The 100,364-nt window shown below is 58.0% G+C and carries 85 protein-coding genes and 1 pseudogene; 58 read left to right on the top strand and 28 right to left on the bottom strand.

Annotated features, from left to right (window positions below):
- Positions 1-96: NAD(P)(+) transhydrogenase (Re/Si-specific) subunit beta (locus tag AC1Q67_RS25400; RefSeq protein ID WP_492238181.1), on the top strand; the 96-nt coding region annotated here is incomplete at its 5' end.
- A gap of 556 nt (positions 97-652) precedes the next feature.
- On the opposite strand, the gene AC1Q67_RS25395 is transcribed toward AC1Q67_RS25400, so the two are convergent.
- Positions 653-1,297 carry a TetR/AcrR family transcriptional regulator gene (locus AC1Q67_RS25395; RefSeq protein WP_492237885.1) on the bottom strand — a complete coding sequence of 215 codons (645 nt, stop codon included), beginning with the start codon at positions 1,295-1,297 and terminating at the stop codon, positions 653-655.
- Between the two features lie 101 nt (positions 1,298-1,398).
- On the opposite strand from AC1Q67_RS25395, the gene AC1Q67_RS25390 reads away from it, so the two are divergent.
- The 7 genes from AC1Q67_RS25390 (at position 1,399) to AC1Q67_RS25360 (ending at position 8,646) form a co-directional block, all read left to right on the top strand.
- Positions 1,399-1,959, top strand: coding sequence for a MaoC family dehydratase (locus AC1Q67_RS25390; protein ID WP_492237886.1), 561 nt, complete (start codon positions 1,399-1,401; stop codon positions 1,957-1,959).
- A 15-nt stretch (positions 1,960-1,974) separates the two neighbouring features.
- On the top strand, positions 1,975-2,421 hold the full coding sequence (locus AC1Q67_RS25385) for a MaoC family dehydratase (RefSeq protein ID WP_492237888.1): 447 nt from the start codon (positions 1,975-1,977) through the stop codon (positions 2,419-2,421).
- A gap of 115 nt (positions 2,422-2,536) precedes the next feature.
- Positions 2,537-4,078, top strand: coding sequence for a class I adenylate-forming enzyme family protein (locus AC1Q67_RS25380; protein ID WP_492237890.1), 1,542 nt, complete (start codon positions 2,537-2,539; stop codon positions 4,076-4,078).
- A gap of 92 nt (positions 4,079-4,170) precedes the next feature.
- Positions 4,171-5,343: an ABC transporter substrate-binding protein gene (locus AC1Q67_RS25375; RefSeq protein ID WP_492237892.1), complete on the top strand. Its 1,173-nt coding sequence runs from the start codon at positions 4,171-4,173 to the stop codon at positions 5,341-5,343.
- 6 nt (positions 5,344-5,349) lie between these two features.
- Positions 5,350-6,228 (top strand): branched-chain amino acid ABC transporter permease, encoded by an 879-nt coding sequence (locus AC1Q67_RS25370; protein ID WP_492237894.1) that lies wholly within the window; start codon positions 5,350-5,352, stop codon positions 6,226-6,228.
- Positions 6,229-6,272: 44 nt separating this feature from the next.
- On the top strand, positions 6,273-7,940 hold the full coding sequence (locus tag AC1Q67_RS25365) for a branched-chain amino acid ABC transporter ATP-binding protein/permease (RefSeq protein ID WP_492237896.1): 1,668 nt from the start codon (positions 6,273-6,275) through the stop codon (positions 7,938-7,940).
- The gene (locus AC1Q67_RS25360) at positions 7,888-8,646 is read left to right on the top strand and encodes an ABC transporter ATP-binding protein (protein WP_492237898.1); all 759 of its coding nucleotides are present in this window, start codon (positions 7,888-7,890) and stop codon (positions 8,644-8,646) included. Before AC1Q67_RS25365 ends, AC1Q67_RS25360 begins: the two co-directional genes overlap by 53 nt.
- A gap of 688 nt (positions 8,647-9,334) precedes the next feature.
- Here AC1Q67_RS25360 and AC1Q67_RS25355 read toward each other — a convergent pair.
- Positions 9,335-10,225: a LysR family transcriptional regulator gene (locus AC1Q67_RS25355; RefSeq protein WP_492237900.1), complete on the bottom strand. Its 891-nt coding sequence runs from the start codon at positions 10,223-10,225 to the stop codon at positions 9,335-9,337.
- Positions 10,226-10,313: 88 nt separating this feature from the next.
- Here AC1Q67_RS25355 and AC1Q67_RS25350 point away from each other — a divergent pair, with 88 nt between their 5' ends.
- Positions 10,314-11,378, top strand: a complete 1,065-nt coding sequence (locus AC1Q67_RS25350; RefSeq protein ID WP_492237902.1) for a YeiH family protein — start codon at positions 10,314-10,316, stop codon at positions 11,376-11,378.
- A 61-nt stretch (positions 11,379-11,439) separates the two neighbouring features.
- Here the strand turns inward: AC1Q67_RS25350 and AC1Q67_RS25345 are convergent, their stop codons facing one another.
- Complete coding sequence (locus AC1Q67_RS25345; RefSeq protein WP_492237904.1) at positions 11,440-12,480, bottom strand: LacI family DNA-binding transcriptional regulator; 1,041 nt, start codon at positions 12,478-12,480, stop codon at positions 11,440-11,442.
- A 103-nt stretch (positions 12,481-12,583) separates the two neighbouring features.
- On the opposite strand from AC1Q67_RS25345, the gene hisD reads away from it, so the two are divergent.
- The 8 genes from hisD (at position 12,584) to AC1Q67_RS25305 (ending at position 24,642) form a co-directional block, all read left to right on the top strand.
- A complete protein-coding gene (hisD, locus tag AC1Q67_RS25340; RefSeq protein ID WP_492237906.1) occupies positions 12,584-13,873 on the top strand; it encodes a histidinol dehydrogenase in 1,290 nt (429 codons plus the stop codon).
- Positions 13,873-15,192, top strand: a complete 1,320-nt coding sequence (locus AC1Q67_RS25335) for an NAD(P)-dependent malic enzyme (RefSeq protein ID WP_492237907.1) — start codon at positions 13,873-13,875, stop codon at positions 15,190-15,192. Before hisD ends, AC1Q67_RS25335 begins: the two co-directional genes overlap by 1 nt.
- Positions 15,193-15,219: 27 nt before the next feature.
- Positions 15,220-16,611 carry an ABC transporter substrate-binding protein gene (locus tag AC1Q67_RS25330; protein ID WP_492237909.1) on the top strand — a complete coding sequence of 464 codons (1,392 nt, stop codon included), beginning with the start codon at positions 15,220-15,222 and terminating at the stop codon, positions 16,609-16,611.
- 54 nt (positions 16,612-16,665) lie between these two features.
- Positions 16,666-17,562, top strand: coding sequence for a carbohydrate ABC transporter permease (locus AC1Q67_RS25325; protein WP_492237911.1), 897 nt, complete (start codon positions 16,666-16,668; stop codon positions 17,560-17,562).
- Positions 17,559-18,464: a carbohydrate ABC transporter permease gene (locus AC1Q67_RS25320; protein WP_492237913.1), complete on the top strand. Its 906-nt coding sequence runs from the start codon at positions 17,559-17,561 to the stop codon at positions 18,462-18,464. The genes AC1Q67_RS25325 and AC1Q67_RS25320 overlap by 4 nt, the downstream gene beginning before the upstream one ends.
- Before the next feature lie 20 nt (positions 18,465-18,484).
- Positions 18,485-19,555 carry an ABC transporter ATP-binding protein gene (locus tag AC1Q67_RS25315; RefSeq protein ID WP_492237915.1) on the top strand — a complete coding sequence of 357 codons (1,071 nt, stop codon included), beginning with the start codon at positions 18,485-18,487 and terminating at the stop codon, positions 19,553-19,555.
- A 1,634-nt stretch (positions 19,556-21,189) separates the two neighbouring features.
- Positions 21,190-23,232 carry a protein-L-isoaspartate(D-aspartate) O-methyltransferase gene (locus tag AC1Q67_RS25310; RefSeq protein WP_492238037.1) on the top strand — a complete coding sequence of 681 codons (2,043 nt, stop codon included), beginning with the start codon at positions 21,190-21,192 and terminating at the stop codon, positions 23,230-23,232.
- Positions 23,233-23,391: 159 nt separating this feature from the next.
- A complete protein-coding gene (locus AC1Q67_RS25305; RefSeq protein WP_492237917.1) occupies positions 23,392-24,642 on the top strand; it encodes an APC family permease in 1,251 nt (416 codons plus the stop codon).
- A 182-nt stretch (positions 24,643-24,824) separates the two neighbouring features.
- On the opposite strand, the gene AC1Q67_RS25300 is transcribed toward AC1Q67_RS25305, so the two are convergent.
- Positions 24,825-25,154 carry a hypothetical protein gene (locus tag AC1Q67_RS25300; protein WP_492237919.1) on the bottom strand — a complete coding sequence of 110 codons (330 nt, stop codon included), beginning with the start codon at positions 25,152-25,154 and terminating at the stop codon, positions 24,825-24,827.
- A gap of 291 nt (positions 25,155-25,445) precedes the next feature.
- On the opposite strand from AC1Q67_RS25300, the gene AC1Q67_RS25295 reads away from it, so the two are divergent.
- The gene (locus tag AC1Q67_RS25295) at positions 25,446-27,740 is read left to right on the top strand and encodes a heavy metal translocating P-type ATPase (RefSeq protein WP_492237921.1); all 2,295 of its coding nucleotides are present in this window, start codon (positions 25,446-25,448) and stop codon (positions 27,738-27,740) included.
- A gap of 813 nt (positions 27,741-28,553) precedes the next feature.
- Here AC1Q67_RS25295 and AC1Q67_RS25290 read toward each other — a convergent pair.
- From AC1Q67_RS25290 to AC1Q67_RS25275, 4 genes are all read right to left on the bottom strand, one after another.
- Positions 28,554-28,739 (bottom strand): hypothetical protein, encoded by a 186-nt coding sequence (locus AC1Q67_RS25290; RefSeq protein WP_492237923.1) that lies wholly within the window; start codon positions 28,737-28,739, stop codon positions 28,554-28,556.
- 193 nt (positions 28,740-28,932) lie between these two features.
- The gene (locus AC1Q67_RS25285) at positions 28,933-30,531 is read right to left on the bottom strand and encodes an MBL fold metallo-hydrolase (RefSeq protein WP_492237925.1); all 1,599 of its coding nucleotides are present in this window, start codon (positions 30,529-30,531) and stop codon (positions 28,933-28,935) included.
- Complete coding sequence (locus tag AC1Q67_RS25280; RefSeq protein ID WP_492237927.1) at positions 30,528-31,445, bottom strand: ribose-phosphate diphosphokinase; 918 nt, start codon at positions 31,443-31,445, stop codon at positions 30,528-30,530. Before AC1Q67_RS25280 ends, AC1Q67_RS25285 begins: the two co-directional genes overlap by 4 nt.
- A gap of 8 nt (positions 31,446-31,453) precedes the next feature.
- Complete coding sequence (locus AC1Q67_RS25275; RefSeq protein ID WP_492237928.1) at positions 31,454-32,995, bottom strand: thymidine phosphorylase family protein; 1,542 nt, start codon at positions 32,993-32,995, stop codon at positions 31,454-31,456.
- Positions 32,996-33,134: 139 nt separating this feature from the next.
- Here AC1Q67_RS25275 and AC1Q67_RS25270 point away from each other — a divergent pair, with 139 nt between their 5' ends.
- Positions 33,135-33,281, top strand: a complete 147-nt coding sequence (locus AC1Q67_RS25270; protein WP_492237930.1) for a hypothetical protein — start codon at positions 33,135-33,137, stop codon at positions 33,279-33,281.
- A gap of 517 nt (positions 33,282-33,798) precedes the next feature.
- Here AC1Q67_RS25270 and AC1Q67_RS25265 read toward each other — a convergent pair.
- A complete protein-coding gene (locus tag AC1Q67_RS25265; protein WP_492237932.1) occupies positions 33,799-34,503 on the bottom strand; it encodes a helix-turn-helix domain-containing protein in 705 nt (234 codons plus the stop codon).
- A 200-nt stretch (positions 34,504-34,703) separates the two neighbouring features.
- Here AC1Q67_RS25265 and AC1Q67_RS25260 point away from each other — a divergent pair, with 200 nt between their 5' ends.
- The 10 genes from AC1Q67_RS25260 to AC1Q67_RS25215 all read left to right on the top strand — a co-directional run bounded on the left by AC1Q67_RS25260 (position 34,704) and on the right by AC1Q67_RS25215 (position 47,867).
- Positions 34,704-37,448: a nitrate/nitrite transporter gene (locus AC1Q67_RS25260; RefSeq protein ID WP_492237934.1), complete on the top strand. Its 2,745-nt coding sequence runs from the start codon at positions 34,704-34,706 to the stop codon at positions 37,446-37,448.
- Between the two features lie 11 nt (positions 37,449-37,459).
- Positions 37,460-41,206, top strand: a complete 3,747-nt coding sequence (locus tag AC1Q67_RS25255) for a nitrate reductase subunit alpha (RefSeq protein ID WP_492237936.1) — start codon at positions 37,460-37,462, stop codon at positions 41,204-41,206.
- Positions 41,203-42,723, top strand: a complete 1,521-nt coding sequence (gene narH, locus AC1Q67_RS25250) for a nitrate reductase subunit beta (RefSeq protein ID WP_492237938.1) — start codon at positions 41,203-41,205, stop codon at positions 42,721-42,723. The genes AC1Q67_RS25255 and narH overlap by 4 nt, the downstream gene beginning before the upstream one ends.
- Complete coding sequence (gene narJ, locus AC1Q67_RS25245; protein ID WP_492237940.1) at positions 42,723-43,430, top strand: nitrate reductase molybdenum cofactor assembly chaperone; 708 nt, start codon at positions 42,723-42,725, stop codon at positions 43,428-43,430. Before narH ends, narJ begins: the two co-directional genes overlap by 1 nt.
- 11 nt (positions 43,431-43,441) lie before the next feature.
- Positions 43,442-44,167 carry a respiratory nitrate reductase subunit gamma gene (gene narI / locus AC1Q67_RS25240; RefSeq protein ID WP_492237942.1) on the top strand — a complete coding sequence of 242 codons (726 nt, stop codon included), beginning with the start codon at positions 43,442-43,444 and terminating at the stop codon, positions 44,165-44,167.
- A gap of 4 nt (positions 44,168-44,171) precedes the next feature.
- Entirely contained in the window at positions 44,172-44,996 is an 825-nt protein-coding gene (locus AC1Q67_RS25235; RefSeq protein WP_492237944.1) for a peptidylprolyl isomerase, read from the top strand.
- Between the two features lie 13 nt (positions 44,997-45,009).
- Entirely contained in the window at positions 45,010-45,366 is a 357-nt protein-coding gene (locus tag AC1Q67_RS25230; RefSeq protein ID WP_492237946.1) for a hypothetical protein, read from the top strand.
- The gene (mog, locus tag AC1Q67_RS25225; RefSeq protein WP_492237948.1) at positions 45,363-45,935 is read left to right on the top strand and encodes a molybdopterin adenylyltransferase; all 573 of its coding nucleotides are present in this window, start codon (positions 45,363-45,365) and stop codon (positions 45,933-45,935) included. The genes AC1Q67_RS25230 and mog overlap by 4 nt, the downstream gene beginning before the upstream one ends.
- On the top strand, positions 45,904-46,455 hold the full coding sequence (locus AC1Q67_RS25220; protein ID WP_492237950.1) for a DUF2478 domain-containing protein: 552 nt from the start codon (positions 45,904-45,906) through the stop codon (positions 46,453-46,455). Before mog ends, AC1Q67_RS25220 begins: the two co-directional genes overlap by 32 nt.
- Positions 46,456-46,673: 218 nt before the next feature.
- Positions 46,674-47,867, top strand: a complete 1,194-nt coding sequence (locus tag AC1Q67_RS25215; RefSeq protein WP_492237952.1) for an NnrS family protein — start codon at positions 46,674-46,676, stop codon at positions 47,865-47,867.
- An 87-nt stretch (positions 47,868-47,954) separates the two neighbouring features.
- Here AC1Q67_RS25215 and AC1Q67_RS25210 read toward each other — a convergent pair whose 3' ends face one another.
- The 4 genes from AC1Q67_RS25210 to AC1Q67_RS25195 form a co-directional block, all read right to left on the bottom strand.
- A complete protein-coding gene (locus tag AC1Q67_RS25210) occupies positions 47,955-48,233 on the bottom strand; it encodes a hypothetical protein (protein WP_492237954.1) in 279 nt (92 codons plus the stop codon).
- Between the two features lie 114 nt (positions 48,234-48,347).
- The gene (locus AC1Q67_RS25205; protein ID WP_492237956.1) at positions 48,348-51,476 is read right to left on the bottom strand and encodes a multidrug efflux RND transporter permease subunit; all 3,129 of its coding nucleotides are present in this window, start codon (positions 51,474-51,476) and stop codon (positions 48,348-48,350) included.
- Positions 51,473-52,693: an efflux RND transporter periplasmic adaptor subunit gene (locus AC1Q67_RS25200; protein ID WP_492237958.1), complete on the bottom strand. Its 1,221-nt coding sequence runs from the start codon at positions 52,691-52,693 to the stop codon at positions 51,473-51,475. The genes AC1Q67_RS25205 and AC1Q67_RS25200 overlap by 4 nt, the downstream gene beginning before the upstream one ends.
- Positions 52,686-53,387, bottom strand: a complete 702-nt coding sequence (locus AC1Q67_RS25195; protein WP_492237960.1) for a hypothetical protein — start codon at positions 53,385-53,387, stop codon at positions 52,686-52,688. The genes AC1Q67_RS25200 and AC1Q67_RS25195 overlap by 8 nt, the downstream gene beginning before the upstream one ends.
- Before the next feature lie 25 nt (positions 53,388-53,412).
- Between AC1Q67_RS25195 and AC1Q67_RS25190 the strand changes: the two genes are divergently transcribed.
- Together AC1Q67_RS25190 and AC1Q67_RS25185 are read left to right on the top strand one after the other, a co-directional pair.
- Positions 53,413-54,312, top strand: a complete 900-nt coding sequence (locus AC1Q67_RS25190; protein WP_492237962.1) for a LysR family transcriptional regulator — start codon at positions 53,413-53,415, stop codon at positions 54,310-54,312.
- A 340-nt stretch (positions 54,313-54,652) separates the two neighbouring features.
- Complete coding sequence (locus tag AC1Q67_RS25185; protein WP_492237964.1) at positions 54,653-55,561, top strand: ring-cleaving dioxygenase; 909 nt, start codon at positions 54,653-54,655, stop codon at positions 55,559-55,561.
- Here AC1Q67_RS25185 and AC1Q67_RS25180 read toward each other — a convergent pair.
- Positions 55,495-56,484 carry a LysR substrate-binding domain-containing protein gene (locus AC1Q67_RS25180; RefSeq protein WP_492237966.1) on the bottom strand — a complete coding sequence of 330 codons (990 nt, stop codon included), beginning with the start codon at positions 56,482-56,484 and terminating at the stop codon, positions 55,495-55,497. The genes AC1Q67_RS25185 and AC1Q67_RS25180 overlap by 67 nt on opposite strands.
- Positions 56,485-56,726: 242 nt before the next feature.
- Here AC1Q67_RS25180 and AC1Q67_RS25175 point away from each other — a divergent pair, with 242 nt between their 5' ends.
- The gene (locus AC1Q67_RS25175) at positions 56,727-57,653 is read left to right on the top strand and encodes a helix-turn-helix domain-containing protein (protein ID WP_492237968.1); all 927 of its coding nucleotides are present in this window, start codon (positions 56,727-56,729) and stop codon (positions 57,651-57,653) included.
- An 8-nt stretch (positions 57,654-57,661) separates the two neighbouring features.
- Here AC1Q67_RS25175 and AC1Q67_RS25170 read toward each other — a convergent pair whose 3' ends face one another.
- Both AC1Q67_RS25170 and AC1Q67_RS25165 read right to left on the bottom strand, forming a co-directional pair.
- Complete coding sequence (locus AC1Q67_RS25170; protein WP_492237969.1) at positions 57,662-58,297, bottom strand: hydrolase; 636 nt, start codon at positions 58,295-58,297, stop codon at positions 57,662-57,664.
- A gap of 27 nt (positions 58,298-58,324) precedes the next feature.
- Positions 58,325-59,140: an alpha/beta fold hydrolase gene (locus tag AC1Q67_RS25165; protein ID WP_492237971.1), complete on the bottom strand. Its 816-nt coding sequence runs from the start codon at positions 59,138-59,140 to the stop codon at positions 58,325-58,327.
- A gap of 296 nt (positions 59,141-59,436) precedes the next feature.
- Here AC1Q67_RS25165 and AC1Q67_RS25160 point away from each other — a divergent pair, with 296 nt between their 5' ends.
- Genes AC1Q67_RS25160 through AC1Q67_RS25135 form a run of 6 tightly spaced genes read left to right on the top strand, consistent with a single transcriptional unit; the run spans position 59,437 to position 65,924 of the window.
- Positions 59,437-60,090, top strand: coding sequence for a hydrolase (locus AC1Q67_RS25160; RefSeq protein WP_492237973.1), 654 nt, complete (start codon positions 59,437-59,439; stop codon positions 60,088-60,090).
- 31 nt (positions 60,091-60,121) lie between these two features.
- The gene (locus AC1Q67_RS25155) at positions 60,122-60,403 is read left to right on the top strand and encodes a DUF1427 family protein (RefSeq protein ID WP_492237975.1); all 282 of its coding nucleotides are present in this window, start codon (positions 60,122-60,124) and stop codon (positions 60,401-60,403) included.
- Positions 60,403-62,385 carry an amidohydrolase gene (locus AC1Q67_RS25150; RefSeq protein ID WP_492237977.1) on the top strand — a complete coding sequence of 661 codons (1,983 nt, stop codon included), beginning with the start codon at positions 60,403-60,405 and terminating at the stop codon, positions 62,383-62,385. The genes AC1Q67_RS25155 and AC1Q67_RS25150 overlap by 1 nt, the downstream gene beginning before the upstream one ends.
- Positions 62,386-62,425: 40 nt before the next feature.
- Positions 62,426-62,869, top strand: a complete 444-nt coding sequence (locus AC1Q67_RS25145; RefSeq protein WP_492237978.1) for a DoxX family protein — start codon at positions 62,426-62,428, stop codon at positions 62,867-62,869.
- The gene (locus AC1Q67_RS25140; RefSeq protein WP_492237980.1) at positions 62,866-64,503 is read left to right on the top strand and encodes an MFS transporter; all 1,638 of its coding nucleotides are present in this window, start codon (positions 62,866-62,868) and stop codon (positions 64,501-64,503) included. Before AC1Q67_RS25145 ends, AC1Q67_RS25140 begins: the two co-directional genes overlap by 4 nt.
- Positions 64,500-65,924 carry an alginate export family protein gene (locus tag AC1Q67_RS25135; RefSeq protein ID WP_492237982.1) on the top strand — a complete coding sequence of 475 codons (1,425 nt, stop codon included), beginning with the start codon at positions 64,500-64,502 and terminating at the stop codon, positions 65,922-65,924. Before AC1Q67_RS25140 ends, AC1Q67_RS25135 begins: the two co-directional genes overlap by 4 nt.
- A gap of 50 nt (positions 65,925-65,974) precedes the next feature.
- Here AC1Q67_RS25135 and AC1Q67_RS25130 read toward each other — a convergent pair whose 3' ends face one another.
- Positions 65,975-66,616 (bottom strand): alpha/beta hydrolase, encoded by a 642-nt coding sequence (locus AC1Q67_RS25130; protein ID WP_492237984.1) that lies wholly within the window; start codon positions 66,614-66,616, stop codon positions 65,975-65,977.
- Positions 66,616-67,551, bottom strand: a complete 936-nt coding sequence (locus AC1Q67_RS25125) for a ring-cleaving dioxygenase (RefSeq protein ID WP_492237986.1) — start codon at positions 67,549-67,551, stop codon at positions 66,616-66,618. Before AC1Q67_RS25125 ends, AC1Q67_RS25130 begins: the two co-directional genes overlap by 1 nt.
- A gap of 155 nt (positions 67,552-67,706) precedes the next feature.
- Between AC1Q67_RS25125 and AC1Q67_RS25120 the strand changes: the two genes are divergently transcribed.
- Complete coding sequence (locus AC1Q67_RS25120; protein WP_492237987.1) at positions 67,707-68,618, top strand: LysR family transcriptional regulator; 912 nt, start codon at positions 67,707-67,709, stop codon at positions 68,616-68,618.
- Between the two features lie 13 nt (positions 68,619-68,631).
- Here the strand turns inward: AC1Q67_RS25120 and AC1Q67_RS25115 are convergent, their stop codons facing one another.
- Together AC1Q67_RS25115 and AC1Q67_RS25110 are read right to left on the bottom strand one after the other, a co-directional pair.
- On the bottom strand, positions 68,632-69,528 hold the full coding sequence (locus AC1Q67_RS25115; protein ID WP_492237989.1) for a LacI family DNA-binding transcriptional regulator: 897 nt from the start codon (positions 69,526-69,528) through the stop codon (positions 68,632-68,634).
- Between the two features lie 112 nt (positions 69,529-69,640).
- Positions 69,641-70,237, bottom strand: coding sequence for a PepSY domain-containing protein (locus AC1Q67_RS25110; protein WP_492237991.1), 597 nt, complete (start codon positions 70,235-70,237; stop codon positions 69,641-69,643).
- Positions 70,238-70,857: 620 nt separating this feature from the next.
- On the opposite strand from AC1Q67_RS25110, the gene AC1Q67_RS25105 reads away from it, so the two are divergent.
- Together AC1Q67_RS25105 and AC1Q67_RS25100 are read left to right on the top strand one after the other, a co-directional pair.
- Complete coding sequence (locus AC1Q67_RS25105) at positions 70,858-71,295, top strand: hypothetical protein (protein WP_492237993.1); 438 nt, start codon at positions 70,858-70,860, stop codon at positions 71,293-71,295.
- 11 nt (positions 71,296-71,306) lie between these two features.
- The gene (locus tag AC1Q67_RS25100; RefSeq protein ID WP_492237995.1) at positions 71,307-71,972 is read left to right on the top strand and encodes a TetR/AcrR family transcriptional regulator; all 666 of its coding nucleotides are present in this window, start codon (positions 71,307-71,309) and stop codon (positions 71,970-71,972) included.
- A gap of 1 nt (position 71,973) precedes the next feature.
- Here AC1Q67_RS25100 and AC1Q67_RS25095 read toward each other — a convergent pair whose 3' ends face one another.
- Positions 71,974-72,636 carry a TetR/AcrR family transcriptional regulator gene (locus AC1Q67_RS25095; protein WP_492237997.1) on the bottom strand — a complete coding sequence of 221 codons (663 nt, stop codon included), beginning with the start codon at positions 72,634-72,636 and terminating at the stop codon, positions 71,974-71,976.
- 121 nt (positions 72,637-72,757) lie between these two features.
- Here AC1Q67_RS25095 and AC1Q67_RS25090 point away from each other — a divergent pair, with 121 nt between their 5' ends.
- The 4 genes and pseudogenes from AC1Q67_RS25090 to AC1Q67_RS25075 form a co-directional block, all read left to right on the top strand.
- The gene (locus AC1Q67_RS25090) at positions 72,758-73,864 is read left to right on the top strand and encodes an efflux RND transporter periplasmic adaptor subunit (RefSeq protein WP_492237999.1); all 1,107 of its coding nucleotides are present in this window, start codon (positions 72,758-72,760) and stop codon (positions 73,862-73,864) included.
- Positions 73,861-74,937, top strand: a complete 1,077-nt coding sequence (locus AC1Q67_RS25085) for an efflux RND transporter periplasmic adaptor subunit (RefSeq protein ID WP_492238001.1) — start codon at positions 73,861-73,863, stop codon at positions 74,935-74,937. The genes AC1Q67_RS25090 and AC1Q67_RS25085 overlap by 4 nt, the downstream gene beginning before the upstream one ends.
- A complete protein-coding gene (locus AC1Q67_RS25080; protein WP_492238003.1) occupies positions 74,934-78,086 on the top strand; it encodes an efflux RND transporter permease subunit in 3,153 nt (1,050 codons plus the stop codon). The genes AC1Q67_RS25085 and AC1Q67_RS25080 overlap by 4 nt, the downstream gene beginning before the upstream one ends.
- A 244-nt stretch (positions 78,087-78,330) precedes the next feature.
- A pseudogene (locus AC1Q67_RS25075) lies at positions 78,331-78,573 on the top strand (patatin-like phospholipase family protein); the annotation flags it as partial.
- Between the two features lie 35 nt (positions 78,574-78,608).
- Here the strand turns inward: AC1Q67_RS25075 and AC1Q67_RS25070 are convergent.
- The 5 genes from AC1Q67_RS25070 to AC1Q67_RS25050 form a co-directional block, all read right to left on the bottom strand.
- Positions 78,609-79,583, bottom strand: a complete 975-nt coding sequence (locus tag AC1Q67_RS25070) for an LLM class flavin-dependent oxidoreductase (protein WP_492238005.1) — start codon at positions 79,581-79,583, stop codon at positions 78,609-78,611.
- Between the two features lie 114 nt (positions 79,584-79,697).
- Positions 79,698-80,954 carry a pyridoxal-phosphate dependent enzyme gene (locus AC1Q67_RS25065; RefSeq protein WP_492238007.1) on the bottom strand — a complete coding sequence of 419 codons (1,257 nt, stop codon included), beginning with the start codon at positions 80,952-80,954 and terminating at the stop codon, positions 79,698-79,700.
- 27 nt (positions 80,955-80,981) lie between these two features.
- On the bottom strand, positions 80,982-81,461 hold the full coding sequence (locus AC1Q67_RS25060) for a RidA family protein (RefSeq protein ID WP_492238009.1): 480 nt from the start codon (positions 81,459-81,461) through the stop codon (positions 80,982-80,984).
- A gap of 12 nt (positions 81,462-81,473) precedes the next feature.
- Positions 81,474-82,136: an NADPH-dependent F420 reductase gene (gene npdG, locus AC1Q67_RS25055; protein ID WP_492238011.1), complete on the bottom strand. Its 663-nt coding sequence runs from the start codon at positions 82,134-82,136 to the stop codon at positions 81,474-81,476.
- Between the two features lie 5 nt (positions 82,137-82,141).
- A complete protein-coding gene (locus AC1Q67_RS25050; protein WP_492238013.1) occupies positions 82,142-83,155 on the bottom strand; it encodes an LLM class flavin-dependent oxidoreductase in 1,014 nt (337 codons plus the stop codon).
- 195 nt (positions 83,156-83,350) lie between these two features.
- Between AC1Q67_RS25050 and AC1Q67_RS25045 the strand changes: the two genes are divergently transcribed.
- Positions 83,351-84,547 (top strand): M24 family metallopeptidase, encoded by a 1,197-nt coding sequence (locus AC1Q67_RS25045; RefSeq protein ID WP_492238015.1) that lies wholly within the window; start codon positions 83,351-83,353, stop codon positions 84,545-84,547.
- Positions 84,548-84,561: 14 nt separating this feature from the next.
- Here AC1Q67_RS25045 and AC1Q67_RS25040 read toward each other — a convergent pair whose 3' ends face one another.
- Positions 84,562-85,347: an IclR family transcriptional regulator gene (locus AC1Q67_RS25040; protein ID WP_492238016.1), complete on the bottom strand. Its 786-nt coding sequence runs from the start codon at positions 85,345-85,347 to the stop codon at positions 84,562-84,564.
- A gap of 670 nt (positions 85,348-86,017) precedes the next feature.
- Between AC1Q67_RS25040 and AC1Q67_RS25035 the strand changes: the two genes are divergently transcribed.
- From AC1Q67_RS25035 to cofH, 11 genes are all read left to right on the top strand, one after another.
- Positions 86,018-87,157 (top strand): ABC transporter substrate-binding protein, encoded by a 1,140-nt coding sequence (locus AC1Q67_RS25035; protein ID WP_492238180.1) that lies wholly within the window; start codon positions 86,018-86,020, stop codon positions 87,155-87,157.
- 39 nt (positions 87,158-87,196) lie between these two features.
- Positions 87,197-88,057, top strand: a complete 861-nt coding sequence (locus AC1Q67_RS25030; RefSeq protein ID WP_492238019.1) for a branched-chain amino acid ABC transporter permease — start codon at positions 87,197-87,199, stop codon at positions 88,055-88,057.
- A 3-nt stretch (positions 88,058-88,060) separates the two neighbouring features.
- Positions 88,061-89,878 carry a branched-chain amino acid ABC transporter ATP-binding protein/permease gene (locus AC1Q67_RS25025; RefSeq protein WP_492238021.1) on the top strand — a complete coding sequence of 606 codons (1,818 nt, stop codon included), beginning with the start codon at positions 88,061-88,063 and terminating at the stop codon, positions 89,876-89,878.
- The gene (locus AC1Q67_RS25020; protein ID WP_492238039.1) at positions 89,871-90,578 is read left to right on the top strand and encodes an ABC transporter ATP-binding protein; all 708 of its coding nucleotides are present in this window, start codon (positions 89,871-89,873) and stop codon (positions 90,576-90,578) included. The genes AC1Q67_RS25025 and AC1Q67_RS25020 overlap by 8 nt, the downstream gene beginning before the upstream one ends.
- On the top strand, positions 90,541-92,973 hold the full coding sequence (locus tag AC1Q67_RS25015) for a xanthine dehydrogenase family protein molybdopterin-binding subunit (RefSeq protein WP_492238179.1): 2,433 nt from the start codon (positions 90,541-90,543) through the stop codon (positions 92,971-92,973). Before AC1Q67_RS25020 ends, AC1Q67_RS25015 begins: the two co-directional genes overlap by 38 nt.
- The gene (locus AC1Q67_RS25010; protein WP_492238023.1) at positions 92,973-93,788 is read left to right on the top strand and encodes an FAD binding domain-containing protein; all 816 of its coding nucleotides are present in this window, start codon (positions 92,973-92,975) and stop codon (positions 93,786-93,788) included. Before AC1Q67_RS25015 ends, AC1Q67_RS25010 begins: the two co-directional genes overlap by 1 nt.
- Positions 93,785-94,255 (top strand): (2Fe-2S)-binding protein, encoded by a 471-nt coding sequence (locus AC1Q67_RS25005; protein ID WP_492238025.1) that lies wholly within the window; start codon positions 93,785-93,787, stop codon positions 94,253-94,255. Before AC1Q67_RS25010 ends, AC1Q67_RS25005 begins: the two co-directional genes overlap by 4 nt.
- A 6-nt stretch (positions 94,256-94,261) precedes the next feature.
- Positions 94,262-94,870 carry an SRPBCC family protein gene (locus tag AC1Q67_RS25000; protein WP_492238026.1) on the top strand — a complete coding sequence of 203 codons (609 nt, stop codon included), beginning with the start codon at positions 94,262-94,264 and terminating at the stop codon, positions 94,868-94,870.
- 54 nt (positions 94,871-94,924) lie between these two features.
- A complete protein-coding gene (gene cofE / locus AC1Q67_RS24995) occupies positions 94,925-95,689 on the top strand; it encodes a coenzyme F420-0:L-glutamate ligase (RefSeq protein WP_492238028.1) in 765 nt (254 codons plus the stop codon).
- 96 nt (positions 95,690-95,785) lie between these two features.
- Entirely contained in the window at positions 95,786-96,544 is a 759-nt protein-coding gene (gene cofC / locus AC1Q67_RS24990; protein ID WP_492238030.1) for a 2-phospho-L-lactate guanylyltransferase, read from the top strand.
- A gap of 17 nt (positions 96,545-96,561) precedes the next feature.
- Positions 96,562-98,994 (top strand): 5-amino-6-(D-ribitylamino)uracil--L-tyrosine 4-hydroxyphenyl transferase CofH, encoded by a 2,433-nt coding sequence (cofH, locus tag AC1Q67_RS24985; RefSeq protein ID WP_492238032.1) that lies wholly within the window; start codon positions 96,562-96,564, stop codon positions 98,992-98,994.
- 10 nt (positions 98,995-99,004) lie between these two features.
- On the opposite strand, the gene AC1Q67_RS24980 is transcribed toward cofH, so the two are convergent.
- Positions 99,005-99,481: an Lrp/AsnC family transcriptional regulator gene (locus tag AC1Q67_RS24980; RefSeq protein ID WP_492238034.1), complete on the bottom strand. Its 477-nt coding sequence runs from the start codon at positions 99,479-99,481 to the stop codon at positions 99,005-99,007.
- A gap of 143 nt (positions 99,482-99,624) precedes the next feature.
- Here AC1Q67_RS24980 and AC1Q67_RS24975 point away from each other — a divergent pair.
- On the top strand, positions 99,625-100,364 hold a 740-nt coding region (locus tag AC1Q67_RS24975; RefSeq protein WP_492238036.1), incomplete at its 3' end, for an alanine racemase.

The raw sequence follows: 100,364 nt of genomic DNA, 5'->3' as shown, positions 1-100,364 counted from the left end.
GCCGGCGTCGACAACCCGCTGTTCTATCGTGACAACACCATGATGCTGCTGGGCGACGCCAAGAAGATGACCGAAAACATCGTCAAGGCGATGTAGGAGCGTCCATAATCTGGGCAGGCGGGTGCAGTTTTTTCAAGCTGTGCGAATTGGCGATATGTGCAGTTGAAATTCCCTGTAACCGCAGAAATTACCCTTATTCGTGAAATGTCTTCCCTGTTAATTCGCGCCGCTAGTTTCATAAGTAGTTGTCGCACAGCGATTTCTCGATAGAACTCTCCACTAGGTCCTCCAAAATCACACATTTCCCTGTAAAATTCCCTGTTAGCAGCGAATTTGCCGCGAGACCGGCGCGATCAGCACTGTGTCGCCAGCCAGCCAGTCCGGATTTTGTAGAATTTCTTACCTGAGCGTGAGAAAGGCCCGCCAATAGCGGGCTTTTTGTGCATACCCAGTCTCCACAGAGACCCGATTGGAACCATCATCTTCCGAAATTGGGGCCAAGTCTCCATTCAACCATTGAAGAATTCCCGTTTTCTAGGGTCTCGTTTCAGAGACAGAAGAATAAACCACTGCGTGACGTCCATGCAGTGGTTCGGGCGTCGCCACTTAGCAACTGATCTGATCGATTGGTGTCGTTCCATCTCGTAGTGACTTACGTAGGTTTATCAACACCGGTTCGGAGCATGACCAAAATCTGCTTTGCGATCGATGCCGGTGTGTCGCGATCCTTCTTGTACCAGAACAATGACCAGGAGAGGGCCCCGATCAAGGTGAGGCGGAGATAACGCTTATCGACCTTGGGGCGCAGCGGGAGCTCCTCGATCAGGCCCGTGAAGATCTTTTCATATTCATCGCGCAGGAAAATGACCCTAGCCTTGATGCTTTCCGGGTAGTGCCAGGGAGGCATTACGAACAAGACCTGGTTTGCGCGCCGCCAGTCGAGCAACCCGGTAATATGCGCAATGCACGCTGTTTCCATCCGCTGCCATGGATCGGTTTTGAGCGCGATCGCATCGGTCACGCGGTTGAGCAGTTCGACCCCGCCTTTCTCCCAGACGGCCCAGAGCAACTCCTCCTTGGAGTCGAAGTGATAATACATCGATGCGGGCTGCATTTCGGCGGCGGCCGCAATGTCACGCATCGATGCTCCGTCGAATCCCTGCTTGTTAAAGAGCGCTTCGGCGACAGAAATTATTCGTTCCCGCGCCTGCTCACCCTTTGTCAGCTTCTGCTTTTCACCTGGCATCTTGTTGCCCGATTTGGCTTTTTTTGCCTTAGCCAGTGTCGTCGATGCCATGGAGGACCTCCTTTCGCAGTGCTTGATTTTCTAACGATCGTTCGATAAGAAATATTCTAACAGTTGTTCGATAATAACAATTAACTCCAGATGAGGAAGCCATGGCCGTCCCCGCACGTCTAGATAAATTCGTCACAACCGAGAAGCAGCGGCACTTTCCCAAAGATTTCATGACCGGTTGGGAAGACTATGAGACCTGGGCAGACGCCACCGTTGGCCAATCCGGTCCTGCCCAGCGCACTTTCGTTATCACCGAGGAAGATATCCTCGACTACAACAAGGCATGCGGCGAAACCGATCCGCTGATGGTCGATCCCGACTATGCCCGCACGAACTCGCCGACCGGCGAGCTGTTGCAGCACCCGATCTTTGTCACCACGATTGCCTTTTACAGTCTCGGTGAAAAGGGCATCGGCACCTGGATTCGGACCCCCGGCGCCCGCAACCCCCAGCAGCGAATTGAGATCATCGAGCCGTTCAAGTACGGCGAGGTCATTACAACGACAGTGACCACTTCCCAGAAATTCGTTCAGCGCGGCAAGCCTTACCTGCAGATGCTGCTCGACTTCCATAATGATAAAGGCGTGCTCAAGGCGCGCTGGTGGTGCTCGCTGATTCTTCCCGAAACGCAGGCGGATGTCGCCCGCTTCGCAAACGCCTAATCGAGGAGTGTTTCAATGTCCAATCCAACCTTCGGCGAGATCAACACCGGCTACGCGTTTCCGGGCGTCGCTCAGTCCTATGCTCAGTCCGCCATCGATCACTACGCGCTCGCATCGCTGGATATGAACCCTGTCCATACCAACGAGGAATGGGCGGCGCGCGCCCAGGTTTTCGGAATGCCTATCACCGTCGGGCACGGCATGATGACCATGTCCACTCTCGCATCGGTGGTGACGCGGGCATGGGGCGTGATCGGAAAGAACGGTGGCTCCATCCGCTACGTCGATGCCAAGTTCACCAAGCCGGTGAAGGTGGGTGAAACGGTCACCGCGACGGCCAAGGTCAAGCAGAAGCACTTCAATGGTCCCGGCAAGAACTGGGTTCAGGTGCTGGTCGAAGGTAAGGATTCCACCGGCGATCTGATTGGATTTGCCGAGGTCGGCTACAATCTTCCGGATTGATTCAGAAAACACGGGGCCGGAATTTCCGGGCCCGCCCTGCGACGTGCTGCTTCATTGAACAAAATAATCAAACGTACGATCGTTCGAAGAATAAACGAGCGACAGGGAGGGCGCCATGCCGAGCCGTATCGGGGATGCGTTGCATTGGTTTGCGACGTACACGCCACGGAAGACAGCCATTATATCTAGTCTGGGGTCTCAGACATACGAACAACTGTGGTCGCGGGTGCGCCGTCTAGCGAACTCTCTCTCCGGGATTGGAATCAAGCCGGGTGATCGTGTTGCGTTGCTAATGCAAAACAGCAGCCGCTATCTTGAACTTTATCAGGCGGCGGCCCTGATGGGCGTGGCTGTTGTGCCGCTCAATTTCCGCTTTGTCGCAAGCGAGATCGAATATGTCGTCAACCATTCCGGTGCGAGTGCGCTTGTGTACGACGCTGCGTTTGGTGACACGGTCAGCTCGTTACGCAGCAAGCTCCCCTCGATTGGTGATCGCCACATCGTTTCCGACGGACCCGGCGGTGAGGGTGTCTATTCTTACGAAGGATTGATAGAAGCAGGCGCCGAGGTGGTCCCTGACGTTCCGGCCGATCTCGATGCTTGCTATTTCCAGGGCTATACGTCAGGGACGACCGGCTTCCCGAAGGGATGCGTCAATCCGCACCGCGCATTTGCGGATTGCCTGCGCCGGATGGCCACGATCTACGGCATCACGGCGAATGATCGAGAATTCGTGGCCGCGCCGCTTTTCCATGAAGCGCCTGCACTGTTTTCACTGCTTCAGTTATTTTGCGGGGGAACGGTTATCGTCACCAGCGATACCACGCCGGCGAATGTGTTCAGCATGATCGATCGCTACAAGGCGACCTGGGCCTTCATGGTGCCGACCATGTGGGCTGCGATGATGACGAGTGACGAGATCAACGAGTTTGATCTCGGATCGCTACGGATTGTCGTCAGTGGCGGATCTCCACTGCAGACTCATACCAAGGAGGCTATCCTCAAGCGCTTCCCTCATGCGGGCCTCAACGAGTTTTATGGCGGCACGGAAGTCGGTCTTGTCACCAACCTTCCACCTCAAGACCAGGCCCGAAAGGTGAGATCGGTCGGACGTCCGGTGATCGGCATGTTTGTCGAATTGAGGGACGAGAACGGAAAGGTCGTGCCGCAGGGCGAAGTCGGCGAAATTCATATCGGCGGCGCCACGCTGATCCGGGAATATTTCAACAATCCGGAAGCGACCGCAAGCGCCCGCAGCGGCAGTTTCTTCACGCTCGGTGACATGGGACGCTTCGATGAAGAGGGGTATCTCTACATCGTGGATCGCAAGAAGGACATGATCATAAGCGGTGGCGAGAACATCTTCCCGAATGACATCGAGGATGTTCTGTACAAGCACCCGGCGGTGAACATGGTCGCCGTCGTTGGCGCGCCGGACCCGAAATGGGGAGAGATTGTCGTCGCGGCTGTCGTGCTCAAGCAGGGGCACTCCGCAACCGAGGCGGAGCTGATCACGCACTGCAAGGAAGCTCTTTCGAATTTCAAGGTCCCCAGGAAGATTGATTTCCGCGATCAGCTTCCGATGTCGTCCTTCGGAAAGATCCTGAGGCGCGACGTGCGCCAGCCTTACTGGGACAAGCAGGAGGTTCAGGTCTGACCGCCTGACCAAACGATTTCGCACAAGGCCGGCATCGTGTCGAAAGAATCAGAAGAAACCAAAAACATCACAATGCGAGAGAGGAACGTCATATGAGGTCAGCCAACTATCTTCGCACTTCCATGCTAGCCGTCGCAGCGGCCGCAATTGCGGTCGTCGCGCAGCCCGCTGCCGCTCAGCAAACCTACAAAATCGGAGCAATGCTCGATGTCACCGGCGGCGCATCCTTCCTCGGCAAGCCGGAACACAACGCCGTCATGCTTGCGGTGGAAGAAGCCAATCAAGCCGGCGGTATCCGCGGCAACAAGGTCGAACTCGTTTTTGAAGACAGCAAGAGCACGGAGACCGATACGGTACTTGCCGCGCGCAAGCTGATCAATCAGGCAAAGGTCCTCGCAATCGTTGGGCCAAGCCGGACCGGTGGCGCGATGGCAGCCGTTCCGATTGTCACCGAAGCGGAAGTTGCACTGCTGTGCCCGGTGTCCGGCATCGGCGTGATCGAGCCGGTCGCCGAGCGCAAGTGGGTTTTCCGTCCGGGACAGGGTGGCGATCTCTCGGTAGCAAAGGTGCTTGATTACGCGCGCCGCGCAGGATGGAAGAAGTTGGGAATTCTCTATTCCGCCGATGCCTATGGCGAGGACGGGCGCGACAACATGCGCAAACTTGCCAAGAGCGCTGGCGTTTCTCTCGATCGCGAGGAATCGTTCCCAGCCAATTCGACCGATCTGAAGCCGCAGCTTGCCAAGCTGAAATCGGCGGGCGTCGATGCGATCTTCATGCATGGCCTCGGCGCGCCTTCGGCCATCGTCTATAAGAATGCGCGCGAACTTGAACTGGCCACTCCGATCATCTCCGGGCATGGCCAAGCCAACAGCGCATTCCGGAATGCCGTTGGTGACGCGGTGATCGGGCAGCCGATTGTCGGTGCGCCTGTTCTGGTGTGGAGCGAGTTGCCCGGCTCGCACCCGCAGAAGAAGGTTTCTGAATTCTTCGTCACCAAATACAAGGCAAAGTTCGGTATCGCGCCGGACATGTTTGCGGGTGTCGCGTATGACTCCGCCAATATGGTCCTGCAGGCGATCCGGGAAACCAGCGGCGAGCGCGCCCAGATTCGCGATTGGCTCGAGAACAAGGTGAAGAATTATGTCGGCGTGACCGGAGTCTTCAACTTCACCGCTCAGGACCACGGTGGACTGAAGAGCGATGCGCTGGTGATGATGATCGCTGACAAGGACGGCTGGCGTCTCGCCGATTACGAGAAGTAAGCCATCATGGATTGGGGCGCGATTCCGCAGTTCCTCGCCGGAGGACTTGCCATCGGTGCGGTGTATGGACTGATCGGCGTCGGCTTCAGCCTGATCTACAGCACGAGCAAGGTCATCAATTTCGCACAGGGCGAGTTCGTCGTTTACGGCGGACTCACGACTGTGTCGCTGGCCTTGTTCGACATTCCCGCGTCTGTCGCCCTGCCCCTGTCGCTTGCCGCCAGCATCGTCATGGGCGGAGCATTGCAGGGACTGCTGTCGACCGCGCGAAAAGGCAGCAATGAACTGACTTACATCATGACCACGATCGGCGTCGCGATCGCGCTGCAAGGCCTCGCCCATCAGATATGGGGAACAGACTACAAGACGTATGCGCTATATCCGCAAGGTGCGATCAAGGTGTTCGGTGCGAGCGTCAACTACGCAACGATCACCATTCTGGTCATAACCGCCCTTGTCTGCGTCGCGTTATGGGTCTTCCTGTTCCGCTCCATGATCGGGAAGGCCATGCGTGCATGCGCCAATGACAGCCGCGCGGCCCGGACGGTCGGCATCCGTCCGCGGCGCATGGCGTTGCTGGCCTATTTGGCCAGCGCCGCCATCGGCGGTCTCGCCGGAATGCTGATCACACCCTCGCAGATGATGTCTTACGACAACGGTGTCATTCTCGCTATCAAGGGGTTTACGGCCGCAATTGTCGGCGGATTAGCCAATCCGTTCGGTGCCGTGATCGGCGGGCTCGTGCTGGGTTTGCTGGAAGGGCTGGGCGTCGGCCTGATATCGTCGGACTTGCAGAATGCATACGCGTTCCTCACGCTTCTGGTGATCCTTCTCGTCCGGCCGCAGGGCCTGTTCGGCCGCGCCGAGCCGGGATCGGCCCGATGATGGTGCGATCTCTCATGCCGGCTGTATCGATGAGGCAGGGGCCCATGCTGGGCATTCTTGCTTCATTTGCGATCGTTCCGCTTGTTTCGCAGGATCCTTATGTCCTGGGCGTGTGGACGTTCCTGCTTCTCAATATCCTCGTCGTTGTGGGATTGGATCTTCTGCTCGGATACGCCGGACAGCTTTCCCTTGGCCATGGCATCTTTGTCGCGATCGGCGCCTATGCGTCCGGCCTGCTGACCACCAAGGCTGGGTTTTCGGGCTGGACAGCGATGCCCGTCGGCATGCTTGCTGCAGCCCTGCTGGCAGCGATCGTGGCGGTCCCGACGCTTCGACTGCGCGGCTACTATCTGGCGATGGCGACGCTGGGTTTTCCGGTGATGTTCGACGCGGCTGTCCGCGTGACATCGCAATGGAGCGGAGGCTCTTCTGGAATCATCTCGATTCCGCGGCTCAAGATCGGCGGTTACATCCTGCGCGATCCCTTGGTGTATTACTATCTCGTGCTTGGTGTTGTCGCCGTCGTACTTCTGGTTGTGTGGAATCTCGCCAATTCGCGTCTTGGCCTGAAGCTGCGGGCGATCCATGCCGATGAAACGGCAGCTTCCGCGCGCGGGATCAACGTCACCTCGCTCAAGGTCATGGTGTTCGTCGCGAGTGCCACGATCGCAGCGCTGAGCGGAAGCCTGTACGTTCACAACGTTCAATTCGTGGCGCCCGATACGTTCGGCCTCAACTATTCCCTGACACTGGTCATTATGCTGGTCGTGGGCGGGATGGGACGCATCTGGGGCGGTATCCTCGGTGTCGTCCTGCTGGGCTGGATGCCCGAGCTATTGCGTGAAGCCGCGACATGGCAGCCAGTGATCTTTGGATCGATCTTGGCCATCATCATGCTGTTCGCACCCAGCGGACTGGCCGGATTTGTGCGCAGACGCTCGTTTTTCTTGCCCGAGGAAGCGCCGGCCGGGCCGCCATCCATATCGAGCGAAAAGCCGGTTCTGGCGGTCAGGGATATCGGCAAGGCATTTGGCGGTGTGCAAGCGGTCAAGGGATTGAGTTTTGACGTGCGCGCGGGGGAGATCAAATCGATCATCGGACCGAACGGGGCAGGGAAATCGACTGCGCTTGCGCTGATCTCGGGTGCAATCGCCGCGGACAGCGGCACGATCAAACTCGGCGGACAGCCTGTCGAGCAGACGCCGGCCTATCACCGCGCGCGTCTCGGGCTCGGGCGCACATTCCAGCATGCCCGATTGATCCCGACACTGACGGTCTACGAAAACATGGTGCTGGGGGCTTCGGTACTCGGTAACCGCTACGAGGCCGAGGCAAGCATGATCTTGCACCATCTCGATCTGGTGCACGTCGCCCACGCCTTTCCCGGGGAAGCAAACCAGTACGAACGCAAGCTGATCGAAATCGGCACGGCGTTGGCCGCAAGTCCTGCTCTTCTATTGCTGGATGAACCCGGAGCCGGTCTGTCGTCTACGGAAATTGAAAAACTGGCTACCTTGTTGCGCGAGCAGAAAGAAAGGGGCTGTGCCATCGTTCTGGTCGATCACATCATGAGTCTCGTGATTCCGCTTTCTGACAGCATTCTGGTGTTGAACAGCGGTAGTCCGATCATGGATGGAGAGCCGGCAGAGGTGATCGCTGATGCCGATGTCCGGCGCGCCTATCTTGGCGAGAGGAGCGACGTCCATGCTTGAGGTGCGGGGACTTCAGGTTCGCTACGGGACAATCCTTGCGGTGGAGCATCTCGATCTTCAGGTCAATGCAGGCGAGATCGTTGTTATGATAGGCGCGAACGGCGCGGGGAAGTCCAGCGCGGTTAATGCGATCACCGGACTTGTGCAGCAGGTAAAGGGTGAGATCAGCTTTGGCGGAGAGGATGTTTGCCGATTGGATGCGGCGGAGCGGGTCCGGCGCGGTCTCGCGCTGGTGATCGAAGGGCGGGGCATATTTTCCGAAATGACCGTTCGCGAGAACATCGAGCTCGGTGCTTTTGCCAAGCCTGAGCTGCGCGGTTCATCGTTACAGTCAGCGATTGACCGCGTCTTCGCGATGTTTCCGCGGCTCGGTGATCGGTTTTGTCAGGTCGCCGGAACCTTAAGCGGCGGCGAACAGCAGATGCTGGCGATCGGGCGGGCATTGATGAGTTCACCCCGTCTACTCGTTTTGGACGAGCCATCCCTCGGACTGGCGCCGCGCATTGTCGATGAGATCGCGGAGCGTTTGGTTCAGTTGGCGCAGAAATCCGGTGTGACGGTATTGATCGCCGAACAGAACGCGGCGCTCGGGCTTAATATCTCTGACCGGGCTTATGTGCTGCAGCGCGGGCGAGTGGTACTTGAAGGATCGGCATCCGAACTGCGAGCTAATACTGATCTGATGCGGGTATATCTTGAGGGCTAACTAAGCACCCATTCCATCTGCATACGTAGCGATCAAACCTGAAGCGTCGTACGGATCGGTCAGCATACGCTTCAATAGCATCGTCTCCTTTCTCTTGAACATTTCGGCCGAGCGACAATATCCTGATCCAGTTCACGACTTCAAAATGATCTCGAAAGTGCCCCATCGACGATAGAGACACGGTCCTCAGTAGAACACGCCGAATGATTTTAGTCAGATAACTGGTGAGAGAAGTAGAGAAATCTATCTACTTGGCGACTGATAAGGAAAAGCAAAAAACGTTGCGAGACTATAGTCACGCACAATTCGCGTAATCAGCGGTTATGGAATGCGACGGAACGAAGCAACGAACACTTTGGTCATAATTTCTCTCAGGAGGCGATCCGGGAGGCGAATTCACCCTCCGCAGGTCCGAAAAGGCAATCGGCAACCATTGTTATCGGTCGTATTTCGGAGCAAATGATCGCAAGAATCAGTTGCGACCATTTGTCATGTCCAAAGACGAATTGCTTGATCCTTTCGGCGATAGAACGGTCCAAGGGACGGACCCATCAAGAAAGACGGGGGCTGTCTCGCGCGTAGGCGTGAGGCTGTTCTTATTGCTCGTTCTTACATTGGTCGTAGCACGTATCATCTACTACGGATAAGTACCGATGATGATATCGGCGTCTTCCGACAATTTTGCTGATTATATCCTGGACGCAATCAAGCGCTCAAACGCAGCTGCAGCAGGAATATCGATTCTGCCAGCCGCCTTAATCTTCCAGAGCGTACGCTCGATATGAAGATCGTGTACCTCAACAATTTTGAGGCGCTTGAGCGAAATCTGCTCCCTTACACTCGCGCGCGAGACGATGGAAACGCCAAGGCCCGCAGCAACGAGTTGTTTGATCGCCTCGGTGCTTCCGATCTCGAGGGTTCGCATCGGCTCGATTCCCATTTTCGCAACAGCTTGCATGACCACTTCGCGAGAGCCGGAACCCGGCTCCCGAACGATCAGGGTTTCCTTTACAAGTTCCTGCGGATCGATGGGTTCTATTGCGGACGCAAATGGATGATTTGGACCGACGATCAGCGCCATGACGTCGGTGAGCCATGCATCTGAATCCAGGCCTTCATCATGGATCGGACCTTCGACCAATGCGACCTCAATTTGGTGCTGAAGCATAAGATCGGCGATATCGCGGGTATTCGCGCTTGTGAGGTGAAGTTCAATGCCTGGATATGCTTTATGAAACGCTCCTAGATACTCCGGGAGAAGATAAGTCGCGATGGTCGTACTAGCTCCGACCCGCAAAGATCCGTTTTCGAGGCTTCTGAAGGAGCGCAGTTCCTCCTCCGCCGATCTCTCGGCTGTGAACAGGATCTCGGCATGACGCATCAACGCGGCGCCTTCACGGGTCGGCTTCACTCCTTTCGGCGAGCGATCAAGAAGCCTGCAACCGAGTTGCAGTTCAAAGTCTCTGACGCCCTTTGATATCGAAGGCTGGCTTATATGAAGTGCGTCTGCTGCGCTGGAGAAGCTGCCTGTTCGCACAACGGTCGCGAACAATCGCAGAAGATGAAGATTCAGAGGCATAACTTCTCTCTATCGGCCTAGACGAAAACGATATTATCCCTCGAATACCCATATGTTGCATAGTTTATTCTCCGCCCCGGAGAATAGGATGCTTCGACCAACCAAGACGGCTGATACCAGGCCGCATAACGATCGCTTGGACCGCTGGCACGATCGAATTCCGGGTATCGCACTTTGTCTGCTCATTACCGCCGTCTCGCTCGGGGGGCAGGCGGTCGAGACGCTTGCCCTCAGTCATCCCTATGTAGACGCCATCGTCCTCGCGATTCTCGTTGGCATGGTCTTGCGCGCCGTCTGGCAGCCCAGCGAACGCTGGCAAGCTGGTATCGCATTCAGCGCCAAACAGCTTCTTGAAGTTGCCGTGATGTTGCTCGGTACGTCGCTCAGTCTTGTGGCGATCACTGCGTCCGGACCTCTGTTGCTGATGGTGGTCGCCGGGACTGTCGCTGCTGCCTTGGCATTCAGCTACGGCATCAGCAGGATGCTCGGCTTATCGACGAAGATGTCGATCCTGATTGCCTGCGGTAACTCAATCTGCGGAAATTCCGCCATCGCGGCGGTCGCTCCGGTGATCCGCGCAAGCAGCGACGACGTCGGAGCGTCGATTTCATTCACTGCGATCCTTGGGGTTTTGACTGTCATCGGCTTGCCGCTGTTTATACCGCTGCTCAACCTGACCGGCTCACAATACGGAATCCTGGCCGGACTGACGGTCTATGCCGTACCGCAGGTGTTGGCCGCAACCGTGCCGGTGGGAATTGCAAGCGTGCAGATTGGCACATTGGTCAAGTTGCTGCGCGTCTTGATGCTGGGACCTATGGTGATCGCACTTACGATATCGGGGAAAAAGATTTGGGAAGAAGATTGTATGGTCACAACCGCCGGTGCTCGCAACCGTTTCACGTGGGTACCCTGGTTCATTCCCGGATTCCTCTTGCTGTCCACCCTGCGGTCGCTCGATTTGATACCTGATGCCGCTATCCTGCCGATTACCAAGATTGCAGGATTTCTAACCATTGTCTCGATGGCGGCCCTCGGTTTAGGCGTCGACCTAAAGCTCCTTGGCAGGATCGGAGCAAGAGTGACTGGGGCGGTATCGCTGTCCCTGATCGCTCTCATCTCCATGAGCCTTGCTCTTGTGCATTTGTTTTGATCACGAGCGCGGGTATCAAGACCGAGCAGGGTTCGGAGAAGGCCTGTTAGAAAGCTTCGCTTTAGCGAAGCTTGGACTGCGCAGCCGGCGCCGGCATGGTGCTATCACGCATGATCAGCTCTGTAGCAATGATCTGGCTTTTCACAGGGATGCTCTTGCGCGCAGCATCGATCAGCGCCTCTGCCGCGGCGTGCCCCATACGCTTTGCCGGGACGTGAACGCTTGAGAGCGGAGGGTTCACTACTCTTGTGATTGGCAGGTCGTCAAAGCCAATGATGGAAACGTCTTTCGGCACACGGATCTTCAATCGCTGACAAGCAAATAAAGCGCCGAGCGCTTGAATATCGTTCGCGCAAAACAGTGCAGTCGGCGGATTCGCTAATGAGAGAAGCCGAGTGGCAGCCTCTGCGGCCACCTCAATCTCGAACGGTTGTTCCGACACGAGCTCCGGATCGTACGGAATTTTATATCGCGCGAGAACCGAGCGATAGGCCTCCAGTCGCTGGGCAGCTCGGTCGTTGATCGTGGTCATCCCGCATATCAGGCCAATCCGTCTATGCCCGAGCTTGATGAGCATTTCCGTGGCTTCCGCCGCCGCTGCGCGATTGTCGAAGGAAATAGCGGGAATGGACGCCTTAGGGCTTACCGACCAGGTTACCACAAACGGAATGCGATAGTGGCGGAGGAGCTCATACAGAGCTGGCTCACGTTTGTATCCAGTAAGGATGACGCCCTCGACGCGGCTTTCGATCAGCTTGCGAATGATCTCGCGCTCGATGTCGGCTGAATAGTTTGCGTTTGCAATCAGGAGGCTGAGGTCGGCCGCTTGCAGCCTGCTCTGGATAGCTTCCGTGAACTCCGCATAGATCGAGTTTGAAATTGTCGGGACGATCAACCCGACGACGCCCGTGCGCTGCGATGAGAACGTGGCCGCCCGTCCGTCCGGCACAAACTGGTGCCGATTGACGAGCTTAAGGACTCGCTCCCGCGTTTGCGGTGCAACCGTATCAGGATTGCGGAGAGTGCGGCTGATGGTAGCGACCGAAACCCCTGCTTGTTCAGCAAGCCAGCGAATCGTCACTGATTTTGGTTTGTCTTTCATCCTCTCCAGAAGAAGGCAAACGCTGGGAGTTGACAAGAGCAACCAGACGGGGAATGGTATGTAACCGGTTACATTCTTCAGACTGTTTATGAGGCGATAGCGAATGGTCGACTATTTGAAGCGGGCAGAGCAGCAATCCCGGCAGGACAATCGCGATTTGATTGATCGCGTTCGCACCATGATCTCCAATATTGAGCAGGGCGGCGATGAAGCCGTTCGCCGATATGCGCGTGACCTCGATGGATGGAACGCCGAAGATTTCCGCGTGTCTGACGACGAAATTGCTACGGCTCGCAAGACCATGAGCAAGGTTTTCAAGGAAGATTTCGCGTTCTGTAAGAAGCAAGTTACCGATTTCGCTAAACGTCAAAGGGACTCGCTTTCTGAATTCGAAGCTGAATTCGGTAACGGTATTACGCTGGGCCAAAAGATCATCCCGGTCGACACCGTCGGGTGCTACATCCCGGGCGGAAAGTATCCGCTCATCTCCGCGGCAATCATGAGTGTCGCAACGGCGCGCGTAGCGGGTGTCAACCATGTCCTCGGTGCGGCGCCGCCGCGCGAGGGAAGGGGAATCTTCCCGCCGACGCTGTATGCTCTGGCAGAGTCCGGTGCCACGGAAATTTATTCGATAGGGGGCGTGCAGGCGCTCGCCGCGATGGCCTATGGCCGCGTGGGCATGCGCCCGGTTGATATGATCACGGGTCCCGGGAACGCATATGTCGCCGAAGCCAAACGCCAGTTGTTCGGACTCGTCGGAATAGACCTTCCCGCCGGTCCTACAGAAATTTTGGTCATTGCGGATGATAGTGCCGATCCCGCGCTCGTTGCGACAGATCTCCTTGGACAGGCGGAGCATGGGCCGGATAGTCCGGCGTGGCTGATCACCACATCGGCGAAGCTTGGAGGCGAAGTCATTGCCGAAATTGAGCGTCAATTGCTGACCTTGCCGACCGCTGCCATCGCGTCGGCCGCCTGGAGCCGCTGGGGTGAGGTTGCTGTCGTGCAGGACGACGATGCTGCCATCGCCTTGAGCGATCAATATGCTCCCGAGCATCTGGAAGTCCTGACAAGCCGAAATGATTACTATCTCGACCGTCTCAAGAACTATGGCAGCTTGTTCGTCGGTGAGGAAAGCACCGTTGCTTACGGCGACAAGGGAGTCGGCACCAATCACACGCTGCCGACAGGACGTGCGGCGCGTTACACCGGTGGCCTGTGGGTTGGAAAGTTCCTGAAGACCGTCACGTATCAGCGCCTGACGCCGGAAGCGAGCGAGAGCATTGCTCCGATTATGGGGCGCATGTGCGCCAGCGAGGGAATGTTGGCTCATGAACTGACGGCAACGGTTCGCCAGCAGCGATATGCACAGCGCCGCCGGAGTGCTTCTTGATGTCGGTTTTCGATACGCGCTGGATAGTTACACAGGAGGCAGCTGTCTCTGCCGTGCGCGACGTATTCTGCGGGCACGGCAAACTGGAGGTCGTGCCCAAGGTTCACGTCGGATCGCTGCGCGATGTTGCCACGTTGTATACGCCGGGTGTCGGCACGCTGGTGCAAAGGATTGTAGCCGATCCGAGTCAGACTGACATTCTAACAAACCGCGCGAATACGATTGCGGTGGTGACCGACGGCACCGCCGTGCTCGGCTTCGGTCGCACCGGACCACTCCCTGCCATTCCTGTGATGGAAGGCAAGGCGATCATGTTTAAATTACTTGCGGGCTTGGATGCGGTTCCACTCTGCCTTGATGTGCGAGATTCGGCCAAACTGGTCGATCATATCGCCGCGCTTGAGCCGTCCTTCGCCGGATTCAATTTGGAAGATGTCGCCTCGCCGCATTGTTTCGCGACCGTTGAGGAATTGACCAGACGATTGTCCGTTCCTGTTTTCCACGATGATCAATACGGCACGGCAACGGTCATAGTTGCCGGCTTGATGAACGCGTTGAAGGTCGTCGGCAAGAAGAAGGAAGATATCCGTATCGTTGTAAACGGAGCGGGCGCAGCTGGTACAGCCGCAGCGCGGCTGTGTCTTGCCTGGGGTGCCGGCGATGTCGTTGTGTGTGACCGGCACGGCGTCCTTTGCGAGGGCGAATTGCAGCCATCGATGCACATGGCAGCTCTTGCCTCCATCACGAACAAATCGAGGATCAAGGGAACCCTTGCCGAAGCGCTGAAGGGGGCGGATGCTTTCGTTGGCCTAAGCACGGGTCCTCTGATTGATGCGAGCCATATTCAGTCGATGGCCAAATCTGCTGTCGTTTTCGCCTGCGCCAATCCCGTGCCGGAAATCATGCCGCACGAGGCGATAGCGGCGGGCGCTGCAATTGCCGGCAGCGGACGTTTCGATGCGCCGAACCAATGTAACAATGTGCTCGCGTTTCCGGGAATTATGCGTGGCGCGGTCGATGTGTCGGTCAAGAACATCACCGAGACGATTTGTCTCGCTGCGTCGCGGGCGATCGCGGATCATGTAACGACCGCACAGCTTGGGCCGGAGAATGTATTACCCAATCCGTTAGATTCTGAACTTTGCCCGATGGTCGCTGAGGCTGTCGCCGCTCAGGCCGCCGCGGAAGGACTCGCAAGAAAGCCACATATACAGGGAGCGATCGCGGAACGGGTTCGCACACTCAACCGGGTATCGGGTCACCAGCAAGAGATATTGCGAGGTCTCATACAAAGAAAAGCCGAAGTAACGGCGAGTTAGCAACGTCGCACATCCAGGGAGGATTCCATGACGAATAAGGACACAACCAAGACTCGGCCTTTGATCGATCGACGAGGCTTTCTCGGCGGAGCGGCGGCTGTCGGTATCGGGGCCCAAAGCCTGTTTACGGGGGGAGGTGCGTCCGCACAAAGCTCCAAGACGGGGACGATCCGCGTCTGGGGTGAACCCGGTCCATACGGTGGTGCCGGCGTGGCGGCAATGAACGAGTGGGCACAGAAGAATGCGCCCGGCCTCAAATTCGAAATTGAAACCATTCCGTGGGACGGTGTTTACGTCAAACTGATGACGGATCTGGCGGCTCGTCGTCCTCCCTCACTCATCAGCGTCGAATCGCCGATTGCCATGCAGTTGATGGCAGAGGGATTGCTGCTTCCGGTCGACGACATGGTCGACAAAATCGGACGTGATCGCCTCGTCGACGGCGTCAAATGGGATTTCTGGGGCAGTTGGAAGGGCAAGCAATACGTCATCCCGGCGCACCACCAGCCGCATCTCTTGCTCGTCCGCACCGACATCGTGAACGAGCTCGGGTTAAAGGACCCGGACACATGGGATTGGAATGATCTGCTGAATGCTGCGAAGACGATCACGCAGAAGAAGCAGAACATGGCCGGTTTCTGCATGGCGCTCGGCCGAAACCTCTGCACGGACTATCATTTTGCGGCGCTGCTTCATGCGGCGGGCGGACGCATGTTCGACACCTCGAACAAGTTTGAAGTGGCGTTCGATAGCCCCGAAACAGTTGAAGCGCTGACCTTCGTTAAGGAACTGCTGCCTTACATGCCCAAGGGCGCTGTCGAGTACAGCTTCCTTCAGGTGGTCGACGCGCACGTTACGGGCCAAACCGCCATGAGCTTCTATTGGGGCCGGACACTGGGTCGTGCCGCCGAAGAAGCCAAGCCGATCTTCGAGGCAACGGAGGCGTTCAATCACGCGCGTAATCCGCGAACGCAGCGGCGCAGCAATTGGAATGACTTCCAGGGATGGTGCGTTCCCGCGCAAAACAATCCGTATATTGAAGAAGTCAAGCAGGCGCTGCTGTACCAGCAGACCAGCAAGGAGTGGTTGGTAAAATACTGCCACTCGCTGATGCCGAACGTTGCGCCGACGTACAAGGACGTAGCCAATTCGGCGGAGTTGAGGAATCACCCGTTCTACAAATCCAAGCCAAAGACGGTGGAAACCTACTATACCGGCTCGCTTCCCAACTCGAGCAGCACTGCGAATGAGCTGTTGATGGGAGCCAATCCGCTCTCTGGATATGTCCACGGCCGTTCCATCCTGGCGCAGACCGTCCAAAAGGTTGTCATCGACAACCAGACTCCTCAACAAGCAGCCAAATGGGGTGCTCGGGAACTGGAAGCGATTCGCCGCGAGAACATTCGCCTGCTTGGCTGAATGAGTTAGCCGGGCAGCGGGCGCTGCCCGGCACCATCTTGGAACGGAAAGACAATGCGCCGCCTCGATTTCTTGCAGTCCGATCGGTTCGTGGGGTTGCTCTTCATCGCCCCATTCGTCGTTACGGCCGTCTTATTTATGGTCTATCCGATCGTTGAAGCCATTCGAATGGCGTTCTTCAGCTACAATCCCCTGCGGCCCGATCTGATTTTTTACGTGGGACTGGCGAACTTCGAGTACATATTCTCGGATCCGCTGTTTTGGAGTTCGTTCGCACAGGGCACAATCTGGACCCTGCTATCCATCCTCTTCCAGACCGTATTCGGTGTAGGCATCGCGCTGCTGCTCCATCGCAAGCTGTTTGGGATGGCAATCTTTCGCGGACTTCTGCTTTTTCCCTATATCGTGCCGACCGTCGTTATCGCCCTGATCTGGCGCTGGATTTTCAATCCCGAGATCGGCGTAATCAACTACAGCCTTCAGTCCGTCGGCTTGATTAGTGAGCCGATCTATTGGTTGTCTACACCGACCATGGCGATGGCTTCTACAATCATGCTCAATGTCTGGAAGTACACGCCGTTTGTGGTGATCTGTGTTCTTGCAAGGCTGCAGGCGGTGCCGCTAGAGCTTTACGATGCAGCCAAGGTCGACGGCGCCGGTGCATTCCGGCGCTTTCTAGATGTGACTCTGCCGCAGCTCCGCGAAGTCCTGATTGTCGTGATCGTGTTCCGCACCGTCTGGACCTTCAACAAGTTCGAAGAAATCTATCTGCTGACCAAGGGCGGGCCTGGAACATCGACCTTCAATCTTGCTGTCTATTCATTCGAACAATCGATGGCGAGTCTTAGACTTGGCGTTGGCGCGGCGACAGGGGTTGTCATGATGGTCATGCTGATGGTCGGAAGCGTTCTGTATTTACGCGTGGCGGGCTTTGGTACCGAGGAGAAGTGACCGTGAACGCCGATAGCCTCTGGCTTACGACCAAAAAGATCTCCTTGTATGTGCTCTTGTGCCTCGTGACGTTCGCGGTTTGCTTTCCGCTCATATGGGCGTTGTCCACTTCGCTGAAGCCGAAATCCGAGATATTTGCCACGCCGCCGACGCTGATTCCTCAAACGACCACGTTCGAGAATTACGAAGCGCTGCTGAGCGGCCGCCAACAGTACTATCAATCCGGCGAGGGGAAGCAGGAGATCGGCCCTTCTCCCGCGCAGTTCTTCACGCGATGGTTTGTCAACAGCGTGATCGTGACACTCGGATCGACGCTCATCAGCATCGTTGTATCGACATTGGCGGCTTACAGCGTCACCCGCTTCAGATACTGGGGTCGAAGCGCGATCCCGTATTTCAGTCTGCTTGGCTATATGGTGCCATCCATCATCTTTGTATTTCCGCTTTTTCTGATGATGGTTCGGCTTGAACTCACAGACAACTTGCTCAGTCTCGTTTTCGGCTACGTCTGCATTACGCTTCCGTTTTGCATGTGGCTCATGTGGGCGTTCATGCGTTCGATTCCGATTGAAATTGAGGAGGCGGCTCTTATCGACGGAGCATCCCGATATCAGGTCTTCGCGGACGTCGTCCTGCCTACAGCATTGCCAGGGATTATAGCGGCATCGATCTTTTCTATGATCGTATCGTGGAATGACTACCTTTTCGGCCGTGTTTTCATCAACTCGCTGGATAATCTCACCCTCACTGTCGGCGTCATGCTGTTCTTCGAAGGAACGCATGTGGACTGGGGCCTGTTGATGGCGGCGTCTGTTCTGATGACGGTGCCGATGGCGATTCTGTTTATGGCTCTGCAACGCCATCTCGTCGCCGGTTTCGGCGCTGGCGCGGTCAAGGGCTAATCTAGCGAAAGATAAAGAAAATGGACGTTAAGTTACAGCGCATCAACAAGAGCTTTGGTAGCGTTTCTATTCTCAAGGACGTGGATCTCGTATTTCCGAGCAACAAGTTCGTGACGCTCTTGGGCCCCTCCGGTTGTGGCAAGACAACGCTACTTCGGATGATCGCGGGCCTGGAGGAGATTTCTGCGGGCAGCATCCTGTTTGGCGATCGCGAGATCAACAAACTTGCGCCGCGGGACCGCAACATTGCAATGGTGTTTCAGTCTTACGCGCTTTACCCGCAGATGACGGTTCGACGAAACCTCGGTTACGGATTGCGCGTGCGCAAGACACCTGAGTCAGAGGTTGCCTCGGCGGTCGAGAGAGTTGCCCGGATTCTCGAGATCGATCATCTCCTTGACCGGAAGCCTGCGCAACTGTCTGGCGGTCAACGACAGCGAGTGGCGCTTGGTCGTGCCATGGTCCGTAAGCCTGACATCTTTCTCATGGATGAGCCGCTTTCCAATCTTGATGCGAAACTGCGCGTGACCATGCGCGGTGAATTGCGGCGTTTTCACCTGGATCTCAACGCGACCACTGTTTATGTGACCCATGATCAACTCGAAGCTATGACCATGTCGGATCTGATTGCCGTTATGCACAAAGGCGTCGTGCAGCAATTTGGTACGCCTGAAGACGTGTACAAGCGGCCGGCAAATCTCTTTGTCGCCGGGTTTATCGGAAGCCCGCCGATGAATTTCCTGGAAGGTGATGTCGAGGGCGGTCGCTTCAAGATTGGCGAGGCTGCCCTGCCATTGCCTTCGTTAGATAGCGCGAAGGCAACAGGTTCTGCTGCGGTGATCGGCGTGCGCCCTCAGGATTTGAGTTTGATGACGTCAGCTGGTCCCGATGCCCTTGCTGGTAGAGTTTCGCTGGTAGAGTTGCTCGGTTCGGAAAAGCTCGTTGAGGTCCAGATATCGGATCGGAAGCGAATCAGTGTCCAAGTGCGAGCCGATTCACAGGTTGGTCTCGGCGAGAATGTTCATGTCGGGTTCGATGCGCAAAGTATTCATGTCTTCGACAAGCAGACCGAGCAATCGCTGCTGGCCTGATAGGCTACCGATTTCTGAGCAAGTCGATCTCTAACGTGCTCAGAGGCATCGTCTGAATCAGGAGACAATTCGTGATTGAGGACAATTCTCTGTTGACGACGTCTTGGCGAGACGGATCGTTTGTTCCGAGAAAAGTCAATAGGGAAAGAGTTGTTTGGACCAAAGACTTAAATACGGGCGTATTGGTGATGGAGTCCGTCCAAGATGGCGCGTGAAATGATCAAGCGTGGTGCGCCGAACCGGGCGAGAAATCGGCGCATTCTTGTTCAAGAATCAATGCGTTCTGACCTATTTCAGAATCTAGCGCAGATGCACGTTGCCCAAGACAATGATGTGGCCCACACTCACGCCAGAGCGATCCGATCAACCGCTCGGCAAGGGCATTTCACCAAGGTGAAGCTGGCGCAGCGCGCTTTTCCCGCATATCCATTGCGCGCAATCGGTGTGTGACGATCGCGCCCTAGATTTGATCTCGATCGCGGTTGAAATATTTTTGGGGCCTTATCCTAAGGGAAGGCCTCTTTTATCTGACTCGCAATCCACTCCGCTGTCGGGCTTGTTGTGACGTTGATCCAGACGGGTCTTCGCGGTCCAGCCGAACGATGATTAAGGCATAGAGCAGGTCGATGCCACGGGCGGAAATCTTGATGGCATCTTCCATACGTACCAACCGATCTTGTGGCACACGATCGCGCGAGCGGCGCTGGGAGATGCATTCGGCCGCTCGGTCGCTTCGTTGGACATGGCCTCGCTGGTTGGCACGGCTCACAACGAACGCGACGTGGCCGCTAAGGCCGCGAGTAATTTGCTTGTCCAGGCATTGGCCGCGGGGCATGCGCGCTACGGTTTAACCGCAAACGCAACCTGCCGGGCTGGATCGATGCCGAAATGTATCTATTCAAATTATCGCGCCCGTCTAACTTCGATTTTGCTGGGCGCGATGGCTATTTTCCCTGCTCGCGTACACTTGAATCCCTGCTTGGTCGAAATTTTTCCCTGATCGTTGTTTTAAGGAATCGGTGAAATATATCGATATTTAGCCTGCTTCTGTCTTGGGTAGGTGCTCAAATAGGTTAGATTTGCATTATTTCCCTGTAAAATTCCCTGTTTGCAGGGAATTTGCGCAGAGACCAGCGGGATCAACACTGTGTCGCCAGCCAGCCAGTGCGGCTTTCATAGACTATTATTTTTTAGGTGCAGAAAGGCCCGCAAATAGTGGGCTTTTCATGCATAAGGAGTCTCTGTGGAGACCGATGTTCGCACCAAACTGGCGCGCTTTGGTGGCGACGACGTACGCCGTTGCCGACGAAATCGAGAGTGTGGGGAGGACGGGCACTTTCGACATGTCGCGCCTCGTAACCATTTGCACTTTGATTATAGGGGTCTCGCATGGTTTGGAATTGAGGCAGGTCAAGGGAAACCAGAAGGAACTGATCGAGCATTGTCTATCTCGATCCCGCGCTGCGGGGGCTGCGCCGCCCTCAAACTATCGACGTCTTGCGTGGTGAGAGCGGCCCGGTCGGCGTCATTCGATCTGCATTCTGGTGTATCAGGATATTGATGTCGATCAAGTCGATGGAAGTGCAATCGTCTTTGAATGTGTCCCGCTTATCTATGATGCGGAAACCGTCATGATGGAATCGTTTGCATCGAGTCCAAACCGCCCTGATCATATCAAGCCGTTTCCGGAGCTCCGGGCAGAGATGGTCAGGCATACCATCGTCGCGCGCGGCGTAAGGGACGAACTCGTCCTTGAAGCCATGGGCAAGGTGCAGCGCGAGTTGTTCCTGCCAGAAAACCTTCGCGAATTTGCCTACGAAGACTCGCCACTTCCGATCGCCGGGGAGCAGACCATTTCCCAACCTTATATCGTGGCCTTCATGATCGAGGCGCTTCTGCTCAAGGGGGGCGAGACGGTGCTCGAGATCGGCACTGGCTCCGGCTACGCCGCCGCCGTGCTGTCCGAGATTGCTGCGAATGTGTACACAGTCGAACGCCTCGGTCCGCTCGCTGAAAAGGCAGCATCGACGCTCTCCGAACTCGGATACGAAAATGTTCATGTCCTGCACGGCGATGGCAGCAAGGGCTGGCCCGAACATGCACCGTATGATGCCATTGTGGTGGCAGCGGGCGGCCCGCAGGTTCCAGAGTCGCTCAAGCAGCAGTTGAAGATCGGTGGCAGGTTGGTGATCCCGATCGGCTCTAGCGAGCGTACTCAAGAATTGGTGCGGGTCGTCCGGGTTTCGAAGGATAAATACCATAGTGAGGATATCGCTGACGTACGCTTCGTCCCACTAATCGGAGAGGAGGGATGGACAGCCGGAAAAGGCAAGCGAAGCGGGTTGGCGCGGCCGGCGCTGCGTTCAATTCCAATTGGCGATGAGGTGCTGATCCGCAACCTCGCAGATGCCGCCGAACCGTTTCCATCCATTGAAGCCGCGGATCTCAGCCCGCTGATGGGGCGTATTGGCTCGTCGCGTATCGTTCTGCTAGGCGAAGCGACACACGGCACCTCCGAGTTCTATCGGATGCGTGAGCGTATCACCCGCGATCTAATCGTTAAAAAGGGATTCAGCTTCATGGTTATCGAGGCTGACTGGCCGGATGCGGCGCGGGTCGATCACTATGTGCGGCATTTCCAGTATCCGCCTTCAGAATGGACGGCATTCGCACGATTTCCAACGTGGATGTGGCGGAACATAGAGGTGCGCGATTTCGTCAGTTGGCTGCGGAAGCATAACGGCACGGTAGAGAAGGACAAGCGTGTGGCTTTTCACGGTCTTGATCTCTACAGCCTTTATGACTCCGTTCGCTCGGTCCTGAACTATCTCGACGACGTCGATCCCGCCTCGGCGCGTGTCGCCCGGGAGCGCTATGGTTGCCTGACACCTTGGCAGCGTGATCCCGCCACTTATGGCCATGCTGCATTGACCGGCTCCTATCCGACATGCGAATCCCATGTCGTGCGCGCACTCACCGACCTCCTGGCGAAACGGCGGTCCTATGCGGAGCAAGACGGCGAACGATTTCTGGATGCTGAGCAGAACGCGCGCCTTGTCGTCAACGCCGAGCGCTACTACCGGATAATGTATTACGGTTCGCGTGCGTCGTGGAATTTGCGTGACACTCACATGTTCGAAACTCTGAAGAATCTTCTGTCATTCCATGGGCCCGACAGCAAAGCGGTGGTATGGGCGCACAATTCACATGTCGGCAACGCAGCGGCAACCGAGATGAGCGCGCGGGGCGAGTACAATATAGGCCAGCTCTGCCGCAGGGAGTTTGGAGAACAGGCTTATTTGGTTGGGTTCGGCACCCACAGCGGAACGGTGGCCGCGGCATCTGATTGGGGAGGGCCGATGGAAGTCAAGACCGTCCGTCCGTCGCTTCGCAATAGCTATGAACAGTTGTGTCATTCAGTGGGCCTTCCGCGCTTCATGTTGGGCCTGCGTCACCGCGGCGATCTCTGCGGTCCAAAGAGCCTCGGCAAAGACCGGCTTCAGCGAGCCATCGGCGTGATCTACAGGCCAGAAACCGAACGCGCGAGCCATTACTTCCAGGCAAGTTTGCCGCGGCAGTTCGATGAATATATCTGGTTTGACGACACCCAGGCAGTCACGCCGCTGGATTCGGCAGAGATAGCCGGGCTTCCGGATACATATCCGTTCGGAGTGTAATTTGGTCCTGGGCAGCCTACTCGCTTGGATGGAGATACACGAATTATCTGCTCATGCGCTGATGATCTTGGCAGCCACTCACGCACTTGCGGCTTTTGTTCATCACTATGTGTTTCGCGACCGCACCCTTGTGTGGATGCCGTCGCGCTCGGACGGTTTATGACAGACCATCCACCTCATACTATCGCAAGCATGCGGTTCAATGCGGCGGCTACGACACTTAAGCGGCGACTTGGGCTGCCGCTGCTGGTTCTTTATGGAACTGGCATCACGATCGGCGCGGGTATCTATGTGCTCATCGGAGTGGTCGCTGGGCATGCCGGGGTCTATGCATCGTGGTCGTTTTTTCTCGCCGCGGTTATCATGGCACTTACGGTTGCTTCGTATATTGAACTGTCCACTCGGTTTCCCGTTAGCGCAGGCGAGGCTGCGTATATAAAGGCCGCCTTCGAATCGCGCCCACTCTCGATTTCGGTAAGCTTGTTGACGATCGGCATCGCGACGGTTTCCTCGGCCGCTGTGGCACTAGGATCTGCCGGCTATATCCAGCAGTTTCTGGATTGGCCAAAGGAACTTATCGTCATCGCAGTCGTGTTAATACTCGGGGCCGTTGCGGCATGGGGGATTCTCGAATCGGTGATGCTGGCGAGCTTGTTCACGCTGATCGAAGTGGGTGGCCTTGTCGCGATCATCGCCTTCGCTGTCCATTCGAACATTCCGATCGCGGCTGCCCTCACGAATATTCCACCCTTCGAAGTCACGGCACTGTCCGGGATTGCGTTCGGTAGCCTGCTGGCCTTTTTCGCCTTCATTGGATTTGAGGATCTTGCTAATGTGGTTGAAGAGGCAAAAGAGCCGCAACGTAATATTCCACGTGCGATGGTGCTGACGCTTCTGATATCGACGACGCTGTACGTCCTCGTTGCGGCGGTTGCTGTTTCTACAGTGTCAATCGAACGCCTTGCGCTGTCACCGGCACCGCTCAGCCTGGTATTTCGTGCGGTGGCGGAGATCAATCCAAGGACGATCAGCCTCATCGCTATTGTAGCGACACTGAATACCATTCTAGCCCAGATGACCATGGCGTCGCGTGTGATCTATGGATTAGCGCGTGATGGGGATTTGCCGCGCGTACTTGCAGGGGTTCACTCCGCTACCGGAACGCCTGTCGTGGCAACTGCGTTGATTGTGGCCTCTGTTATTCCGCTTGCGCTGTCAGTCCCGTTCGCATGGCTGGCGGAAGGAACTTCGCTAGCGACACTTGTGGTCTTTGCCCTGGTCAATACCGCTTTGCTCAGACTTCGGTGTCGCCGTACCTTGTCATCGCATCCTCATGTCAGCGTGCCGATCTGGGTACCTGCGCTAGGCGTAGTTGCGCGCATTGCGATGATCGCAAGCTCACTTCTTTAATGAGGGGGAATAGACCTATGGCAAGCTGGATGTGACCTAACCGGGCTTTTTTGGACCAAGCTTTGTGAGAAAGTGAGCGAGGACAAGGAGCTTTGGTGATTCATAAACATGGCTTCCCGGAAGCCATTGCCGCTCTTCGCGAAGCTGTTGGCTCAACAAAAGCTTACTGAGCGTCCTAAGGCTCATTGGCTAGAACGAGCGACCGAGTACCAAATAATCGCTCCCATGCTTCCAATTCCAAAGCCGATTGCAAAGGTGAGTGATACCAGAACAATCGCTCTGTATGCATCGAAGGACTCTACAAGGTAAACCGGTTTAATGAAGTGCATCCAGAAAACGAAATCGGCAACGGGTTGCGCTAGTCCTGCCGCAACAAGTGTCGACCACATCAAGTGCCAGGCGCCCAAGATGAGCCCGACAGCAAGGCCGGATCGAAGAACATTCGTTCGCCAACGCCCGCTTGTCATCAATGGATGAAGAGACGGCTGAATTTCGAACCTGGACTTAGTCATCGTAAAACTCCTTGTCAGGTTGGACTGGATAGTTGCAAGACGGACGGCAACGTGCCTTGTAAAGCGTCTCGTCGCTGGTGGGCTCGTCATCGGTTCTCTTGCACGCCGGCAGCGTGCGTATTTATTTTAGGATAAGTATAGCGATTGAGCCTATCTTGATCCAAGTCATGGTCGTCATCCAATGATGGCCTAAGGGTTGTGGCCTTGATGTCGCTCATGCGGCGAAGCTCGGTTTTAGGCAAAGCAACGCTCGGCACCGACGGAAGAGTTCAGCACCCACGGAAGAAGAGCATGCCGTTTGAGCGTGTCTTGAGATGGACCCTCGTCGCGATCGCCATCGCGGGATTAGTCGGCGGAATTTTTGCGCGGACGATTGGCCGGCCTGACTTGGCCGATGTTGCCTGGGAGCTAGGCACAGGCCCCGTGATCGCAGGACTGGCGTTCTCGATCTTCAGGGATCTCCTCAGCGGCCGCCTCGGCGTCGACGCGATTGCGCTGCTATCCATGAGCGCGGCATTGGCACTTGGCCAACCGCTTGCTGGAGCCGTGGTCGCCTTGATGTATTCCGGCGGCAACGTGCTAGAGGATATTGCCGTCGCACGCGCGGAGCGCGACCTGCGGTCGCTGGTCGATCGTGCGCCGCGTCAAGCTCACCGCAAAAGCGGCGAACGTATCGAAGAAGTTCCGGTCGAAGCCGTCTTGATCGGTGAAGAACTCCTGATACGGGCTGGCGAGATCGTGCCAGTCGACGGCGTCGTTGGCTCGGCCTCAGCCACCATTGACGAGTCCGCCGTGACTGGAGAACCGATCCCAGTTGAAAAAGCGCGCGGTAGCGCCGTTTTGTCAGGTTCGTTGAACGCGGGCGAGACGTTCGAATTGACCGTTACTGCACCTGCCGGCCAAAGCACTTATGCGGGCATCGTACGCATGGTGACCGCGGCGCAAACGGCAAAGGCTCCCTTCGTGCGATTGGCCGATCGGTACGCGCTAATTCTTCTGCCGGTGACGATCACGCTCGCCTTCGTGGCGTGGTGGGTATCAGGTGATCTGACTCGTAGTCTAGCCGTGCTGGTGGCGGCGACGCCGTGCCCGCTGATCCTGGCTGCGCCGGTCGCATTCATTGCTGGCGTAGCGCAAGCGGCCCGCCGCGGCATTTTGGCCAAGGGCGGTGGCGCGCTGGAGGCACTGGCGCGAGCGCATACAGTCCTGTTCGATAAAACGGGCACCCTCACAGTCGGAGGCGCGCGATTGCTTTCGATTGAAGTCGCACCCGGGGAAGATCCGGACGAAGTTCTGAGGCTTGGCGCATCGCTGGAGCAGGCCTCACACCACGTGCTTGCTAAAACCGTGGTGGCGGCGGCCGTCGAGCGTGGCCTTGAGCTGAGAACGCCCCAGCGAGTTAAGGAAGCGATGGGCTCCGGCCTGAGCGGCTTGATTGAGGGACGGGAGGTGACCGCTGGCTCGCGGCAGATGCTTGGCTCCACTGCCGAGCTGTCGCCGTGGGAACTCCGAGCAATCCGGCGCGCTTCGTGGCGGTCAGCTCTGATCGTCTTTGTCGCCGTCGACAAACATCCGATAGGAGCGCTGTTGCTGGCCGATGAATTGCGCGCTGACACGCCGCGAGCGATCAGGCTGCTGCGTGATGCAGGAATCGCGCGAATCGTGATGGTCACGGGTGATCGGGCCGCCGCGGCGCAGGCCATCGGAGCGGCGCTCGACCTCGATGCCGTGCTGGCCGACCGCGTCCCTTCCGACAAGGTCGAGGCGGTACGCATTGAACAGCGGTTGCATCCGACAATTATGGTCGGCGATGGTATCAACGACGCCCCGGCGCTCGCCGTGGCCGACATCGGGGTTGCGCTCGGGGCGCGGGGTGCCAGCGCCTCGTCCGAAGCGGCAGATGTGGTTATCCTGGCTGACCGCCTCGACCGCGTTGGTGAGGCGATCATCATTGCGCAGCGGTCGCGGCGGATCGCTCTGCAGAGCATCTTGGTCGGCATGGGGTTGTCGTTCGCGGCAATGGTGGCCGCCGCTTTCGGCTGGCTTGCACCCGTGCCGGCGGCGATTGTGCAAGAGGTAATCGATGTTTCTGTCATCCTGAACGCGCTACGTGCGCTCCAGCCAGCCCTCGGCACGGGTCGCCGACGCATAACTCTGGAGCAGGGGCTGACATTACATCACGATCATCAAGCGCTGTTCAGGGACCTCGACCGCCTGCGCAGGATCGTGGATGCGCTGGACGACGAGACGCCCGAATCCGCCAGGACGTTGATCAGGGAAGCTCAGAAACTTGTTCAGAGCAGCGTCGTGAAACACGAGCGCGATGACGAAGACAGCGTCTATCCGAAGCTTGCAGAGGTTCTGCGCGAGCGTCATGGTCTCGCTGAAATGAGCCGTGCTCATCGCGAAATCCTGCATCTTGGCCAGCTGCTTAGTCGGATCGTCGAGGACATGCCCTCGGAGAAAATCGACCGCTATCTCGTGCGGGACGCGCAACGTGTGATCGAGGCGATCGAAACGCTGGTACGAATGCACACCGCGCAAGAGGAGGACATTTACGACGCAGTAACGGCCGATGCGTCCTGATTGATTGCAGCACCTCCGCGCCCCACGGCATTCTGGGGAGGGGCTTCCTTCCAGATGATTTTCGCAGTTCATCTCTTATTGTAGAGCTTAATCTCAGAGGCTTCGTGGAGAGCACGCCTTGCGGCCAAACGCAGTTCGCCGATCGAGGTTTGGTGAGTTTGTGCGGCCTCAAGGAGTCGGACAGCAACGTGTGTTCGCAACGAGGTATCGGTCTGCGAAATGAAGGCACATGTTTCGTTCAAGATGGAACGTAAAATGGCAACCGTTTCCGGGCTGTACATCTCCGCACTCCTTGTTTTGAGGCGGGAAATGTAAATTAAAGGCCAATCCTTGGTGTTTGATATCGGTCAATCACCAGTATCACTCGATTGGCTTATCCGGCTAAACCGGGGTCTCGCGCTACACCAGCCGATCCGGGCAGTGCGTGTCTACTTGAGGAGGCACCCCCGGGGCCAATCTCGCTTTGGCCACGGGCAATGCTCCCAAAGTCATGCGATTATGCGCAGCAAAGCCCTGCCTCGTCGCGCGGTTGTAACGTGGCGAGCCTTTCCAAGTTCTTGCAGGGATGCTTCAAGGCTTGCAATGTCCAAAACGAAGGCTAGTTCAAAAAGTCTTGCTTTAAGCGCCATCTGGCGCATCTCGAGGCACATAGGCGCAATAAATGCAGCGTTCTAAGCGCGGGTTGGCATGACCGATGTCGGAGCAGGCGGCAGGGGCGCAACATCCCAGTCACCGATAGAGCCGACGGCTAATCGAAACGGTGATGGGTATGATTATGTTTGAGGTTAGATAATACGCAGGTCAAATTGGAACCTAAGACTGCTCAGCGTCTGTTTCGGTGCCTCTTGACCTATCGCTTTGGACCGCTGGATTGGGAATCTGCCTCGCCTCTTCATCTGCGAGAAGTTTGCGAATGACGTTCCTCTTTTCCTCGTCCTTTTCTTCCTCAAGCAGCTTTCGATAACGCCGTATATTCTCGTTGTGAATGAAGCGTTCCATGACGCCGCTCCAACGGGTGGAAAGCCTTAATCTCAGCAGCGGTGGGGAAAATTTCAACTCACAAATTCTAAACGGCGGGTGGATTAGCTACCCAATTCGCATTTAGCCGTTTGATGAATTCGCGCATTTAGATAAATGATTACAGCCGCTTTAGCGGGCCGTGTTGATGCGCCGCGCGGGCTGACGGCCTTTTTTAAGCTTCATCGTCGAGCGCTCGCCGCAATCGCCTGATAATGACGCCGCGCGCCCGGTCGTCCGCCGCATCGTCGATCTTTTCGTTGATGTCCAGGATGAGCTTCGACATATCATTGTGCCAATCCAGCTTGACGACGGCATCGGGTGTCAGGCGCCGCCTTCGCGTCGAATCGATAGATTTCGGGACGGGCCCCATCAGTTCGTAGACCTCGTCCAGCACCGGCACATGAATACGGGCCTCTGGAAAGGCGTTCCGCCCAAGCCGCTGCTGCAGGCCCGTCAGCGCATCATCTTCTCCATGGACTAGGAAGAGACCCCGGCGAATTGGGCGCCTGTCAGAAATCCACTGTTCGAGTTCTGGTCCGTCGGCGTGACCCGAGTAATCGTCCATCGATCTGATCCGGGCCGCGACGTGAACTTCTTCCCCCTGGATGCGTACGGCCTTTGCCCCATCCCAAAGGAAGCGGCCGAGAGTTCCCTGTGCCTGAAATCCAACCAGGAGCACAGTCGCATTGCGGCGCCATAGCCAGTTCTTGAGGTGATGCCGGATGCGGCCTGCGTCGCACATGCCACTCGCTGAAATGATGATGTGAAACCCAGAGAGTTTCTCAATCGCTTTACTCTCGTCGGATGTTTCGGAAAAACGTAAATGCGAGGACTGCAGGATCTGCGAGATATCGACTCCGCCATCAAGTTCTGATGCATGTTGACGGAATACCTCCGTTGCCCGGATCGCCAATGGAGAATCGAGAAATACTAAGCCGGCAGGCACTTGTTCCCGTTCCATCAAGTCGATGATGTCGACGAGTAATTCCTGAGTGCGTTCCACCGCGAACGAAGGAATGATCAGGGCGCCGTTGGCGGCAGCAGCGTCGGAAATTTCCTTCGCGAGCCTTTGACGACGTAACACGTTTGATGTCGGCGGACGATCAACATTGCCGTAGGTTGACTCGGAAATGACGTAATCAAACTCCGCAGGAGCGTGCGGCGGTGGCTGCAAAAGCTTGACGTCGGGTCCTATGTCTCCGGACATGAGTATGCGTAGGGGAGAGCCTGACTTCGCCTCGTCGGAAATCTCAAGTTCGATCGAGGCTGAACCGAGCAGGTGCCCCGCATTCCAGTAGCGTGCGCGAACTCCTGGAGCCGCATCAAACCAGGTTTCGTACTCGACCGGCTGAAATGAAGCGAGCGACGATACCGCATCGGATTTCGTATAGATCGGAGAAATCGCAGGCCTGCCGCGAGCGAGATTTCGCCGGTTCAATGTGACAACCTCCATTTCGTGAATACCGCCCGCGTCAGGCAGCATGTAGGAGCACAGATCAATTGTTCCCCGGGTCGCCACAATGCGACCCGCGAAATGCTCTTTCACCAGCTTCGGCAACAGGCCACTGTGATCTATGTGAGCATGGGTCAGAAGAACGACATCGAGGTCTGAAGGCCTGAAGGGAAAGTCGCCGTAGTTCAATGCCTTCAGCGTTTTTTGGCCCTGAAAGAGACCGCAGTCGATCAGAAAACGAGCTCTGGTTGTTGTAAACAGATAACATGATCCGGTGACGGTGTGAGCGGCACCGCAAAACTGGATGGTCACACTCATGATGACGAGCCCTTCTCTACACCTTCGCCAAATTCATTGCGCAAAGCGTCAGCGAGCGTGGAATCGAGAAAGACGACATTCGTTGGATGCTGTACGCTGTCAGTTGACCGGATGGAACGAATGCCGGCTTGGACGAATTCACCAATCCGGCTTGCGGGAAACAGCGCATGAGTGACGACGGCATCGATAGCTTCAACGCCAGCGGATCTAAGGGCGCGTGAGCAAGCCATCAATGTGCCGCCGGAGGACACGATATCATCGACGAGCAGAGCAGGGCGTCCGCGAAACTCCCGGTCTGGAAGAGTGATCCTTACCGATTGATCGCCATCACGGGTCTTCTCTGCGACAGCAAAATCGAGGCCCAGTCGACCGGCAAGATTCCTTACCCAATTCCGGGATTCCTCATCGGGCCCAAACACGACGGTCGCAGGATCAAGAGGCAAGCCTTGCAAATAACTTGCTATGGCTGGTGCTGCAGACAAGTTTTCGGCTTCAATCGACTTAAAAATTGAGCGGATGTCTTTTATGCGGTGAAGATGAGCGTCAATGGTAATTACCCGGTCGAAAGTCCCCGACAGAAGTTCCCCGACGACCTTCTGGCTGAGGGCTTCATTTCTGTGAAACGCAGCATCTTGTCGCATGTAGCAAAGATACGGCGCGATGAGTACTAACCGGGTTGTACCATTACGATGCAGAGCTTCCGCAGCCAGCAGTAGCGAGATCAGTTTCTCATTTGGCTGGTCGAGCGATGCATGGATTATGGTCGTCTCAGCCGCAGCGGCCGCAGTCACGCGCAATTCGCCGTCTGGAAATCGATGAATGTCGATTGGTCTGGCGACCAAGCCCAACCGTAAAGCCAGGCGTGTTGCGGGTCCCGCCGAACTTTCAATGTATTGAAGGCAAACTCTATCCATGAGGCGCCTTATCTGATTGTGAAGCCGGAATTATCGGCAGCAGCCTGGATCGCGAGATCGTATCCCGAGGGATCGCATGAATAGATTCGATATAAGGGCTCCGTTCGATAAACGTGTTCGCCGATCTTTTTTATAATTTTGATTCCTGCTCCTTTGTCGATTGGCGCACCCGCTGTACGCGCAATACGATTTATTCTTAAGCAGTCAATTTCGGCCACGGTGCCGTCTGTTCTTGCGAGCACATCACTTTGCATAGGGCCAGGCTCGGCGGCGCAGACGGAGGGGCCCTGCGCGGCAATTATGTCTCGCATTTTTTTCAAGGCTGCGCCGCTCTCCAGAAGTTCGCGCGCTCTGGAGTAGCCGGCGCCCCCTCGCAGATCCGGATCATATTCCAACAGTTGCGCGGCAAGTGTCAGTGATTTCTCCCGCAAATCCGCCGGCGCATCCTGTCGGTTCTCCAGAACGGCCATGACATCGTCAGCCTCGAGTGCTGGGCCGATGCCGTAACCTACCGGCTGGCGGCCGTCGGTGGTGACGACATCGACTGCGATACCGAAACTTGATCCGACAAGCTCAAAGAGTTTCCGGAGACGCAGTGCATCGCCTACGTTTGTGACTTTCGACGAAGGACCTATGGGAATATCGATCAGCAGATGTGTAACGCCTGCCGCCAGCTTCTTCGACATGATTGAAGCAACCATCTGCTCATTTGTATCAAGACTCAGCATGCGCTCAACGGAAATCAGGATATCGTCAGCAGGAGAGAGATTGACGTGCCCGCCCCAGATCAGGCAGCCGTTACAGCTCGCAACAATATTCTTCATTTCCGAGATGCCGATATCGACACGCGCCAGCATTTCCATGGTATCTGCGGTCCCTGCCGGCGAAGTGATCGCGCGTGACGATGTCTTCGGTATTGGCAGTCCGTGCGCCGCCACGATCGGAACAACGATCATCGATGTCCGGTTGCCGGGAATGCCGCCGATGCAATGCTTGTCGACGACAATATTTTGCTGCCAACGAAGTTGCGTTCCGGCCGCCGCCATCGCGCGGGTCAGTGCGAGCAATTCCTCTGTTGTCAGAAATCGGGCGCATCCAATCAAGAACGCAGCAATTTCCACATCGGAGTAACGATAGTGGACCAGATCATCGACGATGGCTTGAATCTGCCGCGGATCCAATCTGTGTCCCTCAATCTTGGCGCGAACGGCATCGAGGCTGGCTGGCAGCGGGGCGGGGGAGATGCTTACGAGCGTGCCCTCAGGCTCGTTCAGGCGGCGAAATGCAGGAGCGGCGAGGCCGAGTTCATCCGAACCCACGACAGCGTCGTCGTCAGTTATCAACAAGGTTGCGAGAAGCGACTTGTCTCCGCAACGTAGCTCAATCCTGCTGAATCCCCGGAAGACGTCCGGACGCAAAGCATGAGAATGCCGTGATACGATCACGACATTCTCTCGGCCCGTGTCGATATTCGAGAAGCGAATCTTGAGCCGGGAGCGCGGAATTGTGCCGGACGGTGCAACCAAATGTTCCATGCTTAAAAACAGCATGTTCCGTCAGACCGTATCTGATCCAAATCAATGTTGTCGCCGGTCGCTCCTCGCTCCCAAAGGCTGACTTCTTGATATGCGTCAATCCCGCGACCGGGGAGGGCGCACACTCCTCATTATCGGCTTTCTGGAGAATTGCATGATTAAGGATATCATTCTCAATATCGAGCAAGATGCAGTGCGGGATCATGCAAGTGACTTTGCGATGTCCATTGCGGAGCAATTTGACGCTCATATTGCTGGAATCGCATTCGCCTATACTTCTAGCCACCGCACCGTACGTTAATGCAAATTATAACGCATACCGTTTTGTCGAGAATTTGTCCGTCTACATGATACGAACCCCAAAGCGGTGGTTGAAATTTTAGAGCGAATGCTTGGGGCAAGCAGTCTATCGTATGATATGGACGATAAGTTGAAGCAACTGCTGAGAAGACTCTCATCCACTGGCGAAAAAGTATTTGCCATAAGGGCGGCAGAACGATTGAGCAAGTCTCTTCCGGAAATGCTTGAGTTATACAAGTCACTCGTCAACTAGTGAACCGGAGTAGTATTGGCATTACGATTCCAGCATTCAATCGAGAATATTGATGCGTCGCTGACCCGTTACGATCCAAGCGCTCGGTAGACCGAAGCTCGCCCGATTCTGTCGAAGCTTTGCAACGATCTCTTCAGCCGGATGCCTCTTCCTCGCCATCGATCTCATCCCCCATCCGAAAATCATACTTGAGGACCACTTTAAAGGGAGCAGATCAACCAACCTCTGCGGAAATACTTTGGAAAACCAATAATCGTCGTGTGTTCTACGATGTCGGATCGTCGATGAGCCACTGTGGACGCGCTAAGACGGCGAGTTGATCCTTGTCGTCGATCACGATCTCACGCCCTCGAATCCGGACACCGTGGTCCGTCAGATATGCGAGATTTCGCGACAGGTTTTCCCGCGTGGTGCCGATATGCGAGGCCAACGTGCCGCGGTCGAACGGAATAACGACGTTTCCTTGATGACTGTCCTTTTGAGCCTCAGCCAATATCCAGTTGGCAAGCCGTTCAACGCTAGATCTTGCCATGTATCCTTTGAGCTTCTTGACCGATCCGCGGTAAGCGAACGCAAGTTCCTTTGCGACGATACGTGCAAAGGCAACGTCCTTATCGAAAATTTCACGAACCCGCTTTGCTGGGATCAAAAGCACACGCGATTCGATCAAGGTTCTTGCCGAGTTCAAGTACGGTTGGTCACTGACGATAGCTGCGAGAATGAACGTGGAAACCGGACTGACCAGAGAGATGCCCCATTCTGCGCCATCCTGCTCGGTATAGATCTCGGCGAGACCGTCGATCAGCACATGCAGGAAGTCGGCTTGAGCCCCCTCGTGGATCAGGTCGATGCCAGCAGGAAATTGCTGGAGCAGCGCAGCATCCAGCAAACCCTCCAGACTTGTCGGGCTCATTTCGGAGAACAGCGGCAATTCCTGCAACTGTTGGAGCTCATGGGGACGCAACGGCATCGCTCCGTATCAAGGTTGCCGGGATATTGTGATGTTTATCAATTGTGAGTGCAACAAACATCATTTCATAATGTGTATAACGTCAAGCAACAATGCCAATTTTTATATAAGTCACGGCTGATGACCTCAGCTTGATCCAGCGCAAATCAATTCCGGCCCTGAGAAGTGATCTCCAATCCATACAGGTTTGGAGATGCACTATGAACGGGTCAAGTCCAGTCGATACGGCTCCAGGTCGAGCGCTTTGGCTTTCGACCGTTGCCTTCACGATCTGCTTTGCGGTTTGGACGATTTTCTCGATCATTGGCATCCGCATCAAGCAGGAATTAGGTCTTAACGAAACCCAGTTCGGGCTTTTGGTCGGCACGCCCATTTTGAGCGGCTCGCTGATCCGGCTGGTCCTCGGCGTGTGGACCGATCAATACGGTGGCAGACGCATTTACACGGTTGTCATGCTGGCGGCGGCGATCGCAACTTACATGCTGACATGGGCTCATACCTATCCGCAGTTTCTGATTGCAGCACTCTTCGTCGGGATCGCCGGCGGCTCGTTTGCGGTTGGTGTCGCCTACGTGTCTCGTTTCTATCCGGCAGGCAAGCAGGGGACGGCGCTCGGCATTTTCGGCGCGGGGAATGTCGGAGCTGCGGTCACCAAGTTCGTGGCGCCGTTCGTACTGGTTGCTTACGGTTGGCAGACCGTTGCTCAGGTCTGGGCGCTGGCGATCGGCGCGATGGGCATCATCTTCTGGCTGTTCTCACAGGAGGACCCCGTTGTTCTCGAACGTCGCAGAAATCATGAGAAGCCGAAGAGTGCGTGGCTGGAGCTTGAGTCGCTCAAGAACATCCAGGTCTGGCGTTTTTCGCTCTACTACTTCTTCGTGTTCGGTGCGTTTGTCGCCCTTTCGCTATGGCTGCCGCAGTATCTGATCAACGTCTACGGCGTGAACGTCAAAACGGCGGGCATGGTCGCGGCCATGTTCTCGTTTCCCGCCAGCGTATTCCGTGCCTATGGCGGACATCTGTCGGACCGATATGGCGCGCGGCGGGTGATGTACTGGACATTCCTCGTCGGCGTAATCTGTACTTTCATCCTGTCCTATCCGCCAACCGATTACATCGTGCGGACCGTGTCGGGGCCGGTGAGTTTCCACATGGAAATGGGCCTTGTGCCCTTCACCGTTACTGTGTTCGTGCTCGGCTTCTTCATGGCGCTCGGCAAGGCGGCCGTGTTCAAGCACATCCCGGTTTATTATCCAAAGCACGTCGGCGCTGTCGGCGGACTTGTTGGTATGATCGGCGGACTCGGCGGATTCGTGCTTCCGATCGTGTTCGGCGTGTTGAGCGATCTCACGGGGCTGTGGACGAGCTGCTTCATGCTGCTGTTCGTTCTGGTGGCCGCATCGCTTGCCTGGATGCATCTTGCTATCCGGCAGATGGAGCGCGGTGCTTCTGCCGAAGCGCTGAAAAAGCTGCCCGAATTGCCGGAAATGGTAGAAATCCATAAGCCGGAACATATCGGTGCTCTGTCCGGAGCCGTGCTGACCGACTGGCGTCCCGAGGACAAGACGTTCTGGGATACGACCGGACGGGCTATTGCGCGGCGCAATCTATGGATATCGATCCCTTCACTGCTGCTCTCGTTCGCGATCTGGCAGGTGTGGTCGGTGGTCGTGGCGAAACTGCCGGCGGTCGGCTTCAAATTCACCACGGCCGAGTTGTTCTGGCTGGCTGCGTTGCCGGGCATTTCCGGCGCTGTGCTGCGTATTTTCTATTCGTTCATGGTGCCGATCTTCGGGGGACGGTTGTGGACCACGCTGGCGACCTGGTCATTGATGATTCCGGCTGTCGGCATCGGCTATGCCGTGCAGAATCCGTCGACACCTTACGCCCTGTTCCTCGTGCTTGCGCTGCTGTGCGGGCTGGGCGGAGGAAACTTCGCTTCGTCGATGGCGAATATCTCGTTCTTCTTCCCGCGCTCCGAAAAGGGCAATGCTCTCGCGCTCAATGCGGGGCTCGGCAATCTCGGGGTCAGCACCGTGCAATTCGTGGTGCCGCTTGTGATTACGGCGGGTGTGTTCGGCTGGATTGGCGGCGATCCGGCTATGGTGACGAGTGGAACGCAGCAGACGCCGCTGTGGTTGCAGAACGCCGGCTTCATCTGGGTGCCGTTCATTGCCGTGAGTGCTTTCGCTGCATGGTTCGGGATGAACGACATCGCCTCGGCGCAAGCGTCCTTCGCTGACCAGGCTGTTATTTTTCAGCGTAAGCACAACTGGATTATGTGTTGGCTCTATACCGGTACCTTCGGTTCGTTCATTGGCTACTCGGCGGGCTTCCCGCTGCTGGCAAAGACGCAGTTCCCCGCAATTGATGCTCTGCCGTTCGTCTTCCTGGGACCACTGGTTGGTGCCCTGTCGCGCTCCGCGACCGGCTGGATCGCCGACAGGTGCGGTGGGGGGCGCGTCACGCTGTGGGTGTTCGTGGCGATGATGATCGGGGTTGTCGGAATTCTTTACTTTATCGGCATCAAGGATCAGCCGGGAGCGTTCTGGGGCTTCTTCGCCATGTTCCTGTTCCTGTTCTTCGCGACGGGCGTTGGCAATGCGTCGACTTTCCAGATGATCCCGAACATCATGCGCAAGGAGATCGATCGCTTGATGCCGGGTGCCGATGTTACGACACGCATGCGTCAGGCAGAAAAGGAATCCGCTGCAATTACCGGCTTCACGTCAGCCATCGCAGCGTTCGGCGCATTCTTCATTCCGAAGTCTTACGGCACTTCGATCGATCTCACCGGCGGCGTGCAGGCGGCGCTATGGGGTTTCTTCTTCTTTTACGTCACGTGCGTCTTGATCACTTGGGTCGTCTACACCCGCAAGGGCGGCCTGCTTTATGACATCGAACGGCGTGGCGCAGCGACGTCCGTCACCCAGCCAGCTCAGTAAGGAGAGAAACGATGAGCCATTTTCTTGACCGGCTTACGTTTTTTACACGCGCGAACGCCGAGTTCGCGGACGGCCACGGCATCACGACGACAGAAGATAGATCGTGGGAAGACGGGTACCGAAAGCGCTGGCAGCACGACAAGGTCGTTCGCTCCACACATGGGGTCAATTGCACGGGTTCCTGTTCGTGGAAGGTCTACGTCAAGGGCGGTATTGTCACTTGGGAGACTCAACAGACAGATTATCCGCGGACTCGGCCCGATCTGCCCAACCACGAGCCGCGGGGATGCGCACGCGGCGCAAGCTACAGCTGGTATCTCTATTCCGGAAATCGCGTAAAGTATCCCCTGGTACGTTCCCGGCTGCTGAAATTATGGCGTAACGCGCGGGTGATGATGACGCCGGTCGCGGCGTGGAGATCGATCGTCGAGAATCCCGAGAAGCGCGCGTCCTATACCAAGAAGCGGGGTCTCGGCGGTTTCGTGCGCGCGAGTTGGGACGAGGTCAACGAGATCGTTGCCGCGGCGAACGCCTACACCGTCAAGAGTTACGGGCCGGATCGCATTTTTGGTTTCTCGCCAATTCCGGCGATGTCGATGGTGAGCTATGCCGCCGGTGCGCGCTATCTCTCTCTGCTCGGTGGCGTGTGCATGTCGTTCTACGACTGGTATTGCGACCTGCCGCCGGCGTCCCCGCAGACTTGGGGTGAGCAGACGGACGTGCCGGAAAGCGCAGACTGGTATAATTCGGGCTTTCTCATCTTGTGGGGCTCCAACGTTCCGCAGACACGTACGCCGGATGCTCATTTCTATACCGAGGTTCGCTACAAGGGCGCCAAGAGCGTCGTGATCTGTCCGGATTATTCCGAAGCGTCGAAATTCGCCGATCTGTGGGTATCGCCGAAGCAGGGTACCGACGCCGCCCTTGCCATGGCAATGGGCCACGTCATCCTGCGTGAATTCCATATCGACCGACAGGCGAAGTACTTCAACGATTACGCGCGGCAATACACCGACATGCCGATGTTGGTGCGTCTAGTAAAGCAAGGCGAGTACTATGTTCCGGAGCGCTTCATCCGTGCATCCGATTTCGACAAGAAGTTGGGTGAGACCAATAATCCGGAATGGAAGACCGTCGCCTACGACGAAAATTCCGGTGAGATCGTTGCGCCGAATGGAACGATCGGATTCCGGTGGGGTGAGAAGGGCAACTGGAATCTCGAGGAGAGAACGGCTGACGGCCGGAAGACGAAACTTCGGCTGTCGCTGATGGACATCCAGGATGGCGTTGCTTTGGTCGGATTTCCGTATTTCGGTAACCGCGAGCACGATCATTTCCTTGGCACCGATCACCCGGACGTGTTGATGCGCAACGTTCCGGTGAAGACGCTCCAGCTTGCGGACGGCGAAACGGTCGTCGCATCGGTGTTCGATCTATTCGTTGCCAACTACGGCGTCGATCGGGGCTTGGGGGGCACTCATATCGCCGAGAACTTCGACGACGTGGAGCCTTACACGCCGGCCTGGGCGGAAAAGATCAGCGGCGTGCCGCGCGATCAGATCATCACGGTGGCGCGAGAATTCGCGTTGAACGCCGAGAAGACGGGTGGTCGCTCGATGGTGATTGTCGGCGCCGGTCTGAACCACTGGTACCACATGGATATGAATTACCGCGGAATCATCAATATGCTGGTGATATGCGGATGTGTTGGCCAATCGGGTGGTGGCTGGTCGCACTATGTCGGACAGGAAAAGCTGCGGCCGCAAAGCGGGTGGCTGCCGTTGGCTTTCGGCCTTGACTGGAACCGTCCGCCTCGCCAGATGAATTCGACTTCCGCGTTCTACGCACATACCGACCAGTGGCGTTATGAGACGCTGGACGTAAAGGAAGTTCTGTCACCGACTGCGCCGGCAGGTCCGTGGGATGGCGCATTGATCGATTATAATGTGCGAGCAGAACGCATGGGCTGGCTGCCGTCCGCTCCGCAGCTTCAGGCCAATCCGATCGAGGTGTCCAAGCAGGCCGCAGCTTCCGGACTGGAGGCAAAGGATTATATCGCGAAGGCCCTGAAATCGGGCGAGTTGAAGCTCGCCTGTGACGATCCGGATAATCCGAAGAACTGGCCGCGCAACATGTTTGTCTGGCGTTCCAATCTCCTCGGAGCATCCGGCAAAGGTCACGAATATTTCCTGAAGCACCTGCTTGGCACCAGCCACGGCGTGATGGGCAGGGATCTCGGCAAGGACGGCAAAAAGAAGCCGGCCGACGTCGTGTGGCACGAGGACGCGCCAGAGGGAAAACTCGATCTTCTTGTCACGCTCGACTTCCGCATGTCCACGACCTGCATGTACTCGGACATCGTGCTGCCGACCGCGACCTGGTACGAGAAAAACGATCTCAACACGTCTGACATGCATCCCTTCATTCATCCTCTGACGGCGGCGATCGATCCGGTGTGGGATTCGCGCAGCGATTGGGACATTTACAAGGGCATTGCCAAATCGTTTTCCAAGGTTGCACCTGAAGTGCTTGGTGCTGAAAAGGACATCGTCCTCACGCCGATCATGCACGATACGGTGGGAGAAATCGCACAGCCCTTCGACGTGAAGGACTGGAAGAAGGGCGAGATCGATCCGATCCCGGGCAAGACCATGCCTGCAGTCACGGTGGTCGATCGCGACTATCCTAACATCTACAAGCAGTTTACGTCGCTCGGGCCGTTGATGGGCAAGCTCGGCAACGGCGGCAAGGGCATGACTTGGAATACCGAGCATGAAGTCGACCTGCTCAAGCACCTGAATGGCATGGTGACCGAGGAGGGGCCGAGTAAGGGCCTCGCGCGTATCCATACGGACATCGATGCCTGCGAAGTCTTGTTGAGCCTCGCGCCGGAAACCAACGGGGAGGTTGCGGTCAAGGCCTGGAATTCGCTCGGCGGCTTCACCGGTCGCGATCATGCCCATCTCGCGATACCGAAGGAGGATGAAAAGATCCGCTTTCGCGATGTCGTGGCGCAGCCGCGCAAGATCATTTCGTCGCCGATATGGTCCGGACTGGAGTCGGAAAAGGTCTGTTACAACGCCTGTTACACCAACGTCCACGAACTGATCCCGTGGCGGACGCTTACGGGCCGCCAGCAGCTTTATCAGGATCATCTGTGGATGCGGGCATTCGGCGAAGGCTTCTGCGTCTATCGTCCGCCAATCGACACCAAATCGGTCAACGCCGTGATCGACCGCAAGCCGAACGGCAACAAGACGATGGTGCTGAACTTCCTTACGCCGCACCAGAAGTGGGGCATTCATTCCACCTATACCGACAATCTGCTGATGCTCACGCTGTCGCGCGGCGGACCGATTGTCTGGATCAGCGAAACCGACGCGAAAGGCGCGGGCATCGTTGATAACGATTGGATCGAACTCTTCAACACCAATGGAGCGCTGGTGGCGCGCGCGGTGGTCTCCCAGCGCGTCAAGCAGGGCATGTGCATGATGTATCATGCCCAGGAGAAGATCGTGAACATGCCGGGCTCCGAGCAGACCGGTCAGCGCGGCGGCATACACAACTCCGTAACTCGTGTCGTGCTCAAGCCGACGCATATGATCGGCGGATACGCTCAGCAATCCTATGGCTTCAATTACTACGGCACGGTGGGCTCGAACCGCGATGAATTTGTCGTTGTTCGCAAGATGGCAAGTATCGACTGGCTCGACACGCCGCTCGCCACAACCAATCCCGCCCTGGAGGCTGCAGAATGAAAATCCGGGCCCAAATCGCAATGGTGCTGAATCTCGACAAGTGTATCGGATGTCATACTTGCAGTGTGACCTGCAAGAACGTCTGGACCAGTCGGGAAGGCATGGAATACGCATGGTTCAATAACGTCGAAACCAAGCCGGGCATCGGATATCCCAAGGATTGGGAAAATCAGGCGCGCTGGAAAGGAGGCTGGACGCGCAAGCGCAATGGCTCGATCGCACCCCGAATCGGCGGTAAGTGGCGCGTGCTGGCGAATATTTTCGCTAATCCTGATTTGCCTGAGATCGATGACTACTACGAGCCATTCACCTTCGACTATGAGCACCTTCAGAAGGCTCCGGAGATGGCGGCGATGCCGACCGCCCGTCCGCGCTCGCTCATTTCCGGCGAACGCATGGAAAAGATTGAATGGGGTCCGAACTGGGAAGAAATTCTCGGCGGAGAGTTTTCCAAGCGTTCGAAGGATGTGAATTTCGAAGGCGTGCAGAAGGAGATTTACGGCCAGTTCGAAAACACCTTCATGATGTATCTGCCGCGGTTGTGCGAGCACTGCTTGAATCCGGCTTGCGTTGCTGCGTGCCCCTCGGGCGCGATCTACAAGCGTGAAGAGGATGGCATCGTCCTGATCGATCAGGACAAGTGCCGCGGCTGGCGCATGTGCGTCTCGGGATGTCCGTACAAGAAAATCTATTACAACTGGTCGTCCGGAAAATCGGAGAAGTGCATTTTCTGCTATCCGCGGATCGAGGCTGGCCAGCCGACCGTGTGTTCGGAAACCTGCGTTGGCCGAATCCGCTATCTCGGCGTGGTGCTTTACGACGCCGATCGGATTGCCGAAGCAGCCAGCATGCCTGACGAGCGCGATCTTTATCAGGCGCAGCTTGATGTTTTTCTGAATCCCGCCGACCCGGGGGTGATCGCGGAGGCGGAGCGGCAGGGCATTCCCCATGCATGGCTGGAAGCAGCCAGGATATCGCCTATCTGGAAAATGGCGATGGAATGGAAGGTGGCGTTTCCGCTGCATCCGGAATACCGCACGCTGCCGATGGTGTGGTACGTCCCGCCGCTGTCGCCCATCACCTCCGCCGCGTCTGCCGGCAAGATCGGCTCCGACGGAGAAATGCCCGACGTCAAGTCACTCCGTATTCCAATAAAGTATCTCGCCAACCTGCTGACCGCAGGGGACGAGAAGCCGGTGACGCTCGCGCTGGAACGCATGCTTGCCATGCGCGCCTTCATGCGCGCGAAGACGATCGACGGGGTCGTCGATGAGGCGATTGCCCGGCGGGTTGGGCTGAAAGCCGAACAAATCGACGAAATGTACAAGATCATGGCGATTGCAAACTACGAAGATCGGTTTGTCATTCCGACTGCCCATCGCGAAGTCGGCGCCGATGCTTACGATTTGCGCGGCTCATGCGGCTTCACGTTCGGTAACGGATGCTCGGGTGGCGAAACCGAGGTGAATCTGTTCGGTTCGCCGCGCAAGGACAAAACACCGATGGAGGTTTTGTGATGAAGACCTTTAAAATCCTTTCGGCGCTTCTCACCCATCCCTCCCATGATCTGATTATGGCCGCCCCGGAATTCAGAGCAGTGCTGGATTCGGAGAACCTCGTGCCGGCCGCCCAGCGGGGCCCGCTTCACATCCTGATCGATGAAATCGCAACTGGGGAGCTTTACGACCTTCAGGAGGACTACGGCCTGTTGTTCGATCGCACCCGTACGCTTGCCCTGCATCTGTTCGAGCACGTTCACGGTGAAAGCCGCGACCGGGGGCAGGCCATGGTCGATCTGAAGAAGCTCTACGAAGATGGCGGCTTTTCCATCACCGCCACCGAGTTGCCGGACTTTGTTCCGCTGTTTCTCGAATTCCTGTCGACGCAACCCGTGGCCGCGGCGCGTGATCTGCTCGCCCAGCCGGCACATATCCTGGCCGCAATGGCCGAGCGGCTCGGCCGGCGCAAGTCCAGCTATAGGGCTATCTTCGACACGCTTGTGGCGATCGTTGCCGAAGCGCCGCAACGGGCGATTGTCGATGAACTTCTGAAAGGCCCCGATCCGGATCCAATGGATTTCGTTGCACTCGACGCTGCGTGGGAAGAAGAGGAGGTTAGATTCGGCCCTGGCACGCAAGGTCAGAGTGCGTGCGGGCATGAAAGCCTCGCCGCGCGCCTTCGTCATGCCACGCGTGCGATCAAACCCGCGCCGTCAGCCCAATAAGGGAGGCAACAATGATGCAGACGCTCAACTCTATTGTCTTCGGCTGGTATCCCTATCTTTGCGTCACGGTGTTCCTGCTCGGGAGCCTCTTTCGGTTCGATCGAGAGCAGTATACGTGGCGCACCGGATCGAGCCAGTTGCTGCGACGCCGTCAGCTGATGTGGGGTTCGAACCTTTTCCACGTCGGCATCCTGGTAATCTTTGTCGGCCATTTCGTGGGCCTGCTCACACCAATCCGTGTATTCGATATGATGGGCATCTCCCACGGCTTCAAGCAGGTGCTGGCGATGGTCGCCGGCGGCGTGGCGGGCCTGATGTGCCTTGTCGGCATTGCTCTCCTGACCCATCGCCGATTGTTCGATCCGCGCATTCGCGCCAATTCCTCGTTTGGCGATACCGCGATCCTGCTGATCCTGTTTGCGCAGTTGCTGCTCGGTCTTGCGACCATTCCCCTGTCGGCCGGTCATCTCGATGGTCATGAGATGGTGAAGTTCATGAACTGGGCGCAGGCCATCGTCATGCTTCAGCCGGATGCTGCGCACTATGTCCTCGACGTGCATCCGATCTTCAAGGCCCATCTGATGCTGGGTATGACGATCTTTCTCCTCTTTCCTTTCACGCGTCTCGTCCACGTCTGGAGCGCTCCCGTCTGGTATCTCGGCCGCCGCGGTTATCAGGTTGTGCGCAGCCGGAACGGAGGCCGGGTTGTCCCGCCGCCGGTCCAACCCGCGGAGTAAATCCATGGATTGCTCAGTTTCGAATGTCCTGCCGAAGCCGAAGACGATCAGTGTCAACGGAGTAATGATTCCCCGCGAGGCGATCGCCAGGGAAGTGCAGAACCATCCTGCTGAAAAGCCGATTCTGGCGTGGCAGGCCGCGGCTCGTGCCTTGGTCGTGCGGGAATTGCTGCTCCAGGAAACCGCGCGCTTAGGCATCGAGGGGATGCCGCTGAGCGATCCCGATGGCCGCACCGAGACTGCGGACGAAGCGGCGATGCGGACACTGGTCGAGCGCGAAGTCATCACGCCAGAACCGGACGAAGCGGCCTGCCGGCGGTTTTACGAACAGAACCGCCAGAGATTCCGCTCGGGAGATCTCTATGAGGTAGCTCACATTCTTGTCGCCGCGCCGCGTGGCGACGTGGTTGCGCGTGCTAACGCGCGGGCTAATGCCGATACGATCCTTGCGGCGGTGAAATCCGACCGCACCACTTTCGCGGATCTTGCCACCAATCATTCTGCCTGCACGACCTCGGCATTGCAGGGCGGGTATCTCGGCCAGATCACCCACGGACAAACCGTTCCGGAATTCGAGACGGCGTTGGAGCGGATGCAACCGGGGGATATTGCCATCGTCGAAACCCGTTATGGCTTCCACGTTGTGCGTCTTGATCGTCGTGCGGAAGGACAGATGTTGCCTTTCGAGATCGCACGGGAGCGGATTGCCGATTATCTGGCATCGAGCGTCGAACACCGGGCGCTTGCGCAATACATCTCGATACTTGCGGGCCGGGCCGACATCACCGGCATTTCGCTTGCCGCCGCAGATACACCGCTGGTCCAATAGAGAGGAGCGCCTCATGCAACTCGGTGAAATCATCCGCAGCTTTAACGATGAAACCCGTGCCGCGGAAGCGCTGGTTGCCTGTGGCGATATTGTCTTGCTGACGCGTGTCGATGTCATGACGACCCGGTTCGGGGAAAGCGTCGGCGAGTATGCGTCTGGAGCTGTCCGGCGTTTTGCCAACCTTGCCGGCAGCGAAGACTGGCTCGGCCTGATGAATGTTCTCGAACGCGCCACAGACCCCGGGGCGGGTTGCCTGACGTATATGGTTGGATGGTCGCTGAAGCAGGACGAAGCCCCGCCGGCGTCTCACGCCGACAGTGACCATGCGCACGCGGGCTGTACGTGCGGAGGAAGCGGGGGCTGTTCATGAGTCTCGGATTCGACAAGTCTGAAAGTGTTGTTGGATCAAAAACGCTCGCGCGCATCGGCATCCTTGTCATCTCCGATCGTGCTAGCCGGGGAGCGTATGAAAGCAAGAGCGGAAAGGCAATCAGCGACTTTTTGGACAAGGTCATTCGCTCGAACTGGATCGTCATTCTCAAGATCATTCCCGATGGCGTGGAAAGCGTCGCCAGTGCGTTGATCGAACTGTCGGATCGTGAGGGCTGCGATCTCGTCCTGACAACGGGCGGGACCGGACCGGCTCTGCGCGACCTCACCCCGGAGGGGACGCGTATGGTCATTGGCCGCGAACTGGTGGGCTTTGGTGAGTTGATGCGGCGGGTGAGTCTGGACCACGTCCCAACGGCAATTTTGTCGCGTCAGACCGCCGGTACGCGCAATCACTCCTTGATCGTCAATCTGCCCGGCCGTCCCGCGGCTATCGATGTTTGTCTAAACGCCATCTTCCCGGCGATCCCGTATTGCCTCGAACTGATCGGGGCGCGTCCAATCGAGGTCAATTCCGATGACTGCATTGCATTCCGTCCCGGCGTTTAACTCGGCCCGACCGCTTGAATCTCGCCTTGCCGCGATTGTCTACGCGAACGAGGAATATCCGGACGAGATATTCAAATGGATCGTTAAAGAATGCCGATCCCGCCAGTTGGTCGTTTCGGGGGTTCTGCAACACCCGGCATTCGAAGGGGCCGACAAGCGATGCGACGTGCTGCTTGAAGACCTCGCGAGCGGTCACCGTACTCTGCTTTTGGAAGATCGCGGTGCCGGCGCGAGGGGGTGTCGTCTTGACGTAGCCGCGCTGGTCGAGGCTTCCATGAAAATCGAAAGCAGCCTCGACAACAATCCCGCGCTTCTTGTGCTGAACAAGTTCGGCAAGGTGGAAGCCGACGGCGGGGGAATGCGTGGCCTGATGGCGAAAGCACTTGAGCGTGACATTCCTGCAATTATCGGAGTTCCGGCGCGCAACCTGGATGCCTGGAGAAATTTTGCCGGCGAATTTTCGACGGAGCTGTCTGAAGGCACCGATCAAATCGGAGAGTGGCTTGCAAAACTCGGATAGCTGCCGTCTGTTTTGAACAGACAGTTGAACCTGCGGAGACGAGCATATGTCTATATCAGTCGCGGTGGGTTACCCGATCGGCCATGGTGCGATGATTTCGCTTGAGATTGCTCGACACCTCCTGCGGGAGTAAGGGCGTTCGTATGCTGACTTTGGCTTGCGCAGAAGCCTTGGCACGTAAGGGTCTCATCGCCGCCATATCGAGAAACGGTTGCATCATGACAGTCCAAGATACTCCGGTGCCGCGGCTGCGGCGCTATCAGGGACCCGCGGTGTTGTCTTACGGGTTCAGGCCATTTTTCCTGCTCGGATCGGCTTATGCGGGGCTTGCCGTTCTGGCCTGGCTGCCGGTGTTTCTCGGAGAATTGACGCTTCAGACTGCGTTCGCTCCGCGCGATTGGCATGTCCATGAAATGGCGTACGGTTATTTGCCGGCGATCATTACTGGATTCCTGTTCACCGCGATTCCGAACTGGACTGGACGATTGCCGATTCAGGGTATGCCGTTGCTCGCACTCGTGATCGTCTGGATTCTTGGACGTCTGGCCGTGACATGTTCGGTCAGCATCGGCTGGTTGGCGGCCCTACTGATCGATGTCAGCTTTTTGACTCTGATCACGGCTGCCGCCGCACGTGAAATTCTCGCCGGACGTAACTGGCGCAATCTCACGGTCGTGGCGCTGGTTGCGCTTCTTCTCGGTGGCAACATCGCTTTTCACCTTGAAGCTCATTTTGCAGGCGCGGCCGAATACGGCGTTCGCGCAGGTATTGCCGTTATTGTCCTGCTGATCGCGCTGATCGGCGGCCGGATCATTCCAAGTTTCACACGCAACTGGCTGGTGCGCGAAAACCCTGGTCGCTTACCATCTCCCTTCGCAAAATTCGACGTGGCGGTCGTCATCTTAAGCGCGGTGGCCCTGCTGATGTGGGTTGTTCATCAAGATGGTTTGCTGATCGGCGTCCTGCTTGCGTTGATCGGCGTCCTGCACGTCATCCGCCTCGGCCGATGGGCGGGTGATCGCACATCTCGTGAGCGCCTCGTTCTCATTCTGCACGTCGGATACGCTTTCATTCCGGCGGGTTTTCTATTGGGTGCCGCCTCGGCCTTCAATCTGGTCCCTGCCAGCGCCGGCATCCACGCGTGGATGGTGGGCGCTGCCGGGGTCATGACGCTGGCAGTAATGACGCGTGCCAGCCTCGGTCATACGGGCCAGCCGTTGACCGCGTCTGCCTTCACGCAAGGAATCTATGCAGCCGTTGTGATTGCGGCGCTTGCCAGAGTCTGCGCGGTCATGGCCTCTGCCTGGAGCCACTTGTTGCTGTATCTCGCTGCCGTCGCGTGGGCCGCCGCGTTTCTTGGCTTCGCGGTTTATTTCGGCCAGTTGCTGATGAGCGAAACGAAGCGGCGGTAGACTCCATGGCTCGCGGCTTGATGACATGAGTTGCACGCGGACGTCAGATCGGAATAGGCCTTGCCGAATGCGGCTTGATCTTTTGCCTTAGAGGTCCGCAAACGGCTGTTGCGTCACCGAGGCAATCATGTCCTGTAACGGAATGTCGCCCGCGACCGGATGCGCTTGGCCGAGGCGATTGAACGCGCCTTTCAGGTGTCCAACTTCATAGCCGACGAAATCCCAATTGCGGGCCTGCGCCGCGAGCCAGAGCCTGATGTGGCGCGGTTGGATCGCCGCAATCATGAAGTCGCTGATGCTAGGAAGGTAGCCGATCGCCGGTGGCGGTGTGTCCGGATCCTCAGCGTCGACCGGCGCGCCGATCATTGCAGCGATACATATACGTACAATAACCTATTTGAATCGCCAGACGTGTGCGAGATTTGAAGTGTGTTATTTCCTGTGGGATCACGCTGTGTTCCTTTGGCTTATTGCGCGCCTTCACGCCGCCGGTGAACGTGGGATTGCGATCTTGGCGTCAGAGGTGCGCGACTTACGCCGCAGATGGCCAAACCAGTGGTTGATGCGGTCGAGATAAATGTAGACGACCGGCGTCGTGAACAGCGTCAAGAGCTGCGACATCAACAATCCTCCAACCATGGCGAAGCCGAGCGGCTGCCGCAATTCCGATCCGGTTCCTGTGCCGATCATGAGCGGCACGCCCCCTAGCACAGCGCACATCGTCGTCATCAGGATCGGCCGGAAGCGGGTCCGGCAGGCTTCAAAGACCGATTGTTCCGCTGTCAGCCCACGATGGCGTTCGGCTTCGAGCGCGAAATCGATCAGCATGATGCCGTTCTTCTGGACGATGCCGATCAACAGGATGATCCCGATCAGTCCGATCACGTCGAGGCCGAAGCCGAATGCCATCAGAGTCAACAGCGCTCCGATGCCGGCCGAAGGTAATGTCGAGAGAATGGTGATCGGATGAATGACGCTCTCATAAAGCATGCCGAGGATCAGGTAGACGGCGATCAGCGCAGCGGCGATCAGGATTGGCGTGCTGCTCAATGCCGACTGGAACGCCTGGGCGTTGCCCTGGAAGCTGGTCGCGATGGTGCTGGGGAAGTGTAGGTCGGTGGTCGCTTTTTGAATCGCAGCCACTGCCGTACCAACCGCCGTCCCAGGTGCCAGATTGAAGCTGAGCGTGACGGAGGGAAACTGGCTCTGATGGTTCACCGCAAGCGGTGCAGTCCCGGTTGTGACCGTGGCGATCTGGCTCAACGGCACCATGGACCCATTCGACGAGCGAACGTAAATCCGGTTTAGAGCGTAAGGTCCGAGCTGAAACGACGGATCGACTTCCAGGATGACATAATAGCTGTTGAGTGTTGTGAACAGTTGCGCGACGTGGCGCTGGCCGAAGGCATCGTAGAGCGTATTGTCCACAGAGGAGGGATCGATGCCGAGCCGCGATGCCGCGTCGCGGTCGATCTGAAGCTTCAGTTGGCGGCCTGTATTGGCCTGGTCGCTGGCGACGTCGGCGAGTTCAGGCAGGCTTCGAAGCTTGGTGTAAAGTTGCGACGCCCACTGATTGAGTTCGCCCTGGTTCACGTCGGTGAGCGTGTACTGATACTGGGTCTTGGAGAGACGGCTCGCGAGGTTGATGTCCTGCGTGGCCTGCATGAAGACCTGAACGCCCTGCAGCTTTTGAAGGCCTTTGTCCAAACGGCGGATCGCCTCATCGGCGCTGACGTCGCGCTGATCGCGCGGCTTGAGCAGAATGAACAGGCGGCCATTATTCTCCGTGACGGTCGGACCGCCGGGGCCGATATAGCCGGTGGCATTGGCGACCGCAGGGTCCTTTGCAATGACGTCAATAACGCCGCGCTGCAGGTTTGCCATCTGATCCGGTGAGACATCGGATGCAGCTTCCGTGATGCCCGTGATCATGCCTGTATCCTGCTGCGGGAAGAAGCCTTTGGGAATGACAACGAACAGAACAACGGTCGCCGCGATGATCGCGAGCATGATACTGAGCGTCGTGAGTTTGAAGCGCAGCGCGAGACGAAGCACCGCCTCATACCCGGATTGTAGCGCAAGGAATCCGGTTTCAAGCGCGCGCGATATCCGCCCAGGGTTGTCCTCGTGTGAGGACCTCAAGAGATAGGCGCACATCATAGGCGTCAACGTCAGGGATACCAGCACGGAGACCGCGATGGCGACGCATACGGTGACGGCGAATTCCTGGAACATGCGGCCGATCACGCCGCCCATCAGCAGGAGCGGGATGAACACGGCCACCAGCGACACCGAAATCGACAGAATGGTAAAACCGATTTCGCCGGCGCCTTTAAGTGCCGCGTCGAGCGGGGCGAGGCCTTCCTCGATGTGCCGTGAAATATTTTCGATCATCACGATGGCATCGTCGACGACGAAGCCCACCGCGATGGACAGGCCCATCAGCGACAGATTGTCGAGGCTGTAGCCGAGCAGGTACATCACCCCGAAAGTGCCGATCAACGATATCGGAACCGACACGGCGGGAATGACGGTGGCCCAGAATTTGCGAAGGAACAGGAAAATCACGCCCACCACCAGCGCGATGGTCAGAAGCAGCGTGAACTGCACGTCGCTTACGCTCGCGCGGATCGTCTGCGTGCGGTCTGAGGCGATCTCCACTCTGATGTCCGACGGCAGGCCGCTCACCAGTTGGGGAAGGATCGCCTTGATTCTGTCAACCGTGTCGATCACGTTGGCGCCGGGCTGGCGTTGAATTGCAAGGACGACCGCCGGCTTGTCGTTGAACCAGCCATGCAGCGTAATGTCCTCGGCGCCGGCCACAGCGTGGCCGACATCCCGCAGCCGCACCGGTGCGCCATTGCGATAAGCGATGATCAGGTTGTCGTATTCGCTTGCCGCCAGAAGCTGGTCGTTGGTAGCAAGCGTATAGGTCTGCTTTTGGCCGTAAAGCACCCCCTTCGGCTGATCGACGGTGGCGGCACCTAGCGTCGTTCGCAATTGTTCGAGATCGAGGCCGGCAGCGGCGAGCTTGGCCGGGTTGACCTGGACGCGAATGGCCGGCTTCTGCGCGCCACCGATGGTGACGAGAGAGACGCCCGGTACTTGCGACAGTTTCTGGGCCACGATGCTGTCGGCATAGTCGTTGACCTTCGTGAGCGGCTGAGTGTCGGACATCAGCGCGATCAGGAGCACCGGCACATCCGCCGGGTTCACCTTGCGGTAGGTCGGCGGCGACGGCATGGTTTTCGGAAGCTGGCCCGAAGCGGCATTGATCGCGGTCTGAACATCTTGCGCGGCCGCATCGACGCTCCTGTTCAAGGAAAACTGCAGCGTGATTTGTGTGTTGCCGAGCCCGCTGCTCGAACTCATCTGCGTCAGCCCTGCGATCTGCCCGAACTGCCGTTCAAGCGGCGTTGCGACCGACGAGCCCATGGTTTGTGGATCGGCGCCCGGCAGCTGCGCGGTCACCTGGATGGTCGGCGTGTCGATTGACGGCAGCGCGGAAATCGGGAGCTGCCGGAACGCAAGCGAGCCGACCAGCGTGATGCCGACCGTCAGGAGTGCGGTCGCGATCGGTTTGCGGATGAAGCCTGCAGAGATACTCATGGCAACATTCCCGCGCTGGCTGTGGATGCGTTCTGGACCCGGCTCTGCTGGTCCCCGTGCACGATTTCGACGGTTGCTCCTTCGGTGAGGCGGTACTGACCGGCCAGCACGACGGTTTCGTTCGCCGTGACGCCGCTATCGATCATCACTTGTCCTTCGCGCGACTGACCAACCGAAACCGGCCGCGCCGTCACCGTCCCATCTGATGCAATCACATAGACGAAGGGTCCCGCAGGTCCTTGCTGTACGGTCGGCAACGGCAATGTCAGCGCGTCGTGCCGTACAGAGATCACGAGATGAACGTTGACGAAGGCGCCTGGCCACAGCGTCTTTTGTGCATTTGGGAATCTCGCCTTGAGGCGCACCGTGCCGGTCGAGGCGTCGACCTGATTGTCGACCAGCAGGAGTTGTCCCTCGTCGAGCTTGATCTTGTTGGTGGCGTCATATGCCTCCGCGCTCGCCTGACCGGTCGCAAGCGCGTGCTGCACTTGCGGGATGGCGACGGAGGGGAGCGTGAAGATGACGGTGATCGGCTGCACCTGTGTCACGACGACAAGGCCGCTTGCATCGGTCGGGTGAACGATGTTGCCGGGATCGATCTGGCGGATTCCGGTAATGCCGTCGAAAGGCGCGGTGATCGAGGTAAAGCCGAGTTGTGTCCGTGCGCCTTCGAGAACTGCTTCGTCGGATTTGACCGTGTTCTGGAGTTGCGCAACCTGGGCCTTTTGGGTGTCGACCTGCTGGGCCGTCGAGAAGCCGCGGCTGAGCAGCGGCAGGTAGCGATTGAGATCAGCTTGGGCGTTTGTCAGCAGCGCCTTGTCGCGTCCGAGCGCCGCTCCCGCCTGATCGACCTGGGCCTGGTAGACACGGGGATCGATCTGCGCGAGCCGTTGTCCGCGTTTGACTTCCTGCCCCTCAACGAAATCGACAGTGTCGAGCGTTCCCTGCACTTGCGTGCGCATGGTTGCGGTGTTGAGTGCCTTTACCGTGCCGAGCCCTTCAAGCACGATCGGCACGTCATGTTGCTGAACCGTCGCCGCGGTAACCGGGATCGCCGGCGTTTGCGCGGCCTTTTTTGTCGTTGCCTTCGGAGCTGCTGATGGACTGCTGCCCTGGCCGACGGTCGCAGGTCCCATCGGCCGGGTAAGCTCAATAGCTACGCCGGTCAGGATACCGGCGAACAAGACGATGGCGCCGAATTTGACGACGTTAGACATGATTCGATCGTCCTTGATTGATGGCGTGCGAACTGGCTTTGGCGATGAGTTCGAACAGGAAGGTGCCAGTGGCGCGTACGGTGGCTTCCGCAACATCGAAACCGACAGAGGGAAGCATCATGATCCGGGTGTCGGCGTGCTCTCGGCGCAGGACATTGATAAGATTGCCTTCGTCGGTGCGGCTTACCTTGCCCTCGTGCAACACGAGCCGGATGCCTGCGGTCATCGGGGCAATCGTGCCGCGGGGCGCGGCGCACGGAATGTCGACACCAACAATTCCGGCGCAGGTGAGTGATCCGTCCAGAACGAGGTTGAGTGCGGCGCGGCCAGCATTGCGCCGGCCCAGCAGTACCATCTGAGCCGGTTGCATATGTCTGCGGTCTAGGAGTTCCGACAATTGCCCTCTCAGCCAAGCTCCATTCGATGATGGCGGCGCCTCTCTCATGTCGATCCGGATCCAGTCCGCCAGCGGATTGACGCTCTTCCATCGCGCCAGATCGAGCGGCTTGGCGGGCTCTCCGTCCGGGTCCCCGGTCAGGACCGCGACCAAAGCCTGCGCGCGAGAGCCGGATGTGGGGCGGTCATCGAAAGGCGCCGAAGGAGCCGTCCTGGTATCGGGTTTTTTGCTCATGGAGGGGAATATCGGGGCAGCAATAAAATCAATCAAATGCATTGATTTCACATTCAAATTCATGGAATGAATAGTTCGCGGAGCCGCCATGAACCTGCGGACATTCGATCTCAATTTGCTGCTTGTCTTCGACGCTATCCTGCGCGAGCGCAGCGTTATGCGGGCGGCGGAAGCGCTCGGGCTCAGCCAGCCAGCGCTGAGCCATGCGTTGAACCGGCTACGTTACCTTGTGAAGGATCAACTGTTCGTCCGCACACCAGCGGGGATGATGCCGACGCCGCGTGCTGAACAGCTTGCGCTGCCCGTGCGAAAGGCGTTGAACGATTTGCAGATCGCGCTGGAAACGGAGACGTTCTCGCCGTCCACCGCAGACCGCCAATTCGTGATCGCCGTCAACAATTATGCAGCGGTCGTGCTGGCGGCCCCAATTGTCGCGGCTTGCCGCGCGCAGGCTCCGCATATCCGGTTGTCGCTGCGGCCGAGTGGTACACTCGATCTGCTGGAGCTGCTGGAAAGAGGTGAACTCGATCTCGTCATCTCGGCGCGGGAAGCACCCGCCGAACGCTTCGTCTCGCAGCCGCTGATCGAAGACCGTTATGTCGCGGTTCTGCGGCGAGGGCATCCGGCCTTGCGCCGCAAGTTGACTTTGTCCGCCTTTGCTCATCTGCCGCACCTGGCAATCTCTTCCAGCGGCGAGGACATCAGCTTCGTGGATGAGGCGTTAACAGCGCGCGGCCTGTCGCGCTCCAATGCGCTGGAGACACCCTATCTGTCGGCGGGAGCGGTGCTGGTTCAATCCAATCTGGTGGCTGTTCTCGGCCGTCAGATCGCCCAGGAATTCCGCAGGGCTTATCCGATCGAAATCAGAGAACTGCCGTTCGACGCACCAAAACTACGAAGCACCATGCTGTGGCACCGTCGCTTTGACGATCAACCCGCGCATCGCTGGCTGCGCGAGACACTCGCTGTCACGGCGGATACGATCTAACGTAACTGGCCCAAGCGGATGCATCCCGGTTCCCGATCCTTAAGTCGAAACGGGATAATCACGTCGTTTGCAAGTCAGCCGCTGGAAATGGATGTCTATGATGCGAGTGGCAAAAAATTGCTGATTCTCGCTGTCGGTTGTACGATTTCGTGCTGCGGAAGTTGTCGTCATTTTGTCTTTTTCAGCATCGAGATTGTCGCGCTAAAGTCCAAGACTGTCGAAGCGTAGGCTATCAGCTTGGTTGTATGGGTATGGCGCGTCGCGCGGCTCTTCGCCAAAGGTGCCGTCTCGATGCCGTTGACCTCGGATCGTCGCTGTACTCATCGGACGGATTTTGGAAGTGACTTCGCGCGGAATCCATCATCTTACGACGATTATCGGTGACGCCCCCCGGGTTGCGCACTTTTATTGCGATGTTCTGGGGCTTAGGCGCGTCAAAAAGACCGTTTGCTATGATGATCCGGGAAGTTACCACATCTACTTCGGCAATGAGGCCGGTAGCCCGGGCACCGTTATCAGCACTCTCGCATGGAATTGCGTGCCACAAGGAATGGTGGGAGTAGGCGAGGTCGTGCAGACGGCCTTCCGTGTGCCCTCAGGGTCATTGGAGAGGTGGGCTGAGCGTCTGGATCAGGCCGAAGTTGCGTTCAGGCAGGACCGATCGCCAATCGGCGATTTCATGCTGTGTTTTACTGACCCCGAGGGAACCTCTCTTGCCCTGGTGGAGTCGAGTAACGGCCGGCCGGTTGGTGCGGACTCTGACTCGGTACTGGGACTTCACGAAGTAACCCTCAGCGTGCGCGCAGCGGACGCTACCATCGACATCATTCAGGATGTTCTGGGATTTGAATGCGTTTCCAGATCGCAGGATGTCATGCGTTTTGTCGCCCATGACGGGCCAGGCGGGTTGCTTACGTTGCGTCTATTTGGACCCGGGTCCCGAGGACGGCTTGGCGGTGGAACGATACGTCACGTGGCCTTCCGCGCCGCTGATGTCGATCATCGCTCGGAGATGGTTGAGAAGCTTCGGAAGGATTATGGAATCGCGGTTACTGATCCCATCGAACGTACGTATCTGAATGCGGTAGGCTTTCGGGCGCCGTGTGGTGTTCTGTTCGAAATTGCAACCGATGGACCTGGTTTCGCGGTCGATGAAGCGCCGGAGCGGTTGGGTCAGAAGCTTCAGCTTCCCGCCTTTCTTGAAGGGCGCCGTGCCGAGCTCCAGGCCATCTTGCCCCCACTCGGTTGAAGTGTCCGGCGATTGCTGGGGGCCCTCCCTTCCATGAAATCAGTGAGTCGCGGGCAGACGAAATCAAGGAATGCTCCCACGCGAAAAGGCCGCCCGGGCCCGCCGTGATAGAGTGCATGAATTTGCTCGTCGTCACCGGCTGTACCTTTGAGCACTTCGACCAAGTGGCCGGCCGCGATATCGTCGCGAATATGATAGTCGGCGAGCCTAGCAAGGCCGATGCCCGCTATTGCCATTTGTCGCAACGTTTGAGCGTTGTTTGCAAGGAGCGAGCCACAGACCGCCCTGTCGACTATTCGCCCGCTATCTTTCAGAGGCCAGACCGGGGCGGAGCGCCGGAAATTGAATCCCAGGCAGTTGTGACGCACAAGATCCTCAACTCGTTTTGGCTCACCCAGACGATCGATGTATTTGCGAGACGCGACGATCCTTCTTTTCACGACGCCGATGCGTCGGGCGACCAGCGCTGAGGGCTGCAAAGGGCCGACGCGGAAGGCAACATCGGTCCGGTCGAGGTACAGGTCCACCATTTCGTCAGAGAGCGAGATATCAACCACAATATCGGGATGAGCTTGCCAAAAGGCAGGGAGCAGAGGCTCAAGGCCGAGAATACCGAAGGCGACCGTAGTGTTGATGCGGATCGTGCCGCCTGCGGCTGCCGCGCCCCGAGAAATGCCGCGTTCGATGCTATCGAGCTCGGCGAGCAGCGCGACGCTCTTTTCAAGATACATTTGCCCCTCGGACGTGAGCGACAGCCGACGCGTTGATCGCGCGAACAGTCTGACGCCAAGCCGCGTCTCGACCCTCCCGATCAGCTTGCTGACAGTAGAGGGCGTCATCAAAAGTCGACGGGCCGCCTCGGAATAGCTTCCGGCTTCTACCACCCGGAGGAAGACCTGCATTTCCCCAATGCGATTGTCCATGGCTCGCCTACTTATGAAACAGTTTCACAGATAATGTGGATCTGGAACGGATTATCAAGTCGGATATTTCTCCCCTATCGTTTCGTTACACTGTTTCTCGTTCAATCGGATTTCCTCGAGCCATTCTGCTGTTGAAGGCCCTCAGGTATCAGGTAAACGAAGGTGGAATTTTCGATCGGCGGGATGGGATGTATCCTTTCGGTCGACTGCATATCCAACGGCGGATAGCTTAGGATGCTCCAATGACTGAAGAGTCTGATAGTGCTTCCGACGGCTTCTATGGCCGTCGCCTCAGTCAGCATCTCGGAATGGACGGGGACTGCCTGCTGCGCGTCAAGCGGGAAGGTCAATTAGCACTCGCGATGACACGGCTGACCTGTTCTCGGTTTATGCGAGAGCGGACTGCAGCCATTCCTTCCGAACCGGCTTTCAGCATCCTGCATCAGCTCGGAGATCTCGAGAGACATGCCTGCTGGCTCGCCGGACGGCCCAGGTATTCGGGAGCTTTCAGCGCGGGGACTGTCAGCGTTATCAATCTCATGGACAATCCCCAATGTGAGTTCAAAGGCCCCTTCGATGCGGTTCATTACTATATTCCGCGGACTGCCCTCGACGAATTTGCTCGTGAGCACGGGGCCAAGCCGGTGCCGACGCTTAAATGGAGCAGAAATCAGCGTGATCCCTTTCTGTCGACCCTGTCGAGCGTTCTGCTCAGCGCAGTAGAGCAGGACACGACGACCAATCAGCTTTTCATTGACCAGATCGGGTTGAGCCTGCTCGCACATTTTGCGCAGACTTACGGCGGCTTGCGTCCGAGGGACAGAGCCTCAAGTGGAGGCCTCGCTCCTTGGCAGGAGCGACGTGCCAAGGAGATCATGCGGGTGCGCCTCGCCAGTCATCTGACGATCGCCGACATCGCCGCGGAATGTAAGCTGACGCCGAGCCACTTTGCGAGGTCGTTCCGGCGCAGCACCGGCGTTGCACCGCACGAATTTCTGTCGCAACTTCGGATCGATGAGGCCAAGCGTCTGATGTTGACCACGAAGCTCCCGCTGGCCGACGTCGCTTTAATTTGCGGCTTCGGCGATCAGAGTTACTTCACGCGGGTCTTTTCTCGAAACGTAGGCGCCAGTCCCGGCGCATGGCGACGGGCTCGATCGGAAGGCTAGTCTCGCCGTTATGTCGGATGGATCATGTCGCGGGCGTAGGACAAGCCGATCCCGTAGCCGCCTGCATGAGCCTCGACGATGCTTCGCGCGCCTTCGTAGGTGTCTTTTCTCGTCCAATCTCGCTGCAACTCCAACAGAATCTGAATCCACGATGTGAGATGGGCTCCAGCGGATTCCATACGGCGCAGGGCGAGAGAATGGCTCTCCGGCGTCAAACCGCCGCATGCGTCTCCGACGACATACACTTCGTATCCCGCGGAGATTGCCGAGAGCACGGCGAAGGATACACATGCTTCCGTTAACAAGCCCGAGACGATGAGGCGCCGTCGGCCGGTCGCTGACACCGCTTCGCGCGCCTTGTCGTCCTCCCAGACGTTCATGCTTCGGCGATCGATCGGCGTTACCTGGGGGAGGACCGCGGCAATGGCCGGCATGAGAGGGCCACTGTAGACTTTCGTCGCGGAGGTCGAGGCGACGATTGGAAGGCTGAATACCGTCGCCGTCCTTGCCAGAGCGATGACATTGTTCAGCAGGACCTGCCGGTCAATGGAGCCTACGCCGAACGCCAGGCCGGCCTGCTGATCGACGAGCAACAGCGCGCAATCCTTAGGCTCGATGAGCTTCAGCGCATCACGTTCCGTCATCTGGGTACCTCCTCATCAATTGCCAGTTTACGCCTTCAGGAATTCCAGAAGATCGGCGTTAAGCTGATCCGCATGCGTTATTGCTGTCGCGTGAGGCGCTCCCTTATAGACTTTGAGCTTAGCGTCCCGGATCATTTCGGCTGCAAGTTTTCCGGTGAATGGAAATGGCACAACCTGATCGTCGTCGCCGTGAATCACAAGCGTCGGGACGTCAATTTTTGCCATATCCGGGCGAAAGTCGGTTTCAGAGAACGCCGTGACACAATCGATCGTCGCCTTGATCGACGCCTGCAGGCCGATCTGGAGTGTCTGCTTGAACACCCCTCGAGACACCTTCATACCGTGGTTCGTGCCATAAAATAATGGGCTGAAGTTGTCCAGAAACTGCGGTCGATCCTTGACGAGGCCCGTCTTGATTCCGTCGAAGACGGTCTTGTCAACGCCGTCGTGATCGGAGGTCTTGACGAACAGCGGTGTTACGGCGCTGATCAACGCGAGTTTCGAAACGCGCGCAGAGCCGTGGCGTGCCACGTATCGCACGATATCTCCGCCACCCATTGAAAAGCCGACTAGTGCGATTTCCTTGAGATTGAGGTGGTCGATCAGTTCTGCAATGTCGTTTGCGAAGGTATCGTAATCGTAACCGCTCCACGGCTGGCTGGACCGACCGAAACCTCGGCGATCGAAGGCTATCGCACGATAGCCATGGCTCGCGAGGAACAGCATCTGAGCATCCCACATATCGGCGCTGAGCGGCCAGCCATGGCTGAAGAGAACGGGTTTCCCGCTGCCCCAATCCTTATAGTAGAGCTCGGTGCCGTCCCGCAATTTCAGCAAAGCCATAGTTTTCTCCTTCAGCGACATGATGAGCGACGCCACCTTAGTTGAATCGCCCATTGCGGCTTGGACGTCCGGAAGGGGTTTTGGACAGGTCGGCGGTCTCGCGCGAGGTAAGCGCTTATGGGGATTTCCGCGCGAGCACAGTAGGTCACTTTGTCGCCTCTTGCCCAAGCGTCGCGCGTTCGTGCAACGAGCGACGCGTTTGTCCAAGCAATGCCGGTCATCGACGTGCACTATCCAAGCTCGAACCCTGCTTCCGTTGCTGCCCGCACTCACTCATGGAATTGTGGAGAATCCCGATGTCAAAGCTTGAAATGCTCACCCCGCAGAACAGCGCACTTGCGCTGATCGACTTTCAGCCTGCGATGTATCAGGGTGTCCAGTCACACGACCGTCTGGTGACAGTGAACAACGTCCAGATTCTCGCGAAGGCTGCCAAGCTGTTCAAAATTCCGACCATCCTCACGACCGTGGCTGCGGATTCGTTCTCCGGTCCCTTCATGCCGGAGGTCGTGGCGGTGTTTCCGGGCCAAGAGGTTATCGACCGGACGTCAATGAATTCGTGGCTCAACGCCGACTTTCGAAAGGCCGTGGCAGCGACCGGCCGAAAGAAGTTCGTCCTCGCCGGTCTCTGGACCGAAGCCTGTGTGCTTTTCCCGACGCTGGATATGCTTCGTGAAGGTTACGAGGTCTATATCGCGGCTGATTCTTGCGGCGATCTCTCGCTCGAGGCTCATAACCGCGCCATGGAACGTGCCATCCAGGCCGGCGCAGTCCCGATCACCTCGTCGCAATATGCTTATGAACTTCAGCAGGACTGGGCGCGTAGCGAGACATACGAAGGGATGATGGATATCCAGCGCGCGCACTCGCCGTATGGAATCCAGATTCGCTTCTCGAAGTGGGCGCTTGGCGAGCACGCCTCCGAAGGCGGCGCAAAGGCGGCCGAATAGCGCTCGCTATCTCCGCAACGGGGGTTCAGAGATGAAGATCTACCTTCTGTCGCTTGGCGCCGGCCTTATGGTCGGCGTCATCTACAGCCTGATCAGTGTCCGGTCGCCGGCACCGCCGGTGGTGGCTCTGATCGGTCTTCTGGGTATCCTCATCGGTGAACAGTTGCCGCCGCTGGTGCGAGGCCTGCTGAGCCGGGAGCCGGCCGCGAACTCGTGGCATCATCAGGTTAAGCCGCATGTATTCGGTGATTTGCCGAAAGGCGTGCGTCCACCGGCGCCGTTCGTCTCTCCCGACGCGAAGGATAAAGTGTAATGCCGACACGTCGTACATTCATCGGCGCGGCCTCGGGCCTGGTGCTGCCGGGTCTTTCATCGGCTTTTGCCGTAGACGATCCAACTTCAAAAGGAGCCACCCGCGTGAGCGCTGATCTTGTTCTTCACCATGGCCTCTTTACCACCTTGGATCGCACCAATCCCACCGCCAGTGCAGTGGCCATCAAGGACGGCAAGTTCCTTGCGGTCGGAGGCGATCAGGAAGTGATGGCGCATACCGGTCCCGACACCCGTGTGATCGATCTCAAGGGGCGGCGCGTGTTGCCGGGCCTGATCGACAATCACCTGCACATCATCCGCGGCGGGCTGAACTTCAACATGGAACTGCGCTGGGACGGCGTGCGCTCGCTTGCCGATGCCATGAACATGCTGAAGCGGCAGGTCGCTATTACGCCGCCGCCGCAATGGGTTCGTGTGGTCGGTGGTTTCACCGAGCACCAGTTCGCCGAAAAGCGTCTGCCGACCATCGATGAAATCAATGCCGTCGCCCCGGACACGCCAGTATTTCTGCTGCATCTCTACGATCGCGCGATCCTTAACGGTGCAGCGCTGCGTGCCGTTGGCTACACCAAGGATACGCCGAACCCGCCGGGCGGCGAGATCACGCGCGATGCGAACGGCAATCCGACGGGCCTGCTATTGGCCAAGCCGAATGCGGGTATCCTCTATTCTACCCTTTCAAAGGGACCCAAGCTGCCCTTCGAATACCAGGTCAATTCCACGCGCCACTTCATGCGCGAGTTGAACCGGCTCGGTGTCACCGGCGCCATCGACGCCGGCGGAGGATTCCAGAATTATCCCGACGATTACGCCGTGATCCAGAAACTGTCGGACGAGGGTCAGCTTACGATTCGTCTTGCGTACAACCTCTTCACCCAGAAGCCGAAGCAGGAGAAAGAGGATTTCCTGAACTGGACGCAGACGTCGAAATACAAGCAGGGCAACGACTACTTCCGTCACAACGGGGCCGGCGAAATGCTGGTGTTCTCCGCGGCGGACTTCGAGGATTTCCGCCAGCCGCGTCCCGACATGCCGCCTGAGATGGAAGGCGAGCTGGAAGGCGTGGTGCGCATCCTTGCCCAGAATCGCTGGCCGTGGCGGCTTCATTCCACCTACGACGAAACCATTTCGCGCTCGCTCGACGTGTTCGAGAAGGTCAATCAGGACATTCCGTTACAAGGACTGAACTGGTTCTTCGACCATGCCGAAACGATCTCCGATCAGTCGATCGATCGGATCGCGGCACTCGGCGGCGGCATCGCCGTTCAGCACCGCATGGCTTATCAGGGTGAATACTTTGTCGAGCGCTATGGCTTCGGCGCGGCTGAGGCGACGCCGCCGGTGAAGAAGATCATTGAGAAGGGCGTCAAAGTGTCGGCGGGCACGGATGCCACCCGCGTTGCGTCATACAATCCGTGGGTGTCGCTGTCGTGGCTGGTCACCGGCAAGACCGTTGGCGGCCTGAGGATTTATCCGCAGCGAAACTGCCTCGACCGCGAAACCGCGCTGCGGATGTGGACGGAGAACGTGACATGGTTCTCGAACGAGGAAGGCAAGAAGGGCCGCATTGCGACCGGCCAACTCGCCGACCTCATCGTGCCGTCGAAGGATTTCTTCACATGCTCGGAGGACGAGATTTCGCATCTATCCTCGGACCTCACGGTGGTCGGCGGCAAGATGGTCTATGGCGCCGGCGACTTCTCGGCGCTGGACGAGAACGTGCCGCCGCCCGCAATGCCGGACTGGTCACCGGTGCGCACCTTCAAGGGCTATGCCGCATGGGGTGAGCCGGAGGGAGCCGGAAAGAACTCGCTGCGCCGCACGGCGATCAACCTTTGCGGATGCGCCAACACTTGCGGCGTGCATGGTCACGACCACGCCACCGCGTGGTCGAGCAAGCTGCCGATCTCGGATCTGAAGTCGTTCTGGGGCGCGCTCGGTTGCGCATGCTGGGCAGTCTAGCCAGACTGGCGTTTGGCGACGACAGAGACAGGGGGCGGGCATGAAGCCGGACGATGCCATCAACACCAAGCTTGCAGCGATTGTCCGCCCGGTCCTGACTTCTCCGGTTGTCAGATGGCTCGCGTTGCTTGGGCTCTGCGCCGCCTATCTTCAGGGCGGATTCAACAAGGCGGTCGATTTTCCGAGCGCGATCGCCGAGATGAATCATTTCGGATTGTCGCCGGCCGCGCCGTTTGCGGTGGCGACCATCGTTCTCGAGCTTGTTGCATCAGTGTTGATCCTGACCGGTTTCTATCGCTGGATCGGCGCACTGGCGCTGGCCGGGTTCACGCTGCTTGCGACGTTCGTCGCCTTGCGGTTCTGGGAGATGCAGCCTCCGGCGCGATTTATGGCCGCCAATTCATTCTTCGAACATCTGGGCCTGATCAGCGGCTTTCTGCTGGTCGCCTGGCATGATCTGAATCAGAACGGATCTTCATCTTGAGTGCAGAAACAGAGAGCGCTTCGCTTCCTCCGAAGTCATCCGGCAGTTTTGCGCCGCTGCGCCAATCGGTCTTCGCCGTCCTGTGGGCCGCGACCATTCTTGGCAACACCGGCAGCTTCATGCGGGACGTGGCGAGTTCATGGATCGTCACCGATCTCTCGGCCTCTCCCGCTGCCGTGGCCATGATCCAGGCTGCCGGAACTCTGCCGATCTTTCTTCTCGCGATTCCGGCCGGCGTCCTGTCCGATATTCTGGATCGCCGCAAATTCCTGATTGCTATTCAGATCATGCTGGGTTCGGTGAGCGCGACCTTGGTCGTGCTCTCGTACTTCGGCCTGCTGACTGTGAATCTGCTCGTCGGGCTGACTTTTATCGGCGGCATCGGCGCCGCCCTGATGGCGCCGACCTGGCAGGCCATCGTTCCGGAGCTTGTGCCCAAGCAGGATCTGAAGAGCGCGGTCGCCCTTAACTCGCTTGGTATCAATATTGCGCGTTCGATCGGACCGGCGCTTGGTGGCCTGATGCTTGCGGGCTTCGGCGCTGCGGTGACCTACGGTGCGGACGTCCTGAGCTACATATTCGTCATCGCCGCGCTGGTTTGGTGGAAGCGCGCCCCGCAGGCCGACGATGCGCTGTCGGAGCGCTTCTTCGGAGCTTTCAGAGCCGGACTGCGCTACACGCGATCCAGCCGCGAGCTTCATATCGTGCTGCTGCGTGCTGCGATCTTCTTTGCATTCGCAAGCGCCGTGTGGGCTCTCTTGCCGCTGGTGGCGCGCGGACTCAACGGCGGCGCCGGTTTCTATGGCGTCCTGTTGGGCGCGGTCGGTGCCGGAGCGATCATCGGCGCGTTGGTACTGCCGGCGCTGCGGCAACGCCTCGACGCGGACGGGCTGCTTTTGGGATCGGCGGTCGTCACTGCTGCGGTCATGAGCAGCCTCGCTCTTCCTCTTCCGCAATGGCTCGCATTACTTGTGATGCTGCTGCTCGGAGCCGCATGGATTATCGCCCTGACCACGTTCAACGGTGCCGCTCAGGCCATTCTCCCGAACTGGGTGCGCGGCCGCGCGCTTGCCGTCTATCTCATGGTCTTCAATGGAGCGATGGCGGGCGGCAGTCTTGGCTGGGGCGGCGTTGCCGGAGCTGTCGGCATCCCGACGGCGCTGCTGATCAGCGCCGCGGGATTGTTCGTGGCGGCTCTTATACTCAAGCGCATTGCGTTGCCAGCAGGCGAGGCGGATCTCACGCCATCACGTCACTGGCCCGAACCGCTCGCTTCTGACACCGTCGAAAACGATCGTGGTCCGGTGCTTATCCTGATCGAGTATCGCATCGCTTTGAGCGATCGCGCGAAATTCTTCCAAGGTCTGAAGCTGCTATCGCAGGCTCGCCTCCGCGACGGTGCCTATGGCTGGGGCATTACCGAGGATGCGGCCGATCCTGAGAAGATCGTCGAATGGTTCATGGTGGAATCATGGGCGGAGCATCTGCGTCAGCATCATCGTGTATCGAATGCGGATGCCGATGTGCAGCGTGATACAATGAAGTATCATGTCGGTCCCGAGGGTCCGGTTGTGCGCCATTTTCTCGCAATGGAGTTGGGATCAGTCCCGCCAATTCCGGGCAAGGGGTCATGAGACGCCGCGCCATTCCGTGCGGCATGCGGGCTTTGCCGCTCGCGCTGGCGCTTGCATTCTTGCCGAAGATGAATCAACCGGTCGCTGCCCAGGACGCCGCCGGCCGCCCTGCCTATCAGAGTTCGCGCTTCGACGAAAACTGGTCCGCCTTGCGTGATCCGGCGAAACGCACCGATCCGTTCGACCCGGTCAAGTTCATTCCGCTGACCGCGGATGGTTCATGGTACGCAACGCTCGGCGGCGAACTGCGCGAACGGTTCGAATCGTCGCGCAATCCGCTGTTCGGGCTCGCCGCGCCTGCGCGCAACGACTATCTGCTGCAACGTGCATTCCTGTTCGCGGACATTCACTACGGACCGAATTTCCGGACCTTCGTGGAGCTTGCGAGCGGACTGACAGCGGGCTGGTCTGGCATACCGCCAGCGACCCAGAAAAACGATCTCGATCTCCTGCAGGGTTTCGGCGAAATCTCGTTTCCGGTGGAGAGGGGCGATGTCCTGCTTCGGGCAGGACGCCAGGAATTGAGTTTTGGTTCGTCGCGTCTTGTTTCGGTTCGCGATAGTCCGAATTTCCGGCGCTCGTTCGATGCCGTACGAGGCGCATGGAGCATCGCCAAGGATGTTCGCGTCGATGCTTTTGTTTCGCGGCCGGTTGCGCCTCAATCCGGTGTGTTCGACGATGGTATCGACGAGAACCAGACGTTCTGGGGTGTTTACGCAACGGCTCCGGTTCCGGGTGCTCCTTCGCTGAAAGCTGATCTCTATTACTTCGGTCTTGATCGCCGGAATGCGAACTTTGCCCAAGGGATCGCGACGGAACGTCGTGAGACTATCGGCACCCGCTTGTTCGGAAAGCGCGACGGATTCGACTGGAACATGGAAGGCGCCTTCCAGTTCGGCTCTTTCGGAGCGTCGAACATCCGCGCATGGACCGCCTCGGCTGACGTTGGGTACACGTTTGCCGGCCTGCTATTTTCGCCGCGACTTGGCCTGAAAGCTGACGCCATCAGCGGCGACAAGAATTTGAAAGACGGTACACTTGGCACTTTCAATCCGCTGTTTCCCAAGCTGCCCTATTTCTCCGAAGCCAATCTTGTCGCGCCGATGAACCTGCTCGACCTCCAGCCCAACGTCACTTTCGCAATCACGCCGAAGCTCAGTCTGAATGTTGGCTGGAATCCATTTTGGAAACAGGAAACGGCGGATGCGATCTATTCCTCGGCGCTCGTTCCGGTCAAAGGCACGGCTGGCGGGCCCGGACAATATATCGGACAGCAGACCAGCGTGACTGTAGCGTGGGCTGCAAACACGCACCTGAATATCGCCGGAACATATGTTCACTATGTCCCCGGTGATCGCGTCAAGCTGGCTGGCGGGAAAGACGGTGATTTCGTCGCGATCTGGGCGCAGTGGCTGTTCTGACGGCGAGGTGCGCCTTTCGTGAACGTACCTCGCCGTTGTTATTCAAACGCTCAACCCGCTCTCTCCATTTGCAAGAATCGAGCCGCCTTGATCCATTCCTGGCCGATGGTCAGGTCGGCTTGCGACAACTGGTGCCCGGTGGGCAGCACCGGATGCTGAACATTCGCACCAGCCTTCGTTAGCAGCGCTGCTAGCTGCGCCGAGTTACTCGCGGGGATGATCGGATCGAGCTTGCCTGACACGATCAGCACCGGTTTGTCCCTGAGATCGGCCTGCGGCGGTTGCGACAGCGGCACCATCGCACGCAGCAGGATTGCGCCCGCAAGGACATCCGGCCGGAGCAGCAACATCGCAGCCGCGATGTTTGCACCGTTCGAGTAGCCAAGCGCGATAGGCACCGCAATGCCGTATTTGGCGCGTGCGGCTTCCACGAAATCCGCAAGCTCGTCAGCGCGTCGGCGAACGTCGTCCTCGTCGAACACACCCTCGGCCAACCTGCGGAAGAAACGCGGCATGCCATGCTCGAGCACCTTGCCGCGCGGCGACAGCAGTGCCGATCCCGGCGAGATCGTCTTGCCCAGCGGCAGCAGGTCGTTCTCGTCGCCGCCCGTGCCGTGAAGCAGCAGGAGCGGTGGTGCTTCGAGCCGGTTTCCCGGCTCGAAGCGATGGGTGAAGGTCAGATCGTTGCTCATTACGCAGCCTTTCCAAGCGGAGGCAGCACGGCCTCGATTTCCTTGCGGTGGGCTTCGAGGAACCTCGGCAGTTTCAGATCCTGACCGAGTGTTGCCACCGGTTCGTCGACGGCGAAGCCGGGAATATCGGTTGCGATCTCGAACAGGATGCCGCCGGGCTCACGGAAGTAGATCGACCGGAAATAGTTGCGATCCTTCTGCTCCGTCGGATGCAGACCGTGCGTCTCGATCAGCTTCTTCGCCATGCCGGCTTGATCGGCATCGTCCTTCGCCCGGAACGCGATGTGGTGAACCGATCCGGTTCCCTGCCGCCCAGGCAGGAAGCCCTTGGCCTCATAGATATCGACCACGCCGCCTGTGGCGAGACCGGGTGCCTTGAAGCGGATCACCGATCCTTCGCGCGCAGCTTCCTCGAAGCCGAACACGTCGGTCAGGATCGCGCCAGTCCGGCCGGCGTTCTCAAGCAACAGCGTGACGCCATGGAAGCCGCGGATCGCATGCTCGGCGGGGACGTCGCCGTTGCTCCAGCCCGCTTCGTTTTCCGCGCCCGGTACGCCCACAAGCGCGAGGCTCATGCCATCGGGATCTGTGAATGGCAGCACAGACTCGCCGAACCGCTTTTCCAGAGCTTCGTGGGCGATGCCCTTCTCAAGGAAGCGATGCGTCCAGTAACCGAGCGACCGTGCCGGAACGCGGAAAGCGGTCTGCTGGGTCTGGCCCACGCCGCCGCGGCCGGGTGCAGCGCCTTCCCACGGGAAGAACGTCAGGATCGTGCCAGGGCTGCCGGCCTCGTCCCCGTAATAGAAGTGATAGGTGCCCGGATCGTCGAAATTGACGGTCTTCTTGACGAAGCGAAGTCCCAGGGCGCGGGTATAAAAGTCGTAGTTTTGCAATGCGTTACCAGCGATTGCGGTGACGTGGTGAATGCCGGACATGGTTTCTTCTCCTGCGTATGAGGCGGATCAGCCTCTGTTGCAGGAATAATTGGTCGGCTCTCATTTGAAGACAATCCGCGCTTTCATGGCATCACTGTCTATGATTTGATGACAGTCTTCAGGCTCATCGAATGCCGTTCTCGGGGATCAATCACATGGACAAGCTGGCCAGCCTTCGGGCGTTCGTCAAAGTGGTCGAGCTCGGCAGCTTCTCCGAGGCGGGACGACAACTGCGGCTGTCGCGCTCGGCGATCAGCAAATACGTCAGCGAACTGGAGCAAAGCCTCGGCGTTCAACTGCTCAACCGGACAACACGCCACGCCAGTCCCAACGAAAACGGTCAGATGTATTTTGAACGTGCGCTGAGCATCCTGGCAGATGTCGATGCCGCGGATCAGGCGGTTGCGCATCTGCAATCCACGCCGCGCGGGCTTCTTCGCGTCAATGCGCCGATGTCGTTCGGAACACTGCAGCTTGGCCCTGCGATCGCCGACTTCATGGAGATGAATCCCGAACTCCAGATCCACCTCGTTCTCAGCGACGAGCAGGTCGATCCGGTGCAGGGCGGCTTCGATGTTACACTTCGTATTGCGGACCTGGAATCATCCAGCCTGATCGCGCGCAAGATCACGCCAATCGAACGCGTCATCTGTGCATCGCCGTCGTACCTGGAAGAGCATGGCATTCCTGCTCACCCGAACGCACTGCGCAATCATGCCGCGCTCACCTACGGTTTCCTTCTGACCGGCAATCAGTGGAAGCTCACAGGAAAAGACGGCGATCACTGGATTCAACCGTCGTGGCTGCTGTGCGCCAACAACGCCGAGGTGTTGCGAGATGCCGCTGTGAAGGGCAGTGGTGTCGCGCTGTTGCCGACGTTCATCGCCGGCGAAGCTCTCCGCTTGGGAAAGCTACGAACCGTTCTTGACGACTACAAGGCGCCGCCGCTGACACTCTACGCAATCTATCCTCCGACGCGGCATCTCGCCGTGAAGGTCCGGTTATTCATCGATTTTCTTGTTGCACGGTTCAGTGCCGGTCCGGAAGGACATCTGAATAAGGCTTAGCAAGCACGCTGAATTACACCGGCCGCGTCAATTCCCGCACGATCAGTTCCGGTTGCAGGACAATGTGTTCCGATGCGACCGACCGCGTCTCGATCTCCCTGAGCAAAAGTTTTGCCGCGCCTCGTCCCATCTCGCGATGGCCGATGCGCACCGTCGTCAGCGGCGGGGAGATCAGATCGACCAGCGGCATGTCGTTGTGTCCTACCACCGACACATCGGCCGGACAGCGCAGGCCCAGCTTGTGAACGGCGTCCAGCGCGCCCAGCGCCAGAAGATCGTTGGCTGCGACGATGGCGGTCATGCCGGGATTATTCTTCAACAGCGTGGCCGCAGGTTCCGCTCCAGCGTCGCGCGTATACTGCGAGGCTTCCTGGATGTGGACCGGCAGTCCGTGATTCTTCATCGCGCGCACGAAACCATCGCGTCGCAATGCGCCTGTCGAGACGCGCAGCGGCCCGGAGACGTGACCGATCTTTCGATGGCCGATCGATACCAGATGATCCACGGCGAGCTGCATGCCTCGTTCATCGTCGGAGACAACCGACGAGACACGGTCGCGGAATTCGGCGCGGTTCACGAGTACGACGGGCAGATTGCGGTCCAAGCAATAGCCGACGACCTGGTCGTCGCTGAAGACGGTCGCGAGAATTAATCCGTCGACATGTTTATTCAGCAGACTATCGACGAACGCGATCTGAACCGATGCATCCTGACCGGCATCGGCAATGATTGGTGAATAGGATTCGGCCGAAAGGGTTTCTGTGATGCCGCCGAGAATCGGCGCGAACACCGGATTGGCGATGTCCGGCAGCAGAACGCCGATCAGGCGCGAGCGTCCGGTTCGAAGGCTCGCCGCGACGCGATTGGGCCGGTAGCCCTCTCGGGCGTGATGGTTGAGCGCGGCCCGCAAATCCTCAAGGTCGTCAAATTGAGCGGTTATGGAATGAGGGTCTGCAACGTAACCGACAGAAGGGCATACGACCTTGTTCCGGGCGCGCGGGTTGGCGGCGCTGTCGGACGGCCTAATAGTGTGCTGACTTTCCCCTTCTGACTTTGGACGGCTCGAGCACTACCTCCTTCAAGCGATCTCCATTGGCAACGAGGACCACAATATTGAGTTTGCCGTCCTGTTTCATCAGATTTGCGGCAAGAGCGCTTCCCCCTGTAGTTTCCTCGGCGATGCGTACGGCGTCCGACAGCTCTTGCTCAACTGAATTCAGGGCAATGATATTGCCCAGATACTCTCTGTCGAGTTCCCTCAATGACGAAACTTCGCTTGCTGTGACGCTTCCGGTCTTCGCATCTATGACGTTTTCCCAAATCCGTTCATTTCTTAACGTCCGCACTCGATAAATGGGCGGATCGGATACCTCAAAGTTAGCGTCCGCAGTCTTTGAACCAGCATGTAAATGCTCGGCGATCGCTACCGCCTGACTAAGCGGTATCATCGCGCGAAATTGCTCGAGCAAGCGACGAATCGCTGCCTCCTCGGGATCACGCTGTTCAGCGGTGCCTCGATTTGCGACATCCAAAGGGTCATAGGTGACATGAGCTGTTGCGCCCGTAGCAGCAAGCGTGGCGGACAAGAAGATAATCGCTAACAATCGCTTCTTCGACATGGCTAAATCCAGTGGCCGTGAAAACTAACCGGTGGTCTATTGGTGCGTGCGAGGGCGCATGATGGCGTAGCAGCAAGAATGTTGGCCGCGGTCCCCAAGAGACAAACTCACGACTAGCTCCAGGGATGCGAGCGCAAGCCGAATTTTCCCTTGCGAGCGACCAGAAGAGTGTTGACATCCTAGTAAATATACTACACCGTATAGTTCATATACATCCCGGGCAACGGGCTGTGTCAAGAGCAAAGATTCGAGCTGTTTAAGGATGGAAACGTTGGAGCGTAGGCCTGCGTTTTCCGTTCGAAAAACACTGCTTCAGCCGGGGTTTCTTATGATGAGGTACACATTCGTAGTCGTCATACTGGCGGCTTTGTTTGGCGGCGACGCTGCCTTTGCGCAGGAGAACAGCGGCACTTCCGAGCAGAGGGCCGCGTGCACGCCCGATGCCTTCCGGCTATGCGCCAGCTTCATTCCTGACGCCACAAATGTGGAGGCCTGTCTCAGGCAAAGAAAATCAGACCTGAGCGATGCTTGCAGAGCCGTCTTCGAGCACGAAGCGGCCAATTCTTCGGTCAGGACCACAGGATCGCTGCGGTACCGCGCAAGAGATGAGGAATAATCGCATGAACACGATTTATGTTCCTGCTTTCGCCGCGTTCGGAGGCTCGGCCTTCGGAGCCATCTCCACGATCGTGACTGGCTGGGTGGCTCGGCGCCGCAAGCTTCGCCAGCGCCACCATACCCAATCGATTTCCAAGCGCGAGCGGCTCTATCGAAGCTTCATCGAGGAAGCCTCTCGCCTCTATGCCGACGCGCTCGTCAACGACAAATCTGAGATTCCGCAACTAGTCAATCTGTATGCGCTCCTCGGGCGGATGAGGATTCTGTCCAGCGATGAAGTGGTTCAAGCCGCGGAGCGGGCAGGCCGCCTGATCATCGAAACCTACCTGTCACCGAACCGCAAGTTTGTCGACTTGCCTGAGTTCATGGAGGAAATAGATCCCTTGCGTGACTTCGGCGAAGCCTGCCGATGTGAATTGCAGACAATCCGACCGCGCTGAGGTCGCCAGCGATGCAGGAGCGGATACTCCAGGCCAGATCGTCGTGCACCCATCAACGGATTGTGCATGCAGCGATTCAATTTTACCGCGCGATCGGTTACAGGAAGACTACCGTCGCCGATATCGCTCGCGAAACCGCGATGTCTCCGGCAAACGTATACCGCTTCTTTGCCTCAAGGCGGGCTCTCGAAGAGGCGGTCGTAGCGGAGTTGTTCGAGGAGGTGTTCGCAGCCGCAGCCCAAGCGGCTCGCAGCGGCGGCTCGGCCCTGCAGCGCTTGGCGGCCACCCTGAGAACAATCTCGCAGCTTCATGAACATCGCTTGGCGACGGACAGCCAGCTACACGAACTAATGGCCGCTGCGGCACGTGAGAATTGGCCGGTCGCGCTCTCCTACGCAGACCGGATCCGCGACGTTGTGCGGCCGATCATCGCGGCCGGACAGGCGAGCGGCGAGGTTCGACCAGCCAGTCCGGTGTCGCTGACCTATTGCCTGCTTGAAGCAATGGACGGGTATCTCAATCCTTCGCGGATCAATCCGGGTAACGTTCGGCTCACGTTCGACGAGATGATGGATTTCTGCGCAGGCGCCCTGCATCATGTACCGTGGAGTCGGTCGATCGACCCGATCGCCGACCAAAGCTGCAGCGTAAGGATAGCGAGCAGGGTCTGTGGCTGATTTACGGCCTCCAGTCCGCCGCACAAGCTGCAAGAAAGAAATTGACCCGTTCGTGCAAGAACGTCGGCAGCTCTCTTCTAAGATCCTTCAGTTCCTCACCCATCAGAGATCTCATGAGCATCGGAAGCAGAATGAGATCCATAAACATTTGCGCGGTCGCAACGCTCCGCTTTGCGCTGAAAGGTCCCTTTGACGTGCGCACGGCTCGCTGCGTTGCTTCGTTCAAGAGTTGCGAAACTGCGCCAGCCGCGCGGTCGCGCGCCGCGTCGTGAACATTTCGGCTCAACTCGGGAAATCGCCGCGCCTCGGCGATCGTGGCGCGCGTAAGATCCAATGTGTCCTCGACAAATCTCTCCACGATCTCAATGCCGAGATTGGTGAGTTTTTCCTGGATGGTGCGGCCTGTCGGCGCGAACCCCTCAAAATCTGTCAATCCGTTGATGGTCCGGGCCACCACAGCCGCGAATAGCGCCTCCTTGCCGGGGAAATGGGCATAGATGGTCGGTTTGCTCGCGGGGGCCAGCTCGGAGATATCGTCGATGCTGGCACTCCGAAAGCCCTTCTCGAGAAAGAGCTGCTGGGCTGCGTCGAGAATCCGCGCCTGAACGTCGCCGGCAAGGTCCTTGGGCGGTCTGCCGCGTTTCGGGCTTTTGGTCTTCGCCATCACGATCTCCTAGTCAAATTGCGCGCGTAGATCCCACTTGACACGCCCGGGACTGAAATGCAATTAAAAGAAAATATACGGTATAGTGTAGTTAATGCCGTCAAAAGCTGAGGAGGTCGTCGTGACTGGGTGCACCGTGCGCAAGGGCAAGTTGAGTGGTGCGGGAGGCCTTGTGGTCGCGCTTGTCGCAATCGCGCTGAGTGGCTGCAACGACCACGCCGCTGCTCCCATCGCCCGTCCCGCGATCGTGCGCACAGAGATCGTGCAGCCGCGCGACCGACAAGCCTCGGTCACCCTGACCGGCGAAATCCAGGCCCGCTTCCGCGCCGACCTCTCGTTCCGCGTCAGCGGACGGGTGCTTGCACGCTATGTCGATGTCGGTGCCCGCGTCCAGGCTGGCGAAGTCCTGGCTCTGCTCGATCCAGCGGAGCAGCAGGCCGATGTCGATGCCGCGACCGCGGCGTTGCTGGCTGCAGAATTCCAGCTGCGTGTGGCCAAGGTAACCTTCGAACGGCAGAACGCGCTGATCGCAAGCGGTTTCACCACGCGGCCAGTCTACGATCAGGCGCAGGAGGGATTGCGAACCGCAGAAGGCGTGCTTGAGGCAGCAAAAGCTGCGCTTGGAACGTCGAAAGACGCCCTTGGCTATACCGCGCTGCGCGCCGAAGCGGCAGGCGTGATCACGGCGCGCAATTTGGAGGTCGGCCAGGTCGTACAGGCCGCGCAGCCCGTTTTCTCGCTGGCACAGGACGGTGAACGGGACGCCGTCTTCGACGTCTACGAATCGCTTTTCTTCGGCGATCTTGACGGCAGCCGTATCTCCTTGGCGCTTATCTCCGATACGGCCGTGACGGCGAACGGGCATGTCAGGGAAGTCTCTCCTGCGATCGATGGGAAGAGCGCGACCATCCGCGTCAAGGTTGCCATCCAGGATTCACCAGCAGCGATGACGCTTGGAAGCGCCGTTGCAGGGACTATCAAAACGAAAGCCCAACAGCAGATTGCGTTGCCCTGGAATGCATTAGCGGCGACGGGAGCGAAGCCGGCGGTTTGGATCGTCGATCCGGTGACCAAAGCGGCTGTGCTCCAGCCGGTGACGATCGGCGGTTATGAAGCCCGTGAAGTGCTGATCAAGGCGGGTCTCGAGCCGGGCGATCGCGTTGTTATCGATGGCGGCAAGCTGCTGAGCGTTGGCCAGGCCGTGACATATGAGGGAGATTCATCATGAACAAGCGCGCCATGATTGCGACCGCCACGTTTGTATCCTCGCTGGTGCTGGCTGGATGTCAGCAGGATTCGAAGGCGCCCGAGCCTGTGCGACCCGTGCTGTCGATGGTCCTTGAGCCGAGCCGCACGGACGGCATCGTCGCCGTGGGCGTTGTTGAGCCGCAGTACAAGACCAATCTGGCGTTCCGCGTCTTGGGACGTCTGACCGGGCGTCCCGTCTCCGTTGGCGACCTCGTCAGAGAAGGACAAACTGTCGGTGTCATCGATGCCACAGCTCTGGAGCTTGCGGTACGCTCGGCCAAGGCTGAGCTTACGAAGGCCGAGGCGCAACTGGCGACTGCAACGGCGACGGAGGAGCGGCAGCGAGCCCTCATCACAACCGGTGCCACCACAAAGCAGACACTGGACAATGCCGAACAGGCGCGCGCCGGTGCCGACGCATCGGTAGCGCACGCACAGGCAAACCTGACCAAGGCCATCGAGCAACGTGGCTATGCCCAGATCAAGGCGGATTTCGCTGGCGTCGTTACCGCGGTGGGTGCGGAGGTCGGACAGGTGGTCTCCCCTGGCCAAAGTGTCGTGACAGTCGCGAGGCCCGACATCAGGGAAGCGGTGGTCGATATCGGAGAAGATTTTCCGGTGCCGCTAGAAATTGGCCTGCCATTCACGGTCGGCTTACAGCTGCTCCCCGCGGTTCAGGTCGAAGGCAAGGTTCGCGAGATCGCGCCGCAGGCAGACCCCGCAACGCGCCTGCGGCGGGTCCGCATTGCACTGAACAACCCCTCTGAAAGCTTCCGCTTAGGCACGACTATTACGGCGAAGCTCGGCAAAAGGCAAAGTCCGACATTGCGCGTCCCCGCCTCAGCGGTGCTCGCCCAGGATGGCGCGAATTTCGTCTGGGTCGTCGATCAGCCGACGAGCACGGTGTTGCTGCAAAAAGTCGATCTTGCCACCGACCAAGCGGGTGCCCGCGTCACCAGCGGGCTTGCTGCCGGCGCGCGCATCGTGACCGCCGGAATCCACAGCCTCAAACAAGGACAGCAAGTCCGTATCGAACAGGATCAGAAGCCATGAAGTCGTTCAACCTTTCCGACTGGGCGCTCGGCCATCGCTCGCTCGTCTGGTATTTCATGATCGCCTTCATGGCGGCAGGGCTTTGGGCATATCTTCAACTTGGGCGTCAGGAGGATCCTGACTTCACCATCAAGACCATGGTGATTCAGGCCCAATGGCCGGGTGCCTCGCCTGAAGAGATGACGCGCCAGGTCACCGACAGGATCGAGAAGAAGCTCGAGGAGCTGGAATCGCTCGACTATACCAAGAGCGTCACGGTCGCCGGCCAGACCACCGTCTTTGTCTATCTGCGCGACACGATAAAAGCGTCGGACGTCAAGCCGACCTGGGTGCGCGTGCGCAACATGATCGCCGATATCAAGGGTGACTTCCCGCAAGGCGTGATCGGGCCGGGCTTCAACGACCGCTTCGGCGATGTGTTCGGCAATATCTACGCTTTCACCAGCGACGGCCTGACGCAGCGTCAGCTGCGCGATGAGGTCGAAAACATCCGCGCCAAGGTCCTGACCGTGCCGGACGTCGGCAAGGTGGATATTCTGGGCGCGCAGGATGAGGTGATCTATCTCGAATTCTCCACCCGCAAGATCGCGGCCCTTGGTCTCGACGTTCGCTCCATCATGGCCTCCCTGCAGGGGCAGAACGCGGTCGCGCAGTCCGGTGTATTCCAGGAAGGCCCCGAGCGGATCAGCGTCCGCGTGAACGGTCAGTTCACCTCCGAGGCAAGCCTGGAGGCGGTCAATCTGCGCATCAACGACCGCTTCTTTCCTCTGACTGACGTTGCGACCATCACGCGCAGTTATGTTGATCCGGCCAAGACGTTGTTCAGGTACAACGGCGAGCCCGCGATCGCCCTCGCCATCGGCATGAAGTCCGGGGCGAACCTGCTGCACTTCGGCGAGGCGCTGAAGGAGCAAATGTCGAAGATCATCGCCGATCTTCCGATCGGCGTCGGTGTTCATCAGGCCGCCAATCAGCCAGTCATTGTCGAGGAGGCCGTCTCGGGCTTCACTCAAGCGCTGTTCGAGGCCGTGGTCATCGTGCTCGCAATCAGTTTTCTCAGTCTTGGCATGCGGGCCGGACTGGTGGTCGCGATTGCGATCCCGCTGGTGCTCGCCATTACCTTCGTCGTGATGGCATATGCAGGTATCTCCCTGCAGCGCATTTCCCTTGGCGCCCTGATTATCGCGCTGGGACTTCTGGTGGATGACGCCATGATTGCCGTCGAAATGATGGTGGCCCGGCTTGAGATCGGCGATCCCCTCGAAAAGGCGGCGACCCACGTCTATACATCGACCGCCTTTCCAATGCTGACCGGCACACTGGTGACCGTCGCCGGCTTTATTCCGATCGGACTGAACAGCAGCAATGCTGGCGAGTTCACCTTCACTCTGTTCGTGGTCATTGCGGTGTCGTTGATCGTGTCGTGGGTCGTCGCGGTGCTGTTCACCCCGCTGCTCGGCGTCGCTATCCTGCCTGCCAAAATGAAGGGCCATCATGATGAGAAGGGCCGGGTGGCGCAAATATTTGCGCGTTTGCTTTTCTTCTGTATGCATCACCGATGGACCACGATCGGGGTGACTGTTGCGGCCTTCCTGATCGCCTTGTTCGGCATGAAGTTCATACCGCAGCAGTTCTTTCCCTCCTCGGACCGCAGCGAGCTGGTGATCGACTGGAGTTTGCCGCAGAACGCCTCGATTTCAGACACCAACGCGCAGATGGCGCGCTTTGAGCGCGAACAGTTGCAGGGCAATGGCTCAGTCGAGCACTGGTCAACTTATGTCGGCACTGGCGCTCCGCGGTTCCTCCTGTCATTCGATGTGCAGACGGCGAATACCTGGTTCGGCCAACAGGTCGTCGTGACCAAGGGCGGCATCAAGGCGCGCGACCGGGTCAAGGCGCAGTTCGAGGACTATCTGCAGAAGACGTTTCCCGGCACTGACACCTACGTCAAGTTGCTCGAAGTGGGTCCTCCGGTTGGACGTCCTGTGCAATACCGCGTAAGCGGGCCAGACATCGCAAAGGTCAGGGATATCTCGCAGAAACTCGCCGGCATCGTCCGGACCAATCCCGATCTCGGCCACGTTGTGTTCGATTGGATGGAGCCTGCGCGTGTCGTCAAGGTCGACGTTCTCCAGGACAAGGCGCGTCAGCTCGGCGTAACATCGGAAGACATCGCTGCGGCATTGAGCTCCGTGCTCGAAGGTACGCCCATTACCAAGGTTCGCGACAGCATCTACCTCGTGAATGTGACAGGGCGCGCTACGGCGGCCGAGCGTGCCTCGATCGATACGCTGCGCGATCTGCAATTGCCTGGGGTCGGCGGTCAGTCGGTGCCGCTCGGGGCCCTGGCCAATCTGCGCTACGAACTCGAACAGCCGACGATCTGGCGACGCGCGAGAATTCCCACTATAACGCTGAAGGCGGGCATCCTCGACAACGTTCAGCCGAAGACGATCATGGACCAGCTCGCGCCGAAGATAGCGGAGTTCGAGAAGGACCTGCCGGCGGGATATTCGGTCAAGGTCGGAGGCTCCGTAGAGGAGAGCGCCAAGAGCCAAGGGCCCATCGTGGCGGTGGTGCCACTGATGCTCTTCGTGATGGCTACCGTCTTGATGGTTCAGCTGCAGAGCTTCCATCGCTTGTTCCTGGTGTTTGCAGTCGCGCCGCTTGCCGTAATCGGCGTCGTTATGGCCATGCTGCCGAGCGGCGCGCCTCTCGGTTTCGTTGCCATCCTTGGCGTGCTGGCGCTGATCGGCATCCTGGTCCGAAACTCGGTGATCCTGATCGTGCAGATTGAGGATCTGAGGAAGGAGGGGCGCCCGGCCTGGGAGGCTGTTGTGGAGGCGACCGAGCATCGCATGCGGCCGATTCTCCTGACCGCCGCCGCCGCAAGTCTCGCGTTGATTCCAATAGCGCGCGAGATCTTCTGGGGCCCGATGGCATACGCGATGATGGGCGGCATCATCGTCGGCACGCTGCTGACACTCTTGTTCCTACCGGCGCTCTATGTCGCGTGGTTCCGGATCCACCCTGATCACCGCGATGGCCAGCCAACGCGTGAGATGGTTGATCCGGCGCATGACACCCATTCGTCGAACACGACTCTCGCGCAAAACGCGCCGATGCCAGCCCTTGAGACGCAAGTCTAGAATGGAGGCAATGAGGTCATGAAAATCACTCTTGGCGCGGTCCGTCAGCCCCACAGGCGCGCTCTGGTAGTACGAATTCGCAGCGACGAAACAGCTGAAGCACGAGCATGTGAAGATGGTTACTTGATCTGAGGTTAATAAAACTATACGGTATAGTTTATTAATGCGAACTGCGACGCTTGCCATGTCCCGAACCGGCCTGAACGCAAGCTTGCGCATCGCGAACCGAGAGCACACGCGAACCATGAACTTTCAGTTTCAACGGCACCTCGCAACATTCGATTGCATAGCTTTGCTTCTTCAAGGCGGCGGCGCTCTGGGGGCATACCAAGGAGGCGTCTACGAGGCGTTGGCCGAAGCCGACATCCATCCGGATTGGATTGCAGGCATTTCGATTGGAGCGATTAACGCTGCGATTATTGCGGGCAATCCGCCAGCCTCCCGAGTTGACCGGCTTCGCGAGTTTTGGACGCAGGTGACGTCGGACGTCGCCGCGGGCGACTATTTCGGGGAAGGTCGAGTTCACTCCGATTTCCCGACAGCGGCGAATACGCGCTTCAGCTGCTGGACTTCACCGACGCCAGCTGCGACAATCTCGTCGATCCCGACATCTTCATAGGCCTTGATCGCCTGATTGAACTGCTCCGGTGTTCCGCTCGCGGCGTGATTCCGGACCACGTCATCGGAGACCAGCTCTTCCACTGTACTCCAGTCTTCTTGAGCGTAGGCTGCAGCAAGAGCAGCCTGATCGAGCGATGTTCCTGCAAGGGACAGATTGCGCGCGTGATGCTGGCCGCGCAGAATGAATGCCAGGATTCGCCGTAGCCTGTCGTGCGCGGCGACTTCGTTGTCGGCCGTGGACACGAAAGCTAGGGCTGTTTTCTGGATTCGCCGGCCGGACTGCTCTTCGCCCTTGCGAACCAGATCCAGTGTCCAGCGAATGAAGGCGGGCGAGGTTGCAGCGCTGATGAGAACGCCATCAGCGAGGGCGCCGGCGAGCTCGAGCATTTGAGGGCCCGACGCGGCCAGAAAGATCGGCAGGTCCTGCGCGCCGATCGATAGGCGCCGGCCCGAAACCTTGAATTTCTGGCCCTCGTGCTCGACCGTCTCGCCACTCAGCAGCGCGCGTGCGATCTGGATCGATTCACGCAGCGTCGCGAGCGGATGCTCGGCGGTAAGCCCGGCTGCTTCCAGATCACGGGGAGCGCCGACGCCAAAACAGAGTTTGACGCGGCCTGGGAATTGTTCGTTCAGGGTTGCTGCAGCCATCGTGCTGTAGACCGGGTGCACCGAATAGGGGCTCATCGCCATCAGGGCGATTTTGACGTTCTTCGTCGCTGAAAGAATGAGCGCGGCTGTTGCAATCGGTTCGCGCTGGAAAAGATGCGAGGCAAGCCAGATGGTTGATGCCTTGCTATCGTCCGCCAGTTTGGCCATGGCCCGAAGGGAATCGAGTGTTTCGCTGCCTTCCAGTGAGAGTCCGAATTCGCTACGCATGATGTTTCTCTTTATTCGAACGACGCGGAATTGATGTGGAGTCGATGCTACACTGGCGATTTTACAATCGAAGCTTCACGCGGCCAAATGTTGCTGTCAGATGCCGCCTTTGCACTATTGCGGGAAGATCTTTCTGGATTTCAACAGCTCGATCGACTCGCCGAGATTCGCGGGCAGGGTGATCATTTCGCCCAGCGAAGATTCTGCCGTGACGGGATCTTTCAGGCCGGAGGCAGTGAGCAGGGACACGACGGAATGGTGAGGTTCGATCTTGCCGGAACGGACGAGATACTCCACGGCGGCAACTCCGGCGGCCGTCGATGCTTCCACGAACAGGCCTTCCTGACGGGAGAGCAGATCCTGCCAGCGAAGCATGTTTTCGTTCCCGATGGTCACTGCAGCGCCGCCCGACCTTCGCACGATATCCAGCGCCTGAAAGGTTCCCCGGGTGGCGTTGATCGAGACCGCGATAGACGCTGAGTTCGAGCGAATGTCCGGCGGCGTATCGACGCCGCTGGCAAGGGCTGCGCCGATCGAGCCATACGTTTCGGCCGCGACCATGCGCGGCATGCGGTCGGTCCAGCCTAAGGCCATCATGTCCTGAAAACCGCGCCACATACCCAGCAGCGCGTCTCCATAACAGACAGGAAGAATGCACCAGTCTGGTACGGACCAATTCAATTGCTCCGCGATCTCATAGGCCAAGGTCTTGTACCCTTCGATGCCGTATGGATTGCTGCCGACGACCGGCCCGAAAAATGGCGATGTCGGAAACCAACCGTAGTTACGAACGGCATGTTCCATCAGCGTCCAACGATCATCCTTGTGCTCGCAGGCGATCACTTCTGCCCCATAGGCGCGCATCTGCGTCACCATGGGGCCGGATGTGCCCTTGAAGGTGAATATCACACAGCGGAGGCCGGCCTTGGCGGCATAAGCCGCCGCGGCGGCACCGGCATTGCCGGACGAACTTGAGACGATAACCTTGGCACCCATCTTTCTGGCCGATGACACCGCAAGGCAGGCGAGGCGATCCTTGAAGGACCAGGTCGGATTTCTCGTCTCGTCCTTGCCGTAGAGGCGCGGGAGGCTGAGGTCTGCACCGATCCGGTCCAGCCGATGCAGCGGAGAGCCACCTTCACCAAGGCTGACGCCTTCTGCTTGGTTGACCGGTAGCAGATCGCCATAACGCCACAGCCCGTAACCGGCTTCCGCAGACGGCTTCGGACGGGGGTGACACATGGTCTCGTCATAGGCGACCATCAGGTTGCTGCGGGTTGCCGGACGGCAGGCCGGGCAATCCTCGGCGAAGTGATCAGGGGCGTAACGCGTGCCGCATCGGACGCATTCGAGACCTAGAATGAGAGCCATGGCTTTGCTTTATCTGTGGCGCCGCGATCAGCTCGGGGCGATTTCAAACATGGCTTCGACCTCGACGGCGCAATCGAGCGGAAGCTGTGCGACGCCGACAGTCGAGCGCGCATGTCGGCCGATATCACCGAAAACATCCACCATGAGATTCGACGCACCGTTCATAACCTGCGGCACGGAATCATATGTCGGAGCTGAATTGATAAAGCCACCTAGGCGGACGCAACGCCGAATACGGCTAAGATCTCCCTGCAGAGCAACCTTGGCTTGCGCGAGTACGTTGATCGCGCAGAGCCTCGCTGCAGCCTGTCCCGCCTCAAGCGAGACGCTGTCACCCAGTTTGCCGCGATGGGTGTCTTCAAGCTTGCCTTCTGCGTTCAAACAAAGCTGACCGGAAATCACCAGCAGATTTCCGGTGAAAACCGCCGGAACGTAATTAGCCAGCGGAGCGGCTGGCGTCGGCAGGGTGATGCCAAGCTTCTTGAGATTGCTGTCAATCGAACTCATGTTTTGATTCCGTTACGCCAGGCCGGAAATGGTGATGCCGGCGCCCTTCACTTTGTATTTGCGATTGATTGAGATGAGGACGGAGGTCAAAGCCTCCGCTGCGGCCGAATTTGCCAGCGCGCCGCCATCGACGCCGCGATTGCTCACGGCATCCGCAAGCTTGATCACTTCACCACGCGCATCGGCATCGTCACCAAAGACCAGAACGTCGCAGTCGGCCTTTCCGCCGGCGTGAAGCTTCTGCGAGCCGACATTATGGAACGCGCCGACGACGCGCGAGGTCGAATCGAGCGCTGTTTGTGCGATCCGGGCTGCTGAGCCTGCACTCGGGAGCTGAACAACCGAGACCTTCGGTGGGACGAGCGGCACGACAGCCGTGACGACGATCTTGCCCTTAGCAGCGTCCTTGATCTCGGCGAGGCTTGCTTCGTAGTTGGAAAACGGCACTGCGACGACGATGATATCGCTCTTCGCGGCTGCACCGGCATTCGTGTCGCCGCTGACGTTCGAGAAGCCTTCCGCGGTCAATTGAGAAACCGCTTCCTGAGCGCGCTCGGCCGAACGCGATCCGAGAACGACGGGATATCCCGCACGGCTCCAGCTCCGCGCGAGACCGGAACCGAGATCGCCGGTGCCGCCGACGATCGACAGGGTGGGAAGAGATGCGTTCGACATACTCGTTAGGCCTTCACCAGATGCGGCATGACTTCTTCCGCGAAGATCTGCATCTGCTCGAGTAGTTCGGGTACCGTGTTCACTGCGAAGTAAAGGCCGAGGAGATGGGTAGCGCCTGCTTCTTTCAGCTTCAGCCCGAGGTCGATGACATGCTGGGCGTCGCCGACGAGGTTGATGTCCTCGTGTGCAACTGCGCCCTGATCCTTGAGTGTCGATTTGCTCAATGAAACAAGGTGATTGTACATTTGCGACTGCTTGAATTTGGCGATAGCCTGTTCGCGGGTTTTCCCGACATAAACGATGTACTGAGGTGCGACTTCGAGCTTGGTTCCGTCGCGGCCGCTCTCCGCTGCGAGCTCGTGCAGCATCTTCGTGCATTCACGCAGCTTGGAGACTTCGACGCAGGCCGGCATCCATCCGTCGCCTGCGCGCGCGGCGCGCTGGATTGCATTTGGATTGTTGCCGCCGAGATAAAGCGGCAAGGTCGACTGAAGGGGCTTCGGGAACATTTCAACGTCACGATACTGATAGTATTCGCCATCGTGCGACGCGGACCGTTCGGTGAAGAGCTGCCGCAGTGCCTTCAGGCCTTCGTCGACCATATTGCCGCGATGCGCCTTGAAGTTTGGCTGCAGGGCCTCGAATTCCTCGCGATATGCGCCGACGCCGATACCGATCTCCACGCGTCCGTTGCTGAACTGATCGAGCGTCGCAATCTGCTTTGCGGTCACGACGATGTCGCGGCGCATTGGCAGAATCAGCATTCCGGTGCCCATGCGGAGCGTTTTGGTGGCGGCGGCGATGAAGCCGTAGGTGATCAATGGTTCCCAGTAGTTCGGAGGCGTGGAGAATTCTTCGCGCACATAGTGCTGGGTGGTCATGTGGTCATTGCCCCAGACCGAGTGATAGCCCAGCCGTTCGGCGTGAACCGCGATATCGACGATGTCCTTCGGGGTCGAGAAAGGCACCGGATACATCAGGCCTTCCATGCCCGTCGGGAGTCCCACGCTGATCTTCATTCTCATCTCCGGTTATTTGTTTCAAATAAAGAAACGCTGTTTTCATCAATGAACCACTGGGAGATCGTATCGTCAAGGCGGAAGCAGCGGCTTTCCCGGGTGAATACTCGAATCAAGCCGTTTCCAAGTTGACGATGACGAGATGTCGTGTCACACATAATGAAATAGTGTTTCAATATATAAAACAGGTGAAGAATGCTGGCGCACGTTGAGCGGCTGAAGCGGAAAATGTCCGATGAAAATCTGGACGGGTTGGTCGCGGCGACCACGGAGAACGTGCATTACCTGACGGATATCAAGAGTGTTTCGCTGCATTTGCATCCGTATTTCGGCCAATGCTATGCGGTCATTACGCGCGACGCCCCTGAGGAGGTCACCTTCGTTTCGTCCACAGGCGAGATCGACCAGGTGCTGGATAGCACCGCCAACATTGTCGAAGCTGTTAATTTTGGCGTTTTCTATCGCGAACATCACACCCGGGAAGCGTTGCCACAGCACGAGCGGCGTCTTCAGAGCCTCACCAATAATCCCGCGCAACCGAATGGTGCGGCAGCGCTTGCGTCCGCATTGAAGAAGGCCGGACTTGCCGGAAAGCGCGTCGGGCTGGACGAGAATGGCTTCCGGATCGGTGTGGAAGCGGCGCTCAGGAAAGAACTGGCGACGACAGACTTCGTTCCGGCTTCCGCAGCATTTGCGTGGGTGCGTCGCGTCAAGACCGCGGAAGAAGTGCGGCGTATCGCACGCGCGGGCCTTATCACCGAGCAGGCCATCGCGGCCGCAGTATCGATTGCGCAACAGGGTGTGACAGAGCGGGAGCTGTATCTCGAGTTCAACCGCTCGATCGTATCGCAAGGTGGACGTCCCGAATTCACGATGATTCGCTTCGGGCGGAACAGCGTGGGCGGCCAGATCAAGCCGGATCGGACCCCGCTTCAGAAAGGTGACACCATCTGGTTCGATGTCGGCTGCACCTGTGACGGGTATTGGTCGGATCTGGCCCGCACATTCAGCTTTGGCGAGCCTTCAGCCCGCATTCTGGAGCTGTATCGTGCCATGGCGGAGGGGGAACGTGCGGGAATTGAGCATACACGCCCCGGCATGACGGGCGCGGACGTATTCCATCTGACAGTCCAGGCCGTGCGCGACAATGGCGAGCCCCGTTATCGCCGGCATCACGTCGGTCATAGCATCGGTGCGGAAGTTTACGAGCAGCCGATCCTCAACGACAGCAGCGATGTGGTCATCGAGCCTGGCATGGTGATCAACATCGAAACGCCGTACTACGAGTTTGGCGTCGGCGCGGTGCACGTGGAGAATCCGTTCGTGGTCTCTGAAACTGGCCCCAACGTGCTTCTGACGTCGGGCTCGCCGCGGCAGCTTGTTGTCCTCTAGCGGGGGCGAGCTGGCTATCGAATAACCGTGCTGCGGTTGGCCGCAGATATCTCGTCTGCGATCACCTGAGACAGTCGGATGATTTCATCAAGATCGAGTTTCTTCGTGTCGAGATAGTGAAGCGGGAAGCACAGTGCGAGGCCGGCGACGACCTTGCCGTCGAGGCCGGTGATGGGTGTGGCGACGGCGGCGATCTCCTCGTAGATTTCGCCGCGGTTTACGGCATAGCCGCTCTTTCTGATCTGGCGGATCTGCTTCATAAACTCCTTCTGGTTTGTAACCGTCAGGGATGTAATCTTTTCCATCGGCTTCCGGGCGAGAAGTGCTTCGATAAATTCGTCGCTCTCCTGGGAGAGCAGCAGGCGGCCCAGTGCCGAACCGTAGAGGCTGACGCTCTGGCCTGGCTCGATGATTATTTTGAGAGGGCCGCGGGACTCGTGGACTGCGATATAGGTCACGTCGTCGGAGCTCATGACGCCGATGTAGAAGTTGTACGGAAACTGCGATTCGTATTTGGCGAAGATTCGCAGGCTGATCTCGATCAGCGAATTTTGCATCGAATAATTGGCGGCGAGCTGAACGACCTTGGGTCCCAGATGATATTTTTGCGTATCGGCGTTCTTTTCCAGATAGCCGCGATCCGCCAACGTCGCGATCAGCCGATAAGTCGTTGCGGCATTGATATCCAGCGTGCGCCCCAGTTCGCGAACGCCCCAGCTTTGCTTCGATGAAGTGTACGACTCGAGGATCTTGAGGCCTCGGATAAGGGATTGGTTTCCGGCTTCAGTGCGTGCCTTCATGGGAGGCCTGATCTTTCTTGCGGCGGCGTTCTGGTGATTTCAAAAATGTCAGCGAGTGCGTTCAGTTGAGTATCGGATAGGTGATGCCCGGGGCGGCAGGCCGGATATGAAGGGTGCTTGGCGGCTACCTGATGGATCATTGCGGTCAGTTCTGGAGTATTCACGAAAGCTTTCGCTTTTGATGTCGCGCGTCAATGGGAAGCCCTCATCTGCCCGACCGGAATCCCCGTGTAACTGTTGAAATGCCCCGCACGACGAGACGCCTTTCGAGTGATATCTCGAAAACCGCGAGCGAATTGCGGCGATGGCGAAAGTCTCTTCCCCTGCGAGTGGGCTTGCTTTTGAGGCATCCAGGGCGCTGCGCGGGTTTGCCTGTCGCGCCTTTTTGTCGCGTGCGGGCGTGCGGGTGCCGTGGCGCAAGCTGACGAAGACTCTCGCGTAGAGGCTGCGGCTCGCGATGCATTCTGCAGCTCTAACATGCTCAAACTTCGCGCTCATTGCTTATTCTTTCGAGTTGATCCTTGCCCTGTATGCAGCATTATACGCGGATGTTTCTCTGAAAGAAACAATGTTTTTAACATTGAAACGCATAGAATTCGCTGTTACCGTGCCTTTTAGGGTGGGAATGGCGAGTGCGATGTCGTGCTCAAAGGAAAAAAGGGGTGTTGAAATGAAACGGAACAACGGTCGCGCACTTCTCATTGGAGGGGTTGTTGCTGCAGGCGTCTCGCTCATGGCGAGCGCAAGCTTCGCGCAGGACAAGATCATTGTCGGCGCGGTGTTGCCGATCACCGGCGTTCTGTCGCCATACGGAAAGCCGAATCTCGAAGCCATCAATCTCGCGATTGACGAAGTGAACGCTGCGGGCGGAATCAACGGCAAGAAGATCGAGCTAGTCGTTGAGGATACCCAGGCATCCAACACCACAGCGATCAATGCGCTGAACAAGGTTCTGCAGTCGAAGCCCGTCGCTGTGATCGGGCCGGGCCTTGGAACGCAAATCCTCGCGCTGCAGCCGGTGTCAGAAAAAGCCAAGGTTACGCTTATTGGCGGCGCGACGACGCCCGGCGTCACAAAAACCGGCGCGAAGTACTACTTCCGTGACAGCGGCAACGATGCCGTGGACAAAAAGGGCCTCGCGAAGTTCATCATCAACGATCTAAAGAAGACCAAGATCGGAATCATCCACGTTATGGCTGAGTGGGGCTATCAGGGACGTGACTACCTGACCAAGGAGCTGAAGGAGCAGGGCAACATCACTCCGGTTGCTGTCGCCTCGTATCAGCCGACCGACAAGGATATGACCGCACAAATCGAGACCATGAATGCGGCAGGTGCTGAAGTTGTTTTCGTTCAGGGATACCCGATCGACGAGTCGCTGACCCTGAAGAAATTCATGCAGCTCGGCGGCAAGGCGATCTATATGGCGTCCGCGAGCACCTGTAAGGCTTATCTTCGCGAGCTCGTGACGCCTGCAGAAGTCGCCGGCAAGTATTGCCAGGCGCCCGACGTGCTCCCCACGCAGAATGATCGGCCCGCGGTCAAGAAGTTCGTGGAAGATTACAAGAAGCGCGCCGGCTTCCCGCCGGACATGTATATCGCCCAGGACTATGACGCCGTCAAAATGCTGGTCGAAATCATGAAGGAAAAAGGTGTGGACCGGGATGCGATCCGCGATGGCTTCAAGACCAAGTCCTATGACGGTATTCTCGGCAACTACAAATCTGACGAGGAAGGCACGTTGTGGCACCAGCGCGTGATCATGAAGTTCGACGACAACGGTAAAACGAGCGTTGTCGCGCGAAACTGAGCGCGGATAGCGAGACGCAACCCAGCATACGGATGAGTGATGGCACAGATTATCGCATCAGGAATCGCGATGGGGTGTATTTACGCCCTGGTCGGCCTGGCTTTCATTCTGATTTACAACGCATCCGGCGGCCTCAACTTCTCGCAGGGTGAATTCGTCATGCTGGGGGCTTTCGCTCTCGTCACCACTACGGCAATCATGCCTTACTGGATCGCCGTGATTGTGTCCGCTGCTTCGATCGGCGTGTTGAGCTGGGTCTTTCAGAGGGTTCTGTTTTATCCTCTGAAAGACCGGTCCTATCTGCACTTCGTGATTGTCACGATCGGCTTCTCCATTCTGGCCCGGAATCTCGCGATTATTATCTGGGGCCCCAATCCTCTAAAGGCTCTGCCGATGACATCGGTGGACGTGGTGACATTGGGCTCTGTTGCGATGTCGCCCGAAAACCTCGCCATTATTGCGTTCACAGCGATCGTGCTTGGCTTGCAGTACGTGCTGTTCTTTCATACTGACCTCGGTCGGCGGCTCAGAGCCACGGCGCAGAATTCGCAAATGGCTCAGTATATGGGGATCAGGCCGCGCCGGATGATTGGCATCACATTTATCATGTCCGGTGCGATCGCCGGCTTCGCGGGTGTGCTGCTCGCCCCGATTTTTCTCGTCGACAGCGACATGGGTGGCGCAGTGCTGCTCAAATCATTCATTGCAGTTGTCATTGGAGGTTTCGGCAGCATTCCGGGTGTCGTGATTGGAGGTATCGGAATTGGATTGATCGAGATCCTCGCAGCCGTTTATGTGTCGTCGGTTTACAAGGACGCGATCTGTATCGCGATCCTCATTCTCTTTCTGATTGCCTTCCCGCGCGGGATTCTCGGCGAAGCGATCAAGGAGCGCGGTTGATTCATGCGCAAGCTTGCTGTCATTGCGGGTCTGGCACTTCTGTGCGCGCTGCCGTTCGTCGTTCAGGACGATTATTTCCTGCGTCTGATCAACATGGGCATTATCTACGCAATTCTTGCTGTGAGCTTGAATTTCGTGTTGGGCTATGCAGGTCAGATTTCGCTCGGCCATGCAGGATTCTTTGGCATCGGTGCCTATACCGCGGCGCTCATGACGCATGGCACCTCGGGCGAGATGTTCTGGCCGGCTTTCATCGCTTCGGGCATCACGGCGGGGATCGCAGGTGCGATCATCGGTATTCCTGCGCTGCGGCTCAAAGGGCACTATCTGGCTTTCGGAACGCTCGGCTTCGGTGAAATCGTCCGTATCGTTTTGTACAACTGGCGTGAAGTGACGCGCGGCACAGACGGAATCTCAGGGATCCCGTCGCCAAAGCTGTTCGGCTTCGAGTTCGACAACGATCAGAAATACTATTTCCTCGTTCTGGCAGTGCTCATTCTGGTCCTGATCGCGTCATACCGGACTCAGCGTTCCAAGTTTGGGCGTGAGTTTGCGGCCATCCGCGATGCGGAGATGGCCGCAGGCACCACGGGTGTAAATGTCACGCGCATGAAAATTCTCGCGTTTGTGATCAGCTCGGTGATCGCTGGTTTTGCCGGAGCGCTTTATGCGAACCTCGTAGGATTTCTCAGTCCGGACACCTTCACGTTCGAGGTGACGGCGCAGGTCCTGAGCATGGTGCTGATTGGGGGTATGGGAACGACCTTTGGACCTGTCCTCGGTGCGATCTTCATCATGGCGTTGCCGGAAATGCTTCGGGTGTCGAAGGAATATTATCAGGTGATCTACGGCGCAGGTGTTGCGTTCACCGTGCTGTTCTTGCCGCAGGGCATTCTCGGTCTTTTCAACAGGGGGAAGGCTGCGAGAGTGCCGCAGGCGACCGCCTCGGATTTTGCCGACGAGCTTTCGCTGGACGATCCGGCAATCGCATTGCTCCGGCCCGCAGAGGCAACGCATTTGCCCGCGAATGCGAATATGCTTGCGATCGACCATCTGACTTGCAGGTTCGGCGGACTGGTTGCAATCAACGACCTGTCGATGGATGTGAAGGCCGGATCGATTCACGCGTTGATCGGGCCGAACGGCGCAGGGAAGTCGACTTTCATCAACCTGGTTTCGGGCGTCTATGTTCCAGCCCCCAACACCATGACGTTTGACGGTGAGAAACTTCAGCAAACCGCTTCCTGGAATCTCGCAAAGCTGGGTATTGCCCGCACGTTCCAGAACCTGCGGTCATTCCATTCGCTGACTGTGAAAGAGAATGTTCTGGTGGGCTGCCGGGCGACCAGATCCGCTGGCTGGCTTGCAGTCGTACTGGGATTGCCGTCGGCGGCTGCTGAAGAAAGGCAACTGGATGCTCTCGCTGAAGCAGCCCTGCGGTTCGTTGGCCTCTGGCATGTTCGGGACATTCTTGTCAGCTCGCTGCCCCATGAGCAGCAGCGTCTCGTTGAGATTGCGCGCGCCCTCGCCATGCGTCCGAAGATGATCCTGCTGGATGAACCGGCGGCCGGCATGAATCCGACTGAGGTTGAGCGCCTTGTGAACTGTGTTCAGAAGATGAAGGCGATTGGGCTGACGGTGCTGATCGTCGAGCACAATATGCCATTCGTGATGCGCATCGCGGACGACATCACAGTTCTCAGTTTCGGAAAGAAGATCGCGGGCGGCGTGCCACAGGACATTCGAACCAATCCCGAGGTGATCAGCGCTTATCTTGGAAAGCGGGCAATGGCAAAGGATGTGCAGAATGCTTTTGCTTGAGGTTCGTAATCTGAGCGCCGCTTATCCCGACGGCGTGGAGGTGTTGCACAACATCAACCTCTGCGTTCCACAGGGAGAAATGGTGACATTGATCGGTGCCAACGGCGCCGGAAAGAGCACCACGTTGCGCGCAATCATGGGTGCAATGCGCGCACGCGGCTCTGTCCTGCTCGAGGGGCGGGATATTTCCGGCATCGCAACTCCCGAGATCGCGCGGATGGGAGTTTCGATGGTGCCGGAAGGCCGCGGCGTTTTTCCGGGCCTGAGCGTCTACGACAATCTTCGGGTGGCGACGACGCCGTGGGCAGGCCGCGGGCAAAAGCTGGACGATGATCTTGATCGCGTCTTTGGCCTGTTCCCGATTCTTGCCGAGCGACGCAATCAGCTTGGGTGGGCGTTGTCCGGTGGACAGCAGCAGATGCTTGCCATCGGACGGGCTATCATGGCCCGCCCCAAGCTGATGTTGCTTGATGAGCCGTCGCTGGGCCTGGCGCCGAATCTCGTCGAGGAAGTATTCGAGAAGCTGAAAAGCATCAACGAGCAGGGCGTTTCAATCCTGCTGGTCGAGCAGAACGCATTCATGGCGCTGGAGTACAGCAGCCTCGCCTATGTGATCGAACGTGGGGTCGTGTCGCCGCAGAGGGAATCCTCGGCACTCTTGCATGACGACGGCATCAGGGATGCGTATCTCGGCGGTTGAGTTCACGGGTCGAAAGTTGTCAGTGGAGATCACGATGGAATCTACCGGAATCGGAGCCCGCGTTCCGCGCAAGGAAGATCGTCGGCATCTGCATGGCAGAAGCACGTTTGTTGGCGATCTCGTTTTTCCTCGGATGTTGGATGTTGCGTTTGTGCGCAGTCCGGTCGCGCATGCCGTTCTCAAGCCGGCAGAAATCGATCCGGATGATCGGGCGGTGGTCTTCACAAGCGCGAATCTGGGTGCGATTCAGCCGATTCTGGCGGAAGGAACGATCGCCGGCTATGTGAAGACTCCTTATCCTGTGATGGCGCGAGATAAGGCGAATTTCGTCGGCCAGATTCTGGCGGCTTGCGTAGGTTCGAACCGCGCCGAAGCAGAAGATATTGCCGAACGGGTCTTCTTTGACTTTGATGAACTTCCAGCGCTTACAAATGCCGTCTCGGCGATGGAGTCCGGCGCGCCCGCGATCCACCCTGAGCTGACCGGAAATATCTTCCATCAGCTTGAGTTGGGGCGGGATTTCGAAGTGGTGCGCGCAAGCGCGCCTATTCGTCTGACGCGAACCTACAAATTGGCGCGTCAGGCCATTGTGCCCATGGAGGGGCGCGGGGTCGTCGCTTTGTGGGACGAACGGGCCAATCAGCTTGTTGTCCATTCCTCAACGCAGTCGCCTCATCTGATACGTACCGGCTTGTCCGAATTTCTCAAGCTCGATCAGAATCGTATCCGTGTCGTTGCGCCGGATGTTGGCGGAGGATTTGGTTACAAGGCCATTCTTCACCCGGAAGAATTGATCCTTGGCTACCTCGCGATGAAGCTCGGGCGGCCCGTGCGCTGGCTGGAAGATCGGCGCGAGCATTTAACGGCGGGCGCGAATAGCCGAGAACACATTTACAATATGACCGTCTATGGCGACGAGCAAGGCCAGTTGCTCGGACTGGACGCAGAAGTCATTGTCGACGCGGGAGCCTATTCGATCTGGCCGCATACCTGTGCCTTCGATGCCATTCAGGCCAGCGGCATTCTGCCGGGGCCTTATCGGCTCAAGAACTATCGCGTGACTGCGAAGACGGTGGCGACAAACAAGCCGCCGATTCAGGCTTACCGCGCCGTGGCGCGACCGGGCGCCTGCTTCGCGACCGAGTTGACGATCGACGCGCTGGCGCGTGCAGTCAAGCGCGAGGCCTATCTTGTTCGGCGTGAAAATCTTGTGTCCGTCGAGGAGATGCCTTATCAGTCCGTAACCGGCAAGCTCTATGACAGCGGCGATTATCGGAAGGGTCTCGATACGGCCCTGAACGCTATCGACCTCGATATGCTGCGTGCCGAGCAAAAGGAGCGATTGGCCGATGGCCGTTCGCTCCTTGGAATTGGCTTCGCTACCTATACCGAACATACAGGTGTCAGCACGTCGACGCTCGCCGGGCTGGGCACGCGACTTATGCCAGGACATGAACAGGCGGCGGTCCGCATTACGCCTGATGGCGGCGTCGATATTCGCACGGGCGTTCAGTCGCACGGTCAGGGCATGGAAACATCGCTGGCTCAGGTGGCCTCGGATGTTCTCGGCGTGCATGTCGATCACATCAGTGTAGTTCATGGCGATACCGCGCTTACGCCTTATTCAACCGGCACTTATGCATCGCGATGCATGATCATGGTCGGCGGTGCGGTCGCTGATGCGTGCGACCGCTTGCTGGATCGCCTTCGCAAAGCGGCCGCGCATCTCATGCAGCGTTCCGTAGACGATCTCGAATTCCGTCAAGGCGCTTTCCATGCTGGCTCCGCGTCGATGACCATTACGGAGATTGCGCGCATTGCCTATTTCTCACCGGCTGAGCTGCCGTCAGATATGGACTCTGCCGGTCTTGAAGTGATCGGCGGTTATCGTCCCAAGCAGGATACCGGCGCATTCGCCTATTCCACGCACGTGGCCGTTGTCGAAATTGATCGCGATTTTGCCACTGTGAAGCTTCGCGATTACGTCGCTGTCGACGACTGCGGGACGCAGGTCAATCCGATGATCGTTGAAGGCCAGATTCTCGGCGGCATTGTGCAGGGCATCGGGACTGCGCTGTTCGAGGAGGTTCGATACGACGAGTCAGGTCAACCGCAGGCATCCACATTCGCGGACTATCTGGTGCCGGGGTGCGGTGACATTCCGAACATTCGCCTGTTCAGCATTGAAACACCATCGCCATTCACGCGTTTCGGATTGAAGGGCGTAGGTGAGGGTGGTGCGATCGCGCCACCGGCCGCGATCGTGAATGCGGTCAACGATGCGCTGATTCCGTTCGGTGCAGAAGTTGCCGAGGTGCCTGTCTCTCCGGCGCGGATTCTGGATGCCCTTGAGCAGGCCGGGATTGCGCCCGGAATCCCTGCAAGGTTGGCGTGATGAAGGCCGTTTCCTTTGAATTCCATCGTCCGGCCAGTCTTGCCGAAGCTTCGGATGTCCTTGTGAGATATGAGGGCGATGCTCGCGTTCTCGCGGGCGGTCAGTCCCTGATGCCGATGCTCAACCTGCGTCTGGTTCGGCCGGCGGCGATCGTTGATCTTTCCGCGCTCGCTGAGCTGAAGGCCATGGAGGTATCGTCAACGGAAGTATCCATCGGTGCGCTTGTGACCCATTCGGCGCTTGAATTCTGTCAGGAATCCGGCGTGACGTTCGATATCTTGCGATATGTGGCGGGGGGGATCGCCTATCGCGGTGTGCGCAATCGCGGCACGATTGGCGGGAGTCTGGCTCATGCCGATCCCGCGGCGGACTGGCCGTCGTGTTTGTTGGCGCTGGACGCCAAGGTGACCATTTCGGGGCCTGATGGAGCGCGTCAGTTGTCGATTGCGGATTTCATTCTCGGCAACTTCACGGTGGCGTTGCAGCCGGGAGAGATTCTGACCTCGGTTCACATTCCGCTCCTCAGCGCAAAGGCGAGGTGGGGATACTACAAGCATACACGCAAGGTCGGCGAGTTTGCGGAAGCAATCGGCTGTGTGATCGATGACGAAGCGCGCAGCGTCTACCGCGTCGTCGCAGGAGCGATGTCAACCCCCGCGGTTCTGCTTTCCCTCCTTGCGAAGGACACGCAGGCCGTCACCCTCGACAGCATTCGACATGCACTCGGCGCGGCCGCGCCATCTGTGGAGGGCCGTCATCTTCATTTCCATGCTGCCGCGGTGATGCGGGCGTTGCAGACGGGAGCGCGGCAATGATCCAGATATCTCTGACCATCAACGGTGAGCCTCTGAGCGCGAGCGTCGATCCACGCATGTCGCTGGTGGACTTTCTTCGCGAGAAATTGAGTCTGACGGGAACGCATGTCGGTTGCGAGCACGGTGTCTGCGGTGCATGCACGATCCATATAGACGGTGTGTCGGCCCGTTCGTGCATCGCTCTTGCCGCCGCTTGCGATGGCCGCGATATCAGGACGATTGAAGGGTTTGATTGCGACGAGAGAATGAGCGCCATCCGCGCTGAATTTTCTGCCGAACATGCCCTGCAATGCGGCTATTGCACACCCGGCATGCTGATGACGGCTTACGACGTCACAACGCGATTCGAAAAATTGGATGAAGCTGGAATCCGCCGCGAGATGTCAGGAAATCTCTGTCGCTGTACCGGATATCAGGGGATCGTACGCGCGGTTCAGAACGTTTTCGCCGCCGAAGCCAAGGAGTAAAGACTTTTGCAGCTAGAACAGGCTTTCGACGTAACTTATCCGCTCCCGGTCGTGTGGCGCGCGCTCGAAGATCTTCGTGCCACCGCGTCCTGCATTCCGGGCGCAGCGATCACCAATGTCGAGGATAACCGTAAGGCGAGTGGTGTTTTTCGCGTTCAGCTCGGGCCGATCAAGGCGGCTTTTGCGGGTGATGCGGAAGTTACGCGCGACGAGGCCGCCCATTCAGGCACGATCAAGGGTACAGGACGTGATGGCAAGAGCGCCTCTCGCGTGAACGCTTCTGTCGTGTACCAACTATTGTCCGTTAATGATCACACCACGCGTATTGCGCTGAAGGTCGATTACAGCATGACCGGGACGCTAGCTCAGTTCAGCCGCGGTAGTCTCGTCAAGGAAATTGCCGCCAGCATTACCAAAATATTCGCAGGCAATCTTGAGAAGATGCTTGCGGTTAATGCAGCGCCTGCGCCCACCTCCGCCTCGGAAAGAACGACCGCCACCCCGCAAGCTGCCCCGTCAGTGCACACGGAGCCGCAATCCCTGAACGTTTTCACTCTCGTGCTATCAGCGGTTGGACGTTGGATTGCCGGACTCTTTAGATCCGGGCCCAAATGATCTGCCGTGACAATTGAGCGGCGGTAGACCCGGAACTGCGAAGGAAGCGTACCTTTGACGAGGAGCATCACCTATACGGCCCTTCCCGATATCCCCCTGGTTCAACCGGGCGACGATCTCGTTCAGATCATCGCCGATGGAACGATCCGCGCCGGAATTGAAGTAATCGCTGGCGATGTCTTGATACTCGCACAGAAGATCGTGTCAAAGTCGGAGAACAGATACGTCTACCTCGATAATGTGACGCCCTCTGCTCGCGCGTTGGAACTTGCGAAGACCGTTGGGAAAGACCCGCGGCACATCGAGGTCGTACTTTCCGAGTCGACCCAGGTGGTCCGTACGCGGAGGAACGTGATGATCGTCGCTCATCGCTTGGGCTTTGTCATGGCGAATGCGGGGATCGACGAGTCCAATATTGAGCAAAGTCAGGGTCACCGCGTGCTGCTGTTGCCGGAGAACCCGGATGCAAGCTGTGAAGATTTGAAAGCTGGTCTCGATCGGCGTTTTGGCGTGAGCGTTGGCGTTGTTGTGAACGACAGTTTCGGCCGCCCTTGGCGCAATGGCGTCGTGGGCGTTGCGCTGGGAAGCGCGGGAATACCGTCATTGCAGAGCTTGATTGGGGTGCATGATCTGTTCAGCCGGCCGATGCAGGTGACGGAAACTGCCATCGCTGACGAGCTGGCTGCAGCGGCGTCACTGGTGATGGGGCAGGGCGCGGAAGCACAACCCATCGTGCACGTTCGTGGATTTTCAAGTTCTGCGCCCATGAACGCAGCGTCGGCTCTGGTGCGTCCGAGAGAGCAGGATCTGTTTCGATGAGCCGGCCGTCAACTCATGGTTCGGGTGAAGGAGTTGTCGTCGCATTGAGCGGCGGGGTCAGAGCAGAGAAGCTGCTCCTCATTCGGGAGGCGCGTCGTGATTGGTAGCGATGCATGGATTGTCGTTCCGGCGAAGTCCTTTGCGATGGCCAAGTGTCGGCTTTCACCCCTTCTGAGCGATTCTGAGCGCGCCATGCTGGCGCGGATGATGTTGTCCGATGTTCTTGGCGCTGCTGGTGGTGCTTTGGGGCCGCGAAACATTGCCGTTGTCACGAATTCAGACGAGGTCGCGATGGAAGCGTTGCGTCTCGGCGTGGAAGTGATCGATGATGGCTATGCGGCCGGTACCAATGATGCAATCAAGGCCGGACTTGCCGCGGTTGGGGAGCGCGGAGGTCGATGTGTCGTCATTCTGCCAAGCGATGTGCCCACGGTCTTGAGCGAGGATATTTCCGGCCTGCTTGCCGCTCTGAAGCGCGGATATATGGCTATCGTGCCTGCGACGCGGGATGGCGGCACGAACGCGTTGGCGATAAACCTGCCGGGGCAGCTGGAGCTATGCTTTGGTGCGCAGAGTTTCGCGCGTCATGTCAGTGCAGCCAATCAGATCGGCATCAAGCCAAAAGTGGTTCTGAACGGCCGGATAGGATTGGACATCGATCAGCCTGAGGATTTGTTTCACTTTCTGCAACGGAATACAGCGACGGCGACGGATCGCTATCTGCGCTCCATCGGTGCACCAGAGCGGTGGCATGATGCAGCTTTCGCAGTTGCCCCGGCTAACGCATCCATGCGGGAGCCAAATTCCGGATTCTTGCGGCCGGCGATCTCATGTCCTTCACTGCACAAGCAATGATACGAGGTTCTGGTGTCATGGCGGACAGATTGATTCAGGAGGTGCTTCGTCGGAGTGACGTCTCGGCGCAGGATGTCCTGTCTCTTGTTAACGGCTTGGCTCTTTCCGATCTGATGCGACTCGCCGCACAACAGCGCGACGAGGTGCATGGAACAAAGGTCTCCTACTCGCGGAAAGTCTTTATTCCGCTGACGCAACTGTGTCGCGATGTCTGCCATTACTGCACATTCGCTCATGCGCCGCGCAAACGGCAGCGTGCTTACCTTACCCTCGATGAAGTGCTTTCGATTGCCCGCGCCGGCCGCGAGGCGGGCTGCAAGGAGGCGCTATTTACGCTGGGAGACAAGCCTGAACTGCGTTACCGCCACGCGCAGGACGAATTGAAGGAGATGGGTTACTCCACGACGCTAGCCTATCTTGAGGAGGCGGCTCGCGTCGTATTCAACGAGACGGGCCTACTGCCGCACGTCAATCCGGGCCTGATGGAAACAGATGACATCGCGGCGTTGCGTAAGGTGTCGATTTCACAGGGCATTATGCTCGAAAGCGCATCGTCGCGGCTCTGCGAGCGCGGTGGTCCGCACTTCGGCTCGCCGGACAAGGATCCGGCGTCGAGGTTGCAGACCATCGCGCTCGCCGGTGAGCAAGGTGTTCCCTTCACGAGCGGGGTGCTGATCGGAATCGGCGAAACACCGCTTGAGCGCATCGAAGCGCTGTTGGCGCTGCGGGAACTAGACGAGCGCTATGGTCATCTCCAGGAAATCATTATCCAGAACTTCAAGCCGAAGCCGGACACACGCATGGCGCGGGTGCCGGCCGCGACGCTTGAGGATCATCTCTGGACCATCGCACTCGCGCGGCTGTTATTTCGTCCGGACATGAATATCCAGGCACCACCCAATCTCAGTCCCGGCGTGCTGGACATGATTGTGGAGGCCGGGATCAATGACTGGGGAGGGGTGTCTCCAGTCACCCTGGATCACGTGAATCCGGAAGCGCCTTGGCCGCACCTCACGCGCCTTGAAGAAGCGACCGCGCAATGCGGCAAGAAACTCGTAGAGCGTCTTGCGATTTACCCTGCTTATGCCCGTCATCATGCGCGCTGGGTCGATAGGTCACTTGAGACTGCACTACTGAATTTCGTGGATGGACACGGCTGGCCTCGCGGCGATGATTGGTGTCCCGGGGCAGCCTGCGAACCGCCCGCGCAAGATCTGGCGAAGCTGCAAGAGCTCGCGCCTGTCGTTGCCAGCAGCGCCGTCGGGAGAATCGTCGGGAAAGCCCAGGCAGGACAGCGGCTGGAGGAAGCAGAAATCGTTATGCTTTTTGAAGCAGAAGATAACGAATTTGTGGCGGTGTGCCGCGCGGCGGATGAGCTGCGGCGCGATGTCAACGGCGAGGTTGTCAGCTACGTCGTCACCCGCAATATCAATTACACCAACATCTGCTATTTCAAGTGTCAGTTCTGCGCCTTTTCAAAAGGTAAGTTGGCCGAGAATTTGCGTGGGCGGCCTTATGACATTTCGATGGATGAGATCGGGCGTCGGGCGCGAGAAGCATGGGAGCGCGGCGCCACCGAGGTCTGCATGCAGGGTGGAATTCATCCGGCCTATACCGGCGCCAAATATCTCGAGATATGCCGGACGGTGAAAAAGGCCGTGCCGGACATGCACGTCCACGCCTTCTCGCCGCTTGAGGTGTTTCAGGGTGCGAAGACGCTTGGAATTTCCGTCAGGGAATTTGCTCGTGAACTCAAGGCAGTCGGCCTCGGCACATTGCCGGGCACGGCCGCGGAGATTTTGGACGACGAAGTCCGTTCAGTCTTATGTCCGGACAAGATCAATACGGCGCAGTGGCTTGACGTCATGGAGACGGCGCATCGCGAAGGGCTGCGCAGCACGGCAACCATCATGTTCGGCCATGTCGATCGCTACGAGCATTGGGCGCGGCATATTCTGCGCATTCGCGATCTGCAGGCTGAAACAGGCGGCTTTACGGAGTTCGTTCCGCTGCCCTTCGTTCATATGGAAGCACCTATCTATCTCAAAGGCCGATCGCGCAAGGGGCCGACCTTCCGTGAGGTTGTCCTGATGCATGCAGTCGGTCGGCTGGCGCTTCATACGCTGGTGCCGAACATTCAGACGTCCTGGGTGAAGCTTGGTGAAGCGGGAGTTCGTGCCTGCCTGCAGGCCGGTGTCAACGATCTCGGTGGCACGTTGATGGATGAAACAATTTCTCGTTCGGCCGGTGCAGAGCATGGGCATGAGATGGCGCCACGTGAAATGGAGGCGCTTATCCGCGGAATGAAGCGGGTGCCCCGCCAACGGACAACGCTTTACGGCGACGCCAGCAGCGAACGATACCGCACGTCGTTCCGCGCGGCTGAGCTCAAACTCACTTCAACAGGAGCGGGAACGTCTGCCGCGCTTGTTGAGAGCTTTGGAGAGTAGATGCGCTATCTCAGCCGCTGAGTGCTGCGGGAGAAATGGTGCGCTTGACGACGCTGCGCATGGCGAAGCTCGAATGCAGGCGTGCTACACCCGGCATGCGCGACAGATGTTGCTTGTGAATGCGTTCGTAGTCTTCCATGTCGCGTGCCTGGACCTGCACAAGATAATCATCGCTTCCTGACATCAGGTAACAAGATACGACGTCGGAACATTTCTCGATCTCCCTTTCAAACGCGGTAAGTGCGTCCTCGTTTTGACGATCCAGGGTAATGTGGACGAGCACAGTCATCAGAAAGCCGAGCCCGGCCGCATCGATATCCGCAGAGTAACCGCGAATGATGCCGGCCTTCTCGAGAAGTTGCAGCCGCCTCGCGCAGGCGGTGGGCGAGAGCCCGACGCGCTCGGAAAGGATGACCTGACTGATCCGGGCATCCTGCACGAGTTCACGCATGATTTTCCGGTCGATTGAGTCAGTTTCCACCATCATAAAAATGAGCCCCTGCTGTCGACGCAGGAATACGCCAAATAATAGCCAATGTCCGCTATTTTCATGAATAATATCGTGGCTTAAGGCAATATTTCGCTGAGAATCCCTCCTGTGCTGCTGGCATTCTGCGTCTGAAGGTGCCTTTGCTGGGGTGGATTCGAGTGGCGGGTTCGATAACAAAAGACGGTGCTCTGCACGCGGGCGCGGTGCTGACAATTGATCTCAACGCGGTGCGCTGGAACTACCGGTTTCTCAGGGGCAAGCTCGGCGCACGCGTGAGGTGTGGCGCGGTGCTGAAGGCCGATGCCTATGGGCTCGGTGCACGACACATCGGCCCGGTGTTGCATGCCGAGGGCTGTCGAGATTTTTTCGTGGCGCATCTCGACGAAGGACTTCGGCTTTCGCCGCATTTGTCCGAGTCATCGATTTACGTTCTGAACGGCCTTCCGAGCGGCGGTGAGGCCGACTGTGCGGAAGCCGGACTCATTCCTGTTCTCAACTCTTTCGATCAATGCCTTGCCTGGTCGATGCATGCTCGCGATCTGGGGAGACGGCTTCCGGCCGTTATCCAGTTCGACAGTGGAATGAACCGTCTGGGCATGTCGCAGCGAGAGATTGCGGGCTGGGTCAAAGGCGGCTCCCAATTTGCAAACGTGGATATCCGGTTTGTCATGAGCCATCTGGCATGTGCGGACACGCCATCTCATGCAGCAAATGCGATGCAGCTTGCAAGATTTCGACGGCTTGCCGAGCATTTTCCCGGATTGCCGCGGTCACTGGCGAACTCGGCAGCAATCTTTCTTGGTAAGGATTTTCATTATGACGTTGTGCGGCCCGGAGCCGCGCTTTATGGGGTCAACCCGGTTCCTGCACGTAACAATCC

Source organism: Afipia sp. GW823-FHT06G09, from assembly GCF_058794875.1.
Note: the sequence above shows the minus strand (reverse complement) of the source record. Positions and strands in the feature narration are given on the sequence as shown.

Bases quoted from the DNA above. Each gene is read 5' to 3' on its own strand.
- AC1Q67_RS25395 (WP_492237885.1), bottom strand. From the start codon at position 1,297: ATGGCATCGACGACACTGGCTAAGGCAAAAAAAGCCAAATCGGGCAAC.
- AC1Q67_RS25390 (WP_492237886.1), top strand. From the start codon at position 1,399: ATGGCCGTCCCCGCACGTCTAGATAAATTCGTCACAACCGAGAAGCAG.
- AC1Q67_RS25385 (WP_492237888.1), top strand. From the start codon at position 1,975: ATGTCCAATCCAACCTTCGGCGAGATCAACACCGGCTACGCGTTTCCG.
- AC1Q67_RS25380 (WP_492237890.1), top strand. From the start codon at position 2,537: ATGCCGAGCCGTATCGGGGATGCGTTGCATTGGTTTGCGACGTACACG.
- AC1Q67_RS25375 (WP_492237892.1), top strand. From the start codon at position 4,171: ATGAGGTCAGCCAACTATCTTCGCACTTCCATGCTAGCCGTCGCAGCG.
- AC1Q67_RS25370 (WP_492237894.1), top strand. From the start codon at position 5,350: ATGGATTGGGGCGCGATTCCGCAGTTCCTCGCCGGAGGACTTGCCATC.
- AC1Q67_RS25365 (WP_492237896.1), top strand. From the start codon at position 6,273: ATGCTGGGCATTCTTGCTTCATTTGCGATCGTTCCGCTTGTTTCGCAG.
- AC1Q67_RS25360 (WP_492237898.1), top strand. From the start codon at position 7,888: ATGCCGATGTCCGGCGCGCCTATCTTGGCGAGAGGAGCGACGTCCATG.
- AC1Q67_RS25355 (WP_492237900.1), bottom strand. From the start codon at position 10,225: ATGCCTCTGAATCTTCATCTTCTGCGATTGTTCGCGACCGTTGTGCGA.
- AC1Q67_RS25350 (WP_492237902.1), top strand. From the start codon at position 10,314: ATGCTTCGACCAACCAAGACGGCTGATACCAGGCCGCATAACGATCGC.
- AC1Q67_RS25345 (WP_492237904.1), bottom strand. From the start codon at position 12,480: ATGAAAGACAAACCAAAATCAGTGACGATTCGCTGGCTTGCTGAACAA.
- hisD (WP_492237906.1), top strand. From the start codon at position 12,584: ATGGTCGACTATTTGAAGCGGGCAGAGCAGCAATCCCGGCAGGACAAT.
- AC1Q67_RS25335 (WP_492237907.1), top strand. From the start codon at position 13,873: ATGTCGGTTTTCGATACGCGCTGGATAGTTACACAGGAGGCAGCTGTC.
- AC1Q67_RS25330 (WP_492237909.1), top strand. From the start codon at position 15,220: ATGACGAATAAGGACACAACCAAGACTCGGCCTTTGATCGATCGACGA.
- AC1Q67_RS25325 (WP_492237911.1), top strand. From the start codon at position 16,666: ATGCGCCGCCTCGATTTCTTGCAGTCCGATCGGTTCGTGGGGTTGCTC.
- AC1Q67_RS25315 (WP_492237915.1), top strand. From the start codon at position 18,485: ATGGACGTTAAGTTACAGCGCATCAACAAGAGCTTTGGTAGCGTTTCT.
- AC1Q67_RS25310 (WP_492238037.1), top strand. From the start codon at position 21,190: ATGGAATCGTTTGCATCGAGTCCAAACCGCCCTGATCATATCAAGCCG.
- AC1Q67_RS25305 (WP_492237917.1), top strand. From the start codon at position 23,392: ATGACAGACCATCCACCTCATACTATCGCAAGCATGCGGTTCAATGCG.
- AC1Q67_RS25300 (WP_492237919.1), bottom strand. From the start codon at position 25,154: ATGACTAAGTCCAGGTTCGAAATTCAGCCGTCTCTTCATCCATTGATG.
- AC1Q67_RS25295 (WP_492237921.1), top strand. From the start codon at position 25,446: ATGCCGTTTGAGCGTGTCTTGAGATGGACCCTCGTCGCGATCGCCATC.
- AC1Q67_RS25290 (WP_492237923.1), bottom strand. From the start codon at position 28,739: ATGGAACGCTTCATTCACAACGAGAATATACGGCGTTATCGAAAGCTG.
- AC1Q67_RS25285 (WP_492237925.1), bottom strand. From the start codon at position 30,531: ATGAGTGTGACCATCCAGTTTTGCGGTGCCGCTCACACCGTCACCGGA.
- AC1Q67_RS25280 (WP_492237927.1), bottom strand. From the start codon at position 31,445: ATGGATAGAGTTTGCCTTCAATACATTGAAAGTTCGGCGGGACCCGCA.
- AC1Q67_RS25275 (WP_492237928.1), bottom strand. From the start codon at position 32,995: ATGCTGTTTTTAAGCATGGAACATTTGGTTGCACCGTCCGGCACAATT.
- AC1Q67_RS25270 (WP_492237930.1), top strand. From the start codon at position 33,135: ATGATTAAGGATATCATTCTCAATATCGAGCAAGATGCAGTGCGGGAT.
- AC1Q67_RS25265 (WP_492237932.1), bottom strand. From the start codon at position 34,503: ATGCCGTTGCGTCCCCATGAGCTCCAACAGTTGCAGGAATTGCCGCTG.
- AC1Q67_RS25260 (WP_492237934.1), top strand. From the start codon at position 34,704: ATGAACGGGTCAAGTCCAGTCGATACGGCTCCAGGTCGAGCGCTTTGG.
- AC1Q67_RS25255 (WP_492237936.1), top strand. From the start codon at position 37,460: ATGAGCCATTTTCTTGACCGGCTTACGTTTTTTACACGCGCGAACGCC.
- narH (WP_492237938.1), top strand. From the start codon at position 41,203: ATGAAAATCCGGGCCCAAATCGCAATGGTGCTGAATCTCGACAAGTGT.
- narJ (WP_492237940.1), top strand. From the start codon at position 42,723: ATGAAGACCTTTAAAATCCTTTCGGCGCTTCTCACCCATCCCTCCCAT.
- narI (WP_492237942.1), top strand. From the start codon at position 43,442: ATGATGCAGACGCTCAACTCTATTGTCTTCGGCTGGTATCCCTATCTT.
- AC1Q67_RS25235 (WP_492237944.1), top strand. From the start codon at position 44,172: ATGGATTGCTCAGTTTCGAATGTCCTGCCGAAGCCGAAGACGATCAGT.
- AC1Q67_RS25230 (WP_492237946.1), top strand. From the start codon at position 45,010: ATGCAACTCGGTGAAATCATCCGCAGCTTTAACGATGAAACCCGTGCC.
- mog (WP_492237948.1), top strand. From the start codon at position 45,363: ATGAGTCTCGGATTCGACAAGTCTGAAAGTGTTGTTGGATCAAAAACG.
- AC1Q67_RS25220 (WP_492237950.1), top strand. From the start codon at position 45,904: ATGACTGCATTGCATTCCGTCCCGGCGTTTAACTCGGCCCGACCGCTT.
- AC1Q67_RS25215 (WP_492237952.1), top strand. From the start codon at position 46,674: ATGACAGTCCAAGATACTCCGGTGCCGCGGCTGCGGCGCTATCAGGGA.
- AC1Q67_RS25210 (WP_492237954.1), bottom strand. From the start codon at position 48,233: ATGATCGGCGCGCCGGTCGACGCTGAGGATCCGGACACACCGCCACCG.
- AC1Q67_RS25205 (WP_492237956.1), bottom strand. From the start codon at position 51,476: ATGAGTATCTCTGCAGGCTTCATCCGCAAACCGATCGCGACCGCACTC.
- AC1Q67_RS25200 (WP_492237958.1), bottom strand. From the start codon at position 52,693: ATGTCTAACGTCGTCAAATTCGGCGCCATCGTCTTGTTCGCCGGTATC.
- AC1Q67_RS25195 (WP_492237960.1), bottom strand. From the start codon at position 53,387: ATGAATTTGAATGTGAAATCAATGCATTTGATTGATTTTATTGCTGCC.
- AC1Q67_RS25190 (WP_492237962.1), top strand. From the start codon at position 53,413: ATGAACCTGCGGACATTCGATCTCAATTTGCTGCTTGTCTTCGACGCT.
- AC1Q67_RS25180 (WP_492237966.1), bottom strand. From the start codon at position 56,484: ATGGACAATCGCATTGGGGAAATGCAGGTCTTCCTCCGGGTGGTAGAA.
- AC1Q67_RS25175 (WP_492237968.1), top strand. From the start codon at position 56,727: ATGACTGAAGAGTCTGATAGTGCTTCCGACGGCTTCTATGGCCGTCGC.
- AC1Q67_RS25170 (WP_492237969.1), bottom strand. From the start codon at position 58,297: ATGACGGAACGTGATGCGCTGAAGCTCATCGAGCCTAAGGATTGCGCG.
- AC1Q67_RS25165 (WP_492237971.1), bottom strand. From the start codon at position 59,140: ATGGCTTTGCTGAAATTGCGGGACGGCACCGAGCTCTACTATAAGGAT.
- AC1Q67_RS25160 (WP_492237973.1), top strand. From the start codon at position 59,437: ATGTCAAAGCTTGAAATGCTCACCCCGCAGAACAGCGCACTTGCGCTG.
- AC1Q67_RS25155 (WP_492237975.1), top strand. From the start codon at position 60,122: ATGAAGATCTACCTTCTGTCGCTTGGCGCCGGCCTTATGGTCGGCGTC.
- AC1Q67_RS25150 (WP_492237977.1), top strand. From the start codon at position 60,403: ATGCCGACACGTCGTACATTCATCGGCGCGGCCTCGGGCCTGGTGCTG.
- AC1Q67_RS25145 (WP_492237978.1), top strand. From the start codon at position 62,426: ATGAAGCCGGACGATGCCATCAACACCAAGCTTGCAGCGATTGTCCGC.
- AC1Q67_RS25135 (WP_492237982.1), top strand. From the start codon at position 64,500: ATGAGACGCCGCGCCATTCCGTGCGGCATGCGGGCTTTGCCGCTCGCG.
- AC1Q67_RS25130 (WP_492237984.1), bottom strand. From the start codon at position 66,616: ATGAGCAACGATCTGACCTTCACCCATCGCTTCGAGCCGGGAAACCGG.
- AC1Q67_RS25125 (WP_492237986.1), bottom strand. From the start codon at position 67,551: ATGTCCGGCATTCACCACGTCACCGCAATCGCTGGTAACGCATTGCAA.
- AC1Q67_RS25120 (WP_492237987.1), top strand. From the start codon at position 67,707: ATGGACAAGCTGGCCAGCCTTCGGGCGTTCGTCAAAGTGGTCGAGCTC.
- AC1Q67_RS25110 (WP_492237991.1), bottom strand. From the start codon at position 70,237: ATGTCGAAGAAGCGATTGTTAGCGATTATCTTCTTGTCCGCCACGCTT.
- AC1Q67_RS25105 (WP_492237993.1), top strand. From the start codon at position 70,858: ATGAACACGATTTATGTTCCTGCTTTCGCCGCGTTCGGAGGCTCGGCC.
- AC1Q67_RS25100 (WP_492237995.1), top strand. From the start codon at position 71,307: ATGCAGGAGCGGATACTCCAGGCCAGATCGTCGTGCACCCATCAACGG.
- AC1Q67_RS25095 (WP_492237997.1), bottom strand. From the start codon at position 72,636: ATGGCGAAGACCAAAAGCCCGAAACGCGGCAGACCGCCCAAGGACCTT.
- AC1Q67_RS25085 (WP_492238001.1), top strand. From the start codon at position 73,861: ATGAACAAGCGCGCCATGATTGCGACCGCCACGTTTGTATCCTCGCTG.
- AC1Q67_RS25080 (WP_492238003.1), top strand. From the start codon at position 74,934: ATGAAGTCGTTCAACCTTTCCGACTGGGCGCTCGGCCATCGCTCGCTC.
- AC1Q67_RS25070 (WP_492238005.1), bottom strand. From the start codon at position 79,583: ATGCGTAGCGAATTCGGACTCTCACTGGAAGGCAGCGAAACACTCGAT.
- AC1Q67_RS25065 (WP_492238007.1), bottom strand. From the start codon at position 80,954: ATGGCTCTCATTCTAGGTCTCGAATGCGTCCGATGCGGCACGCGTTAC.
- AC1Q67_RS25060 (WP_492238009.1), bottom strand. From the start codon at position 81,461: ATGAGTTCGATTGACAGCAATCTCAAGAAGCTTGGCATCACCCTGCCG.
- npdG (WP_492238011.1), bottom strand. From the start codon at position 82,136: ATGTCGAACGCATCTCTTCCCACCCTGTCGATCGTCGGCGGCACCGGC.
- AC1Q67_RS25050 (WP_492238013.1), bottom strand. From the start codon at position 83,155: ATGAAGATCAGCGTGGGACTCCCGACGGGCATGGAAGGCCTGATGTAT.
- AC1Q67_RS25045 (WP_492238015.1), top strand. From the start codon at position 83,351: ATGCTGGCGCACGTTGAGCGGCTGAAGCGGAAAATGTCCGATGAAAAT.
- AC1Q67_RS25040 (WP_492238016.1), bottom strand. From the start codon at position 85,347: ATGAAGGCACGCACTGAAGCCGGAAACCAATCCCTTATCCGAGGCCTC.
- AC1Q67_RS25035 (WP_492238180.1), top strand. From the start codon at position 86,018: ATGAAACGGAACAACGGTCGCGCACTTCTCATTGGAGGGGTTGTTGCT.
- AC1Q67_RS25030 (WP_492238019.1), top strand. From the start codon at position 87,197: ATGGCACAGATTATCGCATCAGGAATCGCGATGGGGTGTATTTACGCC.
- AC1Q67_RS25025 (WP_492238021.1), top strand. From the start codon at position 88,061: ATGCGCAAGCTTGCTGTCATTGCGGGTCTGGCACTTCTGTGCGCGCTG.
- AC1Q67_RS25015 (WP_492238179.1), top strand. From the start codon at position 90,541: ATGACGACGGCATCAGGGATGCGTATCTCGGCGGTTGAGTTCACGGGT.
- AC1Q67_RS25010 (WP_492238023.1), top strand. From the start codon at position 92,973: ATGAAGGCCGTTTCCTTTGAATTCCATCGTCCGGCCAGTCTTGCCGAA.
- AC1Q67_RS25005 (WP_492238025.1), top strand. From the start codon at position 93,785: ATGATCCAGATATCTCTGACCATCAACGGTGAGCCTCTGAGCGCGAGC.
- cofH (WP_492238032.1), top strand. From the start codon at position 96,562: ATGGCGGACAGATTGATTCAGGAGGTGCTTCGTCGGAGTGACGTCTCG.
- AC1Q67_RS24980 (WP_492238034.1), bottom strand. From the start codon at position 99,481: ATGATGGTGGAAACTGACTCAATCGACCGGAAAATCATGCGTGAACTC.